Source organism: Pseudomonas sp. 478 (genome assembly GCF_003254125.1).
Classification (GTDB): Bacteria; Pseudomonadota; Gammaproteobacteria; order Pseudomonadales; family Pseudomonadaceae; genus Aquipseudomonas.
Window position 1 is genome coordinate 1 of sequence record NZ_QKZG01000010.1, and the last position, 111982, is coordinate 111982.

General features: G+C 59.1%; 103 protein-coding genes, 2 tRNA genes, 1 rRNA gene, 1 other RNA gene, 4 pseudogenes and 1 riboswitch (1 of these 112 cut by a window edge). Of the genes and pseudogenes, 58 read left to right on the forward strand and 53 right to left on the reverse strand.

The features are described 5' to 3' along the window. The 4 genes from rrf to DFS28_RS20705 all read left to right on the forward strand — a co-directional run. Window positions 1-86: ribosomal RNA gene (gene rrf, locus DFS28_RS20690) — 5S ribosomal RNA — on the forward strand; the annotation flags it as partial. A gap of 148 nt (window positions 87-234) precedes the next feature. Then, on the forward strand, window positions 235-894 hold the full coding sequence (locus DFS28_RS20695) for a paraquat-inducible protein A (RefSeq protein WP_111451243.1): 660 nt from the start codon (window positions 235-237) through the stop codon (window positions 892-894). Continuing rightward, window positions 881-1504 (forward strand): paraquat-inducible protein A, encoded by a 624-nt coding sequence (locus tag DFS28_RS20700; protein ID WP_008145542.1) that lies wholly within the window; start codon window positions 881-883, stop codon window positions 1502-1504. Before DFS28_RS20695 ends, DFS28_RS20700 begins: the two co-directional genes overlap by 14 nt. Beyond that, the gene (locus tag DFS28_RS20705) at window positions 1497-3800 is read left to right on the forward strand and encodes a PqiB family protein (RefSeq protein WP_111451244.1); all 2304 of its coding nucleotides are present in this window, start codon (window positions 1497-1499) and stop codon (window positions 3798-3800) included. Before DFS28_RS20700 ends, DFS28_RS20705 begins: the two co-directional genes overlap by 8 nt. Before the next feature lie 145 nt (window positions 3801-3945). Here DFS28_RS20705 and mksF read toward each other — a convergent pair whose 3' ends face one another. From mksF to mksB, 3 genes are read right to left on the reverse strand one after another with little or no spacing between them, the layout of a single operon-like run. Next, a complete protein-coding gene (gene mksF / locus DFS28_RS20710) occupies window positions 3946-6786 on the reverse strand; it encodes an Mks condensin complex protein MksF (RefSeq protein WP_111451245.1) in 2841 nt (946 codons plus the stop codon). Beyond that, the gene (gene mksE / locus DFS28_RS20715; protein WP_038981553.1) at window positions 6783-7484 is read right to left on the reverse strand and encodes an Mks condensin complex protein MksE; all 702 of its coding nucleotides are present in this window, start codon (window positions 7482-7484) and stop codon (window positions 6783-6785) included. The genes mksF and mksE overlap by 4 nt, the downstream gene beginning before the upstream one ends. After that, window positions 7474-8751, reverse strand: a complete 1278-nt coding sequence (gene mksB / locus DFS28_RS20720; protein ID WP_008145536.1) for an Mks condensin complex protein MksB — start codon at window positions 8749-8751, stop codon at window positions 7474-7476. The genes mksE and mksB overlap by 11 nt, the downstream gene beginning before the upstream one ends. Window positions 8752-8957: 206 nt before the next feature. On the opposite strand from mksB, the gene DFS28_RS20725 reads away from it, so the two are divergent. Both DFS28_RS20725 and rimI read left to right on the forward strand, forming a co-directional pair. Next, a complete protein-coding gene (locus DFS28_RS20725) occupies window positions 8958-9707 on the forward strand; it encodes an energy transducer TonB (RefSeq protein ID WP_111451246.1) in 750 nt (249 codons plus the stop codon). Beyond that, window positions 9700-10152, forward strand: coding sequence for a ribosomal protein S18-alanine N-acetyltransferase (gene rimI, locus DFS28_RS20730; RefSeq protein ID WP_008145534.1), 453 nt, complete (start codon window positions 9700-9702; stop codon window positions 10150-10152). The genes DFS28_RS20725 and rimI overlap by 8 nt, the downstream gene beginning before the upstream one ends. A gap of 107 nt (window positions 10153-10259) precedes the next feature. Here rimI and DFS28_RS20735 read toward each other — a convergent pair whose 3' ends face one another. Beyond that, a complete protein-coding gene (locus DFS28_RS20735; protein ID WP_111451247.1) occupies window positions 10260-10664 on the reverse strand; it encodes a serine kinase/phosphatase in 405 nt (134 codons plus the stop codon). Window positions 10665-10816: 152 nt separating this feature from the next. Between DFS28_RS20735 and can the strand changes: the two genes are divergently transcribed. Next, entirely contained in the window at window positions 10817-11461 is a 645-nt protein-coding gene (can, locus tag DFS28_RS20740; RefSeq protein ID WP_008145531.1) for a carbonate dehydratase, read from the forward strand. A gap of 6 nt (window positions 11462-11467) precedes the next feature. Here can and DFS28_RS20745 read toward each other — a convergent pair whose 3' ends face one another. The 3 genes from DFS28_RS20745 to DFS28_RS20755 form a co-directional block, all read right to left on the reverse strand. Further along, the gene (locus DFS28_RS20745; RefSeq protein WP_111451248.1) at window positions 11468-11992 is read right to left on the reverse strand and encodes an SET domain-containing protein-lysine N-methyltransferase; all 525 of its coding nucleotides are present in this window, start codon (window positions 11990-11992) and stop codon (window positions 11468-11470) included. Window positions 11993-12136: 144 nt separating this feature from the next. Next, window positions 12137-13309 carry a hypothetical protein gene (locus DFS28_RS20750; RefSeq protein ID WP_111451249.1) on the reverse strand — a complete coding sequence of 391 codons (1173 nt, stop codon included), beginning with the start codon at window positions 13307-13309 and terminating at the stop codon, window positions 12137-12139. A 113-nt stretch (window positions 13310-13422) separates the two neighbouring features. Then, window positions 13423-14841: a short-chain fatty acid transporter gene (locus tag DFS28_RS20755; protein ID WP_033061219.1), complete on the reverse strand. Its 1419-nt coding sequence runs from the start codon at window positions 14839-14841 to the stop codon at window positions 13423-13425. Window positions 14842-15042: 201 nt separating this feature from the next. Here DFS28_RS20755 and DFS28_RS20760 point away from each other — a divergent pair, with 201 nt between their 5' ends. Further along, window positions 15043-16359, forward strand: coding sequence for an MFS transporter (locus DFS28_RS20760; protein WP_111451250.1), 1317 nt, complete (start codon window positions 15043-15045; stop codon window positions 16357-16359). 90 nt (window positions 16360-16449) lie between these two features. Here the strand turns inward: DFS28_RS20760 and DFS28_RS20765 are convergent, their stop codons facing one another. Then, entirely contained in the window at window positions 16450-16845 is a 396-nt protein-coding gene (locus DFS28_RS20765; RefSeq protein WP_111451251.1) for a DUF6124 family protein, read from the reverse strand. A gap of 629 nt (window positions 16846-17474) precedes the next feature. On the opposite strand from DFS28_RS20765, the pseudogene DFS28_RS31225 reads away from it, so the two are divergent. The 3 genes and pseudogenes from DFS28_RS31225 to DFS28_RS20775 form a co-directional block, all read left to right on the forward strand. Next, window positions 17475-18161 (forward strand): annotated as a pseudogene (locus DFS28_RS31225) (PAS domain-containing protein); the annotation flags it as partial. A 102-nt stretch (window positions 18162-18263) separates the two neighbouring features. Then, window positions 18264-18701, forward strand: a pseudogene (locus DFS28_RS31230) (methyl-accepting chemotaxis protein); the annotation flags it as partial. A gap of 57 nt (window positions 18702-18758) precedes the next feature. Beyond that, window positions 18759-19358, forward strand: coding sequence for a flavin reductase family protein (locus DFS28_RS20775; RefSeq protein ID WP_111451253.1), 600 nt, complete (start codon window positions 18759-18761; stop codon window positions 19356-19358). 12 nt (window positions 19359-19370) lie between these two features. Here the strand turns inward: DFS28_RS20775 and DFS28_RS20780 are convergent, their stop codons facing one another. Then, a complete protein-coding gene (locus tag DFS28_RS20780; protein ID WP_111451254.1) occupies window positions 19371-19739 on the reverse strand; it encodes a cupin domain-containing protein in 369 nt (122 codons plus the stop codon). Between the two features lie 75 nt (window positions 19740-19814). Then, window positions 19815-20627, reverse strand: a complete 813-nt coding sequence (locus DFS28_RS20785) for an AraC family transcriptional regulator (RefSeq protein WP_111451255.1) — start codon at window positions 20625-20627, stop codon at window positions 19815-19817. A gap of 150 nt (window positions 20628-20777) precedes the next feature. Here DFS28_RS20785 and DFS28_RS20790 point away from each other — a divergent pair, with 150 nt between their 5' ends. After that, entirely contained in the window at window positions 20778-21419 is a 642-nt protein-coding gene (locus tag DFS28_RS20790; RefSeq protein WP_076029765.1) for a LysE family translocator, read from the forward strand. Window positions 21420-21429: 10 nt separating this feature from the next. Further along, window positions 21430-22524 carry a D-alanine--D-alanine ligase gene (ddlA, locus tag DFS28_RS20795; protein WP_111451256.1) on the forward strand — a complete coding sequence of 365 codons (1095 nt, stop codon included), beginning with the start codon at window positions 21430-21432 and terminating at the stop codon, window positions 22522-22524. 110 nt (window positions 22525-22634) lie between these two features. Here ddlA and DFS28_RS20800 read toward each other — a convergent pair. Together DFS28_RS20800 and ggt are read right to left on the reverse strand one after the other, a co-directional pair. Beyond that, window positions 22635-22787 (reverse strand): annotated as a pseudogene (locus DFS28_RS20800) (transcriptional regulator); the annotation flags it as partial. 181 nt (window positions 22788-22968) lie between these two features. Further along, on the reverse strand, window positions 22969-24801 hold the full coding sequence (ggt, locus tag DFS28_RS20805; protein ID WP_111451257.1) for a gamma-glutamyltransferase: 1833 nt from the start codon (window positions 24799-24801) through the stop codon (window positions 22969-22971). Between the two features lie 164 nt (window positions 24802-24965). Between ggt and DFS28_RS20810 the strand changes: the two genes are divergently transcribed. Then, the gene (locus DFS28_RS20810; RefSeq protein WP_111451258.1) at window positions 24966-26075 is read left to right on the forward strand and encodes a DUF2817 domain-containing protein; all 1110 of its coding nucleotides are present in this window, start codon (window positions 24966-24968) and stop codon (window positions 26073-26075) included. Here the strand turns inward: DFS28_RS20810 and DFS28_RS20815 are convergent. The 3 genes from DFS28_RS20815 to DFS28_RS20825 all read right to left on the reverse strand — a co-directional run bounded on the left by DFS28_RS20815 (window position 25979) and on the right by DFS28_RS20825 (window position 29282). Further along, window positions 25979-26887 (reverse strand): hypothetical protein, encoded by a 909-nt coding sequence (locus tag DFS28_RS20815; RefSeq protein WP_111451259.1) that lies wholly within the window; start codon window positions 26885-26887, stop codon window positions 25979-25981. The genes DFS28_RS20810 and DFS28_RS20815 overlap by 97 nt on opposite strands. A 144-nt stretch (window positions 26888-27031) precedes the next feature. After that, window positions 27032-27108: transfer RNA gene (locus DFS28_RS20820), tRNA-Met, on the reverse strand. Between the two features lie 116 nt (window positions 27109-27224). Continuing rightward, the gene (locus DFS28_RS20825; protein WP_111451260.1) at window positions 27225-29282 is read right to left on the reverse strand and encodes a methyl-accepting chemotaxis protein; all 2058 of its coding nucleotides are present in this window, start codon (window positions 29280-29282) and stop codon (window positions 27225-27227) included. A 331-nt stretch (window positions 29283-29613) separates the two neighbouring features. Here DFS28_RS20825 and DFS28_RS20835 point away from each other — a divergent pair, with 331 nt between their 5' ends. Then, a complete protein-coding gene (locus DFS28_RS20835; protein WP_111451262.1) occupies window positions 29614-30834 on the forward strand; it encodes an MFS transporter in 1221 nt (406 codons plus the stop codon). 172 nt (window positions 30835-31006) lie between these two features. Here DFS28_RS20835 and ychF read toward each other — a convergent pair whose 3' ends face one another. The 8 genes from ychF to DFS28_RS20875 all read right to left on the reverse strand — a co-directional run bounded on the left by ychF (window position 31007) and on the right by DFS28_RS20875 (window position 37927). Beyond that, the gene (ychF, locus tag DFS28_RS20840; RefSeq protein WP_008011955.1) at window positions 31007-32107 is read right to left on the reverse strand and encodes a redox-regulated ATPase YchF; all 1101 of its coding nucleotides are present in this window, start codon (window positions 32105-32107) and stop codon (window positions 31007-31009) included. A 22-nt stretch (window positions 32108-32129) separates the two neighbouring features. Then, the gene (pth, locus tag DFS28_RS20845) at window positions 32130-32714 is read right to left on the reverse strand and encodes an aminoacyl-tRNA hydrolase (protein ID WP_111451263.1); all 585 of its coding nucleotides are present in this window, start codon (window positions 32712-32714) and stop codon (window positions 32130-32132) included. Between the two features lie 169 nt (window positions 32715-32883). Next, entirely contained in the window at window positions 32884-33486 is a 603-nt protein-coding gene (locus DFS28_RS20850; RefSeq protein ID WP_111451264.1) for a 50S ribosomal protein L25/general stress protein Ctc, read from the reverse strand. A gap of 141 nt (window positions 33487-33627) precedes the next feature. Next, entirely contained in the window at window positions 33628-34569 is a 942-nt protein-coding gene (locus DFS28_RS20855) for a ribose-phosphate pyrophosphokinase (RefSeq protein ID WP_003208392.1), read from the reverse strand. A 45-nt stretch (window positions 34570-34614) separates the two neighbouring features. Continuing rightward, window positions 34615-34689: transfer RNA gene (locus tag DFS28_RS20860), tRNA-Gln, on the reverse strand. 37 nt (window positions 34690-34726) lie between these two features. Then, on the reverse strand, window positions 34727-35578 hold the full coding sequence (gene ispE / locus DFS28_RS20865; protein WP_111451265.1) for a 4-(cytidine 5'-diphospho)-2-C-methyl-D-erythritol kinase: 852 nt from the start codon (window positions 35576-35578) through the stop codon (window positions 34727-34729). 2 nt (window positions 35579-35580) lie between these two features. Beyond that, complete coding sequence (gene lolB / locus DFS28_RS20870) at window positions 35581-36198, reverse strand: lipoprotein insertase outer membrane protein LolB (RefSeq protein ID WP_111451266.1); 618 nt, start codon at window positions 36196-36198, stop codon at window positions 35581-35583. Between the two features lie 4 nt (window positions 36199-36202). Beyond that, window positions 36203-37927, reverse strand: coding sequence for a tetratricopeptide repeat protein (locus DFS28_RS20875; protein ID WP_111451267.1), 1725 nt, complete (start codon window positions 37925-37927; stop codon window positions 36203-36205). Window positions 37928-38109: 182 nt separating this feature from the next. On the opposite strand from DFS28_RS20875, the gene hemA reads away from it, so the two are divergent. From hemA to DFS28_RS20905, 6 genes are all read left to right on the forward strand, one after another. Then, window positions 38110-39399 (forward strand): glutamyl-tRNA reductase, encoded by a 1290-nt coding sequence (gene hemA / locus DFS28_RS20880; protein ID WP_111451268.1) that lies wholly within the window; start codon window positions 38110-38112, stop codon window positions 39397-39399. Further along, the gene (gene prfA / locus DFS28_RS20885; RefSeq protein WP_111451269.1) at window positions 39396-40478 is read left to right on the forward strand and encodes a peptide chain release factor 1; all 1083 of its coding nucleotides are present in this window, start codon (window positions 39396-39398) and stop codon (window positions 40476-40478) included. The genes hemA and prfA overlap by 4 nt, the downstream gene beginning before the upstream one ends. After that, window positions 40479-41309, forward strand: coding sequence for a peptide chain release factor N(5)-glutamine methyltransferase (prmC, locus tag DFS28_RS20890; protein WP_111451270.1), 831 nt, complete (start codon window positions 40479-40481; stop codon window positions 41307-41309). After that, window positions 41303-42058 carry a molybdopterin-synthase adenylyltransferase MoeB gene (locus DFS28_RS20895; protein WP_111451271.1) on the forward strand — a complete coding sequence of 252 codons (756 nt, stop codon included), beginning with the start codon at window positions 41303-41305 and terminating at the stop codon, window positions 42056-42058. The genes prmC and DFS28_RS20895 overlap by 7 nt, the downstream gene beginning before the upstream one ends. Further along, complete coding sequence (gene murI / locus DFS28_RS20900; protein ID WP_111451272.1) at window positions 42051-42842, forward strand: glutamate racemase; 792 nt, start codon at window positions 42051-42053, stop codon at window positions 42840-42842. Before DFS28_RS20895 ends, murI begins: the two co-directional genes overlap by 8 nt. 112 nt (window positions 42843-42954) lie before the next feature. Further along, entirely contained in the window at window positions 42955-43473 is a 519-nt protein-coding gene (locus DFS28_RS20905) for an acyloxyacyl hydrolase (protein ID WP_111451273.1), read from the forward strand. Window positions 43474-43603: 130 nt separating this feature from the next. Here the strand turns inward: DFS28_RS20905 and DFS28_RS20910 are convergent, their stop codons facing one another. From DFS28_RS20910 to DFS28_RS20935, 6 genes are all read right to left on the reverse strand, one after another. Further along, a complete protein-coding gene (locus DFS28_RS20910) occupies window positions 43604-43909 on the reverse strand; it encodes a YkgJ family cysteine cluster protein (RefSeq protein ID WP_008153413.1) in 306 nt (101 codons plus the stop codon). Window positions 43910-44040: 131 nt separating this feature from the next. Next, window positions 44041-44820, reverse strand: coding sequence for an SDR family oxidoreductase (locus DFS28_RS20915; RefSeq protein ID WP_111451274.1), 780 nt, complete (start codon window positions 44818-44820; stop codon window positions 44041-44043). A gap of 13 nt (window positions 44821-44833) precedes the next feature. Further along, window positions 44834-46279, reverse strand: coding sequence for a deoxyribodipyrimidine photo-lyase (gene phrB / locus DFS28_RS20920; RefSeq protein WP_111451411.1), 1446 nt, complete (start codon window positions 46277-46279; stop codon window positions 44834-44836). 34 nt (window positions 46280-46313) lie between these two features. Further along, a complete protein-coding gene (locus DFS28_RS20925; RefSeq protein WP_111451275.1) occupies window positions 46314-47255 on the reverse strand; it encodes a MerR family transcriptional regulator in 942 nt (313 codons plus the stop codon). Between the two features lie 10 nt (window positions 47256-47265). Then, window positions 47266-48225, reverse strand: coding sequence for a DUF523 and DUF1722 domain-containing protein (locus DFS28_RS20930; protein ID WP_111451276.1), 960 nt, complete (start codon window positions 48223-48225; stop codon window positions 47266-47268). Window positions 48226-48357: 132 nt separating this feature from the next. Continuing rightward, window positions 48358-49344 carry an NAD(P)/FAD-dependent oxidoreductase gene (locus DFS28_RS20935; RefSeq protein WP_111451277.1) on the reverse strand — a complete coding sequence of 329 codons (987 nt, stop codon included), beginning with the start codon at window positions 49342-49344 and terminating at the stop codon, window positions 48358-48360. Window positions 49345-49540: 196 nt separating this feature from the next. Between DFS28_RS20935 and DFS28_RS20940 the strand changes: the two genes are divergently transcribed. Together DFS28_RS20940 and hemH are read left to right on the forward strand one after the other, a co-directional pair. Beyond that, window positions 49541-50443 carry a TIGR01777 family oxidoreductase gene (locus tag DFS28_RS20940; protein WP_111451278.1) on the forward strand — a complete coding sequence of 301 codons (903 nt, stop codon included), beginning with the start codon at window positions 49541-49543 and terminating at the stop codon, window positions 50441-50443. Window positions 50444-50456: 13 nt separating this feature from the next. After that, on the forward strand, window positions 50457-51482 hold the full coding sequence (gene hemH, locus DFS28_RS20945) for a ferrochelatase (protein WP_111451279.1): 1026 nt from the start codon (window positions 50457-50459) through the stop codon (window positions 51480-51482). Window positions 51483-51596: 114 nt separating this feature from the next. Here the strand turns inward: hemH and DFS28_RS20950 are convergent, their stop codons facing one another. Then, complete coding sequence (locus DFS28_RS20950; protein ID WP_111451280.1) at window positions 51597-52871, reverse strand: uracil-xanthine permease family protein; 1275 nt, start codon at window positions 52869-52871, stop codon at window positions 51597-51599. 2 nt (window positions 52872-52873) lie between these two features. Further along, complete coding sequence (gene upp, locus DFS28_RS20955) at window positions 52874-53512, reverse strand: uracil phosphoribosyltransferase (protein ID WP_008025893.1); 639 nt, start codon at window positions 53510-53512, stop codon at window positions 52874-52876. 164 nt (window positions 53513-53676) lie between these two features. Here upp and DFS28_RS20960 point away from each other — a divergent pair, with 164 nt between their 5' ends. Both DFS28_RS20960 and DFS28_RS20965 read left to right on the forward strand, forming a co-directional pair. Then, window positions 53677-54234: a hypoxanthine-guanine phosphoribosyltransferase gene (locus DFS28_RS20960; protein ID WP_111451281.1), complete on the forward strand. Its 558-nt coding sequence runs from the start codon at window positions 53677-53679 to the stop codon at window positions 54232-54234. Between the two features lie 4 nt (window positions 54235-54238). Beyond that, window positions 54239-54712, forward strand: coding sequence for a WbuC family cupin fold metalloprotein (locus tag DFS28_RS20965; RefSeq protein WP_111451282.1), 474 nt, complete (start codon window positions 54239-54241; stop codon window positions 54710-54712). Between the two features lie 7 nt (window positions 54713-54719). Here DFS28_RS20965 and dauA read toward each other — a convergent pair whose 3' ends face one another. After that, on the reverse strand, window positions 54720-56441 hold the full coding sequence (dauA, locus tag DFS28_RS20970) for a C4-dicarboxylic acid transporter DauA (protein WP_111451283.1): 1722 nt from the start codon (window positions 56439-56441) through the stop codon (window positions 54720-54722). A gap of 151 nt (window positions 56442-56592) precedes the next feature. Between dauA and DFS28_RS20975 the strand changes: the two genes are divergently transcribed. Beyond that, window positions 56593-57078, forward strand: a complete 486-nt coding sequence (locus DFS28_RS20975) for a hypothetical protein (protein WP_111451284.1) — start codon at window positions 56593-56595, stop codon at window positions 57076-57078. Window positions 57079-57141: 63 nt separating this feature from the next. Next, window positions 57142-57429 carry a PA4642 family protein gene (locus DFS28_RS20980; protein WP_111451285.1) on the forward strand — a complete coding sequence of 96 codons (288 nt, stop codon included), beginning with the start codon at window positions 57142-57144 and terminating at the stop codon, window positions 57427-57429. 203 nt (window positions 57430-57632) lie between these two features. On the opposite strand, the gene mqo is transcribed toward DFS28_RS20980, so the two are convergent. Together mqo and DFS28_RS20990 are read right to left on the reverse strand one after the other, a co-directional pair. After that, window positions 57633-59141, reverse strand: a complete 1509-nt coding sequence (mqo, locus tag DFS28_RS20985) for a malate dehydrogenase (quinone) (protein WP_111451286.1) — start codon at window positions 59139-59141, stop codon at window positions 57633-57635. Window positions 59142-59881: 740 nt separating this feature from the next. Then, window positions 59882-60115, reverse strand: coding sequence for a hypothetical protein (locus DFS28_RS20990; protein WP_111451287.1), 234 nt, complete (start codon window positions 60113-60115; stop codon window positions 59882-59884). Between the two features lie 202 nt (window positions 60116-60317). Here DFS28_RS20990 and DFS28_RS20995 point away from each other — a divergent pair, with 202 nt between their 5' ends. Next, entirely contained in the window at window positions 60318-60902 is a 585-nt protein-coding gene (locus DFS28_RS20995; protein ID WP_033061281.1) for a YajG family lipoprotein, read from the forward strand. 336 nt (window positions 60903-61238) lie between these two features. Further along, on the forward strand, window positions 61239-61523 hold the full coding sequence (locus DFS28_RS21000; protein WP_111451288.1) for a hypothetical protein: 285 nt from the start codon (window positions 61239-61241) through the stop codon (window positions 61521-61523). A 65-nt stretch (window positions 61524-61588) separates the two neighbouring features. Here DFS28_RS21000 and DFS28_RS21005 read toward each other — a convergent pair whose 3' ends face one another. Further along, the gene (locus tag DFS28_RS21005) at window positions 61589-62752 is read right to left on the reverse strand and encodes a 1-acyl-sn-glycerol-3-phosphate acyltransferase (RefSeq protein ID WP_178082222.1); all 1164 of its coding nucleotides are present in this window, start codon (window positions 62750-62752) and stop codon (window positions 61589-61591) included. A 142-nt stretch (window positions 62753-62894) separates the two neighbouring features. On the opposite strand from DFS28_RS21005, the gene DFS28_RS21010 reads away from it, so the two are divergent. The 3 genes from DFS28_RS21010 to DFS28_RS21020 are packed head-to-tail and all read left to right on the forward strand — an operon-like array spanning window position 62895 to window position 64009. Beyond that, window positions 62895-63077 (forward strand): CPXCG motif-containing cysteine-rich protein, encoded by a 183-nt coding sequence (locus tag DFS28_RS21010; protein WP_008153387.1) that lies wholly within the window; start codon window positions 62895-62897, stop codon window positions 63075-63077. Window positions 63078-63089: 12 nt separating this feature from the next. Further along, window positions 63090-63350, forward strand: a complete 261-nt coding sequence (locus tag DFS28_RS21015) for a putative signal transducing protein (RefSeq protein WP_111451290.1) — start codon at window positions 63090-63092, stop codon at window positions 63348-63350. Window positions 63351-63385: 35 nt separating this feature from the next. Further along, window positions 63386-64009, forward strand: coding sequence for an SOS response-associated peptidase (locus tag DFS28_RS21020; protein ID WP_111451291.1), 624 nt, complete (start codon window positions 63386-63388; stop codon window positions 64007-64009). Between the two features lie 126 nt (window positions 64010-64135). Here the strand turns inward: DFS28_RS21020 and DFS28_RS31235 are convergent, their stop codons facing one another. Together DFS28_RS31235 and DFS28_RS31240 are read right to left on the reverse strand one after the other, a co-directional pair. Then, a complete protein-coding gene (locus tag DFS28_RS31235; protein ID WP_370695251.1) occupies window positions 64136-64978 on the reverse strand; it encodes a methyl-accepting chemotaxis protein in 843 nt (280 codons plus the stop codon). 15 nt (window positions 64979-64993) lie between these two features. Further along, a pseudogene (locus DFS28_RS31240) lies at window positions 64994-66451 on the reverse strand (HAMP domain-containing protein); the annotation flags it as partial. 99 nt (window positions 66452-66550) lie between these two features. Between DFS28_RS31240 and DFS28_RS21030 the strand changes: the two are divergent. Then, window positions 66551-67369 (forward strand): M48 family metallopeptidase, encoded by an 819-nt coding sequence (locus DFS28_RS21030; protein WP_111451412.1) that lies wholly within the window; start codon window positions 66551-66553, stop codon window positions 67367-67369. 129 nt (window positions 67370-67498) lie between these two features. On the opposite strand, the gene DFS28_RS21035 is transcribed toward DFS28_RS21030, so the two are convergent. The 3 genes from DFS28_RS21035 to DFS28_RS21045 form a co-directional block, all read right to left on the reverse strand. Further along, a complete protein-coding gene (locus DFS28_RS21035; protein WP_008155932.1) occupies window positions 67499-68083 on the reverse strand; it encodes a TMEM165/GDT1 family protein in 585 nt (194 codons plus the stop codon). An 89-nt stretch (window positions 68084-68172) separates the two neighbouring features. After that, a riboswitch (yybP-ykoY riboswitch) is annotated at window positions 68173-68295 on the reverse strand. Between the two features lie 41 nt (window positions 68296-68336). Then, window positions 68337-69335 carry a class I SAM-dependent methyltransferase gene (locus DFS28_RS21040; RefSeq protein ID WP_111451293.1) on the reverse strand — a complete coding sequence of 333 codons (999 nt, stop codon included), beginning with the start codon at window positions 69333-69335 and terminating at the stop codon, window positions 68337-68339. A 33-nt stretch (window positions 69336-69368) separates the two neighbouring features. Next, window positions 69369-70334 carry a 2-hydroxyacid dehydrogenase gene (locus DFS28_RS21045; RefSeq protein WP_008155937.1) on the reverse strand — a complete coding sequence of 322 codons (966 nt, stop codon included), beginning with the start codon at window positions 70332-70334 and terminating at the stop codon, window positions 69369-69371. Between the two features lie 91 nt (window positions 70335-70425). Between DFS28_RS21045 and DFS28_RS21050 the strand changes: the two genes are divergently transcribed. Then, window positions 70426-71055, forward strand: coding sequence for a LysE family translocator (locus tag DFS28_RS21050; RefSeq protein ID WP_111451294.1), 630 nt, complete (start codon window positions 70426-70428; stop codon window positions 71053-71055). A 15-nt stretch (window positions 71056-71070) separates the two neighbouring features. On the opposite strand, the gene DFS28_RS21055 is transcribed toward DFS28_RS21050, so the two are convergent. Next, a complete protein-coding gene (locus DFS28_RS21055) occupies window positions 71071-71964 on the reverse strand; it encodes a glycosyltransferase family 2 protein (RefSeq protein WP_111451295.1) in 894 nt (297 codons plus the stop codon). Window positions 71965-72296: 332 nt separating this feature from the next. On the opposite strand from DFS28_RS21055, the gene DFS28_RS21060 reads away from it, so the two are divergent. From DFS28_RS21060 to DFS28_RS21075, 4 genes are all read left to right on the forward strand, one after another. Further along, window positions 72297-73979 carry a fatty acid--CoA ligase gene (locus tag DFS28_RS21060; RefSeq protein ID WP_111451296.1) on the forward strand — a complete coding sequence of 561 codons (1683 nt, stop codon included), beginning with the start codon at window positions 72297-72299 and terminating at the stop codon, window positions 73977-73979. A 336-nt stretch (window positions 73980-74315) separates the two neighbouring features. Next, window positions 74316-76253, forward strand: a complete 1938-nt coding sequence (locus tag DFS28_RS21065) for a DUF1302 domain-containing protein (protein ID WP_111451297.1) — start codon at window positions 74316-74318, stop codon at window positions 76251-76253. Between the two features lie 28 nt (window positions 76254-76281). After that, the gene (locus DFS28_RS21070; protein WP_008155947.1) at window positions 76282-77646 is read left to right on the forward strand and encodes a DUF1329 domain-containing protein; all 1365 of its coding nucleotides are present in this window, start codon (window positions 76282-76284) and stop codon (window positions 77644-77646) included. Window positions 77647-78013: 367 nt separating this feature from the next. After that, on the forward strand, window positions 78014-80749 hold the full coding sequence (locus DFS28_RS21075) for a LuxR C-terminal-related transcriptional regulator (protein ID WP_111451298.1): 2736 nt from the start codon (window positions 78014-78016) through the stop codon (window positions 80747-80749). Window positions 80750-80803: 54 nt separating this feature from the next. Here DFS28_RS21075 and DFS28_RS21080 read toward each other — a convergent pair whose 3' ends face one another. Continuing rightward, window positions 80804-81622, reverse strand: a complete 819-nt coding sequence (locus DFS28_RS21080) for a PP2C family serine/threonine-protein phosphatase (protein WP_111451299.1) — start codon at window positions 81620-81622, stop codon at window positions 80804-80806. Window positions 81623-81855: 233 nt separating this feature from the next. Between DFS28_RS21080 and DFS28_RS21085 the strand changes: the two genes are divergently transcribed. Beyond that, window positions 81856-82500, forward strand: a complete 645-nt coding sequence (locus tag DFS28_RS21085; RefSeq protein WP_111451300.1) for an MBL fold metallo-hydrolase — start codon at window positions 81856-81858, stop codon at window positions 82498-82500. A gap of 100 nt (window positions 82501-82600) precedes the next feature. Then, window positions 82601-83320: an OmpA family protein gene (locus DFS28_RS21090; protein ID WP_111451301.1), complete on the forward strand. Its 720-nt coding sequence runs from the start codon at window positions 82601-82603 to the stop codon at window positions 83318-83320. 245 nt (window positions 83321-83565) lie between these two features. On the opposite strand, the gene DFS28_RS21100 is transcribed toward DFS28_RS21090, so the two are convergent. Further along, entirely contained in the window at window positions 83566-84000 is a 435-nt protein-coding gene (locus DFS28_RS21100; RefSeq protein WP_008155956.1) for a YhcB family protein, read from the reverse strand. Window positions 84001-84144: 144 nt separating this feature from the next. Between DFS28_RS21100 and DFS28_RS21105 the strand changes: the two genes are divergently transcribed. The 3 genes from DFS28_RS21105 to zapE all read left to right on the forward strand — a co-directional run bounded on the left by DFS28_RS21105 (window position 84145) and on the right by zapE (window position 87340). Beyond that, window positions 84145-84774 carry an alpha/beta hydrolase gene (locus DFS28_RS21105; protein WP_111451302.1) on the forward strand — a complete coding sequence of 210 codons (630 nt, stop codon included), beginning with the start codon at window positions 84145-84147 and terminating at the stop codon, window positions 84772-84774. Window positions 84775-84798: 24 nt separating this feature from the next. Then, on the forward strand, window positions 84799-86154 hold the full coding sequence (locus DFS28_RS21110; RefSeq protein ID WP_111451303.1) for a tryptophan--tRNA ligase: 1356 nt from the start codon (window positions 84799-84801) through the stop codon (window positions 86152-86154). Window positions 86155-86245: 91 nt separating this feature from the next. Then, window positions 86246-87340, forward strand: a complete 1095-nt coding sequence (zapE, locus tag DFS28_RS21115) for a cell division protein ZapE (protein ID WP_008155962.1) — start codon at window positions 86246-86248, stop codon at window positions 87338-87340. A 316-nt stretch (window positions 87341-87656) separates the two neighbouring features. On the opposite strand, the gene DFS28_RS21120 is transcribed toward zapE, so the two are convergent. The 5 genes from DFS28_RS21120 to DFS28_RS21140 form a co-directional block, all read right to left on the reverse strand. Continuing rightward, window positions 87657-88637 (reverse strand): asparaginase, encoded by a 981-nt coding sequence (locus tag DFS28_RS21120; protein ID WP_111451304.1) that lies wholly within the window; start codon window positions 88635-88637, stop codon window positions 87657-87659. A 77-nt stretch (window positions 88638-88714) separates the two neighbouring features. Beyond that, window positions 88715-89917, reverse strand: a complete 1203-nt coding sequence (locus tag DFS28_RS21125; protein ID WP_111451305.1) for a hypothetical protein — start codon at window positions 89915-89917, stop codon at window positions 88715-88717. A 14-nt stretch (window positions 89918-89931) separates the two neighbouring features. Next, complete coding sequence (locus tag DFS28_RS21130) at window positions 89932-90819, reverse strand: nitrilase family protein (protein ID WP_111451306.1); 888 nt, start codon at window positions 90817-90819, stop codon at window positions 89932-89934. Between the two features lie 237 nt (window positions 90820-91056). Continuing rightward, window positions 91057-92994 carry an FAD-dependent oxidoreductase gene (locus DFS28_RS21135; protein WP_111451307.1) on the reverse strand — a complete coding sequence of 646 codons (1938 nt, stop codon included), beginning with the start codon at window positions 92992-92994 and terminating at the stop codon, window positions 91057-91059. 224 nt (window positions 92995-93218) lie between these two features. Continuing rightward, window positions 93219-94115 carry a GlxA family transcriptional regulator gene (locus tag DFS28_RS21140; protein ID WP_173860460.1) on the reverse strand — a complete coding sequence of 299 codons (897 nt, stop codon included), beginning with the start codon at window positions 94113-94115 and terminating at the stop codon, window positions 93219-93221. A 244-nt stretch (window positions 94116-94359) separates the two neighbouring features. On the opposite strand from DFS28_RS21140, the gene DFS28_RS21145 reads away from it, so the two are divergent. After that, window positions 94360-95496, forward strand: coding sequence for an acyl-CoA dehydrogenase family protein (locus DFS28_RS21145; protein WP_111451308.1), 1137 nt, complete (start codon window positions 94360-94362; stop codon window positions 95494-95496). A 123-nt stretch (window positions 95497-95619) separates the two neighbouring features. On the opposite strand, the gene DFS28_RS21150 is transcribed toward DFS28_RS21145, so the two are convergent. Next, window positions 95620-96660, reverse strand: a complete 1041-nt coding sequence (locus DFS28_RS21150; protein WP_111451309.1) for an NADP(H)-dependent aldo-keto reductase — start codon at window positions 96658-96660, stop codon at window positions 95620-95622. A gap of 245 nt (window positions 96661-96905) precedes the next feature. Here DFS28_RS21150 and rplM point away from each other — a divergent pair, with 245 nt between their 5' ends. From rplM to DFS28_RS21185, 7 genes are all read left to right on the forward strand, one after another. Beyond that, a complete protein-coding gene (rplM, locus tag DFS28_RS21155; RefSeq protein WP_007905295.1) occupies window positions 96906-97334 on the forward strand; it encodes a 50S ribosomal protein L13 in 429 nt (142 codons plus the stop codon). 14 nt (window positions 97335-97348) lie between these two features. Then, window positions 97349-97741 (forward strand): 30S ribosomal protein S9, encoded by a 393-nt coding sequence (rpsI, locus tag DFS28_RS21160; protein WP_003216038.1) that lies wholly within the window; start codon window positions 97349-97351, stop codon window positions 97739-97741. Window positions 97742-98008: 267 nt separating this feature from the next. Next, window positions 98009-98602, forward strand: coding sequence for a ubiquinol-cytochrome c reductase iron-sulfur subunit (gene petA, locus DFS28_RS21165; protein ID WP_033061319.1), 594 nt, complete (start codon window positions 98009-98011; stop codon window positions 98600-98602). Continuing rightward, window positions 98602-99813, forward strand: coding sequence for a cytochrome bc complex cytochrome b subunit (locus DFS28_RS21170; RefSeq protein ID WP_008155974.1), 1212 nt, complete (start codon window positions 98602-98604; stop codon window positions 99811-99813). Before petA ends, DFS28_RS21170 begins: the two co-directional genes overlap by 1 nt. After that, entirely contained in the window at window positions 99813-100595 is a 783-nt protein-coding gene (locus DFS28_RS21175; RefSeq protein WP_111451310.1) for a cytochrome c1, read from the forward strand. Before DFS28_RS21170 ends, DFS28_RS21175 begins: the two co-directional genes overlap by 1 nt. 148 nt (window positions 100596-100743) lie before the next feature. Beyond that, a complete protein-coding gene (locus tag DFS28_RS21180) occupies window positions 100744-101361 on the forward strand; it encodes a glutathione S-transferase N-terminal domain-containing protein (RefSeq protein ID WP_008155978.1) in 618 nt (205 codons plus the stop codon). Window positions 101362-101377: 16 nt separating this feature from the next. Further along, window positions 101378-101791, forward strand: a complete 414-nt coding sequence (locus tag DFS28_RS21185) for a ClpXP protease specificity-enhancing factor (RefSeq protein WP_008155980.1) — start codon at window positions 101378-101380, stop codon at window positions 101789-101791. A 51-nt stretch (window positions 101792-101842) separates the two neighbouring features. Here the strand turns inward: DFS28_RS21185 and DFS28_RS21190 are convergent, their stop codons facing one another. The 4 genes from DFS28_RS21190 to DFS28_RS21205 form a co-directional block, all read right to left on the reverse strand. Further along, entirely contained in the window at window positions 101843-102421 is a 579-nt protein-coding gene (locus DFS28_RS21190; RefSeq protein WP_111451311.1) for a BON domain-containing protein, read from the reverse strand. Further along, entirely contained in the window at window positions 102418-103011 is a 594-nt protein-coding gene (locus DFS28_RS21195; protein WP_007943727.1) for a phosphoheptose isomerase, read from the reverse strand. Before DFS28_RS21195 ends, DFS28_RS21190 begins: the two co-directional genes overlap by 4 nt. 104 nt (window positions 103012-103115) lie before the next feature. Further along, window positions 103116-103478, reverse strand: coding sequence for a YraN family protein (locus DFS28_RS21200; protein WP_008147480.1), 363 nt, complete (start codon window positions 103476-103478; stop codon window positions 103116-103118). Beyond that, window positions 103478-105289 carry a penicillin-binding protein activator gene (locus DFS28_RS21205; RefSeq protein ID WP_111451312.1) on the reverse strand — a complete coding sequence of 604 codons (1812 nt, stop codon included), beginning with the start codon at window positions 105287-105289 and terminating at the stop codon, window positions 103478-103480. Before DFS28_RS21205 ends, DFS28_RS21200 begins: the two co-directional genes overlap by 1 nt. Before the next feature lie 176 nt (window positions 105290-105465). Here DFS28_RS21205 and rsmI point away from each other — a divergent pair, with 176 nt between their 5' ends. The 7 genes from rsmI to DFS28_RS21240 all read left to right on the forward strand — a co-directional run. Next, window positions 105466-106371, forward strand: coding sequence for a 16S rRNA (cytidine(1402)-2'-O)-methyltransferase (gene rsmI, locus DFS28_RS21210; RefSeq protein ID WP_161990822.1), 906 nt, complete (start codon window positions 105466-105468; stop codon window positions 106369-106371). A 75-nt stretch (window positions 106372-106446) separates the two neighbouring features. After that, an RNA gene (rnpB, locus tag DFS28_RS21215) (RNase P RNA component class A) lies at window positions 106447-106801 on the forward strand. A gap of 356 nt (window positions 106802-107157) precedes the next feature. Then, complete coding sequence (mraZ, locus tag DFS28_RS21220) at window positions 107158-107613, forward strand: division/cell wall cluster transcriptional repressor MraZ (RefSeq protein ID WP_008147486.1); 456 nt, start codon at window positions 107158-107160, stop codon at window positions 107611-107613. Further along, window positions 107610-108557 carry a 16S rRNA (cytosine(1402)-N(4))-methyltransferase RsmH gene (gene rsmH / locus DFS28_RS21225; protein ID WP_074880092.1) on the forward strand — a complete coding sequence of 316 codons (948 nt, stop codon included), beginning with the start codon at window positions 107610-107612 and terminating at the stop codon, window positions 108555-108557. The genes mraZ and rsmH overlap by 4 nt, the downstream gene beginning before the upstream one ends. Then, a complete protein-coding gene (gene ftsL, locus DFS28_RS21230) occupies window positions 108554-108847 on the forward strand; it encodes a cell division protein FtsL (RefSeq protein WP_033053422.1) in 294 nt (97 codons plus the stop codon). Before rsmH ends, ftsL begins: the two co-directional genes overlap by 4 nt. Beyond that, window positions 108847-110586: a penicillin-binding protein 2 gene (locus DFS28_RS21235; RefSeq protein ID WP_178082225.1), complete on the forward strand. Its 1740-nt coding sequence runs from the start codon at window positions 108847-108849 to the stop codon at window positions 110584-110586. Before ftsL ends, DFS28_RS21235 begins: the two co-directional genes overlap by 1 nt. Next, on the forward strand, window positions 110586-111982 hold the 5' portion of the coding sequence (locus tag DFS28_RS21240; RefSeq protein ID WP_111451314.1) for a UDP-N-acetylmuramoyl-L-alanyl-D-glutamate--2,6-diaminopimelate ligase. It continues 67 nt past the right edge of the window; only the first 1397 of its 1464 coding nucleotides appear in the window; it begins with the start codon at window positions 110586-110588; its stop codon lies beyond the right edge, outside the window. Before DFS28_RS21235 ends, DFS28_RS21240 begins: the two co-directional genes overlap by 1 nt.

Here is a 111982-nt window from a genome sequence, read left to right on the forward strand (position 1 = left end):
GATCCCATCCCGAACTCAGCAGTGAAACGATGCATCGCCGATGGTAGTGTGGGGTTTCCCCATGTGAGAGTAGGTCATCGTCAAGATTAAATTCCAAAACCCCTATCTGCGTATGCAGGTAGGGGTTTTGTTTTGTCCGCAGGAAAGTGGCGTTCAGTTAAAGCACAAATTTGCACAGTTATTTTCGATCCATGACACTAGAATAGGTCCAACTTTTTCGGAGCCAGAGCCTTTATGCCAGATCCGGTTGACGCCCCTGGGCTGTCAGAATTACCGCTGGACGACTTGGTAGCGTGTCATGAGTGCGACTTGCTGATGCGCAAGCCCGAACTCGCCCATGGCGAGAAAGCCCTCTGTCCGCGCTGCGGTTACGAGCTCTACGCCCATCGGCATAACGTCGTACAGCGCAGTCTCGCCTTGGTGCTCGCCGCTCTGTTGTTGTATATCCCGGCGAACTTTTTACCCATCATGCAGCTCCATCTACTCGGACAGTCATCGAACGACACCGTCTGGAGCGGCGTTGTTGGCTTGTTCGATACCGGAATGCAGGGCGTTGCAGTCGTGGTGTTTCTCTGCAGCATGGGAATCCCGCTGCTCAAGTTGCTTTGCCAACTGGTTGTACTGCTGAGTATTCGTTTTGATATCGGACGCAGTTACGGCCTGTTGCTCTACCGCATTTATCACCATTTACGCGATTGGGGGATGCTCGAGGTCTATCTCATGGGCGTACTGGTGGCGATCGTCAAACTGGCAGATATGGCAGCAATTACCGTCGGGCTTGGCCTGGCGTGCTTTATCGGTTTGTTGTTGGTTCAGGTCTGGTTGGAGGTTGTGATGTCGCCCCATCAGATCTGGCAGGCTTTATCAGGAGAGGATGCCCATGCGGGCGATTGATGCAGGCATTCTGATTTGCGCCGAATGCCATGAATTGAACAAGCAGGAAGCCGACACCGACGAGCAGGTCTGCACCCGATGCGGTGCGCTGGTTCACGCCCGTCGCCCGAACAGCGTGATGCGTACCTGGGCGTTGCTGGTGACCGCTGCGGTGCTCTACATCCCGGCCAACGTGTTGCCGATCATGACCGTCAGTTCACTGGGACAGGGCGATCCCAGCACGATCATGTCCGGTGTGATCCAGCTGGTTCAACACGGCATGATCCCCATCGCCGCCGTGGTTTTTATCGCCAGCATTCTGGTACCGACGTTCAAATTGGTGGGCATCGCACTGCTGCTGTTTTCTGTGCAGCGCCGCCAGCCACTGTCGGCTCGCCAACGCATTTGGATGTACCGCTTTATTGAGTTCATTGGCCGCTGGTCAATGCTCGATATTTTTGTGATCGCCATCCTGGTGGCGGTTGTGAATTTCGGACGGCTTGCCAGCGTCGAAGCCAATCTTGGCGCCATCGCTTTCGCCAGTGTGGTGATTCTGACAATGCTTGCCGCAGTAACTTTCGATCCCCGACTGATTTGGGATAACACGGAGTCGGACGACGACCATGACTGATTTGCCTACAGCAAAAACCCGACCGGCCTCGAACTGGTCAGCTATTTGGGTGTTGCCCCTGATTGCCTTGATCATCGGCGGTTGGCTCGGCTGGCGTGCCTACAACGAGACCGGTATCGAAATTCAGGTGCGTTTCGAAAGTGGTGAAGGCATTCAGGCCAACAAGACCGAAGTCGTTTACAAAGGCATGTCGGTGGGTAAGGTAAAGACCCTCAAACTCGATGACGAAGGCAACTCCAAAGGCGTAATCGCTACCATCGAGATGAATAAGGACGTGGAGCCGTACCTGCGGACCAGCACCCGTTTCTGGCTGGTCAAGCCGAGCGTGACGCTGGCCGGCATCACTGGCCTGGAGACGCTGGTCTCGGGTAACTACGTGGCGGTAAGCCCGGGCGAGGGTGAGCCGACTCGCAAGTTCAAAGCCTTGGCCGAAGAGCCACCGCTGTCGGACGCCCAGCCCGGTCTGCACCTAACCATCAAGGCTGATCGTCTCGGTTCACTCAATCGCGGTAGCCCTGTGTTCTATAAGCAGATCAGGGTCGGCCAGATCAAAAGTTATCTGCTGTCCGAAGACCAAAGCACTGTCGAACTCAAGGTTTTCATCGAGCCCACCTACGCCAAACTGGTGCGCAAACACACGCGTTTCTGGAACGCCAGCGGCATCAGCATCGACGCCAACCTGTCAGGTGTGAAGGTGCGTAGCGAGTCCCTGGCGAGCATTGTCGCTGGCGGTATAGCGTTTGCCACGCCGGAGAACCGCAAGGACAGTCCTCCCACCGACCCGAGTCTGCCGTTCCGTCTTTACGAAGATTTCGATGCAGCCGCCGCCGGTATTCGGGTCAAGGTCAAACTCAGCGACTTCGAAGGCATGCAGGCGGGTCGCACACCGGTGATGTACAAAGGCATCCAGGTCGGCAATCTGAAAGCGCTCAAGATCGATCCTGATCTATCCAGTGCCACCGCCGAATTGACCCTCGATCCTCTGGCTGAAGATTATCTGGTCGAAGGCACCCAATTCTGGGTGGTCAAACCGTCGATCTCGCTTGCCGGTATCACCGGGCTCGAAGCGTTGGTCAAAGGTAACTACATCGCCGTGCGTCCTGGAGACAAAGGCGCCGCACCGCAGCGCGAGTTTGTGGCTCGGCCGAAGGCACCGCCGCTCGACTTGCGTGCGCCAGGATTGCACCTGGTGCTGTTCACCGAAAACCTCGGTTCACTGGAGGTCGGCAGCCCGATTCTCTACAAACAGGTCAAGGTCGGTTCGGTCCAGAGCTATCAGTTCTCACGCACCAAAAAGCAGTTGGTGATTGGTGTGCATATCGAGAAGGAATACGAAGGGCTGGTCAACGCCTCGACACGGTTCTGGAATGCCAGTGGCATCACGCTGACCGGCGGGCTGACCGGTGGAATCCAGGTCAAAAGTGAGTCGCTGCAAAGCCTGATGGCTGGCGGCATTGCCTTTGAAACCCCGGAAGCCAAGGCGCCGTTGCAGAAGCGGATACCGCGTTTCCGTTTGTTCGCCAGTCATGATGAGGCAACGCAAAAAGGCGCCGTGGTAACGATCAGGGTTGAGCGCGCCGATGGCTTACGTAGCGGCACACCGATTCGATTCAAAGGCCTGGATGTCGGCAAGATTGAAGACGTCGACCTCAGCGATGACCTGCAATCGGTGCTGCTGACTGCACGAATCACCGAAGTGCCGGAGCGTATCGCTCGGGTCGGCAGTCAGTTCTGGGTGGTCAAACCTGAACTGGGTCTGATCAAGACATCCAACCTCGAAACGCTGGTCACTGGCCAATACATCGAAGTTCAACCCGCCGCGAAAAACCTCGGCCCGCAGAAGAACTTCGTCGCTCTGACCAATCCGCCGGAAACCGCTAAACAAGAGGCTGGATTGAGTCTGGTGTTGAGCGCTGCCCGCCGTGGTTCGCTGAAAACGGGTGTGCCGGTCACCTACCGCGAAATCACCGTGGGCAAAGTGACAGGCTATGAACTCGGCCAGACGGCGGACCGTGTGTTGGTCCACATCTTGATCGAGCCGAAATACGCGCCGTTGGTGCGCAGCGGTACGCGTTTCTGGAACTCCAGTGGTTTTGGCTTTGATTACGGCTTGTTCAAAGGGGCGACGATGCGTACCGAATCGCTGGAGACGCTGATTCAGGGCGGTATCGCTTTCGCCACGCCGGATGGCGAGCGCATGGGTAGTCCGGCGCGAGCTGAGCAAACGTTCCCGCTGTTCGATAAGTTCGAAGACGAATGGTTGACCTGGGCGCCGAAGATTTCAATCGGCAAGTAGTTATTGCGTCAGTGATGACGCCTTCGCGAGCAAATCGAATCGTCGCACCGCCGCGAAGAGGCCCTCAAACTCACCGAAAGGCTCCCATGAAAAAGGCCGCGATCCATTGGATCGCGGCCTTTTTATTGCCTTCGATTAATGCAAATCAGACGGCATCCAGCTCCGGCTCGTCCGCTTCAACATTAACGGCAGCCTTCACCTCATCGTGACGACGGATGTACTTCCAGTCCGCCTCGTCGATGTAGATCCCGTTCGGCCCGCTGCCACCTTCCAGGTCGATGGCGACACTGGCGCAGACCTGCGGCTTCACACTCGCCAGGATCGGTACGAAGCCCAGTTGCAGGCTGGTTTCCAGCAGCGCTGCCTGGTTCTTCTCGTCGATGTCCGCTGCCTCGTCGAGGTAGTACGGCAGGCGCACGCGACCGGCCTGGTCGCGGTCCATCAAGTGCAGCAACAAGTACATGTTGGTCAGCGCCTTGATGGTCATCGTGGTGCCGTTGGACGCCGCGCCGTCGATGTCGGTGTGAATCACCGGCTGGCCGTTGACCTTGGTGATCTCGAACGCCAGTTCGAACAGGTCCTTGAGGCCGAGCTGATTGTGGTTCGCCGCCACCAGCCGCGCCAGGTATTCCTTGGCTTCTTCGTTCTTGTTGTCCTGATCGGCGCTTTGGCTCAGGTCGAAGACCGAAAGGGTCTCACCTTCTTCGTACTGGCCGGCGCTGTGGATGATCTGGTCGATGTGTTTGAGCGCTTCCTTGTTCGGCGCCAGGACAATACGGAAGCTTTGCAGGTTGGAGACCTGACGCTTGTTGATCTCGCGGTTGAACAGCGCCAGTTGATGCTCAAGGCTGTCGTAGTCGCTGCGGATGTTGCGCAGGGTCCGGGCGATGTCGGTAACGGCCGCACGACGGGCCTTGCCAAGGGTCAGGGCTTCGTCGGTGCGGTGTGCGTAAGCGTTGATCAGCAGTTGCAGGCGACGCTCCATGTCGTCTTCGCTGTCGAACTTGGCCACACCCTTGAGGCGGACCTGAGCGTACAGCGCCTCGATCTGACCATCGCTGCGCTGCAAACCCTGCCAGCTGTCCTGATAGTCATTGAGCAGCGGCAGCAGGTTGTCCATGGAATCGTCGATCGGGTCCATGAACGGTGTACCGAACGGCAGATCTGCGGGCAGCAGCTGACGGCGGCGCAGGGCGTCGTCGAGGGTGCGTTGCTTGGCTTCCATATCGCCGATCTGCCGGCCGACCAATTGCAGTTTGGCCGACAGTTGCTGGACGCGTTCGGTGAAGGCGTCGCTGGAACGCTTCAACTCGTCCTGCGCCGCTTCCATCTGCGCCAGCTGTTCCAGCTTGTCGCCTTCCTCGGCGCTCAGGGTTTGCGCGCGGCGGAAATCTTCCAGCGCTTTCTGCGCATCCAGCACTTGCTGGTACAGCGCTTCGGTCTGGGTCTTGCTCGCGGCGCGGTCGGCGGCCACGGCCTGTTGGGTTTTCAGTTGCTTGAGTTCTTTGTCCAGACGCTCTTTCTGATCGCGCAACGCCGCGCGGTCAGCCAAGGCTTGCAGGGCCGGCGGCTCGATGTGCGAGATGTCGATGGACAGGCCCGGTACTTCGAAGCGCTCGCCTTTGAAGCCATCGAGAATCAGCTCCATGGATTTGACCCACTGACCGTCCTCATCCAGCGTAATACCGTGCTCACCCAGCGGCAGGCTGAACAACGCGCTGTTGAACAAACGCATCAGGCGCTCGACATCCTGTTGCGAGAACTCCTCGCGCAGGCGGGCATAGCTGTTGTTGTCGGCATGATCGAGTTGCTGCTTGACCGACTTCAGGCGTTTTTCCAGATCCCGCAGACGCTCTTCCAAATCTTCGGCGCTGAACTGTCGCGACTGCGCCAGCGCACCGGCCAGTTCATCGTGCGCGTCCTTGGCCGCGAGCAGTTGCTGCTCCAGGACTTTGACGTCATCGACCAGCGCGAAGCGATGCTTGAGCACCGACAATTCGCCGAGCCAGCGCTGGATGCCGGTGATTTCCCGCTCCAGGCGCATCAGCTCTTGAGTGCCGCCACGCTGATCGTTTTGCAGCGCGTCCTGCTCGTTGCGGTAGTGCTCGGCCTGAATCGTCAGCTCTTCCTTGCGCGCACTGGCGTAGTCCGACCAGGTGCCGAGCAGGGAATCGAGCAGCGGCGAGATCCGGTGCAGTTTGCCGCGCAGGATATTGCGCTGGGTCACGCCTGCCGCAAGGGCTTCGACCAATGGGCCGGCAGTGACCAGCGAGTTGTAGTCCTGCTCCATGCGTCGTACATCGCGGAACGCTTCTTCGCACGCGGCGATGTAGTCGACGCTACCGGAACGCAGGCTGTGTTCGAACGCATCGAGAAACAGCTGCTTGAGCTTGGCCGCGGTGATTTCGCGCATGTGCAGCAGGTTGATGAACAGTGCGCGGAACGTCTTCAGGCTCTGCTCGCTGGTGGAACGCAGCGGGATCAGCGTCAGATCCAGCGGGATCGAGGTGTGACCGCCGACCAGCAAGCGACGCAGTTCATCCGGTTTGAGTTCGTAGGCTTTCAGGCCTTCGCGCTCAAGGTTGGTGAACAATTCTTTCTGACGCAGGCAGGTGTCGTTTTTCTGGTAATGGGCCAGATCCAGTTTGCCGGCGTAGGCAAAGAATTGGTGACCGAAACCACCGCCCGGACCGCGACCGACCACGCCGATCACATGAGGACCGTGGGGCAGCGAGACTTCGACCAGGATGTAACTGGTGTCCGAGGCGAAGTAGAAACGACGGGATTGTTCCAGGCTGTACTTGCCGAAACTCATGTCCGACATGCGCGCCAGGATCGGGAACTGCAAGGCGTTGATCGACGCGGATTTACCGAGGTTGTTCGCGCCGTAAACCGACAACGGTTCTTCCAGCGGGAACAGGCCGAGGCTGTAACCGGCGGTGTTCAAAAGGGCAAAGCGGCGAATGCCGTAGCGTTCCTTGCTCATGCGTCGGTCTCCTGTTCTTCGGCGATGGCGCGGGCCATGGCGTCTTCTTCGCTTTCTTCTTCGAAGTCACTGAGGTCTAGCGGATCATCGGTTTGCAGCAGCTTTTCGTCGCTGTCGTCGTCGATCAGAACCGGCACCGGCAGAGGCAACACGCTGTGCAGGCTGGCCGCCAGATCACGATCCTGCTGGACCGACAGGCAGACATCGAGGAAACGGTGCATCGGCGGCAGGAAACGGTAGATGCCGTTTTCTTCACCGGCAAAACCGAGCTGAGTCATGCGGCGCATGATTTTTTCTTCGAGTTCTTCGACGGTCTGCACTTCGGCCTGAATGAACAGGTCGCGGTATTTCTCCAGCAGCGATGGCAACTCATCGCGGCCGAGGCTGCCACCGTCGAGCACGGCGACCGGGTCACGGCCCTGATCGGCCAGATGTTCGACGAGGATGAAGGTGAACAGCGCCAGACGTTGCGCGGTCTTGTTCACCGCTGCCGCCGCGAGGTCCGGGACGAAGTAGTAGAAACCGCGGGTGTCGCAGACCAGTTCAAAGCCTAGAGCCTTGAACAGCGTGCGGTACTGGTCCTGGAAGTTCGACAGTTGCGCGTACAGCTCCGGGTCGCGGCGGCTGACGTGGTAGCCCTTGAACAGCTCGCGAAAGATCGGCGCCAGCTGGGACAGTTCGTTTAGATCAAGATGCATGTGGGATGCTCGCAGAATCCTCGGCGGCGGTGTCGCGGGCCGAGAGCAGGGCGAAGGAGCGCAGGCTGACCTGATGCTCGTGAGTGTGGTAATCGCGGCGTTCCAGACGCTCGCGTGTGAAGCGTTTTTCCCGCGACAGACGCGAGAACCAATAAAGCAATTCGTCGGTGGCGCCGTCCGGCTCCTGCTCCAGTAGCCAGGTCATCAGGTCCGGCATCGGCAGGGCGTCTTCGCAGCGTTCGAGCATTTCCCGAACCGTACGTGGCGCGCGCGGCGCTTCGCCTTTCTGAGTCTTGTGGGCCTTGGGGAAACGCGCCGGTTTCGGTTCGAAACGCGCCAGGGCGTAAACGTAGGCTTCGACCTGACTGGCGCTGCCGAGGAAGGTGCTTTGCGGGCGGGTGAACATCGGCATCGCCGCTTGTGGCACCGCATCGATGCCTTTGCGACGAATGGCCGACAAGGCCAGCGCCGCGCCACGGGTCACGGCGTTGTGTCGACGGGCTTCTTCACGCAGCGGCAGCAGCAGCTCGCGAGCATGACGCAGCGTCAGCTGGGCGCTGGTCTGCATTTCGAGGATGCGCGCGTGGGTGCGCAGCAGCATGTCGTCGTCGACCAGATGGCCGAGGCGCTGCTGCTCGGTGAGCATCTTCAGCAGAACGTTCTCGACCTTGCGCACGCCTTGTTCGAAGGCGCCGTCGGCGTTCACCAATTGAATCATCGGCTCGACGTATTCGTCCCAGGTCGCCAGTACTTCAGCGTAACGCTGACGCAGGGGAATCTGCCGGTCGCTGGTCTTGGCGCGCTCGGCGACGGCCACCAGGGCCTGTTCGTCGTTGGCGAGTTTCTTCAATACGTCCCGTACGCGCATGTCGAGCAGGCGCAACTGGCGCGCCAGGTCATGGCCGTCGCGGATGTCGAAGGCGTCCTGGATATAACCGGCCAGGCGCTCGAGATGGCGCAGATAGGCTTCGATCTCCAGGCACAGGCCCAGACGGTGCTCACGGCGCAGGTAGGCGAGGAAGTCGTGGATCTGCGCATTGAGCTCGAAACGGTTCGGGCTTTTCGCCACGGGAACCAGAATGTCGAGGCGGATCCACACGTCCAGCAGGCTGGTGATGTCCTGCGGCGTACTGTCGAGTTGCTGGGCGGCCAACTGTGAACGCAATTCGTTGAGGCTCAGAGTGCCTTGGTCGAAGTGCTCGCACAGTGGCTCCAGAAGTGCCCAGTGTTCAGCGAGGGCGCGCAAGACGCGCTTGGGTTCGATCATCGGAATGGCCGGCTGGTTGGCGATTAAAAGTCGCGATTGTACTGCATCACGCCCGTTGCGATTCACTCTCGGGACGGACAGTTGGCTTTCTATCGATCAAGCGTGGGCGATCTTGAGCGAAGGGCGGTAGAATCACCGCACTTTAGTTATCCACAAGTGGCCGACCTTTGCTTATCGAGTCCCGTCGTCGCGCTTATTTGACCGCCATGCAGGTGGTCAACTGGCTGCCGCGCACCGAATTGCCCTTTGCTGCGCCCTCGCGCCCTGAGCTGCTGGAGATGCCCGAGCCGTTGGTCGTCGCGCCGGTTGCTCCGGTTGCGCCCGCGCCTGTGGCTGATTCGCCCGTGGAACCGCTGGTCAAACCGGCCGAACGGGTGAAAATCGAGGTGCCACGGCCATCGCTGGCCAGCACGCGCACGAATGCCAAGGTTGAAGAAGAGGCCGCTCCGGTTGTGGCCAAGGCACCCGTCGTGCCGCCACCGCGTTTTGCCCTGCAATTGCTGCGGGCCGGGCGTTGCCTGCTGTTGGTGGAGTTACCCACAGGCGAATCGTTCCAGACCCGCGACCCTGCCTATCTGTTGCTCAAAGACATGCTGCGCGCCGCCGGTCTGCCGGACAGCCCGCAGATCGTCGGCGAGCCGGTGCGTTGGCCGCTGTTGTCTCGGGGCACCATGGATCAAGGCCCGGAAGCGGCTCGCGACTTCGTGCAAGGTTTTCTCTCGGCCCGGCTGGAAGACGCACCGTGTGTCTGCGTATGGCTGATCGGCCTGCCGGCGGTGCGTTTCGCCGGTGAGGCGAACGCCGAATCCTTCAACCGTGAACTCCAGGTCGAAGGCCTGGGCTCGGTCTGGGCCCTGCCGGGTCTGGAATTATTAATGGAAGAGCCACAGCGTAAGGCTGATGTCTGGCAAGCCATGCGTCGGCTGATGGCGCGTTGGAAAGAATCGAATGAGTGACGCTGTATCGTTCCGCCCGATGACCGAAGCGGACCTGGACGCTGTACTGAAAATCGAATACGCGGCTTACAGCCATCCCTGGACTCGTGGGATTTTTCTCGATGGGCTGGGTAAATATCAGATATGGCTGATGTTTGAAGGCCAGCAGCAGGTCGGCCACGGGGTGGTGCAGATCATCCTTGATGAAGCGCATCTGCTGAACATCACCGTCAAACCGGAGAACCAGGGCCGTGGCCTGGGCTTGACGTTGCTGGAGCATTTGATGTCCCGGGCGTATGACGCCAAGGCGCGGGAGTGTTTTCTGGAAGTGCGCGACAGCAACCGTGGCGCGTTCAAGTTGTATGAGCGTTATGGGTTTAACGAGATTGGTCGGCGGCGCGATTACTACCCAGCGGTGGGTGGGCGTGAAGATGCGGTTGTAATGGCCTGCACGTTGGTGGATTGAGCTACAGCTAATGTGGCGAGGGAGCTTGCTCCCGCTAGGCCGCGAAGTGGGCCTGAAATTTTACGACTGCTTCGCAGCCGAGCGGGAGCAAGCTCCCTCGCCACAGATCAACGATTACCGTCCATCGGATCCCGTCGCGCCAGTTCCTCTTCATCCAGCCCATTCCCCCCGCCAATGTCGTCTTCATCGACAATGCTCAAATCCCAGTCGGCCTGGCCACCTTCACCCGCTTCGTGGGCGTCCCGTGCGCCGTCTTCACGGATCAGGGTTTCCGGGCTCATGTCGTCGTCGGTGGACTCATGGTCATCGGTCGAGGCCCCGGTCATGCCGGCTTCACGTACGCGTTCGCGAGGCATCAGGCGTTCACGCTCCGATTGCGTCAGCTCGTCGCCGATTTTGGCGCTGGGTTCTTCCTCGTCGAAATCCAGCTCTTGCATCGAGCCCATGCGGTCTTCGTTGTCATCGATGGGCTCGGGTTGAGTCGCATCGTACGGACGTCGTGATTCAGTCATGGTAATTCCTCATACTGTAGGCCTTACTAGGGTGGACCCCCTGGGCTGCTGAGAATTCCTCCGGCATGGAAAACCGGTTATCTGCATCTGGCGCGTGACCCCGACAGAGGGTTGTCTGTCATAGAAGCGCATCATTCTCGAGGCTTCATTGCATGAACGAATTACAAGATCTGATTGATAACAACGAGCGCTGGGCTGACGCGATCACCAAAGAAGATCCTGATTTCTTCGCCAAGCTGGCCCGTCAGCAAACCCCGGAATACTTGTGGATCGGTTGCTCCGACGCCCGGGTGCCGGCGAACGAGATCGTCGGCATGCTGCCCGGTGATCTGTTTGTACACCGCAATGTGGCCAACGTAGTGCTGCATACCGACCTCAACTGCCTGTCGGTGATTCAGTACGCGGTCGACGTGCTGAAGGTCAAACACATCCTCGTGACCGGCCACTATGGTTGCGGCGGCGTGCGCGCCTCAATGCAGGACCGTCAGTTGGGCCTGATCGACGGCTGGCTGCGCTCGATTCGCGATCTCTATTATGAAAAGCGCGAAGAGCTCGCCAAATTGCCCACTGAAGAAGAGCGGGTCGACCGCCTCTGCGAATACAACGTAATCCAGCAAGTGGCCAACGTCGGGCACACCAGTATTGTGCAAAACGCCTGGCACCGCGGGCAGAGCCTGTCTGTCCACGGCTGCATCTATGGCATCAAGGACGGTCGCTGGAAAAGCCTGAACGCCACCATCAGCGGTTTCGAGCAGTTGCCGCCGCAATACCGTCTGCGTCCGGTCGAGGCGTTGTAACGCCCTTCAGCATAGACTTCGCCGGCGCCAGTGTTGCAGAAACAACTGGCCGTCGGCGTTCGGCGGTTCATCGTAGCCAGTGATCCAGCCACGGCAGTCGAACGAACCGCACTGGCAGGCGAACTGACGCATGAGTTTGTCTTCGGTGGTGGCGTAGTCCATCGTCAGCCGATCGCCTTTTTTGATGTCCTTCAGCGCCCACAACCACAGCTCGCTCATGTCGAGAAATACGTTTGGGTCGCAGGAGTGTCGCAGCAGCCCGCAGAAGCGCGGGTCGTAGACATGGATGCCATGGGCCAGTTGCCGGGTATGCCGACAGCGATAAGGCAGCAGGTGCCCCGACGCCCGGCAAATTCGGCTGATGCGTGGAAAATCCCGAAGTACGGCGACGGCTGCCGCGGATCCGTGGGTGTTGTCGATAATCTCGAAGTCGGCCCTGGAGGGGAATCCAAGGCGAACGGGCAGCTCCGCAAATGGATAAATCCCATCGGGAGGGTGTGCCAGCGTCTCGTGCGGGGCGTGGGTTTTCATAACGATCCTTGTTGGCTGGGTGCTGCGACCTCCATCAGCTGACGATCCTGTCAGCTCTGCAGCACATGGGTGCGATTCAAGCCTCTCGCAAATGAAACGGCCGGTCTACTGTCATAAGTGACAGTAGACCGGCCGTTCATCGTTTTACAGGGCCGGGGCAGGGATCGCCGTTTCGGGTATCGGGGCTTTCAGCTGTTTGAGCTGAGATTTGATCGGTGCCGTTGCGCACTTGGCCACGGCTTTGTCAGGCGTCAGGTTGCGGATCGAGGTGTAGAACAGCCGGCAAGTTTCTTCTGTATTGGCCACTTGCCAGTTTTGGGTGCAGGTTCTCAGTTCAAGGTCGGGATTAGTGTCCGGTTGGCGACCCATGGCGGCCTGCCAGCACGCGGCACTCAAATCCTGCCCCATGACTTTAAGGCCAGCCGCGTCCGCCTTGGCCTGGGCATCTTTGCCGGTATAGCTTTCCGGGTCGGCGGCATACCAAATGTAGCTTGGGTGGTTGGAACCCAGCACTGGCACTTTCACCCCGTCGCTCGGACTGATACTGACCAGCCCCAGCACGTTCACGGTCGGCCCATATTGCTGCTTGATCCAGTTACGGACCGGCGCGCCAAAGGCGACCATCGGCAACGCCGCACCACTGGCGTTCTGGCTGAGTTGCTTGACCATGGTGGTCTGGTAGTCCTTGAAGTAGTCGTAGACGCCTTCCAGATCCTTGCCAGCGCTGGACGGCGCGGCAATCGGTGCGATGTCGATGATGGTCTGGTAGCCCGGCGTCTGAGCGGCCGGGATGCCGTTGACAGTCAGCAGCGTGGCCCAGCGATCGGTGGTGGCGGATCGCAGGTAATCCTGAGCCTGGGTCAACGAATAGTCGGGTGGGAAGTGCAACAGTTCAACGCTTTTGCGGTTTTCCAGAGCCATGCCCAGTGGCAGGAACAGATACCAGCTGTAAGCCCACTTGCCATCGGCATTCAGCTTGCTGGCGCCGGTATAGGCCAGATCACCGGCATCGAGCAGCGCCGCCAACGGTTTTTCATAGCCATGGGGCACGCCGCTGATTTCGGCGTAGAGCTGATTGTTATCGGTTTTGACCAGCACTTTCGCCGCGCTGTAACCATCGCGCTGCACGCTTTGAGTCAGGTAATGCTCGACCGTTTGCTCCAGCGTCCAGTTGCGAAAGCAGATCACGTTGCAGTTGTTGGGGTAAGCGAACAGGCGGGTGACGCGTTCGGTACTGCCCAGTTTCAGGTCGACATCGGCATGGGCGGCGGCGCTCAGGGTGAGGGCCGCGAGGGTGAGTCCTGCAAGTTTGAACATGCTCAGATCCTTTTCAGCGTGTGGGGCATCGTTGGCGGGGCGCATACATACTGAAACAGACTAGACCGAACAAGAAGTAGGGGCCGATAGATATATCGGCCCTTTTTTTTACGTTACGGCATGACCGGTGCCGTATACGTCAGCGTCGTCCCCAACGCCCACAGCAGAAACAGCACCAGCGGCGTGTGCACCAGCAGTTGCACGAACGAAAACCCGATCAAGTCCCGCGCCTTCAACCCGAGCACACCCAACAGCGGCAGCATGTAGAACGGGTTGATCAGGTTCGGCAGGGCTTCGGCGGCGTTGTAGATCTGTACGGCCCAGCCCAGGTGGTAGTTCAGGTCGGTGGCCACTTGCATGACGTACGGCGCTTCGATGATCCATTTGCCGCCACCGGACGGGATGAAGAAACCAAGGATCGCCGAGTACACACCCATCAACAGCGCGTAGGTGTCATGGGATGCGATTTGTACGAAAAAGGTCGAGATGTGGTGAGCCAGCGTCTGAGCGTCAGTCCCTTTGACGGTAGTCATCAGCGCGGCGATCGAGCCGTACAGCGGGAACTGAATCAGCACGCCCGTGGTGGTCGGTACCGCGCGGGACACAGCGTCAAGGAAGCTGCGCGGGCGCCAGTGCAGCAGGGCTCCGAGCATGATGAACAGGAAGTTGTAGGTGTTCAGCCCGGAAATCGCACTGATCGCCGGTTTGGTCGAGAACTCGTGGAACAGCCATCCTGCCGCCAGCAGCACCAGCAAAATCGTCAGCAGCGGGCTGTGCTCCAGCCATTCGCCGGGTCGGGTGCGCGGTTGCAACGGCGGCAGGTTAAAGCTTGGGTCGATGCCGCAGGCTTTGGCATCACGGGCCGAGTTCGGGCCGGGTGCAGTGGCGTAGGCAATGATCAGCGAGATCACGATCAGCGCCAGCAACATCACGCCGGACTGCCAGAGAAAGATCGTTTGCGTGAAAGGAATCACCCCGGTGATCGACAGAATCGACGGCGGCAGGCTGGCCGGGTTGGCCTGCAATTGCGCGGCGGACGAGGACAGGCCCAAAGCCCACACCGCGCCGAGCCCCAGATAGGCGGCAGCACCGGCGGCACGGTAGTCCATTTTCAGATCGGTTCGGCGGGCGAGGGCACGCACCAGCAAACCGCCAAACACCAGCGACAGCCCCCAGTTCAGCAGCGACGCAACCATGGAGATCAACGCAACCCAGGCCACGGCCGAGCGGCCGTTTTTCGGGATTCGCGCCAGCCGGTCGATCAGTTTCACTGCCGGTGGCGAGCTGGCGACCACATAACCGCCGATCACCACGAACGCCATCTGCATGGTGAACGGGATCAGGCTCCAGAAGCCGTCACCGAAGGCCATGGCGGCGTCGGTGGGTTTGGCGCCCATGAACAGGGTGGCCACGGCGACGATAATCACCGCCAGTGCGGCAAACACCCAGGAGTCAGGGAACCAGCGTTCGGCAAAACTTGAACAGCGCAGGGCAAAGCGGGCGGAGCGGGTATCTTCGATATCAGCGGCCACGGGTGTACCTCGAATTTTTATGTTTGTTGTGGTCTTTGGGGCCGCGAAGGCCCGTCTAGACAGGTGCCAACAGTAAAACAATCGGTTCTATTTTGTGACGAAGTTTTACGCGTCTAGGACTTTGGTCTAACGGGTTGTCCGTTGGCGCGTTTGCGTAGACCATGGGCGCCTTGGTTTTTTGCCTATGCCAGAGTTCTTTTCATGACTGCCAACACCCACTCGCGCCCGGCGCCGTTCACCCGCTCGGATTACAAGACCCTCGGCCTTGCGGCCCTTGGCGGCGCGCTGGAAATCTACGATTTCATCATTTTCGTCTTTTTCGCCCTGACCCTCAGCCAGCTGTTCTTCCCGCCGGAAATGCCTGAGTGGCTGCGACTGCTGCAAAGCTTCGGGATCTTCGCGACCGGTTATTTGGCGCGGCCGTTGGGCGGGATTCTGATGGCGCATTTCGCCGACCGACTGGGCCGCAAGAAGGTCTTCAGCCTGAGCATCCTGATGATGGCGCTGCCGTGCCTGCTGATCGGCATCATGCCGACCTACGCGCAGATCGGTTATTTCGCACCGCTGCTGCTGTTGGCCCTGCGAATTCTCCAAGGCGCGGCGGTGGGTGGCGAAGTGCCGAGTGCCTGGGTGTTCGTCGCCGAGCATGCACCTGTCGGGCACCGCGGCTATGCCCTCGGTTTTCTGCAGGCCGGGCTGACGTTCGGTTACCTGATCGGTGCACTGACGGCGACGTTTCTGGCACAGGCGTTCACTCCGGCAGAAATCCTTGATTACGCCTGGCGTTACCCGTTCCTGCTGGGCGGTGTGTTCGGTGTAATCGGCGTCTGGCTACGCCGCTGGCTCAGCGAAACCCCGGTGTTCATGGCCATGCAGGCCCAACGTGATGCGGCCGTCGAACTGCCGCTGCGCACGGTCTTGCGTGAACACCGTCTGGCCATGCTGCCGGCGATGATCCTCACCTGCGTACTGACGTCGGCGGTGGTGGTGTTCGTGGTGATCACCCCGACCATGATGCAAAAAACCTTCGGCATGACCGCCAGCCACACCTTCGCCCTGAGTGCCTTGGGCATCGTTTTTCTGAATATCGGCTGCGTCCTCGCCGGGCTGCTGGTCGACCGCATCGGCGCCTGGCGTACGGTGATGCTCTATAGCCTGCTGCTGCCATTGGGCATCGGCGTGCTCTATACCTGCCTGATCATCGGTGGCAGCTGGATCGGTCTGGCGTACGCGGTGGCCGGCCTCGGTTGCGGGGTGGTCGGCGCGGTGCCGTCGGTGATGGTCAGCCTGTTCCCGGCGCGGATTCGTGTCTCGGGAATTTCCTTCACCTACAACATTGCCTACGCCGTCTGGGCGAGCATCACACCGTTGTTGCTGATCGGTCTGATGCCGTGGAGCCCATGGATCTGCGTGATTTTCAGCGCGGTGATGGGGGCTGTGGGGATGAGCAGTGCCGCGTATTTCGGGACGCGGATGCCTAATGTCGGGAGCCGCAGCGTGGCTCCCTGCGCTCAGTGACAGTCGGCGTATTTCGGCGTAGCGGGGGAGCGGAAAAAAGAATGGGCACGCCAACCAGGTTGGGTGCCCATTTTTTTATGGGGTGGCGGATTAGATGACGCGGCTTTGTTGCTTGGCGAAAATCGCCGCCATCTCGGGTTCATCCAGATGATCCAGCATTCGCTCCACCAACAAATGCACGCCGTCAGCCATGCGGCTAAGCGCCAGGGCTACGGAGCGGCGTGAGCCGTCCACATCGTCGGCGAGGTTGGCGGCGATGGCGCTGATGGACAGCAAATCTTCCGAGGCATTGGCGAGAAGGGTTTCAGGGTTGATGCCCGGGCTGACGCTGAAGAGCTGGCCGTTGCGTTTTGGTGGTTTCTTTTCGGTGGGTGGGAAGTGATGGTCGAGGGCGCGCTCGGCGGCTTCGTGGAGTTTGTTGGAATCGAGTGATTCGTAGGGCGATGCCGGATCGGTTTCCGGCGGATTTGGAGTTACCTTGAACATTGGCTCAATCCTCATATGAGTGAGGCCACGACCCGTTCGCTACTAAACGTAAGGGTGGCAGCTGTGCACAGGTTAGTAGACCGATGAGCCAAGAAATCGGCGCGCCGAAGCGCCCTGCACACAACCGCCATCAAGTGCGGGCATGGGCTGCCTGCAAGATAGATACGTTGTGCGTCTTGACATCGACGGGCTACTAAACCCGATCACTGATGGGCAGTGACAGGAACCAAGTTACCGACCACCCCCAAGGCGCACAAGCCGGCAGATTCTGGCGTAGCCGTAGGCAACGACGCAAGGTGTTGTAGCTTGCAGGAAGTAACCTTGAGCCGTTTTAAACAAGCACTGTCGAGCGGTGTTTAATTTCCGGAAACGCTGGGAAGAAATGATGTTCGACTGCCATTCGGCTTCTGGCGACAAGACGTACATCAACATGCCTAACTATTTTTGTAGGACAACCCTGAAACACTCTTCAGAAAATATCCCAAAGGCCGATGGCTAGGCTGCATGCCGCTTTCTTTCCCTGTCCATCGGTGTATCCCATGTTCAATAAACGCTTGAAGCAGGAGCTGTCGGCTCTTCGCGAAGAACTCTCCAGCCTCCAGCAAGTGAAGGAAAGCCTGGAAAGCGAGATGCTGGTCCTGACCCTCGATGCTGATGGGCGGATTCAATCGGTCAACCAGAACTTCATCGGCGAGATGCTCTACAAAAGCAGCGACCTGATAGGGCGACACATCGAAGACATCGTCCCGACCCATGTGAAGTCGGACGAATTCCACCAGCGCTTCAAGGCCGCGTTGACCCGTGGCGAGCACTTTGCCGGCACGGTGCGCTTGTTACGCGGCAATGGTCAGGAAGCCTGGCTGCGCTCGATCGTGCAACCGGTTCGGTCTGCGGACGGCCGGATCAAAAACTTCTCGATTTACTCCAGTGACCTGACCCGCACCATCGAGGCGTCTCGTGAGCATGAGAACCTGATCGGCGCGCTTGTGCGCTCCACGGCAGTGATCGAGTTTGACCTCAATGGCAACGTGCTGGCGGCCAACGAGCGGTTCCTCAGCGGCATGGGTTACAGCCTCGCGCAGATCCAGGGCAAACATCACCGCATGTTCTGCGAGCCCGAGGAATACAACAGCACCGCGTACCAAGACTTCTGGCGCCGCTTGAATGCAGGCGAGTTCGTCGCCGCCCGTTTCAAGCGCATCGACAGCCACGGTCGCGTGGTCTGGCTGGAGGCTTCCTACAACCCGGTGGTCGATGCCAACAACACGCTCTACAAAGTGGTGAAGTTCGCCACGGTAATTACCGATCAGGTCAATCAGGAGCAAGCCGTCGCCGAAGCGGCCAACATTGCCTACAGCACCTCGCAGCAAACCGACAGCAGCGCGCAGCGCGGGAATGCGGTGGTGACTCAGGCGGTCAATGTGATGCGTAACCTGGCCACGCACATGCAGACCGCCGGTGAAGGCATCGAAGCGCTGAACGAGCAGTCGCTGGTGATCGGCACCATCGTCAAAACCATCAGCGGGATTGCCGAACAGACCAACCTGCTGGCGCTCAACGCGGCCATCGAAGCGGCTCGGGCCGGGGAGCAGGGGCGTGGTTTCGCGGTGGTGGCGGATGAGGTCCGGCAATTGGCTTCGCGCACCAGCCAGGCAACCGATGAGATTGTCGGCGTGGTGCGGCAGAACCAGGACATGGCGCGCAACGCCGTGGCACTGATGACCGAGGGCAAACACCAGGCTGAACAGGGGCTGGCGCTGGCGGCAGAGGCGGGGACGGTGATTGTCGAGATTCAGGACGGTGCACAGAAAGTGGTCAACGCAGTCGGGCAGTTTGCCAATCAGTTGGCGACTTGATGCCTGCCATCGCGGCGTAAATCGCTACAATCGGCGTTTTCCCCAGGAGCAGCCATCATGAGCGTTTCTCACCGCCGTCCGGTTCCCTTGGCCAAGGCGTATCGTCTGCTCAATCACGGCCCGACCGTGCTGGTCAGCGCGGCTCATGACGGCCAGCGCAACATCATGGCGGCGGCCTGGGCCATGCCGCTGGATTTCGAGCCGCCGAAAATTGCCGTGGTGCTGGACAAGTCCACCTGGACACGGCAATTGCTGGAGGCATCGGGCACATTTGTGCTGAATGTTCCCTGCGCCGCCCAGGCCGATATCGTCCAGACCGTGGGGTCGACGTCGGGCCTGGAATTGACCCGGGAGAAAGGCCGGGACAAGTTCCAGGTCTATAATTTGCCGACCTTCAGCGCTGAATTGATCGATGCGCCGATGCTCGAAGGCTGCGTCGCCTGGCTGGAGTGTCGACTGCTGCCGGAGCCCGGCAATCATCAGCAGTACGATTTGTTCCTGGCCGAGGTGATTGCCGCTCAGGCAGACGAGCGGGTGTTCAGTGATGGTCGCTGGCACTTCGAGGGGCAAGACGCGTTGCGCACCTTGCACCATGTGGCGGGCGGGCATTTCCTGAAAATCGGCGATCCAGTGGACGGCAAGGTCCTGCAGGCGTAAGCAGCCTGCCTTTCACACCCAGACGTCATTCTGCGCAGTGCGCTCGCCACCTTCGTTACCCGTGTTCAGCACACCTTTGGGTTCGATCAGCAGGAGTTTCACCTCCTGCTCGGCGAACGGTTTGTGCTCGACACCTTTTGACACCACATACATTTCGCCGGCGTTCACCAGCACGTGGCCATCGCGAAAGTCGATACGCAGTTGCCCTTCCAGGACGATGAAGGTTTCGTCGGTATCCAAGTGATCGTGCCAGATGAAATCCCCCAGCAGTTTCACCACCTTGAACTGGTAGTCGTTCATTTCGGCGATGACCCTGGGCGTCCAGTACGGGCCGATCCTGGCGATTTTTTCAGCGAAATTCAGGCTTTCGTAAGCTTTCATGCAGCAGCTCTCGTGGTTGATCGTGCATCCACGATAGCCGGCGTATCGGTGTGCTTCTTGAACGATTGTGCGGGCTCAGCGGCGGTGCATTTTCATCCAGCGGGCCGGCGACAGTCCGTAGGTTTTGCTGAACTGCCGGGTCATGTGGCTTTGATCGGTGAAGCCGCCGATCAGCGCGGCGCTGACCAGTGACTGGCCCTGGATCAACAGCGAGCGGACCAGGTCGAGGCGGCGCATGGTCAGGTATCGGTAAGGGCTGGTGCCGAACAACAGGCGAAAATCCCGCGACAGACTCCAGCGATCGCGACCGCTGTGTTGCGCCAGTTCTTCCAGCGTCACGGTGCGATCCAGTGCGCTGTGGATGAATTCCCGCGCGCGTTCGGCGGCCGCGTAGTCGAAGCTCTGGCGGGTGGCAGGCACGCCGGAAACGCTGTTCAAGGCTTGGGCCAGATCAAACAGCGCATCCTGCTCTTCGAGAGGGTCGAGAGGGCAATCGAGGCTTCGCAGCAGCAGCACGGCGGTGGCGGCGAACAAACGTGGATCGGCTGACAGGCCGGTCTTGATAAACGGCAACGGCTGGCCGCCGAGCATCTGTTGGATCAGTGCCGGTTCGATGTACATCATTCGGTACTGGAACCCGGTCTCGGTGCCGGCTTCGCCATCGTGAACTTCGTCCGGGTGCAGCACCATGGTCCCGCCCGGCAGACTGTGGCGCCAGCCACCGCGGTACTGAAAACTCTGCACCCCCGCCAGGGTATGGCCGATGGCGTAGGTGTCGTGGCGGTGAAGGTCGTAGCCGTGGCCTGCAAAAAACGCCTCGAAACGCTGAAGTCCGGCGACGTCGGGCGCGCGGTGGAACCAGTCGATAGCGGGCGTTTGCTTGGCCATGGTGGTGTTGCCTTGAACTCGATGCTGAACACGTTACCCCACTGACCAGCCGCCTGTCTGCTGCCGATCGAATCATCCGGCCGGTAGAAAATCCCCGGCTAATGTTGCAAGGTGTTGCATATTTTCTAAGCCAAGAAGGCGACCCACATCATGGAAATATCCCACCTTAGCTATGCTGCTCCGTTGTTGTCGTTGGCGCTGTTATGGACAGTTGCGGTGGTGACGCCGGGGCCGAACTTCTTCAACACCGCGCAACTGGCTGCCAGTTGCTCCCGGCGCCACGGGGTCGTCGCCGCACTGGGCGTGGCCACGGGCACGGTGCTTTGGGGGTTGGCGGGTGGCCTGGGCATCAAGTCGCTGTTCAGCGCCGCGCCGACGCTCTACCTGAGCTTCAAGATTGCCGGCGGTTGTTACCTGATCTATCTGGGTTTGAAGCAGTTCAAGCGCAAACCACCGAGTGTGCCGGGCGATAACGGCTCGCTGAATGTCGCCGGTCGCACGCTGCTATCGGCTTATGGCCGGGGCTTTGTGGGCAACATGACCAACCCCAAGGCCGCGCTGTTCGTCGCAACGATTTTCGCCACGGCCATGCCGGCCTCGCCGCCACCGATGTTGCTGGCGCTGGCCGTGCTGACCATGGCGACCTTGTCATTCAGTTGGTATTGCAGCGTGGCGTTGCTGTTTGCCAGCCGGCGGGTCGCGGGTGCTTATGATCGTTCGCGTAAATGGCTGGATCGCTTCGCCGGCAGTTGCTATCTGCTGTTCGGCGCGCATCTGGTGGCCAATCGTTGAGGAGTTCTGAATGAGCAAACTGCGGGTGGGCATTATTTTTGGCGGCCGTTCAGCTGAACACGAAGTGTCGCTGCAATCGGCGAAAAACATCGTCGATGCGCTGGACCGTTCGCGCTTTGAACCAGTGCTGATCGGCATCGACAAGCAAGGCCACTGGCATCTGAACGACCCTTCGAACTTCCTGCTCAACCAGGAAAACCCGGCGTTGATCGCCCTTAACCAATCCAACCGCGAACTGGCCGTTGTGCCGGGCAAGGCCAGTCAGCAATTGGTGGAAACCTCCAGTCAGGAAATGCTGGGTCATGTCGATGTGATCTTCCCGATCGTCCACGGCACCCTGGGCGAAGACGGTTGCCTGCAAGGCTTGCTGCGCATGGCCGATCTGCCGTTTGTCGGCTCCGACGTGCTCGGTTCGGCCGTCTGCATGGACAAGGACATCAGCAAGCGCCTACTGCGTGACGCCGGGTTGGCGGTTACGCCGTTCGTCACCCTGACACGCGCCACCGCGGCCCGCACCGGGTTCGCCGAGGTGCAAGGCAAACTCGGCTTACCGCTGTTCGTCAAACCGGCGAACCAGGGATCGTCCGTAGGCGTCAGCAAGGTGAATGACGAAGCCGAGTACACGGCCGCAGTGGCGCTGGCCTTGGGTTTCGATGAGAAAGTCTTGGTCGAGTCCGCCGTCAGCGGCCGCGAGATTGAATGCGCGGTGCTCGGCAACGAAGACGCCATCGCCAGCGGTTGCGGCGAAATCGTGGTGCGCAGCGGGTTTTATTCCTACGACAGCAAATACATCGACGCTCAAGCGGCGGAAGTGGTGGTCCCGGCAAACATCAGCCGCGAGGCTAGTGAACGCATCCGTGCCCTGGCCGTCGAGGCATTCCAGGTGTTGGGTTGTTCCGGGCTGGCGCGGGTCGATGTGTTCCTGACCGAGAGTGGCGAAGTGCTGATCAATGAAATCAACTCGTTGCCCGGCTTCACCCGCATCAGCATGTACCCCAAGCTATGGCAGGCCACTGGTATGACTTACAGCGAGTTGGTCAGCCGCTTGATCGACCTGGCGCTGGAGAAACATCAGGCGCGGCAGGCGCTGAAGATCTCTCGCTAGGCTGAGTCCAGCGCGCAGTGAACTTTGAAGTCGTCATCCAGTTTGACGGCGACGATCACGGCGTCTCATATCATTTTGGGTATCTCGGCCTGATTCGTCTGCCGACGCAACCGCTTCGATTCATAGGCTTCGATCAGCGTGATCATAATGTCGAAGTAATCACCCTCAGGGGTGCCAGGCTCTGGTTCGTTGTCGAATAGCGCTGACACGTTCTTGAGGGCTGCACGATAGTCCTCGTCGGTGTGAATGGGGCGGATGTTCATGGGTTACTCCATCTCGACGGTATCAGCGTCGATTGCGTCGTACTGTTTGGGAGTGCCGACTCTATCCAAGAAGCAGTCACTTGCGGGTAGGAAAAGGCTGCGTGAAGTGGCCGATCAGGATGTATCAGGTGTAAAAAAGGGCCTACCTCCCGGTAAGCCCTTGCTCATTCCCGCGTACGACTCAATCCCCCAACGCCGCCCCCTCACGCCGCGGATCGGCCCCACCCGCCAACGACGTTTTCCCCTGCCCATCCTTCACCTGAACAATCGCCTGGGTCCCGCTGGTCATGTCGATCTCGTTCACGCTGTGCCCTTTGTCCTTCAGCGTCTGAATCAGCGCCGGGCTGAACTGCCCCTGTTCCAGTTCGGTCGGGCCGTTGCGGCTGCCGAAGTTGGGCAGGCTGATGGCGGTTTGTGGATCGAGGTTCCAGTCGAGCAGGCCGATGGTGGATTTGGCGACGTATTCGATGATCTGCGAGCCGCCGGGGGAGCCGATGGTGGCGAGGAATTCGCCGCTCTGACGGTCGAAAATCAGGGTTGGTGCCATGGAAGAGCGTGGGCGTTTTCCGGGTTCGACGCGGTTGGCGACCTTCTGGCCATTCTCTTCGGGGATGAACGAGAAGTCGGTCATCTGGTTGTTCAGCAGGAAACCCTGAACCATCAGGTGCGAGCCAAACGCGGACTCCACCGTGGTGGTCATGGATACGGCGCCACCTTCGTCATCCACCGCCACCACTTGCGAGGTGGAGATGCGCAGCGGCGAACGGTCCGGTGCGTAGGCGACCTGGATGCCTGGCGGGGTGCCAGGTTTGGCCGTGCCCATGCTGCGATCGCCGATCAGGGCCGCGCGGTCAGCCAGATACCCAGGGTCCACCAGACCTTTGACGGGGACGGGCACGAAGTCCGCGTCGGCCACGTACTGCGCGCGGTCGGCGTAGGCAAGGCGCTCGGCCTCGGAGATCAGGTGCACGGCTTCAGGCGTCGGTTCGATGCCCGCAGGTTTGTTTGTCTTGACCGGTTTGAGCGGCGCCAGGGCAAAACGCGGGTCACGGGTTTCCAGGGCCTGCAAGGTGCCGAGGATCTGCGCCACGGCGATCCCGCCTGACGACGGTGGCGGCATGCCGCAGACCTGCCAGCGTTTGTAGTCGGTGCACAGCGGCGCGCGTTCCTTGGCGCTGTAGCCGTTGAGGTCGTTCAGCGACAGGCTGCCGGGGTTGGCGTGGCCCTGAACCTTGGCGACGATCTCCTGTGCGACGGGGCCTTTGTACAACGCATCCGGTCCTTCCTTGGCAATGCGTTTGAACACGGCGGCCAACGCCGGGTTTTTCAGCGTAGTGCCCGCGGCTTTCGGGCTGCCATCGGCATTCAGGAAGTAGGCGACCATGTCCGGCGAGCGTCGAATAGACGAGTCCGCGGCGATCAACTGGTGTAGGCGTGGCGAGATGGCGAAGCCTTGATCCGCGAGTTTGATCGCCGGTTCGAACAGCCGTGCCCACGGCAGATGACCGTGTTTCTGATGGGCCAACTCAAGCGCTCGCAACACGCCCGGTGTCCCGACTGAACGACCGCCAATCTGCGCCTGGGTGAACGGCATCGGTTTACCGTCGGCTTGCAGGAATAGCTTCTCGGTGGCGCCGGCCGGAGCGGTTTCGCGACCGTCATAAGTGCGCACAGCCTTGCCATCCCACAGCACGATCAACGCACCACCGCCAATGCCCGAGGATTGCGGCTCGACCAGGGTCAGCACGGCCTGCATCGCAATCGCTGCATCGATTGCCGAACCACCCTGGCGCAACATCTCCCGTCCGGCCTCGGCCGCCAGCGGGTTGGCCGCGGCTGCCATGTGTTTTGAGGCGTATTGGGTCTGCAGGTCGGCGCGATAACCTGACGCGACTTCTGGCGCGACAGGCAACGTCGAAGTGGTCGGGGCGCTACAGGCTGCGAGGGTTAAAGCAGCGGCGATCAGCGAAAAGGCTGACAGGCGATAGTGGCTCAAGGGGAAGGTTGAGAACACGTGGGGGCACTCCGTCCGTGGGAAAGATCAGGGGACTTTATCGGCCGAAAGGAAGTGACGCAAACCAGCGCCTACAGCAAAGACACTTTTGCCCTTCATGAGTCCGCGGATTTTCTGTAGGGTCGAGGGCAACAGACTGGCCAGAAGATCAACAAGAGGCAGACATGCAGACCGAGTTCCCCACCCAGCCGAGTTACCGCACCCAGCGTGATCAATTCCTGGCCGCCGCGACCGCGGCCGGTGCGACGCTGACCGAGTACCCGCATCCACTCAAAGGGCCGTTCGGTGAGCCGTTGAGCACCGATGTGGCCGTGCTGGGTGATCCGCGCGCGAAGCGTTTGCTGATTGCGCTGAGTGGCACTCATGGCGTCGAAGGCTTCTATGGTTCGGGATGTCAGATCAAGTGGTTGCAGGCGTTGGGCAAGCGTTCGCTGCCGGCCGATGTCGCGGTGGTGATGATCCACCTGATCAATCCGTGGGGCACTGCGTGGCTGCGTCGGGTCAACGAAGACAACATCGACCTGAACCGCAATCACCTGAACTTCGAGCATGCATTGCCCGATAATCAAGCCTACGCAGCGCTGCATGAAATCTATGCCTGCACGCAGTTGCAGGGCCCGGAACGTGATCGCGCCGATGCCTTGCTCGATGAGCAAATCGCCGAACACGGTTGGCCAGCTGTGATGTCGATTGTCGAGGGTGGCCAGCACCGTTATCCCGATGGTTTGTTCTACGGCGGGCTGGCGCCGAGCTGGTCGAATCGCACGTTGCATCAGATCATTCAAAAGCATGTTTCCCATGCCGAAGTGGCCATGTGTTTCGACTTGCACACCGGGGCAGGGGAGTACGGTCATCCGATGTTGCTGACCATTACCGAGTCGGCGTACCCAGCGCTTGCGGATGCGCAGGCGATTTATGGTCCCTGGCTCTATACCTTGCACACAGGCGCCGACACGCTGAGCGAAACCGGCGTTGCTGCCACTGCTACCGGCTACACCTCGCAGGCGTTGATCAATGCGTTGCCGCACGTGCGGTTGATGCCGTTTGTGATCGAGTGCGGGACGTATCCCGGCGCCGACGTTCATCGTCATCTGCGCGATGATCACTGGCTGCACCTGTATGGCAATCCGAGTGATGCAGTGGGGCGCGGGATCAAACTGAATCTGGTGGAGCAGTTCTATCCCGCCGACAGCGACTGGCAGGCGATGGTCTGGCTGCGCACCTGGCAGATTTGGGAGCGGGCGTTGTCAGCATTGCCGGCAATCCGTTCCTGACGTGATTTGCGCGGACGTGGCCTCTCGTTGCCCGAACTCATGCGGTTCAAATCTTCCTGCAACCGCAGCATGCTTTCTTCGCCGGCGCGGATGAAGCCGCTGCGGGGTTGATCCAGGTCGAGGGTGATGGTGAAGACCATGGCAATCAGGATCGCGAAGATGGCCGTCGAGCCGTGCCGTCGACGGTGGCCCAGGCCATAGCTGTAAGCGATGAAACCCAACGCACCGATGGCCACGACGAACAGCAGATTGATGACGGTTGCCGGGACATGATCGTCCTGCTCGGCGCGGCGCTTTTCATTGACGTTGTAGACGTCGGTCAACGACTGGATCACCAGGTTCATGGCGGCTGTCGCTTCGCCCTGAGCCTCGGCGGCCGCAGCCAGATTCCATAACTGGTCCTCGATCGTCCGCGACGATTCGCTGGCGGCCTTCAACAGTTTCTCGTCCATGCCGGCGCGCATGAATTCAATCCGCGCCGAGACATAATCCTTGAGCATCGCCGACATCTTTCCGCGCAGATCAGGCGGCAGCAATTTCGCTCGCAGATAGGTCGAGCCGATCACCGTGACTTCATCCTGAATCAGTGTCTTGCGCGCTTCGAAACGTGAGGTGGCCATGGCGAAGTTGAAACCCAACAACAACGCGAGCAGACCGAGGAGGGCGGTCTGCAAAACGGTGAGGTGGGAGCGGGTCGAATCATTGCTGTGGGTTCGATGATGACGGCCGAGACGAAAAGCGAGTTCCAGCACCACGCAGAAGATGGCGACCACGATGAAAAACAGAATGATCTCGTCCAGGCCCCAGTACATAGGCTAGGTCTCTCTGCGTTCAAGCTTTGGCATTAACTGTAGGAGAGAACCGCGAAGAGTGGGCATTAACCGCCCTGTGGGCCAGAGCACTTTTCTTGAGGCATAAAAAAACGGCCTACCTTTCGGTAAGCCGTTTTTAGTACTTGGTGGCTACACAGGGACTTGAACCCCGGACCCCAGCATTATGAATGCTATGCTCTAACCAACTGAGCTATGTAGCCAAGTGGCGCGCATTATTGGCTCGTAACAGAGATGTGTCAAGCGTAAATCTAAAATATTTCTCTACGCTTTCAACCGCTTATCCGCCTGACCCGAAAAAACGGGTCAGGAGAGGGCATCAACTGAGCTGAAATCTCCCGGTATTGGCACTCAAGGCCTTGCTGCCCTGGCTCAAGGTGTCCGCTGCCAGGTTCACCGCTCGCGCGCCTTCGAGCAAGCGTACCGCGGCCTGATCGACTTGCTGGATATTGCCGCTGACCTCGTCGGCGGTGGTCGCTTGCTCGTCGACCGCGGTGGCGATCTGCGCCAGGGTGTCGGTGACGCTCTGCACGGCACTGGCAATTTCCCCCAGGCGTTCGCCGAGGCCAGTGACGGCCTGGGCGTCGGACTGAGCCTGGCCGCAAGCGGCTTCCATCAGGCTCACCGCTTCGTTTACGGTGCTGCGCAGGCTGTCGACAGTGCCGGCAATCTGCGCGGTGGAGGACTGGGTGCGTTGCGACAGGCTGCGCACTTCATCGGCCACCACCGCAAAGCCACGACCTTGCTCGCCCGCGCGAGCGGCCTCGATGGCGGCGTTAAGTGCCAATAGATTCGTCTGCTCGGCAACGCCGCGAATGGTATCCACCACCAACTGAATCTGCTGCCCTTGTTCACTGACCCGGCCCAGTGCTGCAGCGGTGTCGTTCAAGCGCTGATTGAGTTGCTGAATGCTCGCCGTCGTGCGCTGGCTGTCACGGCTGCTGTCAGCGGCGATGCGCTGGGTGTGCTGAGCGCTGCCGGAGGCCTGTTCGCAACTCTGGGCGACCCCTTGGGAGGTCGCGGCCAATTGCGTGGCTGCCGCGGCGATCTGGCTGATCTGCAACTGCTGGGCTTCGACTTCCCCAAGGGCACCGCTGGAGTGATGGTTGAGGGTGCGAACCGCGTTGCTCAGCTGCAAGGTTTCATGATCGACCCCCAGCAAACTGTTGCGCAGTTGCACCACCGCGACGTTGAGGGCGGTGCTGATGGCGGCCAGTTCATCGCGGCCCTCTACCGGTACTTGCAGGCTCAGATTGCCGTCGCGCAAGGCTTCGGCCAGCAGGGTAATGCCGCTGGCGCTACGACGGATCGAGGCCTGCAAGCAGATGAACAGGTACAGCGCGGCCAGCAACAGGCAGCCAAAAATGCTCGCTACCAGGATGAACTGGCGAATGGCAGAACCGTGGTAATAGTCCAGGCGCTGATCCAGCGACACCAACGACTGCTGACGCAACGAAGCGAGGTCGGCGAGCAGGGGGTCGAGGCTGCGTTCGAACTCTTCCGGCTTGAGCTTGATGCTGCCGCCGAACACGCCGTCATCGAGGACTTTCAGCTCGGCGTCCAGGTGCTTGAGGCTGTCATGGTATTGCCCGGCCCAGGTTTGCAACGCGCTGGGCAGCCGCGCTTCCAGCAGGTTCGCTGTTTTGACCAACTGCTCCCGGGCATCGCCGATGCGGCTGCGCAAGTCGCGCAGTTGCAGACGGCTTTGCAGGGTGAATTGCCCGGACACTACAGAGGCCTGGCCAACGCTGGCGAGACGGCCGACGCGTTCAATCAGGTCTGGCGCGTGCTGCGTGGAGATCTGCGTCAGCAAATAGGTTTCCAGCCACGGCGCCAACGTCAGGCGATTATCCATGGCGATCTGCTCGCGCAAGGCTTGCAGGGCACTCAAGGCATTGGTGAAACGATCGTAACCGTCCGGCCACCAACCGACGCTGCTCAGGCTTTTTGAGTCCAGGCCGTTGAGGGCGGTTTGCAGGGCTTGATATCGGGTCAGGGTTTCGCCCTCGGCGCCTTCGGTTTGCAGTGCGTTGCCGAGGTCCGAGGTGGCTTGGGCGACGGCTGGCTGAACCGTATCGAAAGCCGCCATCGCCGCGATCGTCGCGGGTGTCGGCTGGCGATTGGTTTCCGTGGCGCGCCAGCGAGCCGCGCGGTCACGCTGAGCGGCGAGCAGGTTATCCAGAGCATCGAGGGCGAGCAGTTGCCGAACCCCGGCACGTTCGCCGGAGATCAGGTTCAGTTTGTCGCGATAGTCCTGACCGATCATCCACAGGCTGCCCGTCAACGGCAGGATAAACAGTAGAAACAACAGCTGAAATTTGCGTGCGAAGCCAAAACGCCCCAGCAACCCGATCCCCGGTGATAAAAAAGCCTGCATGCCCCAAAACTCCTCTGGACACCACGCACCATTGGCGTGCGTCGCAACCGTTGCGGTCGCGACCTGTGCCCTTCTAAAAGGCCTCGAAAGTTCACCCTCGTCAGCTCTGTAGGCCGACTCTGTAGCGAAACTTCCCATTCTCGGTCCCTTTGTAAGGGGCCGCGTTGAAGCGGATTACCAAGGCAAGATTCAGACCATGGCGTTGCGCTATCACCTTTTCAGCGATGAAAATCGAGGTCGTTAGCAGGCTAAGGGGATGGCGCTGCTGCACTGAAAAATGGCACATTGACGCACCTGCCCGTGTGCACCCATCTGTTGTACGGAAACTCTTATGGCTATCAGCAATGTCCAGACCGGCGCGCAGCCGGCATCCGCGACTTCACAAAGCAGCCCTTTGGTCATGCGCATTATCGGCGCCGTGGCGCTGGCGCATTTGATCAACGACTTGATCCAGTCGGTGCTGCCGTCGATCTATCCGATGCTCAAGGCCAACTATGGCCTGACGTTCACCCAGGTTGGCCTGATCACTTTGACGTTCCAGCTGACGGCTTCGCTGTTGCAGCCGTGGGTCGGTTACTACACCGATCGGCACCCCAAACCCTGGCTGCTGCCCGCCGGGACGGTTTGCACCTTGATTGGCATTTTGATGATGTCGGTGGTCGGCACCTTCCCGTTGATTTTGCTGGCGGCAGGGTTGATCGGTATCGGCTCCTCGACCTTTCACCCGGAGGCTTCTCGCGTGGCGCGACTGGCCTCGGGCGGGCGATTTGGCCTGGCGCAATCGACCTTTCAGGTGGGTGGTAATGCCGGTTCGGCCTTCGGTCCGTTGCTCGCCGCCGCGATCATCATTCCATTCGGTCAGGGCCATGTGGCCTGGTTCGGACTGTTCGCGGTGTTTGCGCTGTTCGTGCTTTATCGGATCAGCCGCTGGTACGCCAATCACTTGAGCCTGTTCAAACTCAAGCAAGGCCAGGCGGCGACGCATGGCTTGTCGAAGAACCGCGTGATCAGTGCACTGGTGGTTCTCGGGTTGCTGGTGTTCTCCAAGTATTTCTACATGGCCAGCTTCACCAGTTATTTCACCTTTTACCTGATCGAGAAATTCGACCTGTCGGTAGCGAGTTCGCAGTTGCACCTGTTCCTGTTTCTCGGCGCGGTAGCGGCGGGGACCTTCTTCGGTGGACCGATCGGCGACAAGATCGGGCGTAAGGCGGTGATCTGGTTCTCGATCCTCGGCGTAGCGCCGTTCACCCTGATCCTGCCTCATGTCGACCTGTTCTGGACCAGCATTCTCAGCGTCGTGATCGGTTTCATCCTGGCGTCAGCATTCTCGGCAATCGTGGTGTATGCGCAAGAACTGGTGCCGGGCAATGTCGGGATGATTGCCGGGGTGTTCTTCGGATTGATGTTCGGCTTTGGTGGGATTGGTGCAGCGTTGCTCGGGCATTTGGCGGACATACACGGTATCGAATACGTGTACTTGCTGTGTTCGTTCCTGCCGTTGTTCGGTGTGCTGGCGATCTTCCTGCCAAGAACCAAAAAGGCCTGTTAGCTCACCGCTCTGTAGGAGCAAAGCTTGCTCGCGATGGCCGTTACGAGATTTACCAGAAGCACCGCGTTATCGTTCATCGCGAGCAAGCTTTGCTCCTACAGGAATTTGAGGCACAAAAAAGCCGCGTCTAAACGCGGCTTTTTCCTGGGCGGGTGCTTCGTTCTAAATAAAGTTACACGTTAAAACGGAAGTGCATCACGTCGCCGTCTTTAACGATGTAGTCCTTGCCTTCCAGACGCCATTTACCGGCTTCTTTGGTGCCGGCTTCGCCCTTGTACTGGATGAAGTCGTCGTAGGCGATGACTTCGGCGCGGATGAAGCCTTTCTCGAAGTCGGTGTGGATCACGCCAGCGGCTTGCGGTGCTGTGGCACCTACGCGGACGGTCCAGGCGCGGACTTCTTCGACACCGGCGGTGAAGTAAGTCTGCAGGTGCAGCATTTCGTAGCCAGCGCGGATGACGCGGTTCAGGCCAGGTTCTTCTAGGCCCAGGGCTTCGAGGAACATGTCTTTCTCTTCGCCGTCTTCCAGTTCGGCGATTTCGGCTTCGATCTTGTTGCAGACCGGAACCACCATGGCGCCTTCTTCTTCGGCGATGGCTTTGACGATGTCCAGCAGCGGGTTGTTCTCGAAACCGTCTTCAGCGACGTTGGCGATGTACATGACCGGCTTGGTGGTCAGCAAGTGGAAGCCACGAATCACCGCTTTGTCGTCGGCGCCCATGTTCTTCATCAGCGTACGGGCAGGCTTGCCGAGGGTGAAGTGAGCGATCAATTGCTCCAGCAGGCCTTTCTGGACCACGGCGTCCTTGTCACCACCCTTGGCGTTGCGGGCGACTTTCTGCAGTTGCTTCTCGCAGCTGTCGAGGTCGGCAAAGATCAGTTCCAGGTCGATGATTTCGATGTCGCGTTTCGGGTCGACGCTGTTGGAGACGTGAATCACGTTCTCGTCTTCGAAACAGCGGACTACGTGCGCGATGGCATCGGTTTCACGGATGTTGGCGAGGAACTTGTTGCCCAGGCCTTCACCTTTCGAGGCGCCGGCTACCAGGCCTGCGATGTCGACGAATTCCATGGTGGTCGGCAGGATGCGCTTTGGATTGACGATGGCCGCCAGGGCTTCCAGACGTGGATCCGGCATCGGCACGATACCGGTATTCGGCTCGATGGTGCAGAAGGGGAAGTTCTCGGCCGCGATCCCGGATTTGGTCAGGGCGTTGAATAGGGTGGACTTGCCGACGTTAGGCAGGCCGACGATGCCGCAATTGAATCCCATGGTGTTTTCCCCGAGGAGTGAGTCAGGCCTTCTGGCTGTGCAGGTTTTTCATCGCGCGGTTCCATTCCCCGGCGAGGATATCCGGCAGCACGCCGAGGGCAAAGTCGATGCTGGCATCGAGTTTTTCCTGTTCGGCGCGTGGCGCACGACCCAGGACGAAATTTGAAACCATACTGGCAACGCCCGGGTGGCCAATGCCAAGCCGCAAGCGGTGAAAGGTATTCTGATTGCCCAGTTGCGCGATGATGTCGCGCAACCCGTTGTGACCGCCATGGCCGCCGCCCTGTTTGAGCTTGGCAACGCCGGGTGGCAGGTCGAGTTCGTCATGCGCCACCAGGATTTCTTCAGGCGTAATGCGGAAGAAGCCGGCAAGTGCCGCGACGGCCTGGCCGCTGCGGTTCATGTAGGTGGTGGGAATCAGCAGACGAACATCCTGACCTTGATGCGAAAAGCGCCCGGTCAGGCCGAAATATTTACGATCCGCCACAAGGTTTACGCCTTGTGCGTTCGCGATGCGCTCAACAAAAAGGGCCCCTGCGTTATGCCGGGTCTGTTCGTATTCAGCGCCTGGATTTCCCAGGCCAACGATCAGTTTGATGGCAGTCACGATAGGGGCCCTTCCTTGGAGTGGTGGATAACATCGCCGCGACAGGTGTGTGCGGCGAAAGTGGACGACAAGTGCTCATTTACCATTATGTAAACTCCGCGTTCTCGCCCGCTTTCTCGCTACGCTCTAGTCCGCGATGTTTCCGGTCACTCCGGCGAACAGAGTGAAATTACTCTGCTGCGCCTTCTTCAGTAGCTTCTGGAGCAACACGTGGAGCGTGGACGTTGGCAACAGCCTTGTCATCACCGTGTACCAGAGCAACAAACTCAACGCCTTTAGGGGCTTTGAGGTCAGACAGGTGAATGATCGAGCCGATTTCGGCGTTAGCCAGGTCGACTTCGATGAATTCAGGCAGGTCTTTCGGCAGGCACGAAACTTCGATTTCAGCAATAACGTGCGAAACTTCGCCGCCTTTCTTGATCGGCGCTTCTTCACCAACAAAGTGTACAGGCACGATAGCGGTCAGTTTCTGGCCAGCTACAACGCGTACGAAGTCAGCGTGCATCACGTGGCCTTTGGCCGGGTGACGCTGCAGAGCTTTGATGATTACGTTTTGCTTGGTGCCGCCAACGTTCAGCTCGATGATGTGGCTGTAAGCCGCTTCGTTTTCGAGCAGTTTGGCAACTTCTTTAGCCAGCATGCTGATGGATTCAGGGGCTTTTTCGCCACCGTAAACTACAGCAGGTACCAGGCTTGCGAGACGACGCAGGCGGCGGCTCGCACCTTTCCCCAGGTCGGAACGCACTTCAGCATTCAGAGTAAATTCGTTCATGTTGTATCTCCAAAATAACCACATTCGCCCCAGCGTTTGCGACCAGCGCTAAAGGCGATATGGGCAAAAAAGCCCCGCCCCGACAGGAATGCCGGGGCGGGGCGCTTTTCGTCAACGAAATATTCGAGAAGGGCAGGGCCCTTAACGGAACATCGCGCTGATCGATTCTTCGTTGCTGATGCGGCGAACCGCTTCGGCAACTACCGGCGCGATATCCAGTTGACGGATACGCGAGCAGGCTTGAGCAGCAGCGGACAACGGGATGGTGTTAGTCACCACCAGTTCGTCCAGCATTGAGTTTTCGATGTTTTCGATCGCCCGACCGGACAGCACAGGGTGTGTGCAGTAGGCGAAAACCTTGGCAGCGCCATGCTCTTTCAGGGCCTTGGCCGCGTGGCACAGAGTGCCGGCGGTATCGACCATGTCATCGACCAGAATACAGGTACGCCCTTCGACATCACCGATGATATGCATCACTTCAGAGTGATTGGCTTTCTCACGGCGTTTGTCGATGATCCCGAGATCCACGCCCAGGGATTTGGCAACAGCACGTGCACGCACGACGCCGCCAATGTCCGGGGACACGATCATCAGGTTTTCGAAGCGCTGATCTTCAATGTCATCCACCAATACCGGGGAGCCGTAGATGTTATCTACCGGAATATCGAAGAAACCCTGGATTTGGTCAGCATGCAGATCAACCGTGAGAACACGGTCGATGCCGACTACGGTAAGCATGTCAGCAACGACTTTCGCGCTGATAGCCACACGTGCGGAACGCGGACGGCGATCCTGACGGGCATAACCAAAGTAAGGAATAACAGCAGTGATACGAGTAGCCGAGGAGCGGCGGAAGGCATCAGCCATCACTACCAGTTCCATCAGGTTATCGTTAGTCGGAGCGCAAGTCGGCTGAATAATGAAGACATCTTTACCGCGGACGTTTTCATTGATCTCGGCGGTAATTTCGCCGTCGGAGAACTTACCGACAGAGATGTCACCGAGAGGGATATGCAGCTGACGTACAACACGCCGAGCCAGATCGGGGTTAGCGTTCCCCGTAAAGACCATCATCTTGGACACGCGCAGTACCTAGAGGCTGAGGGTAACCTGGATGAGTATAGAAAATGGCAGGGGCGGCTGGATTCGAACCAACGCATGGCAGGATCAAAACCTGCTGCCTTACCGCTTGGCGACGCCCCTGTATCTGTTGCAACGAGTACCCAGTACTCGATTCCTTTTAGAGCAGACTTTGCAGCTTGCGATGCAACATCGAAACGTTGCTTCCCTTTGCTACAAACCCTGTAAGGGTCTCTGTAAGAAGGGCCGAGACTTTATCAGCTTCAGCTTTGCTTGGGAAGCCCCCAAACACACAACTTCCAGTTCCGGTGAGTTTTGCTTCGGTAAATTTACCTAACAAATTCAAAGCGTTACGTACATCTGGGTAACGCCTTGCTACCACCGGTAAGCAGTCATTTCGACTGTTTCCCTTGGGAACGGGGCGCACTTTAATGGGAGAAGAGTTACGTGTCAACAACGGATCTGAAAAAATTTCTGCTGTACTTACAGAGACTTGCGGCACAAGCACGAGATACCACGGTTCTTCGGGGTCTACAGGGGTCAGTTTCTCCCCCACGCCTTCTGCAAAAGCCGCGTGCCCACGCACGAAAACCGGGACGTCCGCGCCAAGCGTCAGGCCCAGCAAGGCCAACCGATCCTCATCCCAACCCAGTTGCCAGAGATGATTGAGGCCGAGCAAAGTCGTCGCGGCATTTGAACTGCCGCCACCGATTCCACCGCCCATGGGCAGAATTTTTTCGATCCAGATGTCGATACCGAGGGAACAACCGGATTGCTCCTGAAGTTTTTTTGCAGCTCGAACAATCAGATTGCTGTCGTGAGGAACGCCATCGAATTCGGTGTGCAGTCGAATGACACCGTCATCACGAACGGCGAACGTGATTTCATCGCCGTAATCGAGAAACTGAAAAATAGTCTGCAACTCGTGATAACCGTCTTCACGGCGACCGAGGATGTGCAGCATCAGATTGAGTTTGGCCGGGGAGGGCAGCGTCAAGCGCGGAGCGGTCATGTTCACTGCCCCAGTTTGCGAGGTTGCCATTCCTTGATCACCAGCGTGACGTCAAGGTCGGTGCCGTGCAGTTTGATCCGCTCGGGCAGCCAAAAGCCGTTTTGCTCGGCATAGCTGAGGTATTCGACCTGCCAGCCATCCTGCTCAAGATTGGCCAGGCGGCTGTCGGCATCCAGTGTCAGACGGCTTTTGCTGTCCGGAGCCGGGAGCCCGCGAACCCACCAGGCCAGATTGGACACCGGTAACTTCCAGCCCAGTTGTTCTTCGACCAGCACTTCAGGCGTCGGCGCTTCATAGCGGCCCTGGTTGGCGACTTCCAGCGAGACCTTGCCGGGGCGGCCGGTCAGGCGTGCTGCGCCGCGACCCAGGGGGCCGGAGAGGCGAATGTCGTAGTAATCCTGTCGCTGCAGCCAGAACAACGTGCCGCTGCCCGAGTCTTTCGGGGCGCGAATGCCGATCTTGCCGTTGATCTGCCAGCCGTCGAGGCTGGTCAGTTGCTGTTTGTACTCGCGCCATTGGGCCGGGTTGCCTTTGCCCTGGACCGATTCGCGGGCACCGAAGCCCGCGCAACCGGCGAGCAGGGCGATGAAGCTGAAAACAATGAGGTGGCGCAAAAACATAATCTTAAAGAGTCTCTGATCCGGTCAGGCGCTTGATGGTGCTGCGCAGGATGGGGCTGTCGGGCTGTTCCTTGAGGAACTTGCTCCAGATTTGTTTGGCTTCCCGTTGCTTGCCATTGGCCCACAGGACTTCGCCCAGGTGCGCGACGACTTCCTGATCGGGGAAGCGCTCCAGCGCCTGGCGCAGCAGGCGTTCGGCTTCGTCGAAGTTGCCCATGCGGAAGTTCACCCAGCCGAGGCTGTCGAGTACCGCCGGGTCTTCCGGATTGATCTTGTGCGCCTGTTCGATCAAGGCCTTGGCTTCGGCGTAGCGCGTCGTACGGTCGGACAGGGTGTAACCGAGGGCGTTCAGCGCCATCGCGTTGTCCGGGTCGCGCTTGATGATCAGGCGCAGGTCTTTTTCCATCTGCGCCAGGTCATTGCGTTTTTCCGCTTGCATGGCGCGGGTGTACAGCAGATTCAGATCATCCGGGTATTGCTGCAAGGCTTGCTTCAATACATTCCAGGCCTTGTCGGGCTGTTTATTGGCGGACAAGGTTTCGGCTTCGATCAAATACAACTGGATCGCGTAATCGGGCTGTTCATCGCGCTCCGCAGCCAAGCGGCTTTGGGCTTCGGCGGTCTTGCCGTTGTTCATCAGGATATCGGCCTGACGCAATTGCGCCGGCAGGTAATCGTTGCCCGGGCCGACCTGGGCGTACTCGATCAGCGCGCCTTGAGGGTCATTGCGCTCTTCTGCGATACGACCGAGGTTCAAGTGCGCCGAATCGACGTGGCTTTCCCGGGCAATCAGGTCTTCCAGATAGCCCTTGGCCTCCTTCCAGGCCTTGGCTTCCAGGCAAACCAATGCCAGGGAGTAACGCAGTTCGTCGTCTTCGGGGTACTGCTGAACCAGGCTCGAGAACTCGGCTTTGGCGTCGTCCATGCGGTCCTGTTCAACCAGCATGCGCGCATAAGTCAGGCGCAGGCGTTTGTCGTCCGGGTATTTCTTGATGCTTTTTTGCAGCAGCGGCAAGGCTTCATCGCCACGACTGAGGGTCTGCAGCAGGCGTGCGCGCAACAGAATCGGTGCTATTTCGCCTTCGTCCGGAGGATTGTCTTCCAGCAGGCCCAGCGCACCCTTGGCGTCACCGTCCTGTTGCATCAGCAAGGCTTTGCCGAAAATCAGCTGACTGTTGTTCGGATGGCGCTGCAATAAACGGTCAAAACTTTTCATCAAGCCGTTGCGCGTGTCCTGGTCGGTATCGGCCGCAGACAGGGCGAGGAAGTCGAAATGCGTGTCGCCCTTGCCTTGCAGGACCTTCTCCATATAGGCCATGGAGTCGTCATAACGCCCGGCACGAGCCAGTTGCACGGCAGCGGCCCGTTGCGCCTCGAGGTCTTGCGGCGCGTTTTTCGCCCAGATCAACGCAGTGTCCAGGGCAGCCTGATCGGCGCCCAAGTACTCGGCGATACGGAATGCCCGCTCGGAGATGCCCGGATCCTGAGTGTTGATCGCCTGGGTCACGTAGTTGTCCAGGGCAATGTCGAAACGATTGCGCTGGCCAGCCAGTTCGGCGCTCAACAGACTGAAGATGGTTTCTTCACTGAATGAGCTGTAAACCTTGGGCTTTTCAGGGGCCGGAGTGCTGTCTTCGACCGGCGGCGTACCGTCCGACGAAACGGGTGCCAAGGCCTGGCAGCCGCTGAGGAAGACAAAAGCGAGGAGCAACGCGGAAGATCTATTCATATAGGAAGAGGACGACTAACCTGCGGTCGGATCATCATGACACAAGCCTTCGGCCAAACATAACCGTGTCTCAATTGGCGCCTTTATAGAGGCAGGTCATTGGGACAATAGTCAGCGGTAGTTGTTCTGGCTCTGTCGAAGTAGGACAATTGCCGGCTTCACGTCACCATCAGCGACCTTGAATGGCCTTCCTTGCACTCGGTATTAACCACAAGACTGCTTCAGTAGACGTCCGCGAGCGCGTGGCCTTTACCCCTGAGCAGCTGGTGGAGGCTTTGCAGCAGCTCTGCCGACTGACCGACAGCCGCGAAGCTGCGATCCTCTCCACCTGCAATCGCAGTGAACTCTATATAGAACAGGATCACCTTTCGGCGGACGTCATCCTGCGCTGGCTGGCCGATTATCACCATTTGAGCCTCGAAGAGCTGCGCGCGAGCGCTTATGTGCACGAAGATGATGCGGCAGTTCGTCACATGATGCGGGTGGCCTCCGGGCTCGATTCGCTGGTGTTGGGCGAACCGCAGATTCTCGGTCAGATGAAATCGGCCTACGCCGTGGCCCGCGAGGCCGGCACCATCGGTCCGTTGCTCGGGCGGCTGTTCCAGGCCACCTTCAATGCGGCCAAACAGGTGCGCACCGACACCGCCATCGGCGAGAACCCGGTGTCCGTGGCGTTTGCCGCGGTCAGTCTGGCGAAACAGATTTTCAGCGACCTGCAACGCAGCCAGGCCTTGCTGATCGGCGCTGGCGAGACCATCACTCTGGTCGCCCGCCACCTGCACGAGTTGGGCGTAAAGCGCATCGTCGTTGCCAACCGCACCCTGGAGCGCGCGAGCATTCTGGCCGAGCAGTTCGGCGCCCACGCGGTGTTGCTCTCGGACATCCCGGCGGAACTGGTGCGCAGCGACATCGTTATCAGCTCCACCGCCAGCCAGTTGCCGATCCTGGGCAAGGGCGCGGTGGAAAGCGCCTTGAAACTGCGCAAGCACAAGCCGATCTTCATGGTAGACATCGCCGTCCCCCGGGATATCGAGCCGGAAGTCGGCGAACTGGACGACGTTTACCTGTATAGCGTCGACGATCTCCACGAAGTGGTCGCCGAGAACCTCAAGAGCCGCCAGGGCGCAGCCCAGGCGGCGGAAGAGATGGTCTCGATCGGTGCCGAAGATTTCATGGTTCGCCTGCGTGAACTGGCGGCGGTGGATGTGCTTAAGGCCTATCGCCAACAAAGCGAGCGCATGCGCGACGAAGAATTGCAGAAGGCCCAGCGCATGCTGGCCAACGGCAGCAGCGCCGAAGACGTGCTGGTGCAGCTGGCGCGGGGCCTGACCAACAAACTCTTGCACGCACCGAGCGTGCAGTTGAAAAAGCTCTCTGCCGAAGGCCGCCTCGATGCGCTGGCCATGGCCCAGGAACTCTTTGCCCTGAATGAGGGCTCATCGGATAGCTTTTCGGATAAAAAACCGCAATGAAAGCGTCACTGCTCAATAAGCTGGACATCCTCCAGGACCGTTTCGAGGAATTGACTGCCTTGCTTGGCGACGGCGAAGTCATTTCCGATCAGGCCAAATTCCGCACCTATTCCAAGGAATACGCGGAAGTCGAACCGATTGTCGAAACCTATAAACAGTTGCTCAAGGTGCAAAGCGATCTCGAGGGCGCCCAGGCGCTGCTCAAGGACAACGACCCGGACATGCGCGAAATGGCCGTGGAAGAAGTCCGCGAAGCCAAAGAGCAACTGATCGACATCGAAGCCAGCCTGCAACGCATGCTGCTGCCCAAGGATCCGAACGATGGGCGTAACGTGTTCCTCGAAATCCGCGCCGGCACCGGCGGTGACGAGGCGGCGATTTTCTCCGGCGACCTGTTCCGCATGTATTCGCGTTACGCCGAGCGTCGCGGCTGGCGGGTGGAAATCCTCTCGGAGAACATCGGTGAACACGGCGGCTTTAAAGAAGTCATCGCCCGCGTCGAAGGCGACAACGTCTACGGCAAGCTGAAATTCGAATCCGGTGCCCACCGCGTACAACGGGTTCCCGCTACCGAATCCCAGGGTCGCATCCACACCTCGGCCTGCACCGTAGCCGTGTTGCCCGAGCCGGACGAGCAGGAAGCAATCGAGATCAACCCCTCGGATTTGCGCATCGATACCTATAAATCCTCCGGTGCCGGTGGTCAGCACGTTAACAAGACGGACTCGGCGATCCGCATCACGCACTTGCCGTCCGGTATCGTCGTCGAGTGCCAGGAAGAACGTTCCCAGCACAAGAACCGCGCCCGGGCGATGTCCTGGCTGTCGGCCAAGCTCAACGATCAGCAAACCAGCGCCGCCGCGAACGCTATCGCCAGCGAGCGTAAGTTGCTGGTCGGTTCGGGCGATCGCTCGGAGCGAATCCGCACATACAACTTTGCCCAGGGGCGGGTCACCGACCACCGGGTCAACCTGACGCTGTATTCCCTCGACGAAATCCTCGCGGGTGGCGTCGATGCGGTGATCGAGCCGTTGCTGGCCGAGTACCAGGCCGACCAATTGGCAGCGATAGGTGAGTAAATGACGATCATTGCCAGTTTGTTACGCGCCGCCGACCTGCCAGATTCGCCGAGCGCGCGCCTGGATGCTGAGTTGTTGCTGGCCGCTGCGTTGGGCAAGTCCCGCAGTTTTCTGCACACCTGGCCCGAGCGCATCGTTCCAAGCGAAGCGGCACTTAAATTTGCCGAGTATTTGCAGCGCCGCCGTGGCGGTGAGCCAGTGGCCTACATCCTCGGTCAACAAGGTTTCTGGAAACTTGATCTGGAAGTGGCGCCGCATACGCTGATCCCGCGCCCGGACACCGAGCTGTTAGTGGAAGCGGCGCTTGAACTTCTGCCAGCCACACCTGCCAAGGTCCTCGACCTCGGCACCGGCAGCGGCGCCATTGCGTTGGCCCTGGCCAGCGAGCGTCCGGCCTGGAAGGTGACCGCCGTGGATCGCGTGCTCGAAGCCGTGGCCCTGGCCGAGCGCAATCGCCAGCGCTTGCATCTGAACAACGCCACCGTGCTGAGCAGTCATTGGTTCAGTGCGCTGGAAGGTCAGCGTTTTCAGCTGATCATCAGCAACCCGCCTTACATTGCATCCGCCGATCCGCATCTGGTGGAAGGCGATGTGCGCTTCGAACCAGCCAGTGCCCTGGTGGCTGGCGTCGATGGGCTCGACGATCTGCGTCTGATCGTCGCCCAGGCGCCGGATTATCTGGAAGCGGGCGGTTGGCTGATGCTTGAACACGGTTACGATCAAGCCACTGCGGTACGCGATTTGCTGCTGACCCGCGGCTTTGAAGAAGTCCATAGCCGCGCCGATCTGGGCGGTCACGAACGTATCAGCCTGGGGCGCCTGCCGTGCTGAATGATCAGGAATTGTTGCGCTACAGTCGGCAGATTCTGTTGCAACACGTCGACATCGACGGCCAGTTGCGACTGAAAGAAAGCCGCGTGTTGATCGTCGGTCTTGGCGGCCTCGGCTCGCCGGTTGCGCTGTATCTGGCCGCCGCCGGCGTCGGTGAATTGCATCTGGCGGACTTCGACACTGTCGACCTGACCAACCTGCAACGCCAGATCGTCCATGACACCGACAGCGTTGGCCTGAGCAAGGTCGACTCGGCGATCCGCCGACTGACTGCAATCAATCCCGAAATTCAGTTGATCGCCCATCGCACCGCGCTGGACGAAGATTCCCTGGCCGCCGCCGTGGCCCCGGTGGATCTGGTGCTGGACTGTTCCGACAACTTCTCCACCCGCGAAGCGGTCAACGCTGCGTGTGTCGCCGCCGGCAAACCTCTGGTCAGCGGCGCAGCGATTCGGCTGGAAGGGCAGTTGTCAGTGTTTGACCCGCGCCGTCCGGAAAGCCCGTGCTACCACTGTTTATATGGTCACGGCAGCGAAGCCGAACTGACCTGCAGCGAAGCCGGCGTCGTAGGGCCATTGGTTGGCCTGGTGGGCAGCCTTCAGGCACTGGAAGCCATGAAGTTGCTGGTGGGTTTCGGCGAGCCGCTGGTGGGGCGCCTGTTGTTGATCGATGCCTTGGGCTCGCGCTTCCGCGAATTGCGGGTCAAGCGTGATCCGGGCTGCAGCGTTTGTGGTTCGAAGCATGCGTGAAGCGCCGATTGGCGTGTTCGACTCCGGCGTCGGTGGGCTTTCGGTGCTGGCCGAGATCCAGCGTTTGCTGCCCAACGAGTCACTGTTGTATGTCGCCGATTGCGGGAATATTCCCTACGGCGAGAAAACCCCGGAATTCATCCGTCATCGCTGCAGCGTGATGGCCGGTTTTTTTCAGCAGCAGGGCGCCAAGGCCTTGGTGCTGGCTTGCAACACGGCGACGGTCGCTGGCGTTGCCGACTTGCGACGCGATTATCCCGAGTGGCCCATCGTCGGCATGGAGCCGGCGGTCAAACCGGCCGCTGCCGCCACCCGCAGCGGTGTGGTCGGTGTGCTCGCTACCACCGGCACCTTGCAGAGTGCCAAGTTCGCCGCGTTGCTCGACCGATTCGCCACCGATGTGCGCGTCATCACTCAGCCGTGCCCCGGCCTGGTGGAGCTGATTGAAAACGGCGATCTGCACAGCGAGGCATTGCGCCAGTTGCTGGCCAGGTATGTCGAACCTCTGCTCGGCGCCGGGTGCGACACGATAATTCTGGGCTGCACGCATTATCCTTTCCTAAAGCCGTTGCTTAAGCAGATGATCCCCGATGACATCAGCTTGATTGATACCGGCGCCGCTGTAGCGCGGCAACTTCAGCGATTGTTGGCCGAGCGGGAATTGCTTGCCGAGGGGCCTGTACGTGCGGCACAGTTCTGGACGAGTGCCGATCCAGAGCATTTCAGAAATATCTTGCCGATACTGTGGAATACCGCTGGCGTTGTGCGAAGCTTCAAGGAGTAAACAAAACTCGGGGCAAGCGAGTAATTGGGGTGAACTTCTGATTAATCGTCGACTTCTATAGCGTCAAGCAACAAAAAAACCTTACGAAATCGTTCGGAAAAGGATGTTTCTAATGAAGCGACTATTCTGCTTGGCCGCGATTGCGGCTGCACTGATGGGGCACAGTTTTACCGCACAAGCGGCAGGCGTGGAGTTCGCGGTCGGAGAGACCAGCGACTCGACCATGACCTATCGACTGGGCATGCAATTCGATTGGGACAAGAGCTGGTTGCAGAGTGATATCGGTCGTGTGACCGGTTACTGGAGCGGTGCCTACACCTATTGGGAAGGCGACACGACCTCCAGCAACCACAGCCTGTCGTTCTCGCCTGTGTTTGTTTACGAGTTTGCCGGTCAGAACGTCAAGCCGTACCTGGAGGCCGGGATTGGCGTGGCGTTGTTCGCTCATAGCGAACTTGAAGACAACAACCTCGGTGGTGCTTTTCAGTTCGAAGACCGATTCGGCTTTGGTCTGCGCTTTGCGGGCGGACATGAAGTCGGGATTCGTGCGACGCACTACTCCAATGCCGGTCTTAACAGTTACAACGACGGCGTAGAAAGCTACTCGCTGCACTACACGATGCCGCTCTAAGCACACTGCCCAATCAATGTGGGAGCGGGCTTGCTCGCGAAAACGGTGTGCTAGTCAACGATGATGTCAGCTGACAGTCCGCTTTCGCGAGCAAGCCCGCTCCCACATTGGATATTCATTGGTCTGACTTTCAGCGATACGCCGTGGTAATCCCTTGGCGTTCGTCGATGCATTCTGGTGCGCCCATCTCGAACTCCCGGCAGATCAACGGGCGTTTTTCATAGATGGTGCACATCATCGTGTTGCGATCCAGCGCGGCGCACCAGCCGTCATCCAGACGCAGCATGACTTCCCCACCCCAGTCATCGGTATCGATAAAACGTTCGGGCACGCCCGTGTCCGTGATCAGCATGACTTCGAGCTGACAGCAGCAAGCTGCGCAGGTCGAGCATGTGACCGCAGGCTCGGCGATTTGCGTATGGGGAATGGTTTTCATGGCGCCCAGTGTAAGGCACTGAGCCGGTGCTGTGTGAAAGGCCTGACGGACGCTTGGTTACCGGTTCGAACAGGGTGATCTTATGGCTGCGATTTAGCAGCCATAAGATCAGCCTTGAGAGGCAGGTGATTTCACGGCTGGTCCTTGATCGGCGGATTGCTGCGCACCATGCGTTTGCCGATTGCCAGTTTTCCTCGGTTGGGTCTTGTCGACAATGGCCAGTGGTCGGCCATGAACAACGCCGGAAAGGCTATCTCCAGTGGACGATTCTTGAGTTCGGCGAAGATGTAGCGTGCGGACTTGTCCACCGGCCAGCTGAGTGGCATGGAAACGTTGTGCGCCGTCAGCGGCGTCTCGACAAACCCCGGGCTGACCACGGTGACTTCGATACCTTGCGGTGCAAGATCGATTCGCGACGATTCAAACAGGTAACGCAGCCCGGGTTTTGAGGCACCATGCGCCTCGGACCGTGGCAGCGGCAGGTAGGTGACCGAGCTGGCGACGCCCACCAGATACGGCGCGGTGCCGGCGCGCAAGAGCGGCTGGGCAGCCTGGATGCAATAGCTGCTGGCAAGCAGGTTGGTGCGCACTACGTGCTCGACGATCGATGAATCGAACTGCTGAACGTCGACATATTCGCAAGTGCCGGCGTTGATAATCACTGTGTCCAGAGCTCCCCACGCCTCGGCGATCTGTTCGCCGATTTCTCGCACGGTCTGGCTGTTGGTCAGGTCACCGGCCACCACCAGCACTTGTCCCGGATAACGCTGGGACAAGACTTTGAGTGGCGCCACCGAGCGAGCGCTCACCGCGAGGTGAGCACCGGTTTTCAGTATTTCTTCGGCCAGCGAGGCGCCAATGCCGTTACTGGCACCTGTCAGCCAGTAGCGCCGTGGAGGTGTAAAACTCATCCCATTTTCCTTTTCAGTCAGGCAATCGCCCGGCAGGTTGTCGTGATGGCAGGTTCTTGAACGCGGCCAGCGCCCGTTGGCGAGAGCTGCTCAGATTGACGATCGGTGACGGATAATCCGCTACGCCGAACAGGCCGCCGAGGTTCGCCGGGTTGTGCACATCCTTCTTGTTCAGCCCGGCCAGTTCCGGCAGCCAGTACTTGATGAACAGCCCCTCGCTGTCGAATTTCTCCGACTGGCTCAGCGGGTTGAAAATCCGGAAGTAGGGCGCTGAATCGGTGCCAGTGGACGAACTCCACTGCCAGCCACCGTTGTTCGCCGCCAGGTCGCCATCGATCAGATGACGCATGAAAAAACGCTCGCCTTCACGCCAGTCAATCAGCAGGTTCTTGGTCAGGAACATTGCCACCACCATGCGCAGACGGTTGTGCATCCAGCCGGTTTCAAGCAATTGACGCATGGCCGCGTCGATAATCGGCAGGCCGGTACGGGCTTCTTGCCAGGCCAGGAGTTCATTCGGGGCATCGCGCCAGGCGAGGGCTTCGGTTTCCGGTCGGAAGGCGCGATGACGCGAGACCCGTGGGTAGCCCACCAGAATGTGTTTGTAGAATTCGCGCCACAGCAATTCGTTGATCCAGGTGACGGCGCCGACCTTGCCACTTTCGAACTCGCCCTGATTGCTTTGCAGCGCGGCGTGCAGACATTGGCGGGGGGAAATCACCCCGGCGGCGAGATAGGCCGACAGCTGACTGGTGCCCGGTTTGGACGGGAAATCGCGTTCGTTTTTGTAGTCGTCGATCTGGGCATCGGCGAAGGTGTCGAGGCGACGGTGGGCTTCGGCTTCACCGGCAGGCCATAGACTGCGCAAGTTGTCGCTGGGCGTTGCGAAACCTTCAACGTTTGATGGGATCTTGTCGCTGCTGATCGCCAGCGGCGCCTGCACGGCAGGTGCTGGGACCCGCTTCGGCAACGACCCGCGCAGACGGTCGTAACACGCCTTGCGGAACTGGCTGAACACCTGAAAGTAAGTGCCCGTTTTGGTCAGTACGGTGCCCGGTTTTAACAGCAGTTGATCAAGGTAGCTAAAAAAGTCGATGGCATTGGCTTTCAGTGTTTCGGCCACCGCTGCGTCACGACGGCTTTCATGAATGCCGTATTCCTCGTTGACGTGCACCGCGCCAATCTTCAATTGTTGGCAAAGATCGAACAGCACCCTGGGTGCCTCATCCCAGCGAGATGCCTTGCGGATCAACAAGGGAATGTTCAGCTCATCCAACGCGCCGCGTAACTCGCTCAGGTTGCGTAGCCAGAAATCCACTTTGCATGGCGCATCATCGTGCTCCAGCCATTGCTCCGGGCTCAGCAGGTACACCGCCACAGTCGGGCCGCGGGCCGCGGCGGCCGAGAGGGCGGTGTTGTCCTGTAGGCGCAAGTCGCTACGCAGCCAGATCAATTGCACAGAGGTGTCCGCACGATTCATTAAAAATTCGCCATTAAATGAGCCCACGCTGAATCAGGCCCTGATGCGCTGCTAACGGATCTTCAGCCAGGAACAAATCAGTAATCTTGAACGTTCGTGCGGACAACTCGGTGTGATGGATACATACCGTTGGTCCGGCAATCATTTTTGGGCAACTGACACCATTCAAAAGTTTCGGCAGCTGCGAAAGATTCATCGCTTTGCTGGAATACAGCAGTACGCCGCGGGCTTGCAGATGATCGACCGCCAGCGAGAGTTCGCCAGCGGGGAGCGGCCAGTCAAACACTTCCACCGGGCAATCGGCGCTGCTGATCAGCCAGGCGGTCAGCCACAAGTGAGGTTCCAGTGGCAGGTCCGAGTGATTGATCAACAACAGTGGCGCGGTGCGTAACTGACGGTTGTTATGGTAGATGCGTGCGCCAAATTTGCTGCGTAACCAGGAGTAAAAAAACACTTGCTCCATCTGCGCGCCGAACTGGCCTTGCCAGCGTTGTTCCAGTTCAGCCAGCAAGGGCATCAGCAGTTGTGCGCACAAGGTCCGTGGTGGATACAGCGCCATGGCCTGATTGACCGTGTCATCGACGGTGCGTTCGTTCAGTTGAGTGACCGCTTGCAGCAGCGTATGGCGCAGCACGTGCCAATCGCTTTCGACGGATTCGGTAAAGGCCTGCGGGGTGTCGAGCAGTGGCTTGACCTGGCTGACGGCCACGCCGCGGTTGAGCCAGGTGAGGATCGTCAGGATGCGTTGAACGTGTTCGGCAGAGAACAGTCGATGACCCTTGGGCGTGCGTTGCGGCACGATAAGGCCATAACGCCGTTCCCAGGCTCGCAGGGTGACGGCGTTGACACCAGTCTGCCGCGCGACCTCACGGATTGGCAGCCAGCCTTCGTCGAGAGCTTTCTTGAAGTCGGCGCCGGGGTCTTCGCTGGCGCTGGTGTCGAGTGGGCTTTTCATTGGATTGGCATTAGATTGCGTTTCGCAGGCTGAGATTTTCCGGATGCGGTTGCAGGTAAACCTGTTGCGCAATGTAGGGATCCGGGTGTTGACGGAAGTAGTGTTTGAGCAGCGTCAACGGCACCACCAACGGCACGCCGCCGTGGCGGTACTGGCCGATGACGTGTTGCACTTCCTGTTTGTCTTCAGGGCTGATGGTCTGTTTGAGATAGCCACTGATGTGTTGCAGGACGTTGGTGTGGGTGCGGCGGGTGGCGCATTTTTTCAAGGCCGCCATCAGCTCGCTGAAGTAGCGTGGGCCGAGTTCGTTCGGGTCGGTCTGGCCCATGTTGCCCAGCAGGTTACCCAGGGTTTTGTACTGCACCGGGTTGTGGGCCATCAGCAGGTATTTGTAGCGCGAGTGGAAGTCCGTGAGGCCACGGCGAGTCAGGCCGTCGCGCAGCAACTGCTGCCAGGCACTGTAGGCGAACACGCGGGTGAGGAAGTTTTCTCGCAGCACCGGGTCGTTGAGTCGCCCGTCTTCTTCAACCGGTAAATCCGGATGCCGCGCGCAGAACGCCTGGGCGTAGATGCCGCGGCCACCACCGTCCACCGGCGCACCGTTGGCGTGGTAGACCTTGACCCGATCCAGGCCGCATGACGGGGATTTCTGCATGAAGATGTAGCCGCAGATGTCGCCCAGTTCCGCGGCCATTTTCTGACCGAACTCGGCGAGCGGCAGGGTGACATTGAGTGTTGTGTTAACGGTACCGATGGCTTCTGGATGTTGTGGATCGCCCACCAGACGGATCGGTTCACGGGGAATGCCGAGACCGATGGCGACTTCCGGACAGACCGGAACAAAATCGAAATAGTCGGTGAGGGTGCGACTGCACAACTGCGAGGCCTTGTGCCCGCCGTTGAAGCGCACTTCTGCACCCATCAGGCAGGCGCTGATGGCGATCTTCGGTTTCACGGTGACGTGGGGCATCGGAGCACCTCGAATCTAAACCTGTACAGACTGTTCGGTCTGTACAACATAACTTCATCATAGATTCAAAGGTGTACAAGTCAAATTATTTGTATAAGTTTTACCGTCGGCCTCCTCCCGGATTAATGCGGTTCACTGCAAATGTGCGTGCAAGCGGCGGGCGGCTTCCTGGCCGCTGAGCCAGGCGCCTTCGACACGACCGGACAAGCACCAGTCGCCACACACATAGAGGCCCAGATCGGCATCGGCCAGGGCTCCCCATTCATGGCTGCTGGCGGGCCGGGCGTAGAGCCAGCGGTGCGCAAGGCTGAAGGTCGGGGCGGGCATGGAGTCGTGCAGCAGCTCGGCAAATGCGCCGTGCAATTGCTCGATCACCGCTTCCTTGGACAGGTCGATATGTTGCCGGCTCCAGGCACTGGTCGCATGCAGCACCCATGTATCGAGGGTGTTATCGCGCCCGGGTTTGCTGCGGTTGCGAGCCAGCCAGTCGAGTGGACTGTCCTGTACGAAGCAGCCTTCCATGGGCGTATCCAGCGGTGTCTCGAATGCCAGCGCGACAGCCCAGGTCGGGTCCATTTTCACCCCGGCGGCGGCACCGGCGAGTTTCGGCGCGGTGGCCAGCAGTGCAGTCGCCTGAGGCGCCGGCGTGGCGATAATCACATGACTGAACGGGCCGTGGGTGAAGCCTTCGGCGTCCTGCAGATGCCAGTGCTCCTCGCCGCGATAGACCTCGGTAATGCGGCAGGCGAAATGCACTTCCAGGTCGCCGAGCAAGCCGCGGGTGATCGCGCTCATGCGCGGCGTGCCGACCCAGCGAGTCTGTTCGTCCGGCGACAGGTTGAGCTGGCCGCCATGGTAGGTGTAGAGCTGCGGCATCCATTCAGCGACCCAGCCGTTGCCTTGCCAGCGCTGGACTTCAGTGACGAAGCGGCGATCGCGGGCGGTGAAATATTGCGCGCCCATGTCCAGAGCCCCCGCATCGCTGCGCTTGCTTGACATGCGTCCGCCACTGCCGCGGCTTTTATCGAAAAGTTGAACGACATGCCCGACCTCTGTAAGGGCCTGGGCGGCGGAGAGTCCGGCGATGCCGGTGCCGATGATTGCGATAGGTACAGTCATAGGGGCCTCGTTTACCTTTCTGTACAGACTACGCCGTGGATGAAACCTGTACAATATTGTTTTTTGGTATAACTTTTAGCGTTCTCGTTCTGACAGCTTGGCCTATTGTTAAACACAGAGCCTGCCCGATACCAAAGATCCCTGCATATAAAAATAGACTAGTGATCAAGGTAAAACGCCACGCGAGGAAGAAGTCATGCACATATTGCTGACCGGCGGTACTGGTTTGATAGGACGTCAGCTCTGCCGACACTGGTTGAGTCAGGGACATCGTTTGACTGTCTTGAGTCGCACACCTGAAAAAGTCGCAAAAATTTGCGGTGCGCAGGTGCGGGGAATCGCACAGTTCGAGGATATTGGACAAGAAACCGTTGATGCCATTATCAATCTGGCGGGCGCACCGATTGCCGACCGGCCATGGACCTCCAAACGCAAAGCGCTGCTCTGGAGCAGCCGGATCACGCTGACCGAAACCCTGCTGGCCTGGCTCGAAAGCCGCGAGCACAAACCTCAGGTATTAATCTCGGGCTCCGCCATTGGTTGGTACGGCGATGGGGGCGAGCGGGAGTTGACTGAAAAATCCCCGCCCGTCATCGATGATTTCGCCAGCCAGTTGTGCATTGCCTGGGAGGAAACGGCCCAGCGCGCCGAGGCATTGGGCATTCGCGTGATTCTCATCCGCACCGGGCTGGTGTTGTCGGCAGAGGGCGGCTTTTTGTCGCGGCTGTTGCTGCCGTTCAAAGTGGGGCTGGGCGGGCCTATCGGCAGTGGCCGGCAGTGGATGCCGTGGATTCATATCAACGATCAAATCGCCCTGATTGATTTTCTTCTGCATCAGGAAGACACCAGTGGTCCTTATAATGCCTGCGCGCCCAAGCCGGTGCGCAACCGCGAATTCGCCGATACGTTGGGCCGCGTGTTGCACCGCCCGACGTTCATGCCCATGCCGGCCCTGGCGTTGAAGGTGTGTCTGGGCGAGTTGTCATTGCTGTTGCTGGGCGGCCAGAAGGCCGTACCGGCTCGCTTGCTGGAAGCGGGTTTCACTTTCCAGTTCACTGATTTGCGCGCGGCTCTGGACGACCTTTCCAGCCGCCTTTGAAATAGGACGTTGCATGACCGATCACGCATTGCTTCTGGTCAATCTGGGCTCACCGGCTTCCACCTCGGTGGCGGATGTGCGCAGTTACCTCAATCAATTTCTGATGGACCCGTATGTGATCGACCTGCCATGGCCGGTGCGACGTTTGCTGGTGTCGCTGATCCTGTTCAAGCGCCCGGAGCAGTCGGCCCACGCCTACGCCTCGATCTGGTGGGAGGAGGGCTCGCCGTTGGTGGTGCTCAGCCGTCGCCTGCAACAGGCCATGACTGCCCAGTGGCACCACGGGCCGGTGGAACTGGCGATGCGTTACGGTGAGCCGTCGATGGAGTCGGTGCTGGTGCGCATGGCAGCCCAGGGTCACAAGCGGGTCACGCTCGCGCCGCTCTATCCACAGTTCGCCGACAGCACGGTGACCACGGTGATCGAGGAGGCCAAGCGGGTAGTCCGCGAGAAGCGGCTGGACGTGCAGTTGTCGATTCTCCAGCCGTTCTACGATCAACCGGAATACCTCGATGCGCTGGTCGCCAGCGCCAAGCCGTATTTGCAGCAGGATTACGATCACCTGCTGTTGAGTTTCCACGGTTTGCCGGAGCGGCACCTGACCAAAATCGACCCTACCGGTCACCATTGCTTCAAAAGCGACAATTGCTGCCAGAACGCTTCGCCAGAAGTCTTGGCGACTTGCTACCGCGCCCAATGCCTGCGCACGGCGTCCGAGTTTGCCAGGCGGCTGGGGCTGCCGGACGGCAAGTGGTCGGTGTCGTTCCAGTCGCGTCTGGGGCGGGCCAAATGGATCGAACCCTACACCGAAGCGCGCCTTGATGAGTTGGCTGGAATGGGCGTGAAGAAAGTGCTGGTGATGTGCCCGGCATTTGTCGCCGATTGCATCGAGACGCTGGAAGAGATCGGTGATCGCGGCAAGGAGCTGTTCCGCGAGGCGGGGGGAGAGGAGTTGGTGCTGGTGCCGTGTCTTAACGACGATCCGCAGTGGGCGCGGGCGTTGAGCACCTTGTGCGAGCGAGCGCCGCTGGCACTTTAAAAGCATTGCGAGCAAGCCCGCTCCCACATTTGATCTGAGTACACCGAATATCAAATGTGGGAGCGGGCTTGCTCGCGAAGGCGTCCTGTCAGTCAGCGATAATCTTGAGCCTGCTTACAGCAGCGATTCACTCGCCTTCTTGTGCTTCCAGCTGTCATTACCCGGCAGCAACAGGTTCAGCGCAATTGCCGTCACCGCGCACAGGGCGATGCCTTTGAGGCCGAAGTCGTCCGGCCCTGTGCCGGTGCCGACCAGTACGCCGCCAATCCCGAACACCAGGGTCACCGAGACAATCACCAGATTTCGTGCTTCGCCCAGGTCGATCTTGTGGCGAATCAGCGTGTTCATGCCCACCGCCGCGATCGAGCCGAACAACAGGCACAGAATCCCGCCCATCACCGGTACCGGAATGCTTTGCAGCAGCGCGCCGAACTTGCCGATGAACGCCAGGCTGATGGCGAATATCGCCGCCCAGGTCATGATCTTGGGGTTGTAGTTCTTGGTCAGCATCACCGCGCCCGTCACTTCGGCATAGGTGGTGTTGGGTGGACCGCCAAACAGGCCGGCTGCGGTGGTGGCAATGCCATCACCGAGCAGGGTGCGGTGCAGGCCGGGTTTCTTCAGGTAATCGCGACCGGTCACGCTACCGACAGCGATCACGCCGCCGATGTGCTCGATGGCCGGAGCCAGGGCCACTGGAACGATGAACAGAATCGCCTGCCAGTTGAATTCCGGCGCGGTGAAGTGCGGGATTGCAAACCACGGTGCAGCAGCAATTTTCGCGGTATCAACGACGCCGAAGTAGAACGCCATCGCAAAACCCACCAGCACGCCCGAGATGATCGGCACCAGGCGGAAGATGCCTTTACCGAACACCGCGACGATCAGGGTGGTCAGCAACGCTGGCATCGAGATCAGCATCGCCGTCTGATAATGGATCAGTTCGGTGCCATCGCCAGCCTTGCCCATCGCCATGTTGGCGGCGATCGGCGCCATGGCCAGGCCGATGGAGATGATCACCGGGCCAATCACCACTGGTGGCAGCAGACGGTCAATGAAACCGGTGCCTTTGATCTTCACCGCAAGGCCGAGGAAGGTGTAGACGAAACCGGCCGCCATCACGCCACCCATGGTCGCCGCGAGACCGAATTGGCCCTTGGCGAGAATGATCGGGGTGATGAAGGCAAAGCTCGACGCCAGGAACACCGGCACCTGACGCCCGGTGACGATCTGGAACAGAATCGTCCCCAGGCCTGCGGTGAACAGCGCCACGTTCGGGTCGAGGCCGGTAATCAACGGCATTAACACCAGAGCGCCGAAGGCCACGAACAGCATCTGCGCACCCGACAGCACCGTGCGCCAGAGCGGATCGTTAAACTCTTGCTGCATGCTCAAGCGTCCTTCTGCTTGGTGCCGAAGATCTTGTCACCGGCATCGCCCAAGCCTGGAATGATGTAACCGTGTTCGTTGAGTTTTTCGTCAATGGACGCGGTGTAGATGGTCACGTCCGGGTGAGCTTTCTCTACCGCGGCAATGCCTTCAGGGGCCGCCACCAGCACCATCGCGCGGATATCCCGGCAACCGGCCTTTTTCAGCAGGTCGATGGTCGCGACCATGGAACTGCCGGTGGCGAGCATCGGGTCGATGATCATCGCCAGGCGTTCGTTGATTTCCGGAACCAGTTTTTCCAGGTAGGTATGAGCCTGCAGCGTTTGTTCATTGCGAGCCACGCCCACGGCGCTGACTTTGGCGCCCGGGATCAGGCTCAGCACGCCTTCAAGCATGCCGATACCGGCGCGCAGGATCGGTACTACAGTAATTTTCTTGCCAGCGATTTTCTCGACCGACACCGTGCCGCACCAGCCTTCGATGTCGTAGCTTTCCAGCGGCAGGTCTTTGGTGGCTTCATAGGTCAGCAGGGCACCGACTTCCTGAGCGAGCTCACGGAAATTCTTCGTGCTGATGTCGGCGCGGCGCATAAGGCCGAGTTTATGGCGGATCAGCGGATGGCGGATCTCGAGGATGGGCATGGGAAAGGCTCCGGCGGCGGGCAAAAAAACCGGCCTAGATTAATCTATCCGAGGGTGTTGTCCTATAGACATTCAGAACGTTAGTCCACAAACGCTTGATCTGGCCTCGCTTGATGCGTACCTTTGCCCGCTTTTCCTGAACCGCCACCCCCCTGGAGAACGCCATGCCCGCAGATCTCGAGCATATCCGTCAAATCATGCGAGAGGCTGACTGCCTGTACACCGAAGCAGAAGTCGAGGCGGCCATCGCCCGCGTCGGTGCACAAATCAACGACCAGCTGGCTGAAAGCAATCCGGTGGTGTTCTGCGTGATGAACGGCGGGCTGATTTTCTCCGGCAAGCTGCTGACCCATCTGAACTTCCCGCTGGAAGCGTCCTACCTGCACGCCACTCGTTATCGCAACGAAACCAGCGGCGGCGACCTGTTCTGGAAAGCCAAGCCGGAAGTGTCGTTCCTCGACCGCGACGTGCTGATCATCGACGACATCCTCGATGAAGGTCACACCCTGGGCGCGATCATCGACTACTGCAAACACGCCGGCGCCCGCGCTGTGCACACCGCCGTGCTGATCGACAAGGACCACGACCGCAAGGCTCGCCCGGACCTGAAAGCCGATTTCGTCGGCCTGCCATGCATCGACCGTTACATCTTCGGCTACGGCATGGATTACAAAGGCTACTGGCGTAACGCCAACGGGATTTTTGCTGTTAAAGGTATGTAAGAAAATGAGCGCTCCGAGCTTTCTCGATCAAACCCTGTTCGCTGAATTGGCCGAGAAAGCAGCAGCCAATCCTCGTGGGCGTCAGCATCACAACCTCCATCAGATGGAAGATGCCTGTCATCGCATGGTGGTTGGCTTGCAGCCCGACACCTATATCCCGCCTCACCGGCACTTGGGGGAAAACAAGGCTGAAACCTTGTTGGTCCTCAAAGGGCGACTGGGTGTGTTGATCTTCGATGAGTCAGGCGCGGTGGTGAATAAACAAATCCTGCAGGCTGGTGGCGACTGTCTCGGCGTGGACCTGCCAGCCGGCGTGTTCCATGGCCTGGTGGTACTGGAAGCGGACAGCCTGATGTTCGAGTGCAAGGCGGGCCCGTATCGCCCGGTCGGTGACGGTGAGCTTGCTCACTGGGCGCCGCGCGAAGGCGAGCCTGGTGTGGCTGAGTATCAGGCGTGGATGCGCGCGCAGTTCACCTGAAGCGCGCTCAATTTCCCCCGGCCAGCCAGCGCTCGCTTTTGCGACGAGCCTGTTCCAGGTTGTTCACGTAGGCCAACTGACGCTGCTCCCGATGGATGCCCGCGCGCCTGAGCTTCAGGCGCACCCGTGGGGCGGTCGCCACTAGAATCAGGCCAATGCCGTCTTTGCGGTAATCCCTCAGGATATTGTCGAAGGCTGCCAGCGCGGTCATGTCCAGCATCGGCACGGCGCTCATCTCGACGATCACCACTTTGACCTCCGGACTGAATTTGCGTAGCACCCCCAGGGCTTTTTCGGCAGCACCGAAGAACAGCGGCCCGCGTATCGCATAGCAACGAACATGCGCCGGCATGTCCTTCAAGGCTTGATGGAAGCCGCGGGGCAGTTCGGCGGTGTCCGTGAGATCGCTCATGCGCTTGATAAATAACCCGGCGGCCAGCAGCAGGCCGACGGCGACGGCCATCACCATGTCGAACAACACGGTCAGGCTCAGGCAGGTCAACAAGACCAGCACATCGCTGCGGGGCGCGATGCGTAAGGTATGCAGCACGTGCCGGGCCTCGCTCATGTTCCACGCCACCATCACCAGCAACGCGGCCAGTGCAGCCATCGGCAGGTAGCTGAAAAGCGGTGCGAAAACGAGTATCGCCATCAGTACCACCGCGCTGTGAATAATGGCGGCCAATGGCGAAAAGGCCCCACTGCGCACATTGGTGGCGCTACGGGCGATCGCCGCCGTGGCGGTAATGCCGCCGAACAGCGGTGCGATCAGGTTGCCCAGGCCCTGGCCCAGCAGTTCTGCATTCGGGTCGTGTTTGCTGCCGGTCATGCCATCCGCCACCACCGCACACAACAAGGATTCGATGGCCCCGAGCATGGCAATGGCGAACGCCGGCGCCAGTAGCTGACGGATCAAGTCGTAAGACAGGTGCAGAGGCTGGCCGTCGGGGCCGGAAAGGTTCCACGGCCAATCGAAGCGCGGCAGAAATGGCGGAATCCCGGGATGGCTGACGCCTTCGACCATATAGCTGAAACGCTCGCCCAATGTCGCCACCGGCAGCCCGCCGTGCTCCAGCGCCAACCCCAGCAGCGCGCCGATGGTCAGCGCCACCAGATGCCCCGGAATCCTCGGTACCCACCGTGGCCAGACAATCAGAACGGCCAGGCAGGTGATGCCGATGATCCCGTCCCCCAACCGGGCGCTGGGCAACGCCAGAATCAGTACACCCAGCTGTTCGATGTAGTGTTCTGCCTGGCCGGCGGTGTTCAGGCCCAGCAAGTCCTTCAATTGTAGGGTTGCGATGACAATACCGATCCCGGCGGTAAAGCCCAGGGTGACCGGATACGGAATGTACTGGATCAACCGCCCGGCTCTGATCAGCCCCAGGGCAATGAGGATGACGCCGGCCAGCATGGTGCACAGCAGCAGGCCGCCCAGGCCATATTGTTGGGTGATGGGCAACAGAATGACCACGAACGCAGCGGTCGGTCCGCTGACATTGAAACGCGAACCTCCTGTCAGGGCGATCAGGGGCGCGGCGATTAGCACCGTATACAACCCATGCTGAGGCGGCACCCCCACGGCAATCGCCAGGGCCATGGCCAGCGGGATGGCGATAATCCCTACCGTTACGCCGGCACTGATGTCGCCGCGTAAGCGTCTGAGGGTGTAGCCGGCGCGCCAGGTCTGACGCCAGGCTGCGAACAACGGGGGAACGGAGAACGACATGAACACTCCACGGTAGACGGCGCGCCGTTGAACGACGGCTGAAAGCTCTTCCAGTTTGGTCAGCTTCGTACTGCGAAGTATTGACCCATATCGCTAATTCGCGCGGTTGATCCTCATGCTAGAGTGCTCGGCTTCGCCTTGGGAGCCTGTCATGAGCCTTTTGATCCGTAGCTGCGCCGCCCTGTTGCTGACCGTCAGCCTGCCTCTGGCGGCTGCCCCGGCGCCGATGCACGCGCAGTTCCTGCCCCCGGATGACCTGACCCTGCGTGACGCCGAACCCGAGCAGCAACAGCTGTTGCAGGTCACCGAGTACTCGGTGGTGATCGGCAGCCAGCGCCAGTCCAACCAGCAGCCGATTCCGGTGACTTCACCGTTGCTGATCCGCCTCAAGGGCAAATCCTTGAACAAGGGCGCGACCATCAATCAGGTGCTGGTCAATTTCGATGGCGAAAGCAAAAGCCTGAAAAAGCCGATCTACGACGACAAAAGCAAAACCCTGACGCTGTTTTACCCGATGGCTCAGTACCGGGTGGTGATCGACTTGTTGCGCAATGAAACGGTGTATTGCCAGTTCCTCAGCTATGCCAACGGTCATGTCTGGGCCGATCTGCACACGGGTGCTGTTCGTCCGCGTTGAGCCCGGTGGCAAGGGAGGGGTAAACTGCCCGCCCCGTGAAATGTCTGCGAGCTGGAGTCGGCAATGCGTAAAGATAAGAAGCAAGTGATTGGTGACGAGATCGGCGATGAGCAGATCAAGCTGTTCCTCGATTTCGAACCGGTCGACGCCACGTCGCCGTCGCTGCACAAACTGATCAAGGCCTACCGCGGCCTGCGCATCGATGACTTCGGGCGTTTTCTGACGTTCTTCGTCGAAGCCGGCCTGGATCTGGACGGCAAGGATGAGCACGGCAATGACTTCGTCACCCTGATCAAGGATCAGCGTAATGCGGCCGAGTACATCGAACTGATCGCCAAGGCTCGCGGTTAATTATTGCCTGACTGGGGTGGTGTTTGTGCTGGCCCCTTCGCGAGCAAGCCCGCTCCCACATTAGACCGCGATCAAAATGTGGGAGCGGGCTTGCTCGCGAAGGCGGTGTAAGTAACACCGAAGATCTTAGAGCCATCAGTTTCGCCGCCCATAAAAAAACGCCCCGCTCTCAATGAGAACGGGGCGTTTTTTATGCGGCCGAATCAAGCGTAGCTTTCGGTCTCATTGCTGGCTTCAACCAGTTCCAGCGCGACGTTGTTCTGCACATTGATCTTGCGATACAGCGCAGCGTCGGTTTCCAGGACTTTTTCCCGAGCAGGGAAGATTTCCGCCAGTTTGGCAGCCCACTCACCGGAAGCCTTGTTCGGGAAGCATTTTTCGATCAGTTCCAGCATGATCGAAACGGTCACCGACGCGCCTGGCGAAGCGCCGAGCAGAGCAGCAAGGCTACCGTCCTTGGCCGCGACCAGTTCGGTACCGAACTGCAGAACGCCGCCCTTTTTCGGGTCTTTCTTGATGATCTGCACCCGTTGGCCGGCCACTTCCAGGCGCCAGTCTTCGGCTTTCGCCAGTGGATAGAAGCGACGCAAGGATTCCAGGCGCTGTTCCATCGATTGCATCACTTCGCTGACCAGGTACTTGGTCAGGTCCATGTTGTTTTTCGCCACGGCCAGCATCGGGCCGATGTTGCCGGCGCGAACCGACATCGGCAGGTCCATGAAGGAACCGTGCTTGAGGAACTTGGTGGTGAAACCGGCGTAAGGTCCGAACAGCAGGGACTTCTTGCCATCGACTACGCGGGTGTCCAGGTGCGGCACCGACATCGGAGGCGAACCCACCGCCGCCTGGCTGTAAACCTTGGCCTGGTGGTGTTTGACCACTTCCGGGTTGTCGCAACGCAGCCACTGGCCGCTGATCGGGAAGCCGCCGAAGCCTTTGCTTTCTTCGATGCCCGAAGCTTGCAGCAGCGGCAGTGCCGCGCCGCCAGCGCCGAGGAACACGAATTTCGCGTCGACGTCACGGGAGTTACCGCTGTTGACGTCCTTGATGCTGACAGTCCAGCCGCCGTTGTTGCGCTTCAGGCCGGTCACGCGCTTGCAGTACTTGACCTGGGCATCGGGTGCGCTGGTCAGGTGCTTGAGCAGTTGATTGGTCAGGGCGCCGAAGTTGACGTCGGTGCCGTTCATGACGCGGGTGGCGGCGACGACTTCGTCGGCCGGCCGGCCAGGCATCATCAGCGGCATCCACTCGGCCATGGTGGCCTTGTCTTCGGTGTATTCCATGTCCGAGAAGGCGTGGTGCTTGCTCAGCGTCTTGAAGCGTTCCTTGAGGAAGGAAACGCCATCTTCGTTCTGGACAAAGCTCAGGTGCGGCACCGGGCTGATGAACGTCTTGCACGAGCCGAAGGTGCTTTTCCTGGTCAGGTAGGACCAGAACTGCTTCGACACCTCGAACTGGGTGTTGATGTGCACGGCTTTCTTGATGTCGACGGTGCCGTCGGCGGCCTGCGGCGTGTAGTTGAGCTCACACAGCCCGGCGTGACCGGTACCGGCGTTGTTCCACGGGTTCGAACTCTCCGCGGCACCGGAATCCATCAGCTCGACGACTTCCAGCTTGATCGCGGGGTCGAGCTCTTTGAGCAGTACAGCGAGGGTGGCACTCATGATGCCGGCCCCAACCAGTACTACGTCGACTGCTTCGTTATGCGCCATTTAACGCGTCTCCAAAATCTGCAGCACCAAATTGTCGGCATGGCTGCCAGGTGTTCAGGGGCGTGTCAGTGATGCCCCAAGTACTCATGGCAGTATCGCCATGTCCGAATCTTCGCAATTTTTTGCAACTTCGACGGACGCTACCGGCCGGGTCTAAAAGAGTTACATGAACTCACTTCAACGCGCGGCTGGCAATTCGACTTATGGTCGATACATCCGTTTGTGCAACCAAATCCGTAGAGGACAGGCTTCAGGATCCGGTGTTCGAGGCGTACTCGGTCCTGTGTCGTTGGGCTGTTTCAGACGCTAATGGTGCATATTCAGACGCAAAACTATTCATTTGCTCGCCACACTCTTGTGAAGTTGTGAAAACCCGTTTTTTTCACGCTCTTTTGAAGACGTGAACCTCAAAAAAGGGCTGCCCCAGCCTGGCACCGTGCCCGGATGGATTGCCGCCATGGGATACATGACAGGCAAAACGGGCAAACAGCTCAGTGACCGAGCGTAATGACAGCTCTGCAGATTCGCGAAAAGTGGGGTTTTTGCTCAAGGAACAGCAAGCGCGCCAGCTTCACTCGATCTGTGTGGGCGGCTCTCTGTAGGGCGGTGCGGGGTGTCAATACAAGCGCATTGACGATGCTGCGAGGCCCGATCAGGAGACGTCCTTATAATCGGGGGGAGATTGTAGCGAAGAAACGCAGGGAAATGGTCGTGTTTAATGACTTTTATTAGGTGTTCGGTCAGGTGGTCAACCCTTGCTGAGCCCGCGCACGCGGCTGGCGCTGGCTTACACAGGCGCTAGGGGGCAGGGGGTGGTGTAACCAATTGAGACGGATTTCTTCGATTTCGACCCAGTCATCGCCCATGGGCTGAAGGCTGCACTGTTTGAACGCCTGACAGTGGCCGTTGTGGTCGAGCAGGGCGAAGCAGCGATGCAGAGGACGTGGATTGAACAGCGAGATGAGATAGCGCATGGCGAAGTACCCTGTAGGTGGCTCCTATGAAGATAGCCAGCAAACCGTGACGTGCAAGTGTATGGGCGGTGACATATCTGTGACAGGAACCCGCTTCCCAAGGGTTTGTCAGACATTTCAGTAATCACTGAAGGGCTCTAGTTAGCCGCAGTGGCGCACCGCTATACTGCGGGCCTTAGTGCCTGATTCTGGAGAGAAGCGCATGTTGCAACGCCTGTTGTTCGGTTTGATCACTGTGACCAGTTTGACCCTGGTCGGCTGCGCCCACAGCCCGCAACAACTGAATCCGGAGCCCAAGCTGACGACTCAGCTGGCACCGGTCGGCCATGGTCAGCCGGTGGTGGTGCGTGTGGTGGACGGTCGTCCGTCGCCGACTCTGGGCACCCGTGGTGGCCTGTACCCTGAGACCAGCGCGATCACCGTGCAGGGCGCGCAAATTCTGCCGAAGTTGCAGGCTCAGGCCGAAGCGGCCGTGCGGTTGTTGGGCTTCACCCCAACCTCCAATGCGCTGAATGCTCCGCAGTTGACCGTGACCTTGGCCGAACTGAAGTATCAGTCGCCTAAAGAAGGCATGTATGTGACTGAAGCCACCATTGGCGCGACGTTCCGCTCCGATGTGCAGAATGCCAACCGTCGCTACAGTGGTCGTTATGGTGCGTCCCTGGATCAGCGTTTTGGTATGGCGCCAAATCAGGAAACCAACACCAAGCTGGTCAGCGATGTGTTGAGCGATGCATTGACGCGTCTGTTCAAGGATCCGACGATTGGTCAGATTCTCGGCGAATAAACGTTCGCCGGACTCAAAAAAAGCCCGGAGCCAGCAATGGCCCCGGGCTTTTTCATACGAGCTGATTTTTGGCGGGACTGCACCGATCCCCTGTGGGAGCGGGCTCGCTCGCGAAGGCGGTGTGTCAGTCAACATCAATGCAGTTGATACACCGCCATCGCGAGCAAGGGATTGCTTATGAACAAAAAACCAGAGGGCGGCACCGTCAAATAGGACAGGAGTCGGTCAATTCGTTCGTTATTTGTCGGAAAGCAAGGGCACAAGGTGAGGCTTTCGGTAGAATTCGCGCCGCAGTCGTCGGTTCGACGTCTGCCACCTGTTTTGCTGAGGTCCGTGATGTCGTTGCATTTGATTTCGCTGTTTACCAACCATCCCGCCAAGTTGATCAACCTGTTGGCCTTGTTGTTGGCCTTTCCGGGCGGCTGGTTGCTGCATGCCACTCGTCGCCGCGAACAGCGCGCGCTGGCCATTCTCGAAACGCAAAGCCAGAACCGTCGTATCGATGAACCGACGTTGATGCTGGATGGGGCGACCTTGCGCATGAACCGGTTTTTCTATCGATTCGGTTTTGCCTGCCTGGGGTTGGCGCTGCTGGTGTCGTGGATCAGTACGCGCTTCTGACAGCAAAATACACAGCAAATGAAAACGGCGCCCGAGGGCGCCGTTGTCGTATCCAGCCAAAACCCTTACAGCGGCAAACCTGCTTTGACACGGTACTGATTGCGCACCGGCGTCGCGTATTGCAGGACCATGAACGGACGATGCTCCTCAGGGCACGCGTCCAGACGCTGTTGCCATTGCTCCTGAGCCTTGGCCAGTTCGTCGGCCGCAAACACTTCAGAGGCTTTCGGCACCTGCAATTGCGGGTCGGCGTCTTTCCACTGGGCGTAGGCCAGGTAATGCACCGGGAACAGGCGGTAGCCGCCGAGGATCTGCCGATCTATCTCGATCGCCAATTGCTTGGTGTCGTCGAACAGCTCGGTGATCGGCGAGGCGAAGTTCACATGCACCCGGCCCTTGTAGCCGGTGATGCCCTTGGCGATGCTCACATCGTCCTCGCCCGGTACTTTGGTGTAGCTGCCGGTGGTGGCGCGGATGAACAGCTCGCGAGCCTTGGCTTGATCGCACGGGTCATATTCGTAGCTGATCGACACCGGGGTGAGGTTCAACGACTGAATGACTTCGCCGAACGGCTCGTCCTTGCGGCTCATATGGAACATCTTGAGGATGGCCGACTCGGTGCGGTCGTCGCCGTCCTTGGCCCGGCCTTCGGCCTGGGCGATCCAGATCGAAGCGCAATCGTTGCGGATCGAGTGGTTGATGTAGGCCGACAGCAGCTGATACGCCGCCATCTTCTCGCGTCGACCGGTGATCGAACGGTGCACGATAAAGCTCTTGTTCAGGCGCATCAGATCGCTGACGAAGGGCTTTTGCAGCAGGTTGTCGCCGATCGCGATGCGCGGTGTCGGCAGGCCGGCGTGGTACACGGCGTAGTTGACGAAGGCCGGGTCCATCACGATGTCGCGGTGGTTGGCGATGAACAGGTAGGCGCTGCCTGACTTGAACTGCTCGACGCCGGTGTACGTCACACCGTCCGTGGCTCGCTCGATGGTGTGGTCGACGTACATCTCGACTTTATCCTGCAACGTGGCCACCGACGTAACGTCGGCGAACTCACGGCGCAGCCGATGAGCTATAAGAGGTTTGAGCATCCAGCCGAAAGCACCGGCAAAACGCGGGAAGCGGAAGTGGATGAGGATATCTAGAAACGCCTTGTCGCCGAGCAGCCGGTCCAGCACCGCAGGGACTTCGCTGTCATTGTAAGGTCGGATGGCATCGAATTCGCCCATCATGCTCTCTTGTTAGAAACGGCTAGGGTAAGTAAAGGTTTTGATCGAAAACCAACGGGGCACGGTCTGAAAAGTTAGCCAGACAAAAATAGCCCTGCAAATAGACCGGCGATTATACGCACAAGTCACCTGGGAGACCGCGATGCTGGAAACCGAGCGCTACGAATGTCCGTATTGTGGTGAAGAGGCTGAGGCCGTTCTGGACTTGTCCGGTGGCGATCAGACCTATATCGAGGACTGTCCGGTGTGTTGTCGCCCCATCACGTTTGTCTTGCAGACTGACGGTCAGGAATGGTTGCTCGAAGTTCACAGCGAAAACGAATGAAAGGGGCACCCCATGCAGCGAATCTACGAGCCGGAAAACCTCATGGAAGGTGAGTTGCTGCAAAGCATGTTGGCCAGCGAGGGCATTGAAGCGCATCTGGTGGGGCGCGATTTGCTCGGTGGCAGCGGCGAATTGCCGATCTTCGGCCTGCTGGGCCTGTCGGTCGATAACGACGAGGCTGAATACGCCCGGGAGCTGATCACCGCGTACAATGCCGCGCTGCCACTGCCCGACGATGAACCGGAAAGTTTTCCTGGCACGCTGGTCTGTTAGGCTGACGTTCGTTTTATCAAGAGTCGTGTTGCCCCATGTGTGGACGTTATGCCCTGTTTCGCTGGAATCCCGCCTTCGCGGCCCTGCCTGGCTTCCCCGCCGATCAGCAGGCCCAGTGGAATATTTCTCCCAACGATTCGGTGTTGATGCTGCGCGCCGGCGTTGAGGGTCAGCGAGAGTTGGCCCGCGCGCGCTGGGGGTTGACGCCGCCGTGGCTGACCGATTTGTCCCGAACGCCAGCCCATGCCCGGGCTGAAACCGTCGCTGAACAACCGATGTTTCGCCAGGCCCTGCGCGAACGCCGTTGCCTGTTGCCGGCCAATGGTTTTTACGAATGGCGCGGCACCACACGCAAGCGTCCGTATTGGCTGACACCGGGGGAGGGCTCGGCGCTGTTCTTTGCGGCGATTTGGGAAGCGTATCCGGTGCAGGAGCAGGTGTGGCTGAGTACAGCGGTGATCACTCAACCGGCGGCGAGTCAGCGCCGGCCGTTGATTCTCGATGCGGCGGGGCAGGAGGCGTGGCTCAATCCAGAGACTCCATTGCATGCCTTGCAAGCGTTACTCGCCAGTGAACCCGCGGCGTTGCGCGAGCGGGTGTTGGCGAATCTGGTGAATGATCCGAAGCTCAATGGGCCGGAGTGTCTTACTCCGGGTTGATGGGTTGTCTGTGCCGGCCCCTTCGCGAGCAAGCCCGCTCCCACATTTGATCTCCAGCGGCTACAAAATCAGCGAACTATGGAGATCCAGTGTGGGAGCGGGCTTGCTCGCGAAGGGGCCTTCGGATCAAACCTTGAACTGATTGATCAACCGCCGCTGCTGCTCAGCCAGCTTGGTCAGGTCCGCACTCGCTGCACTCGACTCATCCGCTCCGCCTGCCACTTCATTGGCCACTTGCCCGATGTTGATCACGTTACGGTTGATGTCATCAGCCACGGCACTCTGTTCCTCGGCCGCACTGGCAATCTGGGTGTTCATGTCGTTGATCACCGACACCGCCTGAGTAATCGTCTCCAGCGCCTCGGCCGCTTTCGCCGCGTGCTGCACGCTTTCGTCGGTACGGTTCTGACTGTCCTCCATCACCCGCACCACATCGCGCGTGCCTTGTTGCAGCTGCTGAATCATGGTCTGAATCTCTTCAGTGGCTTTCTGAGTCTTCTGCGCCAGGTTGCGCACTTCATCGGCCACCACCGCAAAACCACGTCCCTGTTCGCCAGCTCGTGCCGCTTCGATGGCGGCGTTCAAGGCCAGCAGGTTGGTCTGTTCGGCGATCCCGCGAATCGCCGTCAGGATCGCATTGATGTTCTCGCTGTCCTTGGCCAAGGTTTGCACCACGCCGACGGCCTTACCGATTTCTATCGCCAGTACGCCAATCGAGTTCGACGTATCGCGCACGATTTGCATGCCCTGCGCGGCGGCCTGATCGGCATGGCTGGCGGCTTGCGCAGCCTGGGTCGCGTTGCGCGCCACGTCCTGAGCGGTCGCTGTCATTTCATGCACCGCCGTGGCGACTTGATCAATCTCGGCCATTTGCTTGTGCACGCCGATATTGGTGCGAATGGCGATGTCGGCGGTGTGTTCCGACGAATCACTGACGCTCTGCACCGAAGTCACCACCTGGGTGATCATCACCTGCAACTTGGCCAGGAAGGTGTTGAAGCCTTTGGCGATCGAGCCCAGTTCGTCGGCGCGATCGCTGGTCAGGCGTCGAGTCAGGTCACCTTCGCCCTGAGCGATGTCGTCGAGCATGGCAACCATCTGTTTCAGCGGTCGGGCAATGCCGTGGCCCACCAGCCAGATCACCAGCAAGCCGATACCGGCAATCAACAAGCCGACCATGGCCATGCCGAAGGTGTCGGACTTGCGCTGGGCGTCCAGATCGCCCTGAAGTTTTTGCAGATCGGCCATCACCGCGTTCAGCGGCAGTTGCAGCATGAGGGTCCAGCGAGCGTCGGTCTGGCCGATGCCGAACGGCAGGTACAACTCGATCCGGCCCTGGGCCTTGTCGACGCTGTAGGTGACTTCGCCGCGCTTGAGATTGGCCATGTTGGCGATCTGCTGGCTGTCGAGGATGTCGCTGACCTTCTCGCCGAATTTGCTTGGGTCCTTGGTGTAGGCAACGATCCGGCTGTTGCTGCCAATCAGGGCCATTTCACCCGCGCCGCTGTACAACTTCTGATTCGCGCCGAGGAGCATTTCCTGAATGAAGTTCACCGACAGGTCGGCGCCGACGATCCCCTGGAAGGCTCCGTTGAGCATGATCGGTTCGATAAAGGAGGCGAGCATGACGATCTTGTCGCCGACCTTGTAGGGCGCCGGATCGATCACGCAGGACTTTTTGGTTTCTTTGGAACACAGGTAGTACTCGCTGGCACGCACGCCGGTGGACAGGGTTTTCTGGTCGTCGACGTCCACCAGTTTGTCCAGGCCCAGGCTGCCGTCTTCGTTGCGGAACCACCACGGCAGGAAGCGGCCGTTGCTGGCGTCGATGCCGACCACCTGGGTGCCGACGTAGGCTGCATCGTTGTGATCGAGGGCGTTTTTTTCCCAGCCGATGTAGGTGCCGAGAATTTTCGGGTTCTTGGTGACGTTTTCCTTGATCAGGCTGATCAATTGCTCACGGCTCAGGTTCAACTGCGGCTGGCCATCGGCGCCCGGGGTGCCGATCAATGCGTTGACTCGCACCAGTCCGCCGGCAATCAGCAGTGGCGCTTCGAGCTCGCGCTGGATCTGGCTGACCTGGGTTTGCGCCAGGGATGTCAGGCGTTGTTCGATGACTTGCTCGAATTGTGCCTGGGTCCGCTGCTGGACCATGTCTTGTGTCCGTGCGCCGGAAAACAGCGCGTACAGCACCAGGGCTGCCACGACACTAAGAACGATGGCGCCGGCGAGGGCCGCCACGGAAAACTGGATCGACTTGAATTTCATGGGGGCTCCGCACGCAAGAGGACGTCTGCGGTGGTGTATCGGCAGGGGGGATGATGGCCATGAGCGGAGGTTGGCGAATTGGCTGTTTTTGAGGGTTTGATGTCGCAAACGAATCATTGCGGGCCGTAATCGATCGCGGTGGACACCGTTATGTGAATTTTTTCCTGCGGCCATGAGAGCTTTGTCTTAAATGTGCGTCTACACCTCTGTGGTATCTGGCGTCGATACAATTCCACGCCTAGGATACGCGGCATGTTTTCAGGGGTTTTTTTGATGAACAAGACATTGGTTGTGTGTGCACTGAGCGCAGGTCTGCTGCTCGCCGGTTGTCAGTCGGTCAATACCACCAGCGGTGGCGCGGTGGGCGTTGAGCGCAAGCAGTACATGTTCAGTATGTTGTCGACCGACGAGGTCAACCAGATGTACGCCCAGTCTTATCAAAAGACTGTCGGAGAGGCGAACACCAAAGGCGTGCTGGACAAGACCAGTAACGAGGCTAAACGTGTCCAGGCGATTGCCGACCGGCTGATTGCCCAGGCGCCGGTTTTCCGTCCGGATTCGGCCCAATGGAAATGGGAAGTCAACCTGATCAAGAGCGACGAACTCAACGCCAATTGCGGGCCTGGCGGCAAGATCATTTTCTACACGGGGCTGATCGACAGCCTGCAACTGACCGACGATGAGATCGCCGCGATCATGGGCCACGAAATCGCCCACGCCCTGCGCGAGCATGGTCGTGAAGCGATGTCCAAGGCTTACGGCATCGAAATGGCCAAGCAGGGCGCCGGTGCCTTGTTCGGTCTGGGTCAGGACAGCCTGGCGCTGGCGGATACCGTGGCCAACTACGGCATGACCTTGCCCAACAGTCGCGCCAATGAAAACGAGGCGGACCTGATCGGCCTGGAACTGGCCGCTCGCGCCGGTTACAACCCGAACGCCGCGATCACCCTGTGGAACAAGATGACCAAGGCCTCGGAAGGTTCGCCGCCGGAGTTCATGAGTACTCACCCGGCGTCGTCGAGTCGTATTGCTTCCTTGCAGGCGGCGATTCCGAAAGTCATGCCGCTGTACGAGAAAGCCAGGAAATCCTGAGCCGATGATCGTTCCCACGCTCTGCGTGGGAATGCATCCTGTGACGCTCTGCGTCACGACGTTAAAGCGGACGCGGAGCGTCCAAGGCGGCATTCCCACGCGGAGCGTGGGAACGATCAGTGTCCCGAGTTACACCCAACCGCTGCTCTGCATCGCCTTGTACACCGCGACAATGGCGAGGATGAAGAATGCCGACGCCGCCAGGCGACGAATTAACGTCAACGGCAATTTATCCGCGGCAAAGTTACCCGCCAAAACCACTGGCACGTTGGCAATCAACATGCCGGCGGTAGTGCCGATGATCACCAGCCACAGTTCCGGGTATTGCGCCGCGAGCATCACCGTGGCGACTTGAGTCTTGTCGCCCATCTCCGCAAGGAAAAACGCGATCAGCGTGGTCAGGAACGGTCCGAACTTGCGGGCGGTGCTGGCTTCGTCGTCATCCATCTTGTCCGGCACCAGGGTCCACAATGCGGTCGCGGTGAAGCTCGCGGCGAGGATCCAGTGCAGCGTCGCATTCGAGAAGAAACTACCGACCCAGGCGCCTACCGCTCCGGCTGCTGCGTGGTTGGCCAGGGTTGCCGCGACGATACCGGCGATGATCGGCCAGGGTTTGCGAAAGCGAGCGGCGAGAATGAGCGCGAGCAGTTGCGTCTTGTCGCCGATTTCGGCCAAGGCAACGATTGCGGTGGGAACGAGAAGTGAATCCAGCATCAGGGTTTTCCTAAGGGGCGGGTCGACACGGCTATGACACGTACAGCCTTCCCGCCCCGGGTAAGGTGTTCGTGTCATAGGTCTTGTCAAACCCTGCGATCCGTCTGATGCGGACGCTTGGGTCGCATACGCCATGGTCTGTTGACCAAGTATGTTGACGTATGCCGGACGAGCATGGCGCTCGTGGGAGACTACTCCCCTAGGACGGAGCGGATTCTGCCTAGGCAAAATCCGTTAGGCAAGCACTTATTTATCAGCCGCGTTTGGCCCGATAGATTCTGAAACCCTGTCCCTCGGCCTTGATTGCGCACACCCCGAGATGCTCTTCGATCAGCGGCTGGTACTTCAGGAAGCTGTTGGCTACCAGGCGCAGTTCGCCGCCGTTTTTCAGATGTTTGGCTGCTTTTCGCAGCAAGTTCTCCGTGGCGAAGTAATCGGTGTGTACACCGACATGGAACGGCGGGTTGCTCAAAATCGCACTCAAGCCCATCGGTGCTGCGTCGATCCCGTCACCGGTAATCACGTCAGCTTCCAGACCGTTGGCAGCCAATGTCAGGCGACTGCTGGCAGCCGCAAACGCATCCACATCAAGCAAGGTGACCTGGTTGTGTGGATAGCGACGTTTCACGGCCGCTCCCAACACACCGGCACCGCAACCGAAGTCCAGCAAATGGCCGCTCGGCAATTTGTCCAGATGTTCCAGCAACAGTGCGCTGCCGCGATCCAGTCGACCGTGGCTGAACACGCCCGGCAGGCTGATGACTTTCAATGGGCCTTCAGCCAGCGGCAATTCGTAGGTCTGCGCCAGGCTTTCCAGCGACTTGGCTTGCGGCGCCGTGGTCACGGTAACCAGCCACAGCTGGCAATGCCGCGCGCTGTCGAGCTTGCGCGGTTTGCCGAAGGGGTTCAGTTGTTTGGCGGCGCCTTCGATCCCGCTGCGTTTTTCCCCCACCAGGTACAACTCGCGACCGGCCAGGCGCGAGGCGAGGGCGTTGAGGATGTAATCGGTCAGGTCCTTGGACTTGGGCAAAAAAACCACGGCGGTTTCAAACTCACGCTCGGGGGCGTTCACACCAAAATGGCTGCGCTCGGCGAAACGGGCGTCCAGTGCAGCCTGGTCGCCGGCATGCCAGCACCAACCGTGGGCATCGGGCAGTCGGCCCAGCAGATCGTCGGCGGGCAAACCGGCCAACAACACCGAACCCTGGAATAACTCGGCCTGACGAAGCAGTACTTCACTGCGCGGATCCATACTCTGCTCCTGTGAAAAAAGTGCCGCAGTCTATCAACTGACGACCCGCAGTGCTTTACCGCTGAAGTATCCCTGAGCGTTTTCGGTCAACTGGCCCACGATCCGCTGGCGTGCCTCGCGGCTGCCCCAGGCGTTGTGCGGGGTGACAATCAACCGTGGAATGTCGTGGGCCAGCAGCGGATTGCCTGCGGTCGGTGGCTCGACGCTCAACACGTCGGTGGCCGCACCCCCCAGGTGACCGTTGCGCAAGGCATCGGCCAGGGCCTGTTCGTCGATCAGGCCGCCGCGTGCGGTGTTGACCACGAACGCACCGGGTTTCATCGAGGCCAGCTCACGGGCTCCGATGAAGTGGCGGGTGTGTTCGTTGAGCGGGCAGTGCAGGGTCAGCGCGTCGATCTGCGGCAGCAGCTCTTCCAGTGGCAAACGATCCGGCCGGGCAGGGCGCCCGGGAATCTGACCGAGCAGTACACGCATGCCAAAGGCTTCGGCCAGTCGTGCGACCGCGCCGCCCAGTTCGCCATGACCGAGCAGGCCGAGGGTTTTGCCTTCCAGTTCGACAATCGGGTAATCCAGCAGGCAGAACTGTTTCGCCTGCTGCCAGCGACCTTCGCCGACAGCCTTTTGATAATCGGCCAGGCGCGTGGCCAGATTGAGCAGCAACATGATCGTGTGCTGCGCCACCGACGGCGTGCCGTAACCCTGGCAGTTGCAGACAGTAATGCCATGGGCGCGGGCGGCGGCGAGGTCAACGTTGTTGGTGCCGGTGGCGGTGATCAGGATCAGTTTCAGCTCGGGGCTGGCAGCGATGGCGGCGGCGTCGATCAGGATCTTGTTGCTGATGGCAACGGTGGCGCCCTTGAGGCGTTCGATCACCTGGTCCGGCGTGGTCTGGGCGAAAAGCTGTAAGTCGCTGAAACACTCTTGCAGCGGGCTGAGGTCGAGGTCGCCCAGGTCCAGGGACGGGTGGTCGAGGAAAACGGCGCGGTGAGTGTTCGTCATCAACTGTACCTTTTGTGCAATGAACTGAAGGCGTAATCTGCCGAGCCTACCAGATGAAACAAACAGTTACGCTTGGCCAAAAGGAACCCCCATGTACTGGACAGAGTTTTTGACTGTTGCCCTGATTCACTTGCTGGCCGTGGCCAGCCCCGGCCCGGACTTTGCCGTGGTGGTGCGTGAGAGCGTGACCCATGGTCGTCGTGCTGGCACCTGGACGGCGCTGGGTGTCGGTACGGCCATTTTCCTGCACGTCGGCTATTCGTTGCTCGGCATTGGCCTGATCGTGTCCCAGTCGATCGTGTTGTTTAATGCCCTGAAATGGGCGGCCGCCGCGTACCTGCTGTACATCGGCTTCAAGGCCCTGCGAGCTCGGCCGGCCCAACCTGCGGCTGACGATCTGCACAAGGAAGCGGGCGAGCGCACGGCTCGCGGCGCATTCACTTCGGGTTTCGTGACCAACGGTCTGAACCCGAAAGCGACGCTGTTCTTCCTCTCTCTGTTCACCGTGGTGATCAATCCGCACACGCCGCTGACGGTACAGGCGGGCTATGGCCTCTACCTCGCGGTGGCCACCGCGGTGTGGTTCTGCCTGGTGGCGATGCTGTTCAGCCAGCAGCGCGTGCGCGCAGGTTTTGCCCGGATGGGCCACTGGTTCGATCGGACCATGGGCGCGGTACTGATCGCCATCGGTGTGAAGCTCTCGTTTACCGAGATGCACTGAGGCCCGGTGAGACGGCTAGCGATGTAATACCAGCCGCGTGAAGCGTTTGAAGCTGGTTCTATTGAGGTGCCGCCAGGGAATCGAGCGTAACAGCTGCCAGGCTTCTGTCTTGTCTTCGACCACGGCATATTTGAGGGCCTTGTTCACCAGTCTGGTGCGGGCGCTCTGATAGCCGGGATGGTTCACATACGGCGCGATTGCCTCAAGGTCTGCCTGGAGCAGCATCCGGTATTTTCTCGACAGGTTGTTGGTATGGCGGCGATAACGGGTCATGCAGATTGGCAATTCATGGATCTCATATCCAAGCCGGGCAATCCGCAACGTCATCTGAAAGTCCTGAACCCGCAGCTTCGGCGCGTAGAAGTCGGCACTTCGCATCGCTTTCATGCGATAGAGCGCAACAGGCGCGCCGACCACGACAGCACCTCTGAGGACCTGATCGAAGTTGTAGGTGTGTATCCGGTCGCGTTGTTGCTGTTTGAGGGTGTTGCCGTCGCTGTCCATGTAGCTGATCAGCGCACCTACGCAGCCGACATTCGGGTGCTTGCACAGGTATTCGGCGCGAATGCGCACTGACTCCGGCAGCATGATGTCGTCCAGGTCCGGCGTCGACACATAGACGCCTTTGGCGTATCGCAAGCCGTGGTTGAGCGCCGCGCTCACGCCCTGATTCGGTTGCGAATACAGTTGGAAGTCATAGGTTTGTTGTAATCGCTTGAGCATGGCGAGGCTGTCGTCGCTGGACCCGTCATCCACGATGATGACTTCGAAGTTCGGGTAGTCCTGGGCGAAGATGCTCTTGATGGCGTCTTCCAGAAATCTTTGCATGTTGAAGCAGGGTGCCACGATGGAAACCAGGGGCGCTTGTGTCGATCGGGAGTTCTCGGGGGCGGTCAGTTCAATACTCATTGTTGTATGCGATACCGATGGCGTGTGACCAGACAGGTCTAGTGACAAGATCCTTCTCTTGTAGATGAGGTGGAGGGTTGGGCGGTTTGGCTGCCAACCGATCGGCTCATCGTGTCCGTATCGTACGTAGGGTCACAGACAAGTGTTGCGCGCATGCGTTACAACGTTTTACAGCGCAGATCCCGAATTCCCCACGAAACACCTCAGATAGTGGCGTAAAGCTAGCATTTGTCCGCTTCTACAAATCATTCCTTTGGCTGATTTGGCTGGCGTCCAAGGGCACTAAAGTGCTTACTTTCAGCCACGACCGTGCAGTCAGAAAAGGGACTCTTATGTTGCAGACTCGCGTTATCCCCCCAGCCGAAGGCGCTTACCAGTATCCGCTGCTGATTAAACGGCTGCTGATGTCCGGCGCTCGTTATGAGAAAACCCGCGAGATCATTTACCGCGACCAGCTGCGCTACAGCTATCCGACCCTGATCGAACGGGTCGCCAGGCTGGCCAACGTGCTGACGGCGGCCGGTGTCAAGGCCGGGGATACCGTGGCGGTGATGGACTGGGACAGCCATCGTTATCTGGAATGCATGTTCGCCATCCCGATGATTGGGGCGGTGATCCACACCATTAACGTGCGCCTGTCACCGGAACAGATCCTCTACACCATGAACCACGCCGAGGACCGCTTTGTGCTGGTCAACAGCGAGTTCGTCGGGTTGTACCAGGCCATTGCCGGGCACCTGACCACGGTGGAGAAAACCCTGTTGCTGACTGACCTGCCGGAGAAAACCGCCGACCTGCCGAACCTCATCGGCGAGTATGAGCAGTTGCTGGCGGCGGCGAGCACGCAGTACGACTTTCAGGACTTCGACGAAAACTCGGTCGCGACCACGTTCTACACCACCGGCACCACCGGTAATCCCAAAGGTGTGTACTTCACCCATCGGCAACTGGTGCTGCACACCATGGGTGTGTCGACCATCATGGGCGCCATCGACAGTGTGCGGTTGCTGGGCACCAACGACGTGTACATGCCGATTACCCCGATGTTCCATGTACACGCCTGGGGTCTGCCGTATGTGGCGACCATGCTCGGGCTCAAGCAGGTCTATCCCGGTCGCTATGACCCTGAGTACCTGGTGGAGCTGTGGCGCAAGGAGAAGGTCACCTTTTCCCATTGCGTGCCGACCATCCTGCAAATGGTCCTCAATTCCAAAGCGGCGCAAGGCACGGATTTCGGTGGCTGGAAAATCGTCATCGGTGGCAGTGCGCTGAACCGTGCGCTGTACGACGCGGCCAAGGCCAAGGGCATTCAACTGACCGCCGCTTACGGCATGTCGGAAACCGGGCCGTTGGTGTCGTGTGCCCACCTCAACGATGAGCTGATGGCCGGCACCGAAGACGAACGCACCACGTACCGGATCAAGGCCGGTGTACCGGGGCCATTGGTGGAGGCTGCGATCATCGACACCGACGGCAACTTCCTGCCCGCCGATGGCGAGACCCAGGGCGAACTGGTGCTGCGTGCGCCATGGCTTACCGAAGGCTATTTCAACGAACCGCAAAAGGGCGCCGAGCTCTGGGCCGGGGGCTGGCTGCACACCGGTGACGTCGCGACCCTGGACAGCATGGGTGTGATCGACATTCGCGACCGGATCAAAGACGTGATCAAGACCGGCGGCGAGTGGATCTCCTCCCTGGACCTTGAAGACTTGATCAGCCGCCACCCTGCGGTACGCGAAGTAGCAGTGGTGGGCATCGCCGATCCGCAGTGGGGCGAACGTCCGTTCGCACTGCTGGTGGTCCGCGAAGGCCATGAGATCGGGGCCAAAGAACTGAAGGAACACCTCAAGCCGTTCGTGGAACTGGGGCACCTGAGCAAGTGGGCCATCCCGAGTCAGATCGCCCTTGTTACTGAAATTCCCAAGACCAGCGTCGGTAAACTCGACAAGAAGCGTATTCGCGTCGACATCACCGAATGGCAAGCCAACAACAGCACCTTCCTCTCGACGCTTTAAGCGTCACTTGGCGTGCCCAAAAGGGCACGCCAGCCCCACCAAGCAAGCGCTTGGCTTGTCAAATCTGAAATTTCAGCCATTCTTGCCGTGCCGACAGGTGTCGGCTTGGCAAAGGACTGTTCCAGAGTGGCTGGCAGCTGCAAATCACACTTTAGAGGGATCAAGCAGTACTACCTGCTGGCTATAGTCCGCTCAAGGATTTTTAAGAACGGAGCAAACGCACAAACCGGGGCGATGCAACTTTGGAATGACTTAGGGACACCTTGGCTCCCAGTCATCCACAGCGTTTTTAGAAGTGCTCACTGCCATAACAATAATGCACATGGAGTAGCGTCGATGACATCAGTAAACCAGTTCTGGCGCAGGGCAAAACTGCCCCTGGCGGTCAGTCTTGCCTCTACGCTCGCCGGGCCAGCATTCGGCGTCAGTTTCAACGTTGGTGAAATCGAAGGTCAGTTCGACTCGTCCCTGTCGATCGGTGCCAGTTGGTCTACTGAAAATGCCAACAAGAACCTCATCGGCGTCAACAACGGCGGCCGCGGCCTGTCCCAGACTTCCGACGACGGTCACCTGAACTTCAAGAGCGGCGAAACGTTCTCCAAGATCTTCAAGGGCATCCATGACCTTGAATTGAAATATGGCGATACCGGCGTTTTCGTCCGTGGCAAATACTGGTACGACTTTGAACTCAAGGACGAAAGCCGTCCGTTCAAGGACATCAGCGACAGCAACCGCAAGGAAGGCGCCAAGTCCTCCGGCGGCCAGATCCTCGACGCCTTCGTCTACCACAACTACTCCGTTGCCGATCAGCCGGGCTCCGTGCGTCTGGGCAAGCAAGTAGTGAGTTGGGGTGAAAGTACCTTCATCGGCGGCGGCATCAACTCGATCAACCCGATCGACGTGTCCGCGTTCCGTCGTCCTGGTGCCGAGATCAAGGAAGGACTGATCCCGGTCAACATGTTCTACGTGTCCCAGAGCCTCACCGAGAACCTCTCGACCGAAGCCTTCTACCAGCTCGAATGGGACCAGACCGTTGTCGACAACTGCGGCACCTTCTTCTCGCAACCGGACGTGATTGCGGATGGCTGCGATAACAACCTGGCCGTACTGCGCACCCGTAACGGACTCAACAGCGCATTGACGGCTGCGGGGCTGCCGGCTTCGCTGCGTAATGCCAGCATCAATACCCTGGCTGCCAAAGGCGTGACCTGGGGCAACCCGGATGAAGGTGTAATCGTTCGTCGCGGTCCGGACCGCGATGCCCGTGACAGCGGTCAATTCGGCGTGTCCTTCAAATACATGTTCGATCCGCTGGACACCGAGTTCGGCGCCTACTTCATGAATTACCACAGCCGTGCGCCGATTTTCAGCGGCAAAGGTGCTCCGGCGAGCGCTTACAGCGCGGCGGGCCTGGTGGGTTCACTGAGGGCTGCGGGTGTTCCGGCCGGTGTTGCGGCTGGCCTGGCCCCGACCTTGCTGCCGTTGGTGGTGGCTGGTAACTCCAGCTACTACGTCGAGTACCCTGAAGATATTCGCCTGTATGGCTTGAGCTTCTCCACCACGTTACCGACAGGTACTGCGTGGAGTGGTGAAGTCAGCTACCGGCCGAATGCTCCGGTTCAGCTCAACACTACCGACATTCTCTTTTCCGGTCTGACGCCTCTGAACCCTAACGTTTCCGTGCTTCAGGGGACGCCAGGGCAGGATCAACAAGGCTATCGCCGCAAGGAAGTGACCCAGCTCCAGACGACCCTGACTCACTTCTTCGACCAGGTGATGGGCGCCGAGCGGCTGACCCTGGTGGGTGAGGTTGGCTTTACTCACGTTGGCGGTCTGGAAAGCTCTTCCAAAGCGCGTTACGGCCGTGACCCGAGCTACGGCCCTGGTCCATTGCCAAGTGGTCAGTGCGTGGCATTGAACACCTCTACCCTGGCAGGCGGCCCGCAAAACAACGTCAGTCGCTATTGCGAAAACGACGGGTTCACCACCGCAAACTCCTGGGGCTACCGTGGTCGTGCCATCTGGGAATACAACGACGTATTCGCCGGTGTGAACCTCAAGCCGAACGTGGCCTGGTCTCATGACGTGGAAGGTTACTCGCCTGGCCCTGGCGGCAACTTCGAGGAAGGTCGCAAAGCGGTGAGCCTGGGCGTCGATGCTGAGTACCAGAACACCTACACCGCGAGCCTGGCTTACACCAACTTCTTTGATGGCAAGTACACCACCGTCGATGACCGCGATTTCGTTGCGCTCAGCTTCGGCGTGAACTTCTAAGCACTGCATTATCAGGACGAACGCACTTATGAAAATAACAAAGAGTCTGTTCCACGTCGGTGTTCTGGGGCTTTCGCTGCTGGCGACCGGCGTCATGGCGGCGGTCCCCGCGGCCGAAGCGGACAAACTGGGCAAAAGCCTGACCCCGATGGGCGCCGAGATGGCGGGTAACGCTGACGGATCGATCCCGGCCTGGAAGCCGATGGCGAAAAATGCCGGCACCGCCGACAGCAAAGGTTTCCTGTCCGACCCGTTTGCCAGTGAAAAACCACTGTTCACCATCACCGCGCAGAACGTCGACCAGTACAAGGACAAACTCGCACCGGGCCAATACGCGATGTTCAAGCGCTACCCGGAAACCTTCAAGATGCCGGTCTACCCGTCCCATCGCGGCGCGACCGTGCCGGATGCCGTGTTTGCCTCCATCAAGAAAAACGCTACCGCCACTAATCTGGTGTCCGGCGGCAACGGTCTGGAGAACTTCGAAACTGCCGTTCCATTCCCGATTCCGAAGACCGGCGTCGAAGTCATCTGGAACCACATCACCCGCTATCGCGGTGGCAGCGTGACCCGTCTGGTGACCCAGGCCACGCCGCAGCCTAACGGCTCGTACAGCCTGGTGTACTTCCAGGACCAGTTCGTGTTCCGCGACAAGATGAAGGATTACGATCCGGCGAATCCAGGCAACATCCTGTTCTACTTCAAACAGAAAGTGACCGCGCCGGCACGTCTGGCCGGTGGTGTGTTGCTGGTGCACGAAACCCTCGACCAAGTGAAGGAACCGCGTTCGGCGTGGGTCTACAACGCCGGTCAGCGTCGTGTGCGTCGCGCACCACAAGTGTCCTATGACGGGCCGGGTACCGCAGCCGATGGCCTGCGTACCTCCGACAACCTGGACATGTACAACGGTGCGCCGGATCGTTACGACTGGAAGCTCGAAGGCAAGAAAGAGATGTACATCGCCTCCGACAGCTACAAGCTCGACTCGCCGCAACTCAAGTACGACGACATCATCAAGGCCGGTCACATCAACCAGGACCTGGCTCGTTACGAGCTGCGCCGGGTCTGGCATGTGGTGGCCACCTTGAAGGAAGGTCAGCGTCACATCTATGCCAAGCGTGACTTCTACATCGACGAAGACACCTGGCAAGCGGCCGTGATCGATCACTACGACGGTCGTAATCAACTGTGGCGTGTGGCGGAAGCTCATTCCCAGAACTACTACAACGTTCAAGTGCCGTGGTACACCCTGGAAACCTTGTACGACCTGCAATCGGGCCGCTACCTGGCGCTGGGCATGAAGAACGAAGAGAAATCGGCGTATGACTTCGGCTTTACCGCCACCACCAGCGACTTCACTCCGGCCGCTCTGCGCCAGGATGGTGTTCGCTAAGTTGTCCTGAACAGAGGCCGCATCCTCGAAAAACGCCCCGACTGGTTCGGGGCGTTTTTTTTTGCCTGAAAATCTTCGGCGCCTGCGATGGCCTCTTCGCGAGCAAGCCCGCTCCCACACTGGATCTACATTGTTTACAAATTTTATGTCCACCGAAGATCACATGTGGGAGCGGCGGTGCGACGATTCGACTTGCTCGCGAAGGGTGCGACACGGTCTGTCAGGAAAACTTCATCTGTGGCTCGGTAACTTTGGGTTGTATTCTTTTTGTAGCCATTTGTAGCAACAACCTTCAATCCCTCTTCGTTTACCGCTAGGCTGCGGACATCTGCAACGCCGCCAACCGCCATTCAAACAAGAGCCGGCCATGACTGATTTGTCCCCACACCTGGGCCCTGCAAGCGTTGCCGTCGTCACACTGGACGGGCGTTTTTTTCGGCCTCCGTTGCCTGACGGCCATGTGCTGCGGCCTCGTCTGTGCGAGCGCCTGAGTGCGGGCCTCGGTGGCAGGTTGTTGCTGGTCAGCGCACCGGCGGGGTTTGGCAAGAGTTCGTTGGCCGTGGAATTCTGTCAGGGCTTGCCGGCTCACTGGCAAAGTCTGTGGCTGGGGTTGAGTCCGCGAGACAGCGATCCCGGACGTTTTCTTGAGCGGTTGCTCGAAGGCCTCCAGGACTTTTTTCCGCAACTGGGCAGCCAGTCCCTGGGTCTGTTGAAAATGCGCCAGCGGCACCAGCCGTTTGCCTTTGAAGAATGGCTGGACGGTTTGCTCGATGAGTTGGCCGTGCACCTGTCTGCGAGTACGCCCCTGCTGTTGGTGCTGGATGACTACCATCTGGCGCAGGGCCCGGTTCTCGATCGCTGCCTGCAATTTTTCCTCAATCACCTGCCTGACGGGTTGCTGGTCATGGTCACCAGTCGGCAGCGGCCGGACTGGCATCTGGCGCGCCTGCGGCTGTCGCGGCAATTGCTCGAATTGAATGAACAGGACTTGCGCCTGACTCACGAAGAAGCCCTGACCCTGCTTGATCGGCACAGCAGCTCCTTGCGCGGCGAAGCACTGGAGAGCCTCATCCAGCGCAGCGAAGGTTGGGTCGCCGGGCTGCGTTTCTGGCTGCTGGCGGCGTCTGAAGCGGGCTCCCAGGGTGCTTTTCCGCAGGCCTTGCATGGCGGGGAAGGGCTGATCCGCGATTACCTGCTGGAAGAAGTCATCGATTGTCTGCCCGCCGAGGTGCAGTCATTCCTTTACGACACGGCACCTCAGGAGCGCTTTTGCAGCGAACTGTGCGATGCCGTTCGCGAAGCCCATGACAGTGCCGAGATCCTGCGTTTTCTGCTGGCCCATCAGGTGTTCCTGGTGCCACTGGATGAAAACGGTCACTGGTATCGCTACCACCATTTGTTTTCCGACCTGTTGCGCACCCGGCCTACCGCGCAAGCGATGGTGCCGGCGGCCAGCCTGCACCTGCGCGCCTGTCGCTGGTTCAATGCCCAGGGGCTGCTCGATGAAGCGGTGGAGCAGGCATTGCGCGCCGGGCACCTGGACGTCGCGGCGAACCTGGTGCAGAACCTGTCCGAAGAACAACTGCTGGCCGAACAGAACGTCGGCATGTTGCTGCGCTGGAAAATGGACTTGCCCGACAGCCTGCTGATCAGCACACCACGGCTGATCGTGCTGTACAGCTGGGCGTTGGGGCTGGCCTGTCAGCTGGACGCCGCCGAGGAGCTGGCCAGTCATTTGAGCCGCTTCCTGCCGGCCCCGTCCGCCACTGCGCAGAAATCCATGCTGGCGCAATGGCTGGCCCTGAGCGGTGTCATCGCTCGCGGGCGCGGCAATCGTGAGCTGACGCTGCTCTATTGCACCGAAGCGCAGGAGAGTCTGCCGGCCAAACGCTACGGGCAGCGCCTGATGTGCCTCTCGACCCTGTCCAACCTGGCCATTGCCGACGGCGACTTGTGGCGTGCCCGCGGATTGAACCGTGAATCTCTGGAGTTGGCGCAACGGGTCGGCAATCCGCTGTTCGAAGCGCTGGCCCATTACGACCGCGCTCGCGTGCTGCAAGCGCGAGGGGAAATCCTGCGTGCGCTGGATGAAGTGCGCCAGGGGCTGCAACGCCTGCAACCGTTATCCCCGCAACGGCTCTATGCCGTACGCGCACGACTGACTTTGTACGAAGGCTTTTTGTTAGCCCTGCGCTTGCAGCCCCAAGCCGCGCGGGCCCGGTTGCAAGCCGGTTTGAATGAAGCACGCGCCTGTCGTGATATCAGCGTATTGATCGGTCACTGTGTGATTGCCAGGCTTGAGGGCAGCAGCGGCGAATTCGCCAAAGCCTTCGCCGAACTCGCCGAAGCCGAGCGTCTGATGCACATCTGGGACGTGCCACCGATCTACTACCTGGCGATGATCACCCTGGTCAAATGTGAACTCTGGCTGGCTCAGGGACGTACCGATCTGGCCGAAGCCTGGCTCGCTCGCTTGGGCCAGACCTACAACGGCGAACACGCGGCAGCCCCTCCGGAGTTCCATCCGCAACTGCCGCTGCATATCGAGTTGCAGCAGGCCTTGCTGGAGGTCATTCAGGGGCAGCCGATGCTGGCCGAAGGGCGATTGGATGCGTTGCTTGAGCATGGGCAGCAAACCGGCAGGCAGCTGCTCAGTGTGATGGCACTGACTCAAAAAGTGACGTTGTTGCTGGGGAGCGGACGCGAACCCGAGGCCCGCAAGGCTCTGGGGCAGGCGCTGGAAGCGGCGGCCGGTGGCGTGCTGCAACCGTTTGACAGGTTGTTGGCGGAACATCCGGACTGGCTGCGTAACCAACTTCAACTCGGTGTGCCGACGCCCGTTTCACAGAGCCTTTCAGAACAACTTCCAACAGTGGCGGCCCGTCCCGCGGAGTCATCCGCCGCAGCGGAACAACTCAGTACGCGGGAAATGGCCGTCCTGCGACTGATCGCCCAGGGTTGTTCAAATCAGGAGATCAGCGATCAGTTGTTTATTTCGCTGCACACGGTGAAAACCCATGCCAGCCATATCAACAGCAAGCTCGGGGTTGAACGGCGCACGCAAGCGGTCGCCAGGGCGAAAGAGTTGGGTGTATTGCAGTAATCGCCATCTGAAGACCTCCGACACAAGGTGGGCCTTGCGATCAGAGGTTTTCGCTCATTTCCCCTCTGAGACAGTCACGCCGGGTGTCTGCCCCACGCCGATGGAGGGCTTCAGGATCGACAGCAAGCCTATGGAGCAGTCATTTTCGGTTTGACTGGCAATGGACTGTTGCAGGTTGTCACCCAACACTTCCTTCATTTTTTTTCTGGGTAACGTTGCATTCCACTCCAGCAATTTTTGGATCGCCGGGGCAGGGACGCCGCTGGATTTGTGATAAAGGCTTTCTGCAGTGCCTTCGCTCATGATCGCGAAGCCAGTCGTGGCTTCGATTTGCCCACGGTACAACCTGAGCCGCGACGCCGCTTTATGGTCAGTCAGAAACAGGGTGCTATTGGCTGGCTCGCCATTTTCCGGATGAGAAAGTGCCTGAAGTTGTCCGTCCGCATCAGCGCTTGCGATGACACCATCGCCCAAGTGGCCTGCCAGGTAACGGCCTCGTGAGTAAGCGACGAATGACAAGCTACAGGCCAGGTCGTTGATCTCGCCGCCGAGCTTTGCAGATTTGCGCCTGAACGCGTCCAGGCAGCGATTAACCAGTCGCTGGGCTGCCTTCGCGTTGTGTTTGTCCATGTTTTGCCAGAGGCTTTCAAAGTTTTTGCAGACAAAGGCCAGGGTAGCCGTGACCGCGACCTGGGCGCCGATTTCGGAGCTGGCTCGGGAGGCGGCCCCATTGGCCAATGAAATGCAGGTCACCTCGTTGGACTCTCTGGCCGCGACAAAGTCCTGGCAAGGCGTTTGAGTTTTGAGGTGCTCGCGTCCTGCCACAAACGCGCAGGCCGTTTTACAGCGCAAGTCTACCGGGATCTCAGGCATGGTTCAGACCTGTGCCCAGGCTTGGATACCTTTAATGTCCTGACGAAGGAGATAGTCTTCTTGCATGGGATTATCCTTTTTGAGCTGAGCGTTACAAAAAACGCTTCAAGAGTCGTTTGAACCAGGCATTGGCGTCCTGCCGGCTTGTTTCAAAATGGGCGCGGCGCGAGGATAACCTATCAATTTTGCGGATCATAACCGCAGTACCCAGCCTTGGCACCAGGATTAACCCCATGCAAACCCCGAATACCGCCCTCATCCGCGAAACCTTCCCTGTCGGCCCTTTGCAGTGCAACTGCACGATCATCGGCGATCCGATCACCAAAAAAGCCATCGTGGTCGATCCGGGCGGTAATCACGAACTGATCCTTGCGCGGCTCGACGCACTGGGCCTGAAGGTGATCAGCATCATTCACACCCACGCGCACCTCGATCACTTCCTGGCGTCCGGTCAGTTGAAGGAAAAAACCGGCGCAACCCTGCACCTGCATAAAGAAGATCAATTTCTGTGGGACAACCTGGAGATGCAGTGCCAGATGTTCGGTGTGCCCTACACGCCGGTGCCGCCGCCGGATCGCTGGTTGGCCGATGATGAAGAACTGGCCTGCGGCTGCGGTGTGGCGTTGCACACACCGGGTCATACGCCGGGCTCCATGAGCTTTTGGTTTTCAGAGGCTAAGCTGCTGATTGCCGGTGACACGTTGTTTCGTCGCGGGGTAGGGCGCACGGATTTGTGGGGTGGCGATCAGGCGACCATCGTGCGGTCGATCAAGCAGCGGCTGTACACCCTCGATGAAGAGGCGACGGTGGTGACCGGGCATGGTCCGGACACACGTCTGGGCGATGAAATGCGCGAGAACCCTTTTGTACGGGCTTAATTGTTACAGACGGAATTTTTGTCCGCCGAAACAATCCAACGCCCGCAAAGGCTAATGCCTTGTCCGTTGCACCACAGAATGCAAAAAGAAGGAGCTCTTCATGTTCACCAAGCAGCGTTTGATTATTGTCGCTACGGCTGTGGCCTTGCTGTCTGGCTGCGCCTCGCCTAACCCTTACGACAACCAGGGCCAGGCCGACGGTGGTTCCACGGGCATGAGCAAAACCGCTAAATACGGTGGCCTCGGCGCTCTGGCCGGTGCTTTGGCCGGTGCCGCCATCAATCACGATAACCGTGGCAAGGGCGCGCTGATTGGCGCCGCCGTGGTGGGTGCTTCCGCTGCCGGTTACGGTTATTACGCCGACCAGCAAGAGAAAAAGCTGCGCGCCAGCATGGCCAACACCGGGGTGGAAGTGCAGCGCCAGGGTGATCAGATCAAACTGATCATGCCGGGTAACATCACCTTCGCCACCGATTCGGCGAACATTGCGTCGAGCTTCTATCAGCCGCTGAACAATCTGGCGGGCTCACTCAAGGAGTTCAACCAGAACCAGATCGAAATCGTCGGCTACACCGACAGCACCGGCAGCCGCCAGCACAACATGGACCTGTCCCAGCGCCGGGCCCAGAGCGTGGCGACTTACCTGACGTCTCAGGGCGTGAGCGGCGCCAACCTGTCGGCTCGCGGTGCCGGGCCGGATAACCCGATTGCCAGCAACGGTGACGCCAATGGCCGGGCGCAGAACCGCCGGGTCGAGGTCAACCTGAAGGCGATTCCGGGTCAGCAGTATGGTGCCCAGCAACCAGGCACCGTTCAGTAATATTCATAACACCGCAAAACCATTGTGGGAGCGGGCTTGCTCGCGAAGAGGGAGTATCAGTCGACGTTAATATCGCCTGACACACCGCCTTCGCGAGCAAGCCCGCTCCCACATTTGGAATGCACTCCCCTGTGGGAGGGGGCTTGCTCGCGAAGAGGCCCGAACTGGCAACTAAATCATCAGTCACAAAAAAGCCCCCGGACAATCACTCATCCGGGGGCTTTTTCATGTCGCGCGAAACCTGATTACTTCTTCAGGCCGTAATGCTCATCGAGCATGCCCGGCGCGTTCGGGGCTTTGGGGGCGTAGTCGCGAGGCGGCTCCTGATTGCGCGGCGGCGTCAGGCGTTCCCGTGGGGCGGCTGCTGCATCGGCGTGCAGCGAGGCCAGCAGGCGTTGGCGGGTTTGCTCGTCCAGGGCCAGGCGGTTGGCACCCTCGGCGAGGTGATCCTGCACTTCCTGATAGCTCTGAGTCAGCTTTTTGACCAGTGTTGCAGTGCTGTTGAAGTGGGTAACCACCTCGTTCTGATAACTGTCGAAACGTTCCTGAATGTCATCCAGCTGACGTTGCGTGCTGCTAGGCGCGGCATTCGGCACCAGGCGAGCGATCAGGAAACCAATGGCGACACCCACAACCAGGGCAAGAGTCGGTAACAACCAAACTAAGAGCGAGTGTTCCACGAGTCCTTCCTCTATAAACGGCTTTGCTTTACGTTAACGGCTCGAACCTGCGCTGTATACCGCGATTCACTCGCAATAGATTGGCACAGACAATTTGCTAGACGAGTCGACCCGATTCGAGGTCACGGAGTTCCTTCCTTGCTTATGCGCGAAACCCCTGTAGTGATTGATGGCCCGGTCGGCCAACTGGAAGCCCTTTACCTGGATAACGAGCAGCCCCGCGGCATTGCGCTGATCTGCCATCCGAACCCGGTGCAGGGCGGCACCATGCTCAACAAAGTCGTCTCGACCTTGCAGCGCACTGCGCGTGACGCCGGTTTGATTACTTTACGTTTCAACTACCGTGGCGTCGGTGCCAGCGAAGGCACCCACGATATGGGCACCGGCGAAGTCGACGACGCCCAGGCCGTGGCCGAATGGCTGCGAGTCAAACACCCCGAGTTGCCGCTGACGCTGTTCGGATTCTCCTTCGGCGGTTTTGTTGCAGCAAGTCTCGGCGGACGTCTGGAAGCCAAGGGTGAGCAGCTCAAGCACCTGTTCATGGTCGCGCCAGCGGTGATGCGTCTGGGCGATCAGGATCAACTGCCGCAGCAAGGCGAGCTGACCCTGATCCAGCCGGAAACCGACGAAGTCATCGATCCGCAGCTCGTTTACGACTGGTCCGACGCACTCGATCGCCCCCATGAGCTGCTGAAAGTGGCAGAATGCGGACACTTTTTTCATGGCAAGCTCACCGATCTCAAGGATCTGATCCTGCCGCGTCTTTCGAATTGATTGCAGTCTGACAAGCGATTACCCATGACGACTCGTACCCGTATCCTCACCGGCATCACCACCACCGGCACGCCGCACCTGGGCAATTACGCCGGCGCCATCCGCCCGGCGATCATCGCCAGCCGTGACAGCAATGCCGATTCGTTCTATTTCCTGGCCGACTACCACGCCCTGATCAAATGCGATGACCCGCTGCGCATCCAGCGCTCGCGTCTGGAAATCGCCGCGACCTGGCTGGCCGGTGGCCTGGATGTGGAGCGCGTAACCTTCTATCGCCAGTCCGACATCCCGGAAATCCCGGAGCTGACCTGGCTGCTGACCTGCGTCGCCGCCAAGGGCCTGCTCAATCGCGCCCACGCCTACAAGGCCTCGGTGGACAAGAACGTCGAAACCGGCGAAGACCCGGACGCCGGCATCACCATGGGTTTGTACAGCTACCCGGTGCTGATGGCCGCGGACATTCTGATGTTCAACGCCCATAAGGTGCCGGTCGGTCGTGACCAGATCCAGCACGTGGAAATGGCCCGTGACATCGGCCAGCGCTTCAACCACCTGTTCGGCCAGGGCAAAGAATTCTTCACCATGCCCGAGGCGCTGATCGAAGAAAGCGTCGCCACGCTGCCAGGCCTCGACGGTCGCAAGATGTCGAAAAGCTACGACAACACCATTCCGTTGTTCAGCAGCGCCAAGGAAATGAAGGACGCGATTTCACGGATCGTCACCGACTCCCGTGCGCCGGGCGAGGCGAAGGATCCGGATAACTCGCACCTGTTCACCTTGTTCCAGGCCTTCGCTACCCCGGCGCAGTCCGACGAATTCCGCAGCGAATTGTTGCAGGGCCTGGGTTGGGGTGAGGCGAAGAATCGTCTGTTCCAGTTGCTCGACAGCGAGCTGGGTGAGTCCCGCGAGCGTTATCACCAGTTGATCGAACGCCCGGCAGACCTGGAAGACATCCTGCAGATCGGTGCCAAAAAGGCCCGTTCGGTAGCGACACCGTTCCTCCACGAACTGCGTGAAGCGGTGGGTCTGCGTTCTTTCGTCGCTCAGACCCAGGTCGCGGCGACGACCAAGAAGAAAGCTGCGAAAGCCGCGCGTTTCGTCAGTTTCCGTGAAGACGACGGCAGTTTCCGCTTCCGTCTGCTGGCGGCCGACGGCGAGCAGCTGCTGCTGTCGCGCCACTTCGCCGACGGCAAAACCGCCGGCCAGGTGACCAAGCAACTGCAATCGGGTCAGCCATTGGACGTGCGCAACGAAGACCTGAGCTTCAGCGTCTGGGTGGAAGGCGAGTGCATTGCCGACAGCCCGGCCTTTGCTGACAGCGCCGCTCGTGATGCTGCCATCGAGACCTTGCGAGTTGCTCTGACGCCGGTTCAGGAATAAATCAGCGGCTCGGCCCGACCAAGGGCTGATTGCCATTCCCACGGGCCGTCGCTACAGTGACGGCCCGTTTTTGTTGCCTTGCTAACGAATTATGACGCCCCTAGAACGATATCAAGCTGATCTGAAACGCCCGGAATTCTTCCATGACGCCGCGCAGGAAACTGCGGTGCGCCACTTACAGCGCCTGTACGACGATCTGGTCGCGGCCTCGCACAGCAAACCGGGCCTATTCGGCAAACTGTTTGGCAAGAAAGACGCGGCACCGGTCAAGGGTCTGTACTTCTGGGGCGGCGTCGGCCGTGGCAAGACCTATCTGGTCGACACCTTCTTCGAAGCGCTGCCGTTCAAGGAAAAGGTCCGCACTCACTTTCACCGCTTCATGAAGCGCGTGCACGAAGAGATGAAGACCCTCGGCGGCGAGAAAAACCCGCTGACCATCATCGCCAAGCGCTTCTCTGACGAAGCCCGGGTGATTTGTTTCGATGAGTTCTTCGTGTCCGATATCACCGACGCGATGATCCTCGGCACGCTGATGGAAGAGCTGTTCAAGAACGGCGTGACCCTGGTCGCGACGTCGAACATTGTGCCGGACGGTCTGTACAAGGACGGCCTGCAACGTGCGCGCTTCCTGCCAGCGATTGCGCTGATCAAGCAGAACACCGAAATCGTCAACGTCGACAGCGGCGTCGATTACCGTCTGCGTCACCTTGAGCAAGCGGAGCTGTTCCACTTTCCGCTGGATGATGCGTCCCACGAAAGCCTGCGCAAGAGCTTCCGCGCCCTGACGCCGGAATGCACGGCAGCCATCGAGAACGATGTGCTGATGATCGAGAACCGCGAAATCCGTGCCTTGCGCACGTGCGATGACGTGGCCTGGTTCGACTTCCGCGAACTCTGTGACGGCCCGCGCAGCCAGAACGATTACATCGAACTGGGCAAGATCTTCCACGCCGTGTTGCTCAGCGGTGTCGAGCAAATGAGCGTCACCACTGACGACATCGCCCGACGCTTTATCAACATGGTCGACGAGTTCTACGACCGCAACGTGAAGCTGATCATTTCCGCTGAAGTCGAGCTCAAAGACCTCTACACCGGCGGTCGCCTGAACTTCGAGTTCCAGCGCACCCTGAGTCGCCTGCTGGAAATGCAGTCCCACGAATTCCTGTCCCGGGCTCACAAGCCGTAGGATTTCGGAAAATGAAAAAGGTCTGCATTAGCATAATACTGTTCACTTAAGACATTCTTCAGTCGAGCTAGAACCTGTGGCGAGGGGATTTATCCCCGTTGGGCTGCGAAGCGGCCCCATCGTCTTTTCAGACACACTAAGTTGTCTGGATTACGACTGCTTCGCAGCCGAACGGGGTGGTGCGGCATTCCGACAAATCCCCTCGCCACAGGTTTCTTACTCGCTTGAAGATGGTCTTAAGTGAACAGCATTTACTGCATTAGCAGGCCTTTTTTGTAGATGTGCTGATCCCTACTCGCTGCTACAGGTCGTTGTGTCAGTCTTCCAGGAGGAAGCTGGCCAGTTCATCTTGCCGCTGGCAGCCGATCAGCAACCACAGCAAGATCCGGGCTTTACGCGGGCAAAGAAATCCAGCCATCGATACACCTTTGCGGATCAAGTCCATCTCGCCGCCAATAAAGCCGTAGGAAGATTGCGCCGTGGACCCGGAACCGGTCCGGGTTGCAACGATCACCGGGATTTTCTTGGCGATTTTTTCGATAACATCCGCCCAACTCTGCGAAACATGTCCGGCACCGAAACCGCCGATCACCAGCCCGTCATAGCCTAGTTCGAGGATGTTCTCCAGTAACAGCGTATCGGCAGAGAGCGACGTCTCCAGCATTGCAACCTTCTGCGTGGTCTGTTGCGGCAAAGGTAAAACCGTTCGCGGGGCCGGTGGGCGCAAATAGCGGGTGGTGTTTTCCACAAGCATTCCGCAAGGACCAAAGGCTGGAGAGGAAAACGCCTGCAATGCCAGCGAATCGGTTTTACGCACGCGGCACGCTGCGTGAATCTGCCCGTTCATGACTACCTGAACGCCTCGCAGTCGACTGTTTTCAGCCAGTGCAACCCGGCAAGCATCCAGCAGATTCGCCGGGCCATCGGCCCCTGCCTGCGCTGCCGAACGCATGGCGCCGGTCACGACCAGCGGTTCGTCGTGCTCCCACAAGTAATCAAAAAGCGCGGCTGTTTCTTCAAGGGTGTCCGTGCCTTGGGAAATGACAACCCCGACAGCACCTTGCTTGATCTGAAAGTTGGCCCAGGAAAGGACACTCAGCAAAAACTCGAAATCCAGTGAGGCACTGGGCAGTAACCCGAGCGTTTCAACGTTGACCCGGGCCAGGGCCGTCAGCTCCGGTACCGAGGCCAGCAGGGTTTCGCCGCTGACGGTCGGGACAACACCTTCGCCAGCGTTCCGGGCTTGCATGCTCACGGTGCCGCCGAGCGCGGCGATAGCCAGTTGGGGCAGGTCCATGTGATACCTCGTTTGTTTGTAATGAGAAGTGGCTGTACCCGGTTTCGAGCCCGGATACAGCCGGCTGGCAGCGTGCGTCAGTTGGCGATCAGCAGTCCGATAATCGGAATGATCAGCAACGTGCTGATGGCCATGGACAGGACATTCCCGATGTAGGCATGCATGTACGCAGGCACTCGCTGGGCAATGGCGCAAGCCAGGGGCGGTGCAATCAGCGCGCCCAGCAGTGCGCTCGAGAGGATCACCTGCCAACTGCCGCCGTACGTCAGAACGGCCGCCGGCACCACGGACACCAATGGAACGTAGGTGGGATACCAGCCGCGTGACATCCATTGCCGACGCCAGATCACCACCCCCAGCGCTGAGGTCAACGCCTGGGCACCGATCAATTGGGGCAGCAGGCCCGACCCATATACCGGGCTCATCGGATTCCAGGTGTAAGCCAGCAATACCCCCAGCAACAGGCCGAGGCTGGCCAGCTCATTGCCAAAGAACGGCGCTTCCGAAAAATCGGCCAGCACCCGGCGCAAGCTCCAGATAACCCCGTAGTCGGGCGTTTTGGTGTTGACGGTTGCGGGCGAAGGGGCGGATGGCTTCTCGCAGGGCTCGGACTTCACCAGGCTTGGCAGGTAACGGCAAAGCACAAAAGCGAAGACGCTGGCGACTGCCATGCCCAAGACATTGCCGATGACCACAGGCAAGCCCAGAGGATTGCACACGTAGTTGACGAACAGCAGGCACGTCGGCGTGACCAGCACGGCGCCCATGATTGCGCCATTGATCGTGACCTTCCAGCCACCACCAAACATGAGCACCATCGCCGCGGGCAGCGAAACAAACGCCGCAAACGTTGGCTGCCAACTGGTGGCGGTGACCGTCCAGCCCCACAGCAGGTTACTCAGCAACAGTCCAAGCAACGAACTGGTCACCAGCCACGGCCACAATCCAGTCCCATAGGAAATGGCAAAACCTTGCCAGGTTTTTCCTGTGCGATTCGCCCAATAGGCCAGATAGGCTCCGGCCAACAACCCGATAGAGGCGAACTCGTGTTTGTAGAACGCCACCTCGCTGATGTCACCCAGCACCCAGCGCAGCCAGGCACCCGGTTCGGGAAGGCTGGAGACCATGTCGCTGTAGCTTGGCCAATGCGCTTCCCAGGCAGAACGGTGGGTGAATGAAAGCCAGATAATCAGCAGTGCCGTGCCGATCATCAGCAGGATGATTGCAAGATCCAGTGGCGATCTGGCGCCAGGCCGGTTTTTTTCGGTTGTGATGTTCATCGGTTACCCCCTTGTCAGCGCGGCAGGCAAGGGTGCTGGGTGTAACCGAGCATTTGATCGTAGAGATCGGCTCGACGATCGCGATGCAGGTCGTTCAAATTGTTCCAGATCGGCGCGCTTCGAGAGCTGGTCAGATCGATATCGGCATACAGGATTTGTTCCTGATCTGCTGACGCCACGGGGCCAATCGGCCAGCCATTCGTACCGGCAATCAGTGAGCAGCCCAGATAACGGGCACCTCGTTCTTCCCCGATCCGGCTGGCGGCGGCGATAAACACATTGTTGACGTGTGCAGCGGTCATGGTCAGGTACGACGCCATGCACTTGCCGGCCTCGTCGAACAGCGGTGGCGGTGTCCATACCCAGTTGTTCAGGCTGCAAATGATGTCCGCGCCTTGCTGGGTCAGGATGCGCGGCACCTCCGGGAACCAGATATCCCAACAGATCAACAGGCCGATACGACCAATAGGCGTATCAAACACCGGAAAGCCCAGATCACCCGGCGTGAACCACAGCTTCTCCAGGTTCCACAAATGGGCTTTGCGATACTTGCCGATAAAACCGTCAGGCCCGACCAGAACGCCGGTGTTGAACAGCCGCATGCCGTCACGCTCAGTCAATCCGGTAACCAGGTAGACCTTGTGGTTGCGGGCGAAGTCCATCCAGATTTTCACACTCGGTCCGTCGGGAATGACCTCCGAATGGTCGAACGCATCTTGCCGGTTGCTGAAGAAATAACCTGTGCTGGAAAGCTCGGGCAACACGATGAGATTGGCACCGCCATTTACCGCCTCCAGTGCCAATTCCAGACCATGACGCAAATTACCTGCACGTTTTTCTATGCCGACTTGTGGGTCGAATTGCACAACTGCTACACGAACAGGACTTGTTGGCTCGCTCATTCGGGATGACCTCTTTTTATTGTTATTCACGCTGTTTAATTGCGTGTTTATAAGAGTTGAAATGGCTTTTTTGCGTAAGTCAGCGGCTTCCGTTTGAGCTGTAGTCCGTGTCCGAAGATCGCGCAGGGCAGAGCACCCGGATTTCCCTGCCGGGGCGCAAGACGGCGTAATAGAGCGGTTTGACACAGGCAGAACCAACGCGCAGGGCGCATTGGTTCTGGACGATGGAGCGGGGCGTCAGTTGCGGATGCGGTATTGCGGGTAGTCGCTCATGCAGAATCCGCCGTTGAATACCGCTGCGGTTTTATTGCAGATATGAATCACCGCATCCACGGCGCCGCGAAAGCAAGGCTCTGTCCAGCCGGCATCGACCGAAAACGATTCTCCGCAAAAATAAAGGCCGGACAGATGTGAGAAATCCCGGTTGTACTTCATCAGGCTCACCGCGTCGTAATAAGTGCCGGGCCTGTATAACTTTGCGCAACCCAAGGCGTTTCTGTCCGTCATCCAGCGTTGGACCAAGGCTAGTTCAGTTTGAATATAAGGAGAAATCCTCTCCTGGATATTGGCGCAATTCATCAATATCCGGTCGAGTTCCTCTACGCACTTCGCCACCAGTTCCTGATCGTTGAACAGCGCCAGTTTGGTCGCGTCATCCTCCCATGTGTAACTTAATAATATGCAGTCGTATGGATAATTCTCGTTATAACGATAGCTGTACACGTCATGAATGAAACTGTCGGTCACAATGGCCTGGGGGATTGTGGTGTTGCTTGAAAGGAAAGACTTACTTAACGGCGCATATACTTTGCAACTGGTTTCCCAGTGTGCTGTTTTGTAAGCGTTGATCATGTCGAACGGCAACATATGCTGATTGAAGTTTTCGAGCCGGACCCCCGTTTCGATCAGCCATGAAGGCAGGGTCATGATGACAGCATCAAAGTCATTGAACAGTTCCTGCGATTGACTGGGCTGGCTGAATTTCCACGTGTAATAGACACGTATTTTTTGATCATCCAGTTTCTTCAGTTTGTTGACTGAAGAATCGGTGAAAAAACCGTCACCCCTTTCAAGACAATGTTCGTAGAACGACGTGTGCGCGCTGTCGGTGTTCATGAACAGCAAGCATTCGTCCAGCGCTGCAAGACCGATATAGCGCGGACTGTCGAAAGGCAGGCCCTTCGCATCGAGTACAGCATCGCTGTGCAAGTACGGCGCGGGAAGCGGTTCGCCGCACGAATCGACCCTGCCGTGAACGAGTTGCAGGCGGCTGCTGAATCCGAAAATGGCGGTGCGCAGCGGGTAGAGCGCGCACACGTCATAAAAAGCGCCCCAACTACCGTCGCCGATGCCTATCGAATAGAACAGGGTTGATTCGTGCGAGGTCATTCCGACTCCGCCAAAATCTCCAGGTTTGTCTTTATCCCAATTGTCCAGCACCGGCATACAGACCAGGTCGCGAAACGAAACACGCTCGTACCTTTCGACGATCGCGGCCCAGACAGCTTCCCATTCCTGCGTGGCATAGATCGGCGCAACCTGGCGAGTCATCCTGGCGGCAAAGGCTTTCCACTTGGCATAAACCGTTTGCAGCGCCTCGTCGGGTGGAGGCGTCAAGCCGTCTTCATTCGTCCAGATCAACATGTGCGGATCCGTACGACCGCCCAGGCTGCCTTCCTGGAGATAAATACCAGTCGAACTCACCCACGGGCTTCCAGGGTTGGGGAAATCCGATAGCGCCAGGTCAAATGCGTTGGCGTAGTAAGCCATCAGCGATCGACCTTCTTTGGGTGGTTCGTTTTCCTTATTGAAGAATGGCATGCGCATGGCACCCATTTCGAAAGGAGTATGACTTTCTTTTATTGAATGGCGGCCATGGACGGTCAGGTGTCTACCGCCAATGCGTGTCGATTGTTCTATCAGTGTCACGTCGGTAAAACCGCAACGATAGAGTTCTCGGGCGGCAGTCAGTCCGGTAACACCTGCGCCGATGATGCATATTTTATGCGTGGGATTGGTTGCCTTTGCGACGCCATGTTCCTGTTCGATTAACGCTCGGTAGTCAAAGCACAAGTCCGGCGGATTGGGGAATCGGCCAGCCCAGTTCTTTTTAGTCTGGATATTTTCGGTTTTATCGTTAAATGAGGGAGGCTGGGAACTTGTTTCTATTGTCATGGTTGATCTTCCCTGAAGTGCAGTTCAGCTGGCGGGAAGAATATATTGGGGTTTTCAGTAAGCAGCTCGCAAGAGTACAAAGGACTTGTCCGGTGCTCTGCATTCCGTTTTTCATGTAAGGGAAATAATCACTTTATCGTTATCTTTAAACACTGTTGGTATAGGCAGTTTAATTCGCAAGCAGGCGCCGCTTGGCAATTGCGTGGCGGCGCCTGTATCAACCGTTAGGCTGCTTGTTGAAATTGCTGCCGATACTGGTTCGGCGACAACTCCGTGTGCTGACGGAACAGCCGAGCGAAGAAACTCGCATCGTCGTAACCGACTTCGTAGCTGATGGTCTTGATGCTCTTGCGGCTGCCGGACAGCAGGCCCTTGGCGGTTTCGATGCGCAGTCGTTGCAGGTAATGCAGCGGCTTGTCACCGGTGGCGGTCTGGAAGCGCCGCATGAAATTGCGGATGCTCATGCCGTGCTCGCGAGCCACGTCTTCGAAACGGAATTTGTCGGCGAAGTGTTCTTCGAGCCAGTGCTGGATCTGCAGGATGATCACATCCTGGTGCAGCTTCTGACCGCCGAAACCGATTCGTCCTGGCGAGTAGCTGCGCTGCACTTCATAAAGGATGTCGCGGGCCACGGCCTGGGACACGTTGGCGCCGCAGAAGCGTTCGATCAGGTAAATGTAAAGGTCGCAGGCCGAAGTGGTGCCGCCCGCGCAATACAGGTTGTCGGCGTCGGTCAGGTGTTTGTCCTGATTGAGCTGAACCCGTGGGAAGCGTTCGGCAAACGCATTGAAGAAGCGCCAGTAAGTGGTCGCCTCCTTGCCGTCGAGCAATCCGGCCTCGGCCAGCCAGAACACCCCGGTGGCTTCACCGCACAGCACCGCGCCGCGAGCATGTTGCTGACGCAGCCAGGGCAGGACTTGTGGGTAACGTTGGCAAAGCGTGTCGAAATCGTCCCAGAAGGCTGGAAGGACAATGATGTCGGCGTTTTCCAGGCCGCCATCCACCGGCATGATCACGTCACTGAAGCTGTTCACCGGTTTGCCGTCGGGGCTGACCAGGCGGGTTTCGAACGCCGGAGTCAGGCCTTGGCCCAGTTGTTTGCCATAACGCAGGCTGGCCAGGTGGAAGAAATCCTTGGCTTGCATGAGGGTGGAAGCGAAAACCCGGTCGATAGCCAGGATGCTGACGCGCCGTAAGGGCGTGGAGACTTGGTTAGACATAATTCAACTTTATTCTTATAGGGGAAAGTGGTCACCAGACGGCTGGATCGTCTTATTTTTTGTCGGATGTGTCCAGTGTCCTGTGCCGGATGCGAGGCATAGTCTCTGAAGGTCAATTCCGGCTAACAATAACGACAGGTGCCGCATGATCCCCAGAACCTTGTTCAGCTCCGAGCACGAACTTTTTCGCGACAGCGTGCGAACGTTCCTCGAAAAAGAGGCCGTGCCGTTCCATGGGCAATGGGAAAAACAAGGCTATATCGACCGCAAACTCTGGAACAAGGCAGGGGAGGCGGGGATGCTGTGTTCGCATCTGCCCGAAGAGTACGGCGGCCTGGGGGCGGACTTTCTCTACAGCGCGGTGGTGATCGAAGAGATCGGTCGTCTCGGCCTGACCGGTATCGGTTTTTCCCTGCATTCGGACATCGTCGCGCCGTACATCCTGCATTACGGCAGTGAAGCGCTGAAACACAAATACCTGCCGAAACTGGTGTCTGGCGAAATGGTCACGGCGATTGCCATGACCGAGCCGGGTGCCGGTTCCGACCTGCAAGGGGTGAAAACCACCGCGGTGCTCGATGGCGACGAGTACGTGATCAATGGTTCGAAGACGTTCATCACCAACGGCTTTCTCGCTGACCTGGTGATTGTCGTGGCCAAGACCGATCCGAAGGCTGGCGCGAAAGGCACCAGCCTGTTTCTGGTGGAAGCCGACACCCCGGGCTTCGCCAAGGGCAAGCGTCTGGAAAAAGTCGGCATGAAGGCTCAGGACACCTCGGAACTGTTCTTCCAGGACGTTCGGGTGCCCAAGGAAAACCTGTTGGGGCAGGCCGGGATGGGCTTCGCGTACCTGATGCAGGAATTGCCGCAGGAGCGTCTTACCGTGGCCATCGGCGGGCTTGCTTCGGCTGAAGCTGCGTTGCAATGGACGCTGGATTACACCCGCGAGCGCAAGGCATTCGGCAAGGCGATCGCCGACTTCCAGAACACCCGTTTCAAGCTGGCGGAGATGGCGACCGAGATTCAGATCGGTCGGGTCTTTGTTGATCGCTGTCTGGAGTTGCACCTACAAGGCAAGCTCGATGTGCCGACCGCGGCGATGGCCAAATACTGGGGCACTGACCTGCAATGCAAAGTGCTCGACGAGTGCGTGCAGTTGCATGGCGGTTACGGTTTCATGTGGGAATACCCGATCGCCCGGGCGTGGGCGGATGCGCGGGTGCAGCGGATTTATGCGGGGACCAACGAGATCATGAAGGAGATTATTGCGCGGTCGCTTTGATTATGCGGTGACTGTCAGGCCGCCTTCGCGAGCAAGCCCGCTCCCACATTTAACCGAGTTCTCCTGAAGGAATGCGGTCGAATGTGGGAGCGGGCTTGCTCGCGAAGGCTTTTTATCTGGCGATCAAGGTGCCGGGTTCGGGTGATCCTTGTGAATCGCCTCAATCCCTTCTAGCACTTCATCGGAAAGTTTCAGCTCGAAGCTGGCAATGTTGCTCTCCAGTTGCTCCATGGTGGTCGCGCCGATGATGTTGCTGGTCACAAATGGCTGCTGAGTGACAAACGCCAACGCCATTTGCGCCGGGTCCAGGCCGTGTTCACGCGCCAGTGCCACATAACGACTGCACGCGGCTTCCGACTGCGGGTTGAAATAGCGACTGAAGCGGCTGTAGAGGCTCAGGCGACCTTTAGGCGGACGCGCGCCACCTTCGTATTTGCCCGACAGGAAACCGAACGCCAACGGCGAATAGGCGAGCAGGCCGCACTGTTCGCGGATAGCGATTTCCGCCAGGCCGACTTCGAAGCTGCGGTTGAGCAGGTTGTACGGGTTCTGGATCGACACGGCGCGCGGCCAGCCACGGGCTTCGGCCAGGGCGAGGAAGCGCATGGTGCCCCATGGCGTTTCATTCGACAGGCCGATGTGGCGGATCTTGCCGGCCTTGACCTGCTCGTCCAGTGCTTCGAGGGTGTCCTCCAGCGGCGTCAGGTTGGCTTCGGTCTGGTGTTTGTAACCGAGCTGGCCGAAGAAGTTGGTGCTGCGCTCCGGCCAATGCAGTTGGTAGAGGTCGATGTAGTCGGTCTGCAAGCGCTTGAGGCTGGCGTCCACGGCTTCGATGATGTGCTGGCGGTTGTGTCGCAGGTTTTTGTCGCGGATGTAGTCGATGGTGTTACCGGGGCCGGCGATCTTGCTGGCCAGGATCCAGTCGGCGCGATCACCACGGCTTTTGAAGTAATTGCCGATGTAGCGCTCGGTGGTGGCGTAGGTTTCGGCCTTGGGCGGCACCGGGTACATCTCGGCAGTATCGATGAAATTGATCCCGGCGCTCTTGGCCCGTTCAATCTGGGCGAAGGCTTCAGCCTCGCTGTTTTGCTCGCCCCAGGTCATGGTGCCGAGGCAGATGGCGCTCACGTTCAGATTGGTTCGGCCTAGCTGTCGATAATCCATCGGGTGCTCCTTGGGCAAAACAATCATAAAAGCAGGTTGAATTATTTTTCGCAATCTGCATAATTGCGCACCTCTTTCTGCAGTGGAAGTGATGCGCCGCCGCCGAAGAATCTTGCCGTTGAACGGACGCGCCGACCCGAGCCCCCGAAAGCGTCTGTATCCGGCTGCCTTTGACTTGTCAAAGTACGCACTATTCAGTAAGATCCGCCGTCTAATTTACAGGGCGGCCCCTGAGGCTATAAAGAATGAAAACTTTTACTGCTAAACCGGAAACAGTACAGCGCGACTGGTTTGTCGTCGACGCTGCAGGTCAGACCCTGGGTCGTCTGGCCACCGAAATCGCGAGCCGTCTGCGTGGCAAGCATAAAGCTGAGTACACTCCTCACGTTGACACCGGCGATTACATCGTCGTTATCAATGCCGAGCAGATTCGTGTAACCGGTGCTAAAACCACCGACAAAATCTACTACTCCCACTCCGGTTTCCCGGGCGGCATCAAGTCGATCAACTTCGAAAAGCTGATTGCTAAAGCCCCTGAGCGCGTGATCGAGACCGCGGTCAAAGGCATGCTGCCTAAGAACCCGCTGGGTCGCGACATGTATCGTAAGCTGAAAGTCTATGCGGGCGCTGTACACCCTCATACTGCTCAGCAGCCCCAAGAACTGAAGTTTTAACGGAATAGTTCATTATGTCGGCGACTCAAAATTACGGCACTGGCCGTCGCAAGACCGCAACCGCACGCGTTTTCCTGCGTCCGGGTACTGGTAACATCTCCATCAACAACCGCACCCTGGAAAATTTCTTCGGCCGCGAAACTGCCCGCATGGTAGTTCGTCAGCCGCTGGAACTGACTGAGACTGTCGAGAAATTCGACATCTACGTCACCGTGATCGGTGGTGGTGTAAGTGGTCAAGCTGGCGCAATCCGCCACGGTATCACTCGCGCACTGATGCAGTACGACGAAACCCTGCGTGGCGCTCTGCGCAAAGCTGGCTTCGTTACACGCGATGCACGTGAAGTTGAACGTAAGAAAGTTGGTCTGCGTAAAGCGCGTAAGCGTCCGCAGTACTCGAAGCGTTAATTCGCTTTTACGTTCAAAAAGAACGCCCAGTTTCCTCGCGAAGCTGGGCGTTTTTTTATGGGCGCGATTTATCAAAGAATTGCTCTGTGACAACTTGCCACAGCCGTAGAAGCCCTATACTGCAAGGCTTGGCAGTGGAGCCCCTCGGTAATTACCTTGTCAGAATTGGGGCTTTTCATTACCATTCGGCAAAATTTTTATAAGTTCAGATTTTTACTTAGTAGACGCCTGATTTAACAGGCCACAAAGCTGATGGGAGAGGACTGAATGAGCAATGACGGCGTGAATGCAGGCCGGCGTCGCTTCTTGGTAGCAGCCACATCCGTGGTGGGTGCTGCAGGAGCGGTGGGGGCTGCGGTCCCGTTCGTGGGGTCATGGTTTCCCAGTGCCAAGGCGAAAGCCGCTGGTGCACCGGTGAAAGTGAATGTCAGCAAAATCGAGCCAGGCCAGCAGATGATTGCTGAGTGGCGCGGCCAGCCAGTATTCATTGTTCGCCGAACCGCGGAAATCCTGGGGAATCTGAAAAAGATCGAGGGCCAGCTGTCTGACCCGACCTCCAAGAACTCGACACAACCGACCTACGTCGATCCAGAAACGCGTTCGATCAAGCCAGAGGTTCTGCTGCTGATCGGTATCTGCACGCACCTGGGTTGCTCGCCGACCTTCCGTCCAGAAGTGGCACCTGCGGATCTGGGCAAGGACTGGGTAGGTGGTTATTTCTGCCCTTGCCACGGTTCCCACTACGATCTGGCTGGCCGCGTCTACAAGTCGCAACCTGCGCCTTTGAACCTGCCAGTTCCCCCGCATTCCTATGAGACCGATGACATCATTGTCATTGGCGTCGATACGGAGAAAGCGTGATGAGCAAGTTCATGGATTGGGTTGATGCGCGCTTTCCCGCGACCAAAATGTGGGAAGACCATCTCAGCAAGTACTACGCCCCGAAGAACTTCAACTTCTTCTATTTCTTTGGTTCCCTCGCACTGCTCGTTCTGGTCAACCAGATCGTTACCGGTGTCTGGCTGACCATGAGCTACACCCCGTCGGCGGAAGAGGCGTTTGCATCCGTCGAATACATCATGCGCGATGTCGAGTACGGCTCGATCCTGCGTCTGCTGCACTCCACCGGCGCCTCAGCGTTCTTCATCGTGGTCTATCTGCACATGTTCCGTGGCTTGCTCTACGGTTCGTACCAGAAGCCGCGTGAGCTGGTGTGGGTCTTCGGCATGCTGATTTATCTGGCGCTGATGGCTGAAGCGTTCATGGGTTACCTGCTGCCGTGGGGCCAGATGTCTTACTGGGGCGCCCAGGTGATCATCTCGCTGTTCGGTGCGATCCCGGTCATCGGCAACGACCTGACTCAGTGGATCCGTGGTGACTACCTGATTTCCGGTATTACCCTGAACCGCTTCTTCGCCCTGCACGTTGTTGCCTTGCCGATCGTGATTCTCGGTCTGGTGGTGCTGCACGTTCTGGCGCTGCACGAAGTCGGTTCGAACAACCCGGACGGCGTGGACATCAAGAAATTCAAAGACGAAAACGGCGTACCGCTGGATGGCATTGCCTTCCACCCGTACTACACCGTGAAAGATATCGTCGGCGTGGTGGTGTTCCTGTTCATCTTCTGCTCGATCGTGTTCTTCTTCCCGGAAATGGGTGGTTATTTCCTCGAGAAGCCGAACTTTGAAGTGGCGAACGCCTTCAAGACACCAGAACACATCGCTCCGGTCTGGTACTTCACGCCGTTCTACGCGATTCTGCGGGCGATTCCGGACAAGCTCCTGGGCGTTATCGCCATGGGCGCGGCCATTGCAGTGCTGTTCGTCCTGCCATGGCTCGATCGTAGCCCGGTCAAGTCGATGCGCTACAAGGGTTGGCTGAGCAAGATCTGGCTCTGGGTGTTCTGCATCTCGTTCGTGATTCTGGGCGTGCTGGGCGTATTGGCCCCAACCCCCGAGCGGACGTTGCTGTCGCAGGTATGTACCTTCCTGTACTTCGCCTACTTCATTCTGATGCCGTTCTACACCAGGCTCGAGAAGACCAAACCGGTTCCGGAAAGGGTGACTGGCTGATGAAAAAGCTATTTGCTGTACTGATTCTTGCTGCTTTGCCTGTGCTGTCCTTCGCGGCCGAACACGGTGGTCCTGAGCTCGAAAAAGTCGATATCGACGTTTCCGACAAGGCTGCCATGCAGGATGGTGCGCGTACATTCGCCAACTACTGCATGGGCTGTCACAGCGCCAAGTTCCAGCGTTACGAGCGTGTCGCCGATGACTTGGGCATTCCGCACGACCTGATGCTCTCGAAGCTGGTGTTCACCGGCGCCAAGATCGGCGACCACATGAGCATCGGCATGCAGCCGGCTGACGCCAAGACCTGGTTCGGTGCGGCGCCGCCCGACCTGACCCTGGTCGCCCGCGTTCGTGGCACTGACTGGCTCTACGGTTACCTGAAATCTTTCTACGAAGACCCATCGCGTCCTTGGGGCGTGAACAACAAGGTATTCCCGAACGTCGGGATGCCTAACGTTCTGGTCGGCCTGCAGGGTCGTCAGGTGGTAGGCTGTAAACAAGTTCAAATCGTCGATGACGGCAAGAAGCAATACGATCCGCTGACCGGCACGGCTTTGACGCATGAAGCCTGCGACCAGCTGACCATACTGCCGAAAACCGGCACGCTGAACGAAGAGCAGTTCGACGAGAAGGTCAAGAATCTGGTGACCTTCCTGGCCTACTCGGCCAACCCGGTGAAGCTGCAGCATCAGCGCATCGGTACCTATGTGTTGCTGTACCTGGCGTTCTTCTTCGTATTCGCATACTTGCTCAAACGTGAATACTGGAAAGACGTCCATTGATATTGCTGTAAAATTGCTGTCAATCGCGCGCGCCCAAGGGCGTCTCTGAAGGTGTAACGAGCCTGGTGATCCAGGCGTTACGAGAGGCGCTCTCTGGGCGCGCGCGTTTTTCCGTTTCCGATAATTTCAACAAGCGAGGAGGACCGCCATGGGCGTGACCAATCGGTTGGCCTGTTACTCCGACCCCGCCGACCACTATTCCCACCGAGTGCGTATCGTACTTGCAGAGAAGGGTGTCAGCGCCGAGATCATTTACGTGGAAGCTGGTCGCCAGCCGCCTAAACTGATTGAAGTGAACCCTTACGGCAGCTTGCCCACCCTGGTCGATCGTGACCTGGCGTTGTGGGAGTCGACCGTGGTGATGGAATATCTGGATGAGCGTTACCCGCACCCGCCTTTACTGCCGGTTTATCCAGTGGCGCGTGCCAACAGCCGTCTGCTGATTCATCGTATTCAGCGTGACTGGTGTGGACTGGTGGATCTGATCCTGGATTCCCGGTCCAAGGAAGCAGCCCGTGTCGTGGCTCGTAAAGAGCTGCGCGAAAGCCTGACAGGCGTGTCGCCGTTGTTCGCCGACAAGCCGTTTTTCCTCAGTGAGGAACAAAGTCTGGTGGATTGCTGCCTATTGCCAATACTCTGGCGATTGCCGATTCTGGGTATTGAACTGCCGCGGCCTGCCAAGCCGCTGCTTGATTATATGGAGCGCTCGTTTGCGCGTGAGGCTTTCCAGGCGAGTCTGTCTGGTGTCGAACGCGATATGCGCTAAGGCTTAAGGAGCCGCTATGAACTCCAGTCGACCTTATCTGGTCCGCGCGCTCTACGAGTGGATTGTGGACAACGATTGCACCCCGCACATGCTGGTCAATTCCGAGTATCCGTCGGTGCAGGTGCCTCAGGGTTTTGCCAGTGACGGACAGATTGTCCTGAACGTATCGCCGGCAGCCGTGCGTCATTTGCACATGGACAACGAAGCGGTCAGCTTCGAAGGGCGTTTCGGTGGCGTGCCACACACCCTGTACGTGCCTATCGCATCGATCCTGGGTATTTACGCCCGGGAGAACGGTCAGGGCATGGTGTTCGATCTGGAATCGCCTATGGAAGACGAGGAAGAGATCGAGCCGGATGACGATATTCCGCCACCCGACAGTGAGCCGCCGCGTCCCAGCGGTCGACCCAGTTTGAAAGTGGTGAAGTAATAAAAAAGGCGATCCGAAAGGATCGCCTTTTTTGTGCCTGCGTGTTGCGTGTCAGTCGATGTATTCGAACAGTTTCACGATCTTCTGCACGCCGGAAACGCCCTGCACCAAATTGGTGGCTTGGGCAGCTTCCTGTTTGGTCAGCAGGCCCAGCAGGTAAACGATGCCGTTCTCGGTGACAACCTTGATGCGCGAGCCCGGAATGTTCGGGTCGGTGAGCATCTGGGTCTTGATCTTGGAAGTGAGCCAGGTGTCGTTCTGGCGGGCAAGGAAGCCGGAAGGTGGCAGGACTTGCAGTTCGTTGTGGACTGTCTTCACGCGTTGAACAGCCGCAGCGGCCTGTTCGGCCTTGGCCTTGAGGTCGGCACGCGGAGTTTGCCCGGCAAGCAGCACGACGCCATTGAAGCTGGTGACGACGATGTGCGAGTCGTTATCCAGGGCTGGATCGGCCTTGGCAATGTTCACGCCGACCTTGGTGTCGATCAGAGAGTCGTCGATCTTGCTGCCGAAGGTGCGGGTGCCGCGGTCATCTTCAATCGGTGCTTCACGGCTGGCGTTAACCACCGAGGTGCAGCCGTTGATGCCGAGGCACAGTGTCAAGGCCAGAAGGCCTAGGCGATTAGGGGTCATTCTTCACTCCCGAACAGTTGGCTGTCGATCAAATCGCAAAGGCAATGGATCGCCAGCAGGTGGACTTCCTGAATACGTGCGGTGACGTTGGCCGGTACGCGAATCTCGACGTCCTCGGGCAATAGCAGCGACGCCATACCGCCACCATCGCGACCGGTCAATGCTACGACAACCATTTCGCGATCATGTGCGGCCTGGATCGCTTGAATAATGTTTGCCGAGTTGCCGCTGGTGGAAATCGCCAGCAACACGTCACCCGGCTGGCCGAGGGCGCGGATCTGTTTGGAGAAGATTTCGTTGTAGCTGTAGTCGTTGGCGATCGAAGTGATCGTCGAGCTGTCGGTGGTCAGCGCAATCGCTGGCAGGCTCGGACGCTCACGCTCGAAACGGTTGAGCAGCTCGGACGAGAAGTGCTGGGCATCACCGGCAGAGCCGCCGTTGCCGCAGGACAGCATTTTGCCTTCGTTGAGCAGGGCGTTGACCATCACCTGGCTGGCTTGCTCGATGTGCGGTGCAAGTACGTCCATCGCCATTTGCTTGGTATCGATACTGGCCTGAAAAAGCTGGCGAATTCGGGATTGCATGTCCATCTGTGTGACCTTAATTAGCGCGGCTACTCGGCACATGAATGTGCAGCCCGCAAAGCAAAGAGCAAAAGTGTTGGGTGAAAGTGTCCGGTTCGGGGCGCACGCGATCAGCTGTCGAAGGCATTCTGCAACCAGTTCAACTGATCGAGGTTGCTGTCGATGGCAACCACGTCGAAACGGCAAGGGGAATTGGCCCAACGCGACTCGCGCTGAAGAAAATACTGCGCGGCAATTATCAGTTTCTGCCGTTTGCGCTCATCGATGCTGCCGAGCGCGCCACCCCATTGAGTGTTTTTTCTGTAGCGGACTTCAACGAATACTACTGTATCGCCATCAAGCATGACCAGATCAAGCTCGCCGCGTTTACACAACCAGTTCTGCGCCAGCAGGCGCAGACCTTGTTGTTGAAGATGCTCGAGCGCATGGCGCTCGGCATCTTTGCCGCTTTGCTGGCGTGATCGGTCGGGCATCAGCGCGGGGTGTCCGGCAGGCGTTGAACCTGGCCGCTGACGAACTGCGCCCACGGCAACTGGCGGACCACACGTTGGTTCTGAGTCATGCCCAGGCTGCCCGATTGCCCTTCGATGCGGCTGTCCGGCAGAGCCTTGAGTTGCCCCAGGCGTGGTGCCAGGCGATAGGCGTCAACACCCATCGCGTACAGACGGCCCAGGCTGCCAGCAGCTTGCGGCCACTGAGCGGTTACTTGCTTGCGCAGTGGATCGTTAGCCTCCAACAACCATGGGGTTTCGCAGAAGCGAATGCCGTTCATGTCGTTGTACTGGTTCACATCGCCGCTGGCGCTGAACACGTGGGAAGTGGCATAAACCGGCACGTCGCCGGCGTACTGGAAGTTCAGGGTCGGCTTGATCTGCTGGGCTTGCTGAGGCGTTGCAGCCAGGAAGATGAACTCGATGTCCTGGCGACGCGAAGGCTGGGCGGCGATCTGTCCGCCAACGGTGCTTTGCAGGCTCTTGGCACGACCTTCGCTCTGACGCAGCTGGAACATATCGGCGATCTGCTGGGCCAGTTGAACCGGTTGGTCGACGCGTTCGGTAGCGACGATGCTGCCACCGTTAGCCTGCCAATCCTGGCTGAACGCTTTCAAGACGCGATCGCCCCATTCGCCTTTCGGCACCATGATGGCTGCGCGATGCAGGCCATCGGCGCGAGCGCGGCGGGACACTTCGCGGGCTTCGTCTTCAGCCGCAAGACCGAACTGGAACAGTTGCGCCGGACCTTGTGCGCCTTCGCTGTAATTCAGTGCCAGGGTGGTGATCGGCAGTTGCGGGCGAGCGCTGATCTGTTTGACCAGCGGTTTCTCCAGCGGGCCGATGACCAGTTGCACGCCGTCGGCCTGAGCCTTGCGATAGAACTCGTCGAGGGACGTCAGGCGCGAGCTGTCATAGAACTCGATCGCTGGCGGCTTCTGCCCGGCTTGTTGGGCCTGGTAGTGAGCAGCCATGAAGCCTTCACGCAGTGCTTTGCCAACCGACGCCAGCGGGCCGTCTTGTGGCAGCAGCAGGGCGATTTTGCTCAGGGGCTGGCTGGCCAGTTCCTTGAGCTTGGTCAGTGGTAGCGGCAATTGAATGGCGGCCGGGTGCTTTGGATTCTGTGCGCGCCAGTTGTCGATCGCGGCTTGCTGCTGTTCCAGGGTGCCGGCAGTTTTCACCGCCAGTGCCAGGCCCATCCAGCCGCCGAGGTCGTCGGTGGTGCTCGGCTGCAATTGATCAGTCGGCAGCGAGGCGATCAGGGTCCAGATCGCTTCGTGGTTTTTGCTGGCGGCTTCACCTTCAAGCATTGGCGCGATGAAAATGCGCTCCCGTGCGGCGGCCAGCGTCTGGCCATCGGCTTCAAGGGCGCGGGCATGAACAGTGCCGGTGCGGACCTGTTGCTCAACCGGCAGTTCACTCAGGCGTTGCAGGCTCGGATGACTCAAGGCGGTCAGCGCCGCTTTGGGCTGATTGCGCACCATGGCCAGTTCAGCCGCCAGGGTGCTGGCGAACACCTGTTGGCCAGGCTTGAGGGTTTCGACCGGGACTTGTTGCAGGATTTGCGCGGACTGGCCGGCATTCCCCTGACGATAGGCCAGGTCTGCCGCGCTCAGGCGCAACAGGGAGGCTTTTTCCGGGTCTTTGCTTTGAGCGGCCTGTGCGAGCAGTTGCTCGATACTGGCATCCGGGGTCCGTGGAAGTTCGCCAAGGCTGGAGGAGGGCGAGCTGGCGCAAGCCGCCAGCAAGGCAGCAAGGCAGAGGGCAGTGAACAGCCGCAGGCAAGCGATCATGTAGTGTTCCTGATACTCGATCAAATTAGCGTGGAATTGTACCCAAGCACTGGCCGGGGCGCGATGTTACTGGTGTGAATCGATCAATTTAGCTCGTGCAAATGTTGCGGCACTGCACAAAAGGCTGCAAAACCGAGGGTTGCTTGCGCGTATCGCGAACGTCACGACGCGCTACAATGGCGGCTTTTACCGATCATGAGGTGTGCGCTTTGACTGCTCCAGGTGCTTTGAATTCCGCTGCTGGCTCGCTTTATGTGGTGGCGACGCCCATCGGCAACCTGGACGACATCAGTGCGCGTGCGCTGAAAATCCTGCGCGAGGTCGCCCTGATCGCTGCCGAAGATACCCGTCACTCCCAGCGATTGATGCAGCATTTCGGTATTCCTACGCCGCTGGCGGCCTGCCATGAACACAATGAACGGGATGAAGGTAGCCGCTTTATCACGCGTTTGCTTGCCGGCGACGATGTGGCGCTGATTTCAGATGCCGGCACGCCGTTGATTTCCGATCCGGGTTATCACCTGGTGCGCCAGGCCCGTGCGGCGGGGATCAATGTGGTGCCGGTTCCGGGCGCCTGCGCGTTGATCGCCGCGTTGTCGGCGGCGGGTCTGCCGTCGGACCGTTTCATCTTCGAAGGCTTTCTGCCGGCCAAGGCAGTCGGTCGGCGCGCCCGTCTTGAGTTGGTAAAGGAAGAACCGCGCACGCTGATTTTTTATGAAGCCCCGCACCGGATTCTTGAGTGCCTTCAAGACATGGAGTTGGTGTTTGGTGGTGAGCGTCCGGCGTTGCTGGCGCGCGAGCTGACCAAGACGTTCGAAACCCTTAAAGGCTTGCCTCTGGCTGAGTTGCGCGAGTTCGTCGAGTCAGACAGCAATCAGCAGCGCGGTGAGTGCGTGGTGTTGGTGGCGGGTTGGTCTGCCCCCGAGACTGAGGACGCTGTCAGCAGTGAAGCGATGCGCATTCTGAATCTGTTGCTTGAAGAAATGCCGCTCAAGCGAGCCGCAGCGTTGGCGGCGCAAATTACTGGCGAGCGCAAGAATGTGCTCTATCAGGTCGCGCTGGATAAACAGAAGGGCGAGTAGAAACCGACGTGCAGGCGCAGCCCAAGGCGTTTAGCGCTTGTCCTTCGGCTGCTCTGCCGTTAATCTTCGCGGCGGAGAGTCGATCGGACAGTCGCTGCCCTCTATGAAAATTAGGGGGGGGAGGAAAGTCCGGGCTCCATAGGGCGAAGTGCCAGGTAATGCCTGGGAGGCGTGAGCCTACGGAAAGTGCCACAGAAAATAACCGCCTAAGCGCTTCGGCGCCGGTAAGGGTGAAAAGGTGCGGTAAGAGCGCACCGCACGTCTGGCAACAGTTCGTGGCTTAGGTAAACCCCACTTGGAGCAAGACCAAATAGGGTCCCAAGGCGTGGCCCGCGCTGGGACCGGGTAGGTTGCTAAAGATGTCCAGTGATGGCCATCGTAGACGAATGACTGTTCAAGACAGAACCCGGCTTACAGATCGACTCTCCACCTTTTTTCCCCTCCCTGCTTTAATGATTGAGCAGGGCGCCTGTAGTAGTAATTTCCCTCCTTACAGAATCAACAGCAGAAGCACTTTCCTAATACCGAAAAAATCTTACTCTTAACAAATTACTTTAACTTCCGAACGCAGCCTTCAGTGCTGATTCAAGTTATTGAGCAGAACGACACGTCAGATTCTCGCTGCCCCTCCTTTTGCGCTCCTAAATCTCAGTTCTGTAAGGCTTTTCCTTTAATCCGCGCCTTGACGGTGCGGTGGCCGCATTCCTATAGTGTGCGCAAGTGGCGGAAAGTGGCATGAAGTGGGTTTTTTGAGCTCAAAACGCTAATATTTGGAGAAACGCTGACGTGTTTCGCGGAGCTAACGCTATCAGTCTCGACGCAAAGGGCCGTCTCGCTATGCCGAGCCGGTACCGTGACGAGCTCGTTTCGCGTAGTTCCGGTCAGTTAATCGTCACAATTGATGCCGTTGATCCGTGTTTGTGTGTTTACCCCCTCGATGAGTGGGAAATTATTGAAACCAAACTGCGCGCACTGCCTTCGCTTCGCGAAGAGAACCGCCGCCTGCAACGTTTACTGATTGGTAATGCCGTCGACCTCGAGCTCGATGGCAGTGGTCGTTTTCTGGTTCCACCGCGTCTTCGTGAATATGCCAAGTTGGATAAGCGCGCGATGTTGGTAGGCCAACTGAACAAGTTCCAATTGTGGGACGAGGATGCCTGGGATGCGGTTTCTGCCGCTGACCTGGCTGCCATTCAACAACCGGGCGCCATGCCTGATGAACTGCGTGATTTGATCCTGTGACTATTGATAGCGGCTTTAACCACATCACCGTACTGCTTGACGAAGCCGTGGAGGCTCTCGCCGTACGTCCTGATGGCTGCTATCTGGACGGTACGTTCGGGCGCGGCGGACACAGCCGGTTGATCCTCAGCCAGCTCGGCCCCGAGGGTCGGGTACTCGGGTTCGACAAAGATCCTCAAGCGATTGCCACCGGGCAAACGCTAGCGGCCGAAGACGGCCGCTTTGTCGTTGTACAGCGCAGCTTTGCCGAGCTCGGTTCGGAAGTCGCCGAGCGTGGTCTGGCCGGCAAGGTCAGCGGCGTTTTGCTCGACCTCGGCGTGTCTTCGCCGCAGCTTGACGACCCTGAACGCGGCTTCAGTTTCCTCAACGATGGCCCGCTGGATATGCGCATGGACCCGTCCCGCGGGATCAGCGCTGCCGAATTCGTCAACACCGCCCCGGTGGAAGAAATCGCCCGGGTGTTCAAGCAATACGGCGAAGAACGTTTCTCCGGCCGGATGGCCCGTGCCGTGGCCGAGCGTCGCGACATCAAGCCGTTCGAGCGCACTGCCGATCTGGCTGAAGTCCTGAAAGTCGCCAACCCTGCATGGGAAAAGGGCAAAAACCCGGCGACCCGTGCGTTCCAGGGCTTGCGTATTCACGTCAACAACGAACTGGGTGATCTGGAAGCCGGCCTCGAAGCCGCACTGGAATGCCTGGAAGTCGGTGGCCGCCTGGTGGTCATCAGCTTCCACTCGCTGGAAGACCGCATCGTCAAACTGTTCATGCGCAAACTGGTGAAAGGCGAAGCCGACAACTTGCCGCGCAACCTGCCGGTACGTCACGTCGCCTTCGAACCAATAATCAAAATCCATGGCAAAGCGCAGTCCGCCTCCGAGGCCGAACTCAAAGCCAACCCACGTTCCCGTAGCGCCGTCATGCGCGTCGCGGAGAAGCTGCGGTGAGCAAGCTTTTCGCCAAGCCACTTCCCGGCGGAAGCTTTTTCATGTTTCTGCTGTTTATTGGCGTGCTCGTGTCGGCCATCGGCGTTTCCTATAGCGCCCACTGGAACCGTCAACTGTTGAACTCCCTGTACAACGAGTTGAGCGTGCGCGACAAGGCGCAAGCAGAGTGGGGCCGTTTGATTCTCGAACAGAGCACCTGGACCGCCCACAGCCGTATCGAAGTCCTGGCGACCGAGCAACTGAAGATGCGCATTCCTGGCGCAGCTGAAGTGCAGATGGTGGCGCCATGATGAAACTCGAGGGCGCACTCTTTCCATGGCGGTTCCGCCTGGTGCTGGGTTTGCTCGGCGTCATGGTCGCGGCGATTTCCTGGCGCATTATCGATTTGCAGGTGGTCGACCGTGCCTTTCTTAAAGGTCAGGGTGATGCGCGCAGCGTTCGTCATATCCCGATTCCGGCTCACCGTGGTCTGATCACTGACCGTAACGGCGAGCCTTTGGCTGTGAGTACCCCGGTCACCACCCTTTGGGCCAATGCCAAGGAAATGCAAACGGCCAAAGAGAAGTGGCCTGCACTGGCGGCAGCCTTGGGGCAGGACCCGAAAGCCCTGGCCGAACGTCTCGAGGCTCAAGCCAATAAAGAATTCATCTATCTGGTGCGCGGGCTGACCCCCGAGCAGGGCCAGTCCGTGCTCGACCTGAAAGTGCCGGGCGTTTATGGCATCGAAGAATTCCGTCGTTTCTACCCGGCCGGTGAAGTCACTGCCCATATGGTCGGTTTTACCGACATCGATGATCACGGTCGTGAAGGCGTCGAGCTGGCCTACGACGAATGGCTGGCTGGGGTCCCTGGCAAGCGGCAGGTGATCAAGGATCGGCGTGGCCGACTTATCAAGGATGTTCAGGTCACCAAAAACGCCAAGGCCGGAAAGCCCTTGGCGTTGTCCATTGACCTGCGTCTGCAATACCTGGCCAACCGTGAACTGCGTAACGCGATCATCGAGAACGGCGCCAAGGCCGGCAGCCTGGTGATCATGGACGTGAAGAGCGGCGAGATCCTCGCCATGGTCAACCAGCCGACCTACAACCCGAATAACCGTCGCAACCTGCAACCGGCGATGATGCGTAACCGCGCCATGATCGACGTGTTCGAACCGGGTTCGACCATGAAAGCGATTTCCATGAGCGCCGCCATTGAAACCGGGCGCTGGAAGCCGACCGATACCGTTGAGGTTTATCCGGGCACCTTGCAGATTGGTAAATACACCATCAAGGACGTCTCCAAATCCGAAGGCCCGGTGCTCGACCTGACTGGCATCCTGATCAACTCCAGTAACGTCGGCATGAGTAAGGTCGCCTTCGATATCGGCGGCGAAACGATTTTCCGTCTGGCGCAAAAAGTCGGTCTCGGCCAGGACACCGGCCTGGGCTTCCCGGGCGAGCGCGTCGGCAACCTGCCGAACTACCGCGAATGGCGCAAGGCTGAAACCGCCACGCTGTCGTACGGCTACGGTATTTCCGTGACCGCGATCCAGTTGGTCCACGCCTTCTCGGCCCTGGCCAACAACGGTCGCCTCGCGCCGCTGACCCTGATCAAATCCGACAAGCCAGCGCAAACCACACAGGTATTGCCGGAAGCTGTCGCGAAAACCATGCAAACCATGCTGCAACAAGTGATCGAAGCCCCGCGCGGTGTATTCCGTGCGCAAGTGCCGGCGTATCACGTGGGCGGCAAGTCGGGTACCGCACGTAAAACGTCGGTCGGCACCAAAGGCTACGCCGAGAATTCCTACCGTTCGCTGTTCGCCGGCTTCGGCCCGATGAACGATCCGCGCTACGCCATCGTGGTGGTGATCGATGAACCGACCAAGGCCGGTTACTTCGGTGGTCTGGTATCGGCCCCGGTGTTCAGCAAAGTGATGTCCGGGACCTTGCGCCTGATGAACATCACCCCGGACAACCTGCCACCTACTCAACAAGCGAACGCAGCACCGGTCGTTCCGCTGAAAGCCAATGGAGGGCGAGGCTGATGTCTCTGAGTCTGAACAAGATTTTCGCCCACGCCGGCCGCGATCTGTTGATCCGCGAACTGACCCTGGACAGCCGCAACGTGCGGGCTGGCGATCTGTTTCTCGCCGTCCCTGGCGGCAAGTTCGACGGACGCGCGCACATCGCCGACGCCCTGCAACGCGGCGCTGCCGCTGTGGCGTATGAAGTCGAAGGCGCGACCGTATTGCCGATTACCGATGTTCCGCTGATTCCGGTCAAAGGCCTGGCGGCGCAGCTGTCGGACATCGCCGGGCGTTTTTACGGTGACCCTAGTCGTCACCTGAACCTGATCGGCGTGACCGGCACCAACGGCAAAACCAGCGTGACGCAGTTGGTTGCGCAAGCCTTGGATTTGCTCGGCCAGCACTGCGGCATCGTCGGCACGTTGGGGACCGGTTTTTACGGCGCGCTCGAAAGCGGCTTGCACACCACGCCGAACCCGATTGCCGTGCAGGCAACCCTCGCCGACCTGAAAAAGGCCGGTGCCAAAGCCATCGCCATGGAAGTTTCTTCCCACGGTCTGGATCAGGGCCGCGTGACCGCACTGGCGTTCGATGTGGCGGTGATGACCAACCTGTCCCGCGATCATCTGGATTACCACGGCACCATGCAAGCCTACGGCGAAGCCAAGGCCAAGCTGTTTGCCTGGAATGATTTGAAGTGCCGGGTGGTCAACCTCGACGACGATTTCGGTCGCCGACTGGCCGCTGATGATGGTGAGTCGCGCTTGATCACCTACAGCCTGGAAGACTCCAGGGCCTACCTTTATTGCCGTGAAGCGCAATTCGATGACGAAGGCGTGCGCGCCACGCTGGTCACGCCGCAGGGTGAGCATCACTTGCGCAGCACCTTGCTCGGTCGTTTCAACCTGAGCAACGTGCTGGCCGCGGTCGGCGCCTTGCTGGGGCTGGACTACGCGCTGGACGAAATCCTTAACGTGCTGCCGAAACTCGAAGGCCCGGCCGGACGCATGCAGCGCCTCGGCGGCGGTACTCAGCCGCTGGTCGTGGTCGATTACGCCCACACTCCAGATGCGCTGGAAAAAGTCTTGATGGCCCTGCGTCCTCACGCCAAAGGCCGTTTGCTGTGCCTGTTCGGTTGTGGTGGTGATCGCGATCGCGGCAAGCGTCCGCTCATGGCAGAAGTGGTCGAGCGTCTGGCTGACGGCGTGCTGGTGACCGATGACAACCCGCGCACCGAAGATCCGGCCGTGATCTTCGACGACATCCGCGCCGGTTTTACCGCTGTGGATAAAGTCACCTTCGTCGCTGGCCGTGGCCAGGCGATTGCCCAATTGATCGCCAGCGCTTCGGCGGATGACGTGATTGTCCTGGCCGGTAAAGGTCACGAGGACTATCAGGAAATCAACGGCCAGCG

What these genes read in the sequence shown, in the direction of transcription:
- DFS28_RS20695 (WP_111451243.1), top strand. Translation starts at nt 235, where the DNA reads ATGCCAGATCCGGTTGACGCCCCTGGGCTGTCAGAATTACCGCTGGAC.
- DFS28_RS20700 (WP_008145542.1), top strand. Translation starts at nt 881, where the DNA reads ATGCGGGCGATTGATGCAGGCATTCTGATTTGCGCCGAATGCCATGAA.
- DFS28_RS20705 (WP_111451244.1), top strand. Translation starts at nt 1,497, where the DNA reads ATGACTGATTTGCCTACAGCAAAAACCCGACCGGCCTCGAACTGGTCA.
- mksF (WP_111451245.1), bottom strand. Translation starts at nt 6,786, where the DNA reads ATGAGCAAGGAACGCTACGGCATTCGCCGCTTTGCCCTTTTGAACACC.
- mksE (WP_038981553.1), bottom strand. Translation starts at nt 7,484, where the DNA reads ATGCATCTTGATCTAAACGAACTGTCCCAGCTGGCGCCGATCTTTCGC.
- mksB (WP_008145536.1), bottom strand. Translation starts at nt 8,751, where the DNA reads ATGATCGAACCCAAGCGCGTCTTGCGCGCCCTCGCTGAACACTGGGCA.
- DFS28_RS20725 (WP_111451246.1), top strand. Translation starts at nt 8,958, where the DNA reads ATGCAGGTGGTCAACTGGCTGCCGCGCACCGAATTGCCCTTTGCTGCG.
- rimI (WP_008145534.1), top strand. Translation starts at nt 9,700, where the DNA reads ATGAGTGACGCTGTATCGTTCCGCCCGATGACCGAAGCGGACCTGGAC.
- DFS28_RS20735 (WP_111451247.1), bottom strand. Translation starts at nt 10,664, where the DNA reads ATGACTGAATCACGACGTCCGTACGATGCGACTCAACCCGAGCCCATC.
- can (WP_008145531.1), top strand. Translation starts at nt 10,817, where the DNA reads ATGAACGAATTACAAGATCTGATTGATAACAACGAGCGCTGGGCTGAC.
- DFS28_RS20745 (WP_111451248.1), bottom strand. Translation starts at nt 11,992, where the DNA reads ATGAAAACCCACGCCCCGCACGAGACGCTGGCACACCCTCCCGATGGG.
- DFS28_RS20750 (WP_111451249.1), bottom strand. Translation starts at nt 13,309, where the DNA reads ATGTTCAAACTTGCAGGACTCACCCTCGCGGCCCTCACCCTGAGCGCC.
- DFS28_RS20760 (WP_111451250.1), top strand. Translation starts at nt 15,043, where the DNA reads ATGACTGCCAACACCCACTCGCGCCCGGCGCCGTTCACCCGCTCGGAT.
- DFS28_RS20765 (WP_111451251.1), bottom strand. Translation starts at nt 16,845, where the DNA reads ATGTTCAAGGTAACTCCAAATCCGCCGGAAACCGATCCGGCATCGCCC.
- DFS28_RS20775 (WP_111451253.1), top strand. Translation starts at nt 18,759, where the DNA reads ATGAGCGTTTCTCACCGCCGTCCGGTTCCCTTGGCCAAGGCGTATCGT.
- DFS28_RS20780 (WP_111451254.1), bottom strand. Translation starts at nt 19,739, where the DNA reads ATGAAAGCTTACGAAAGCCTGAATTTCGCTGAAAAAATCGCCAGGATC.
- DFS28_RS20785 (WP_111451255.1), bottom strand. Translation starts at nt 20,627, where the DNA reads ATGGCCAAGCAAACGCCCGCTATCGACTGGTTCCACCGCGCGCCCGAC.
- DFS28_RS20790 (WP_076029765.1), top strand. Translation starts at nt 20,778, where the DNA reads ATGGAAATATCCCACCTTAGCTATGCTGCTCCGTTGTTGTCGTTGGCG.
- ddlA (WP_111451256.1), top strand. Translation starts at nt 21,430, where the DNA reads ATGAGCAAACTGCGGGTGGGCATTATTTTTGGCGGCCGTTCAGCTGAA.
- DFS28_RS20810 (WP_111451258.1), top strand. Translation starts at nt 24,966, where the DNA reads ATGCAGACCGAGTTCCCCACCCAGCCGAGTTACCGCACCCAGCGTGAT.
- DFS28_RS20815 (WP_111451259.1), bottom strand. Translation starts at nt 26,887, where the DNA reads ATGTACTGGGGCCTGGACGAGATCATTCTGTTTTTCATCGTGGTCGCC.
- DFS28_RS20825 (WP_111451260.1), bottom strand. Translation starts at nt 29,282, where the DNA reads ATGCAGGCTTTTTTATCACCGGGGATCGGGTTGCTGGGGCGTTTTGGC.
- DFS28_RS20835 (WP_111451262.1), top strand. Translation starts at nt 29,614, where the DNA reads ATGGCTATCAGCAATGTCCAGACCGGCGCGCAGCCGGCATCCGCGACT.
- ychF (WP_008011955.1), bottom strand. Translation starts at nt 32,107, where the DNA reads ATGGGATTCAATTGCGGCATCGTCGGCCTGCCTAACGTCGGCAAGTCC.
- DFS28_RS20850 (WP_111451264.1), bottom strand. Translation starts at nt 33,486, where the DNA reads ATGAACGAATTTACTCTGAATGCTGAAGTGCGTTCCGACCTGGGGAAA.
- ispE (WP_111451265.1), bottom strand. Translation starts at nt 35,578, where the DNA reads ATGACCGCTCCGCGCTTGACGCTGCCCTCCCCGGCCAAACTCAATCTG.
- lolB (WP_111451266.1), bottom strand. Translation starts at nt 36,198, where the DNA reads ATGTTTTTGCGCCACCTCATTGTTTTCAGCTTCATCGCCCTGCTCGCC.
- DFS28_RS20875 (WP_111451267.1), bottom strand. Translation starts at nt 37,927, where the DNA reads ATGAATAGATCTTCCGCGTTGCTCCTCGCTTTTGTCTTCCTCAGCGGC.
- hemA (WP_111451268.1), top strand. Translation starts at nt 38,110, where the DNA reads ATGGCCTTCCTTGCACTCGGTATTAACCACAAGACTGCTTCAGTAGAC.
- prfA (WP_111451269.1), top strand. Translation starts at nt 39,396, where the DNA reads ATGAAAGCGTCACTGCTCAATAAGCTGGACATCCTCCAGGACCGTTTC.
- prmC (WP_111451270.1), top strand. Translation starts at nt 40,479, where the DNA reads ATGACGATCATTGCCAGTTTGTTACGCGCCGCCGACCTGCCAGATTCG.
- murI (WP_111451272.1), top strand. Translation starts at nt 42,051, where the DNA reads ATGCGTGAAGCGCCGATTGGCGTGTTCGACTCCGGCGTCGGTGGGCTT.
- DFS28_RS20905 (WP_111451273.1), top strand. Translation starts at nt 42,955, where the DNA reads ATGAAGCGACTATTCTGCTTGGCCGCGATTGCGGCTGCACTGATGGGG.
- DFS28_RS20910 (WP_008153413.1), bottom strand. Translation starts at nt 43,909, where the DNA reads ATGAAAACCATTCCCCATACGCAAATCGCCGAGCCTGCGGTCACATGC.
- DFS28_RS20915 (WP_111451274.1), bottom strand. Translation starts at nt 44,820, where the DNA reads ATGAGTTTTACACCTCCACGGCGCTACTGGCTGACAGGTGCCAGTAAC.
- DFS28_RS20925 (WP_111451275.1), bottom strand. Translation starts at nt 47,255, where the DNA reads ATGAAAAGCCCACTCGACACCAGCGCCAGCGAAGACCCCGGCGCCGAC.
- DFS28_RS20930 (WP_111451276.1), bottom strand. Translation starts at nt 48,225, where the DNA reads ATGCCCCACGTCACCGTGAAACCGAAGATCGCCATCAGCGCCTGCCTG.
- DFS28_RS20935 (WP_111451277.1), bottom strand. Translation starts at nt 49,344, where the DNA reads ATGACTGTACCTATCGCAATCATCGGCACCGGCATCGCCGGACTCTCC.
- DFS28_RS20940 (WP_111451278.1), top strand. Translation starts at nt 49,541, where the DNA reads ATGCACATATTGCTGACCGGCGGTACTGGTTTGATAGGACGTCAGCTC.
- hemH (WP_111451279.1), top strand. Translation starts at nt 50,457, where the DNA reads ATGACCGATCACGCATTGCTTCTGGTCAATCTGGGCTCACCGGCTTCC.
- DFS28_RS20950 (WP_111451280.1), bottom strand. Translation starts at nt 52,871, where the DNA reads ATGCAGCAAGAGTTTAACGATCCGCTCTGGCGCACGGTGCTGTCGGGT.
- upp (WP_008025893.1), bottom strand. Translation starts at nt 53,512, where the DNA reads ATGCCCATCCTCGAGATCCGCCATCCGCTGATCCGCCATAAACTCGGC.
- DFS28_RS20960 (WP_111451281.1), top strand. Translation starts at nt 53,677, where the DNA reads ATGCCCGCAGATCTCGAGCATATCCGTCAAATCATGCGAGAGGCTGAC.
- DFS28_RS20965 (WP_111451282.1), top strand. Translation starts at nt 54,239, where the DNA reads ATGAGCGCTCCGAGCTTTCTCGATCAAACCCTGTTCGCTGAATTGGCC.
- dauA (WP_111451283.1), bottom strand. Translation starts at nt 56,441, where the DNA reads ATGTCGTTCTCCGTTCCCCCGTTGTTCGCAGCCTGGCGTCAGACCTGG.
- DFS28_RS20975 (WP_111451284.1), top strand. Translation starts at nt 56,593, where the DNA reads ATGAGCCTTTTGATCCGTAGCTGCGCCGCCCTGTTGCTGACCGTCAGC.
- DFS28_RS20980 (WP_111451285.1), top strand. Translation starts at nt 57,142, where the DNA reads ATGCGTAAAGATAAGAAGCAAGTGATTGGTGACGAGATCGGCGATGAG.
- mqo (WP_111451286.1), bottom strand. Translation starts at nt 59,141, where the DNA reads ATGGCGCATAACGAAGCAGTCGACGTAGTACTGGTTGGGGCCGGCATC.
- DFS28_RS20990 (WP_111451287.1), bottom strand. Translation starts at nt 60,115, where the DNA reads ATGCGCTATCTCATCTCGCTGTTCAATCCACGTCCTCTGCATCGCTGC.
- DFS28_RS20995 (WP_033061281.1), top strand. Translation starts at nt 60,318, where the DNA reads ATGTTGCAACGCCTGTTGTTCGGTTTGATCACTGTGACCAGTTTGACC.
- DFS28_RS21000 (WP_111451288.1), top strand. Translation starts at nt 61,239, where the DNA reads ATGTCGTTGCATTTGATTTCGCTGTTTACCAACCATCCCGCCAAGTTG.
- DFS28_RS21005 (WP_178082222.1), bottom strand. Translation starts at nt 62,752, where the DNA reads ATGGGCGAATTCGATGCCATCCGACCTTACAATGACAGCGAAGTCCCT.
- DFS28_RS21010 (WP_008153387.1), top strand. Translation starts at nt 62,895, where the DNA reads ATGCTGGAAACCGAGCGCTACGAATGTCCGTATTGTGGTGAAGAGGCT.
- DFS28_RS21015 (WP_111451290.1), top strand. Translation starts at nt 63,090, where the DNA reads ATGCAGCGAATCTACGAGCCGGAAAACCTCATGGAAGGTGAGTTGCTG.
- DFS28_RS21020 (WP_111451291.1), top strand. Translation starts at nt 63,386, where the DNA reads ATGTGTGGACGTTATGCCCTGTTTCGCTGGAATCCCGCCTTCGCGGCC.
- DFS28_RS31235 (WP_370695251.1), bottom strand. Translation starts at nt 64,978, where the DNA reads ATGATCACCCAGGTGGTGACTTCGGTGCAGAGCGTCAGTGATTCGTCG.
- DFS28_RS21030 (WP_111451412.1), top strand. Translation starts at nt 66,551, where the DNA reads ATGAACAAGACATTGGTTGTGTGTGCACTGAGCGCAGGTCTGCTGCTC.
- DFS28_RS21035 (WP_008155932.1), bottom strand. Translation starts at nt 68,083, where the DNA reads ATGCTGGATTCACTTCTCGTTCCCACCGCAATCGTTGCCTTGGCCGAA.
- DFS28_RS21040 (WP_111451293.1), bottom strand. Translation starts at nt 69,335, where the DNA reads ATGGATCCGCGCAGTGAAGTACTGCTTCGTCAGGCCGAGTTATTCCAG.
- DFS28_RS21045 (WP_008155937.1), bottom strand. Translation starts at nt 70,334, where the DNA reads ATGACGAACACTCACCGCGCCGTTTTCCTCGACCACCCGTCCCTGGAC.
- DFS28_RS21050 (WP_111451294.1), top strand. Translation starts at nt 70,426, where the DNA reads ATGTACTGGACAGAGTTTTTGACTGTTGCCCTGATTCACTTGCTGGCC.
- DFS28_RS21055 (WP_111451295.1), bottom strand. Translation starts at nt 71,964, where the DNA reads ATGAGTATTGAACTGACCGCCCCCGAGAACTCCCGATCGACACAAGCG.
- DFS28_RS21060 (WP_111451296.1), top strand. Translation starts at nt 72,297, where the DNA reads ATGTTGCAGACTCGCGTTATCCCCCCAGCCGAAGGCGCTTACCAGTAT.
- DFS28_RS21065 (WP_111451297.1), top strand. Translation starts at nt 74,316, where the DNA reads ATGACATCAGTAAACCAGTTCTGGCGCAGGGCAAAACTGCCCCTGGCG.
- DFS28_RS21070 (WP_008155947.1), top strand. Translation starts at nt 76,282, where the DNA reads ATGAAAATAACAAAGAGTCTGTTCCACGTCGGTGTTCTGGGGCTTTCG.
- DFS28_RS21075 (WP_111451298.1), top strand. Translation starts at nt 78,014, where the DNA reads ATGACTGATTTGTCCCCACACCTGGGCCCTGCAAGCGTTGCCGTCGTC.
- DFS28_RS21080 (WP_111451299.1), bottom strand. Translation starts at nt 81,622, where the DNA reads ATGCCTGAGATCCCGGTAGACTTGCGCTGTAAAACGGCCTGCGCGTTT.
- DFS28_RS21085 (WP_111451300.1), top strand. Translation starts at nt 81,856, where the DNA reads ATGCAAACCCCGAATACCGCCCTCATCCGCGAAACCTTCCCTGTCGGC.
- DFS28_RS21090 (WP_111451301.1), top strand. Translation starts at nt 82,601, where the DNA reads ATGTTCACCAAGCAGCGTTTGATTATTGTCGCTACGGCTGTGGCCTTG.
- DFS28_RS21105 (WP_111451302.1), top strand. Translation starts at nt 84,145, where the DNA reads ATGCGCGAAACCCCTGTAGTGATTGATGGCCCGGTCGGCCAACTGGAA.
- DFS28_RS21110 (WP_111451303.1), top strand. Translation starts at nt 84,799, where the DNA reads ATGACGACTCGTACCCGTATCCTCACCGGCATCACCACCACCGGCACG.
- zapE (WP_008155962.1), top strand. Translation starts at nt 86,246, where the DNA reads ATGACGCCCCTAGAACGATATCAAGCTGATCTGAAACGCCCGGAATTC.
- DFS28_RS21120 (WP_111451304.1), bottom strand. Translation starts at nt 88,637, where the DNA reads ATGGACCTGCCCCAACTGGCTATCGCCGCGCTCGGCGGCACCGTGAGC.
- DFS28_RS21125 (WP_111451305.1), bottom strand. Translation starts at nt 89,917, where the DNA reads ATGAACATCACAACCGAAAAAAACCGGCCTGGCGCCAGATCGCCACTG.
- DFS28_RS21130 (WP_111451306.1), bottom strand. Translation starts at nt 90,819, where the DNA reads ATGAGCGAGCCAACAAGTCCTGTTCGTGTAGCAGTTGTGCAATTCGAC.
- DFS28_RS21135 (WP_111451307.1), bottom strand. Translation starts at nt 92,994, where the DNA reads ATGACAATAGAAACAAGTTCCCAGCCTCCCTCATTTAACGATAAAACC.
- DFS28_RS21145 (WP_111451308.1), top strand. Translation starts at nt 94,360, where the DNA reads ATGATCCCCAGAACCTTGTTCAGCTCCGAGCACGAACTTTTTCGCGAC.
- DFS28_RS21150 (WP_111451309.1), bottom strand. Translation starts at nt 96,660, where the DNA reads ATGGATTATCGACAGCTAGGCCGAACCAATCTGAACGTGAGCGCCATC.
- rplM (WP_007905295.1), top strand. Translation starts at nt 96,906, where the DNA reads ATGAAAACTTTTACTGCTAAACCGGAAACAGTACAGCGCGACTGGTTT.
- rpsI (WP_003216038.1), top strand. Translation starts at nt 97,349, where the DNA reads ATGTCGGCGACTCAAAATTACGGCACTGGCCGTCGCAAGACCGCAACC.
- petA (WP_033061319.1), top strand. Translation starts at nt 98,009, where the DNA reads ATGAGCAATGACGGCGTGAATGCAGGCCGGCGTCGCTTCTTGGTAGCA.
- DFS28_RS21170 (WP_008155974.1), top strand. Translation starts at nt 98,602, where the DNA reads ATGAGCAAGTTCATGGATTGGGTTGATGCGCGCTTTCCCGCGACCAAA.
- DFS28_RS21175 (WP_111451310.1), top strand. Translation starts at nt 99,813, where the DNA reads ATGAAAAAGCTATTTGCTGTACTGATTCTTGCTGCTTTGCCTGTGCTG.
- DFS28_RS21180 (WP_008155978.1), top strand. Translation starts at nt 100,744, where the DNA reads ATGGGCGTGACCAATCGGTTGGCCTGTTACTCCGACCCCGCCGACCAC.
- DFS28_RS21185 (WP_008155980.1), top strand. Translation starts at nt 101,378, where the DNA reads ATGAACTCCAGTCGACCTTATCTGGTCCGCGCGCTCTACGAGTGGATT.
- DFS28_RS21190 (WP_111451311.1), bottom strand. Translation starts at nt 102,421, where the DNA reads ATGACCCCTAATCGCCTAGGCCTTCTGGCCTTGACACTGTGCCTCGGC.
- DFS28_RS21195 (WP_007943727.1), bottom strand. Translation starts at nt 103,011, where the DNA reads ATGGACATGCAATCCCGAATTCGCCAGCTTTTTCAGGCCAGTATCGAT.
- DFS28_RS21200 (WP_008147480.1), bottom strand. Translation starts at nt 103,478, where the DNA reads ATGCCCGACCGATCACGCCAGCAAAGCGGCAAAGATGCCGAGCGCCAT.
- DFS28_RS21205 (WP_111451312.1), bottom strand. Translation starts at nt 105,289, where the DNA reads ATGATCGCTTGCCTGCGGCTGTTCACTGCCCTCTGCCTTGCTGCCTTG.
- rsmI (WP_161990822.1), top strand. Translation starts at nt 105,466, where the DNA reads ATGGCGGCTTTTACCGATCATGAGGTGTGCGCTTTGACTGCTCCAGGT.
- DFS28_RS21235 (WP_178082225.1), top strand. Translation starts at nt 108,847, where the DNA reads ATGAAACTCGAGGGCGCACTCTTTCCATGGCGGTTCCGCCTGGTGCTG.